This is a genomic window from Streptomyces sp. NPDC016309 (assembly GCF_043077235.1).
Classification (GTDB): Bacteria; Actinomycetota; Actinomycetes; order Streptomycetales; family Streptomycetaceae; genus Streptomyces.
The window spans coordinates 345,822-430,871 of record NZ_JBIBSG010000007.1; the positions used below are offsets into that span (position 1 = coordinate 345,822).

Annotated in this window: 78 protein-coding genes, 1 tRNA gene and 2 pseudogenes (1 of these 81 cut by a window edge); 33 read left to right on the forward strand and 48 right to left on the reverse strand. The window is 72.3% G+C overall.

Features of this window, described 5'->3' with window-relative positions:
• Window positions 1–511, reverse strand: partial view of an aspartate--tRNA ligase gene (gene aspS, locus ACF068_RS20190; RefSeq protein WP_392275615.1) — the 5' portion only. It extends 1,256 nt beyond the left edge of the window; 511 of the gene's 1,767 nt are visible here — the first part of the coding sequence; the start codon lies at window positions 509–511; the stop codon falls past the left edge of the window.
• A gap of 142 nt (window positions 512–653) precedes the next feature.
• On the opposite strand from aspS, the gene ACF068_RS20195 reads away from it, so the two are divergent.
• On the forward strand, window positions 654–2,738 hold the full coding sequence (locus ACF068_RS20195; protein WP_392275616.1) for a SpoIIE family protein phosphatase: 2,085 nt from the start codon (window positions 654–656) through the stop codon (window positions 2,736–2,738).
• A 133-nt stretch (window positions 2,739–2,871) separates the two neighbouring features.
• Here the strand turns inward: ACF068_RS20195 and ACF068_RS20200 are convergent, their stop codons facing one another.
• From ACF068_RS20200 to ACF068_RS20210, 3 genes are all read right to left on the reverse strand, one after another.
• Window positions 2,872–3,909, reverse strand: a complete 1,038-nt coding sequence (locus tag ACF068_RS20200) for an AI-2E family transporter (RefSeq protein ID WP_392275617.1) — start codon at window positions 3,907–3,909, stop codon at window positions 2,872–2,874.
• 65 nt (window positions 3,910–3,974) lie between these two features.
• On the reverse strand, window positions 3,975–4,967 hold the full coding sequence (locus ACF068_RS20205; protein WP_392275618.1) for a pirin family protein: 993 nt from the start codon (window positions 4,965–4,967) through the stop codon (window positions 3,975–3,977).
• A 235-nt stretch (window positions 4,968–5,202) separates the two neighbouring features.
• Window positions 5,203–5,652: an SseB family protein gene (locus ACF068_RS20210; protein WP_392275619.1), complete on the reverse strand. Its 450-nt coding sequence runs from the start codon at window positions 5,650–5,652 to the stop codon at window positions 5,203–5,205.
• Between the two features lie 218 nt (window positions 5,653–5,870).
• Between ACF068_RS20210 and ACF068_RS20215 the strand changes: the two genes are divergently transcribed.
• Window positions 5,871–7,697 (forward strand): acyl-CoA dehydrogenase, encoded by a 1,827-nt coding sequence (locus ACF068_RS20215; protein ID WP_392275620.1) that lies wholly within the window; start codon window positions 5,871–5,873, stop codon window positions 7,695–7,697.
• A gap of 120 nt (window positions 7,698–7,817) precedes the next feature.
• Here the strand turns inward: ACF068_RS20215 and ACF068_RS20220 are convergent, their stop codons facing one another.
• On the reverse strand, window positions 7,818–8,258 hold the full coding sequence (locus tag ACF068_RS20220) for a DUF6083 domain-containing protein (RefSeq protein WP_392275621.1): 441 nt from the start codon (window positions 8,256–8,258) through the stop codon (window positions 7,818–7,820).
• A 134-nt stretch (window positions 8,259–8,392) separates the two neighbouring features.
• On the opposite strand from ACF068_RS20220, the gene ACF068_RS20225 reads away from it, so the two are divergent.
• The 3 genes from ACF068_RS20225 (at window position 8,393) to ACF068_RS20235 (ending at window position 10,429) form a co-directional block, all read left to right on the forward strand.
• A complete protein-coding gene (locus tag ACF068_RS20225) occupies window positions 8,393–9,685 on the forward strand; it encodes a M18 family aminopeptidase (RefSeq protein ID WP_392275622.1) in 1,293 nt (430 codons plus the stop codon).
• Window positions 9,686–9,752: 67 nt separating this feature from the next.
• Complete coding sequence (locus tag ACF068_RS20230; protein ID WP_351810706.1) at window positions 9,753–9,977, forward strand: DUF6458 family protein; 225 nt, start codon at window positions 9,753–9,755, stop codon at window positions 9,975–9,977.
• A gap of 80 nt (window positions 9,978–10,057) precedes the next feature.
• Complete coding sequence (locus tag ACF068_RS20235; RefSeq protein WP_392275623.1) at window positions 10,058–10,429, forward strand: hypothetical protein; 372 nt, start codon at window positions 10,058–10,060, stop codon at window positions 10,427–10,429.
• Between the two features lie 3 nt (window positions 10,430–10,432).
• On the opposite strand, the gene ACF068_RS20240 is transcribed toward ACF068_RS20235, so the two are convergent.
• From ACF068_RS20240 to ACF068_RS20250, 3 genes are all read right to left on the reverse strand, one after another.
• Complete coding sequence (locus tag ACF068_RS20240; RefSeq protein WP_392275624.1) at window positions 10,433–12,292, reverse strand: NHL domain-containing thioredoxin family protein; 1,860 nt, start codon at window positions 12,290–12,292, stop codon at window positions 10,433–10,435.
• Between the two features lie 90 nt (window positions 12,293–12,382).
• Window positions 12,383–13,060, reverse strand: a complete 678-nt coding sequence (locus ACF068_RS20245) for a class I SAM-dependent methyltransferase (RefSeq protein WP_392275706.1) — start codon at window positions 13,058–13,060, stop codon at window positions 12,383–12,385.
• Between the two features lie 92 nt (window positions 13,061–13,152).
• Window positions 13,153–13,611: a glycine-rich domain-containing protein gene (locus tag ACF068_RS20250; protein ID WP_392275625.1), complete on the reverse strand. Its 459-nt coding sequence runs from the start codon at window positions 13,609–13,611 to the stop codon at window positions 13,153–13,155.
• Window positions 13,612–13,948: 337 nt separating this feature from the next.
• Here ACF068_RS20250 and ACF068_RS20255 point away from each other — a divergent pair, with 337 nt between their 5' ends.
• Window positions 13,949–14,728: a helix-turn-helix domain-containing protein gene (locus tag ACF068_RS20255; protein ID WP_392275626.1), complete on the forward strand. Its 780-nt coding sequence runs from the start codon at window positions 13,949–13,951 to the stop codon at window positions 14,726–14,728.
• 315 nt (window positions 14,729–15,043) lie between these two features.
• Here the strand turns inward: ACF068_RS20255 and ACF068_RS20260 are convergent, their stop codons facing one another.
• Window positions 15,044–16,609, reverse strand: a complete 1,566-nt coding sequence (locus ACF068_RS20260) for a recombinase family protein (protein ID WP_392275627.1) — start codon at window positions 16,607–16,609, stop codon at window positions 15,044–15,046.
• A gap of 34 nt (window positions 16,610–16,643) precedes the next feature.
• Window positions 16,644–16,805: a hypothetical protein gene (locus tag ACF068_RS20265; RefSeq protein WP_392275713.1), complete on the reverse strand. Its 162-nt coding sequence runs from the start codon at window positions 16,803–16,805 to the stop codon at window positions 16,644–16,646.
• A 108-nt stretch (window positions 16,806–16,913) separates the two neighbouring features.
• Between ACF068_RS20265 and ACF068_RS20270 the strand changes: the two genes are divergently transcribed.
• A complete protein-coding gene (locus tag ACF068_RS20270; RefSeq protein WP_392275628.1) occupies window positions 16,914–17,396 on the forward strand; it encodes an LURP-one-related/scramblase family protein in 483 nt (160 codons plus the stop codon).
• A 71-nt stretch (window positions 17,397–17,467) separates the two neighbouring features.
• Here ACF068_RS20270 and ACF068_RS20275 read toward each other — a convergent pair whose 3' ends face one another.
• Complete coding sequence (locus ACF068_RS20275) at window positions 17,468–18,274, reverse strand: carbon-nitrogen family hydrolase (RefSeq protein ID WP_392275629.1); 807 nt, start codon at window positions 18,272–18,274, stop codon at window positions 17,468–17,470.
• 168 nt (window positions 18,275–18,442) lie between these two features.
• On the opposite strand from ACF068_RS20275, the gene ACF068_RS20280 reads away from it, so the two are divergent.
• On the forward strand, window positions 18,443–19,267 hold the full coding sequence (locus ACF068_RS20280; RefSeq protein WP_392275630.1) for a maleylpyruvate isomerase family mycothiol-dependent enzyme: 825 nt from the start codon (window positions 18,443–18,445) through the stop codon (window positions 19,265–19,267).
• 68 nt (window positions 19,268–19,335) lie between these two features.
• Here the strand turns inward: ACF068_RS20280 and ACF068_RS20285 are convergent, their stop codons facing one another.
• Window positions 19,336–20,643, reverse strand: coding sequence for a nitrate/nitrite transporter (locus ACF068_RS20285; RefSeq protein ID WP_392275631.1), 1,308 nt, complete (start codon window positions 20,641–20,643; stop codon window positions 19,336–19,338).
• Complete coding sequence (locus ACF068_RS20290) at window positions 20,640–21,281, reverse strand: GntR family transcriptional regulator (protein WP_392275632.1); 642 nt, start codon at window positions 21,279–21,281, stop codon at window positions 20,640–20,642. The genes ACF068_RS20285 and ACF068_RS20290 overlap by 4 nt, the downstream gene beginning before the upstream one ends.
• 271 nt (window positions 21,282–21,552) lie before the next feature.
• Here ACF068_RS20290 and ACF068_RS20295 point away from each other — a divergent pair, with 271 nt between their 5' ends.
• Window positions 21,553–22,479 (forward strand): D-alanyl-D-alanine carboxypeptidase family protein, encoded by a 927-nt coding sequence (locus ACF068_RS20295; RefSeq protein WP_392275633.1) that lies wholly within the window; start codon window positions 21,553–21,555, stop codon window positions 22,477–22,479.
• Window positions 22,480–22,553: 74 nt separating this feature from the next.
• On the opposite strand, the gene ACF068_RS20300 is transcribed toward ACF068_RS20295, so the two are convergent.
• Genes ACF068_RS20300 through pdhA (ACF068_RS20310) form a run of 3 tightly spaced genes read right to left on the reverse strand, consistent with a single transcriptional unit; the run spans window position 22,554 to window position 26,181 of the window.
• On the reverse strand, window positions 22,554–23,999 hold the full coding sequence (locus ACF068_RS20300; protein WP_392275707.1) for a dihydrolipoamide acetyltransferase family protein: 1,446 nt from the start codon (window positions 23,997–23,999) through the stop codon (window positions 22,554–22,556).
• Between the two features lie 29 nt (window positions 24,000–24,028).
• The gene (locus tag ACF068_RS20305; protein ID WP_392275634.1) at window positions 24,029–25,009 is read right to left on the reverse strand and encodes an alpha-ketoacid dehydrogenase subunit beta; all 981 of its coding nucleotides are present in this window, start codon (window positions 25,007–25,009) and stop codon (window positions 24,029–24,031) included.
• A gap of 2 nt (window positions 25,010–25,011) precedes the next feature.
• Entirely contained in the window at window positions 25,012–26,181 is a 1,170-nt protein-coding gene (pdhA, locus tag ACF068_RS20310; RefSeq protein ID WP_392275635.1) for a pyruvate dehydrogenase (acetyl-transferring) E1 component subunit alpha, read from the reverse strand.
• A 358-nt stretch (window positions 26,182–26,539) separates the two neighbouring features.
• On the opposite strand from pdhA (ACF068_RS20310), the pseudogene ACF068_RS20315 reads away from it, so the two are divergent.
• Both ACF068_RS20315 and ACF068_RS20320 read left to right on the forward strand, forming a co-directional pair.
• Window positions 26,540–26,875 (forward strand): annotated as a pseudogene (locus tag ACF068_RS20315) (response regulator transcription factor); the annotation flags it as partial.
• Between the two features lie 298 nt (window positions 26,876–27,173).
• Entirely contained in the window at window positions 27,174–28,187 is a 1,014-nt protein-coding gene (locus tag ACF068_RS20320) for a phosphotransferase (RefSeq protein WP_392275636.1), read from the forward strand.
• A gap of 126 nt (window positions 28,188–28,313) precedes the next feature.
• Here ACF068_RS20320 and ACF068_RS20325 read toward each other — a convergent pair whose 3' ends face one another.
• On the reverse strand, window positions 28,314–29,999 hold the full coding sequence (locus ACF068_RS20325; protein WP_392275637.1) for a protein kinase: 1,686 nt from the start codon (window positions 29,997–29,999) through the stop codon (window positions 28,314–28,316).
• Window positions 30,000–30,343: 344 nt separating this feature from the next.
• On the opposite strand from ACF068_RS20325, the gene ACF068_RS20330 reads away from it, so the two are divergent.
• The 6 genes from ACF068_RS20330 to ACF068_RS20355 all read left to right on the forward strand — a co-directional run bounded on the left by ACF068_RS20330 (window position 30,344) and on the right by ACF068_RS20355 (window position 38,159).
• Window positions 30,344–31,999, forward strand: coding sequence for a protein kinase (locus tag ACF068_RS20330; RefSeq protein ID WP_392275638.1), 1,656 nt, complete (start codon window positions 30,344–30,346; stop codon window positions 31,997–31,999).
• A gap of 294 nt (window positions 32,000–32,293) precedes the next feature.
• Complete coding sequence (locus ACF068_RS20335) at window positions 32,294–32,938, forward strand: hypothetical protein (RefSeq protein ID WP_392275639.1); 645 nt, start codon at window positions 32,294–32,296, stop codon at window positions 32,936–32,938.
• An 86-nt stretch (window positions 32,939–33,024) separates the two neighbouring features.
• Window positions 33,025–33,678 carry a PadR family transcriptional regulator gene (locus ACF068_RS20340; protein ID WP_392275640.1) on the forward strand — a complete coding sequence of 218 codons (654 nt, stop codon included), beginning with the start codon at window positions 33,025–33,027 and terminating at the stop codon, window positions 33,676–33,678.
• A gap of 224 nt (window positions 33,679–33,902) precedes the next feature.
• Complete coding sequence (locus ACF068_RS20345; protein WP_392275641.1) at window positions 33,903–34,655, forward strand: ABC transporter ATP-binding protein; 753 nt, start codon at window positions 33,903–33,905, stop codon at window positions 34,653–34,655.
• On the forward strand, window positions 34,652–37,516 hold the full coding sequence (locus ACF068_RS20350; protein WP_392275642.1) for an FtsX-like permease family protein: 2,865 nt from the start codon (window positions 34,652–34,654) through the stop codon (window positions 37,514–37,516). Before ACF068_RS20345 ends, ACF068_RS20350 begins: the two co-directional genes overlap by 4 nt.
• 97 nt (window positions 37,517–37,613) lie before the next feature.
• Window positions 37,614–38,159 (forward strand): bacterial proteasome activator family protein, encoded by a 546-nt coding sequence (locus tag ACF068_RS20355; RefSeq protein ID WP_392275643.1) that lies wholly within the window; start codon window positions 37,614–37,616, stop codon window positions 38,157–38,159.
• Window positions 38,160–38,277: 118 nt separating this feature from the next.
• On the opposite strand, the gene ACF068_RS20360 is transcribed toward ACF068_RS20355, so the two are convergent.
• The 7 genes from ACF068_RS20360 to pdhA (ACF068_RS20390) all read right to left on the reverse strand — a co-directional run bounded on the left by ACF068_RS20360 (window position 38,278) and on the right by pdhA (ACF068_RS20390) (window position 46,314).
• The gene (locus ACF068_RS20360) at window positions 38,278–39,264 is read right to left on the reverse strand and encodes an NAD(P)H-quinone oxidoreductase (protein ID WP_392275644.1); all 987 of its coding nucleotides are present in this window, start codon (window positions 39,262–39,264) and stop codon (window positions 38,278–38,280) included.
• 10 nt (window positions 39,265–39,274) lie between these two features.
• Window positions 39,275–40,357 (reverse strand): potassium channel family protein, encoded by a 1,083-nt coding sequence (locus ACF068_RS20365; RefSeq protein WP_392275645.1) that lies wholly within the window; start codon window positions 40,355–40,357, stop codon window positions 39,275–39,277.
• A complete protein-coding gene (locus ACF068_RS20370; RefSeq protein WP_392275646.1) occupies window positions 40,354–41,709 on the reverse strand; it encodes a molybdopterin molybdotransferase MoeA in 1,356 nt (451 codons plus the stop codon). The genes ACF068_RS20365 and ACF068_RS20370 overlap by 4 nt, the downstream gene beginning before the upstream one ends.
• A complete protein-coding gene (locus tag ACF068_RS20375) occupies window positions 41,706–42,608 on the reverse strand; it encodes an NTP transferase domain-containing protein (protein ID WP_392275647.1) in 903 nt (300 codons plus the stop codon). Before ACF068_RS20375 ends, ACF068_RS20370 begins: the two co-directional genes overlap by 4 nt.
• 90 nt (window positions 42,609–42,698) lie before the next feature.
• Window positions 42,699–44,156 (reverse strand): dihydrolipoamide acetyltransferase family protein, encoded by a 1,458-nt coding sequence (locus ACF068_RS20380; RefSeq protein ID WP_392275708.1) that lies wholly within the window; start codon window positions 44,154–44,156, stop codon window positions 42,699–42,701.
• Window positions 44,156–45,181, reverse strand: coding sequence for an alpha-ketoacid dehydrogenase subunit beta (locus ACF068_RS20385; RefSeq protein WP_392275648.1), 1,026 nt, complete (start codon window positions 45,179–45,181; stop codon window positions 44,156–44,158). Before ACF068_RS20385 ends, ACF068_RS20380 begins: the two co-directional genes overlap by 1 nt.
• A complete protein-coding gene (gene pdhA / locus ACF068_RS20390) occupies window positions 45,181–46,314 on the reverse strand; it encodes a pyruvate dehydrogenase (acetyl-transferring) E1 component subunit alpha (protein WP_392275649.1) in 1,134 nt (377 codons plus the stop codon). Before pdhA (ACF068_RS20390) ends, ACF068_RS20385 begins: the two co-directional genes overlap by 1 nt.
• Window positions 46,315–46,511: 197 nt before the next feature.
• On the opposite strand from pdhA (ACF068_RS20390), the gene ACF068_RS20395 reads away from it, so the two are divergent.
• Window positions 46,512–47,024 carry an Lrp/AsnC family transcriptional regulator gene (locus ACF068_RS20395; protein WP_392275709.1) on the forward strand — a complete coding sequence of 171 codons (513 nt, stop codon included), beginning with the start codon at window positions 46,512–46,514 and terminating at the stop codon, window positions 47,022–47,024.
• A gap of 59 nt (window positions 47,025–47,083) precedes the next feature.
• On the opposite strand, the gene ACF068_RS20400 is transcribed toward ACF068_RS20395, so the two are convergent.
• Together ACF068_RS20400 and ACF068_RS20405 are read right to left on the reverse strand one after the other, a co-directional pair.
• Complete coding sequence (locus ACF068_RS20400; RefSeq protein ID WP_392275650.1) at window positions 47,084–47,677, reverse strand: TetR/AcrR family transcriptional regulator; 594 nt, start codon at window positions 47,675–47,677, stop codon at window positions 47,084–47,086.
• Complete coding sequence (locus ACF068_RS20405) at window positions 47,674–49,224, reverse strand: 3-hydroxyacyl-CoA dehydrogenase (protein ID WP_392275651.1); 1,551 nt, start codon at window positions 49,222–49,224, stop codon at window positions 47,674–47,676. Before ACF068_RS20405 ends, ACF068_RS20400 begins: the two co-directional genes overlap by 4 nt.
• A gap of 123 nt (window positions 49,225–49,347) precedes the next feature.
• Between ACF068_RS20405 and paaN the strand changes: the two genes are divergently transcribed.
• Complete coding sequence (gene paaN, locus ACF068_RS20410) at window positions 49,348–51,042, forward strand: phenylacetic acid degradation protein PaaN (protein WP_392275652.1); 1,695 nt, start codon at window positions 49,348–49,350, stop codon at window positions 51,040–51,042.
• Between the two features lie 13 nt (window positions 51,043–51,055).
• Here paaN and ACF068_RS20415 read toward each other — a convergent pair whose 3' ends face one another.
• From ACF068_RS20415 to ACF068_RS20425, 3 genes are read right to left on the reverse strand one after another with little or no spacing between them, the layout of a single operon-like run.
• A complete protein-coding gene (locus ACF068_RS20415) occupies window positions 51,056–51,739 on the reverse strand; it encodes a TrmH family RNA methyltransferase (RefSeq protein WP_392275653.1) in 684 nt (227 codons plus the stop codon).
• Window positions 51,736–53,031: an HTTM domain-containing protein gene (locus ACF068_RS20420; RefSeq protein WP_392275654.1), complete on the reverse strand. Its 1,296-nt coding sequence runs from the start codon at window positions 53,029–53,031 to the stop codon at window positions 51,736–51,738. Before ACF068_RS20420 ends, ACF068_RS20415 begins: the two co-directional genes overlap by 4 nt.
• Entirely contained in the window at window positions 53,028–53,945 is a 918-nt protein-coding gene (locus ACF068_RS20425) for a DUF5819 family protein (protein WP_392275655.1), read from the reverse strand. Before ACF068_RS20425 ends, ACF068_RS20420 begins: the two co-directional genes overlap by 4 nt.
• Window positions 53,946–54,064: 119 nt before the next feature.
• Here ACF068_RS20425 and paaA point away from each other — a divergent pair, with 119 nt between their 5' ends.
• From paaA to ACF068_RS20450, 5 genes are read left to right on the forward strand one after another with little or no spacing between them, the layout of a single operon-like run.
• On the forward strand, window positions 54,065–55,018 hold the full coding sequence (gene paaA, locus ACF068_RS20430; RefSeq protein WP_392275656.1) for a 1,2-phenylacetyl-CoA epoxidase subunit PaaA: 954 nt from the start codon (window positions 54,065–54,067) through the stop codon (window positions 55,016–55,018).
• A complete protein-coding gene (gene paaB, locus ACF068_RS20435; protein WP_392275657.1) occupies window positions 55,015–55,302 on the forward strand; it encodes a 1,2-phenylacetyl-CoA epoxidase subunit PaaB in 288 nt (95 codons plus the stop codon). The genes paaA and paaB overlap by 4 nt, the downstream gene beginning before the upstream one ends.
• Window positions 55,299–56,033 carry a 1,2-phenylacetyl-CoA epoxidase subunit PaaC gene (paaC, locus tag ACF068_RS20440; protein WP_392275658.1) on the forward strand — a complete coding sequence of 245 codons (735 nt, stop codon included), beginning with the start codon at window positions 55,299–55,301 and terminating at the stop codon, window positions 56,031–56,033. Before paaB ends, paaC begins: the two co-directional genes overlap by 4 nt.
• Complete coding sequence (paaD, locus tag ACF068_RS20445) at window positions 56,027–56,536, forward strand: 1,2-phenylacetyl-CoA epoxidase subunit PaaD (protein WP_392275659.1); 510 nt, start codon at window positions 56,027–56,029, stop codon at window positions 56,534–56,536. The genes paaC and paaD overlap by 7 nt, the downstream gene beginning before the upstream one ends.
• Window positions 56,537–57,598, forward strand: a complete 1,062-nt coding sequence (locus tag ACF068_RS20450; protein WP_392275660.1) for a 2Fe-2S iron-sulfur cluster-binding protein — start codon at window positions 56,537–56,539, stop codon at window positions 57,596–57,598.
• Between the two features lie 132 nt (window positions 57,599–57,730).
• Here the strand turns inward: ACF068_RS20450 and ACF068_RS20455 are convergent, their stop codons facing one another.
• From ACF068_RS20455 to ACF068_RS20470, 4 genes are all read right to left on the reverse strand, one after another.
• The gene (locus ACF068_RS20455) at window positions 57,731–58,075 is read right to left on the reverse strand and encodes a rhodanese-like domain-containing protein (protein WP_392275661.1); all 345 of its coding nucleotides are present in this window, start codon (window positions 58,073–58,075) and stop codon (window positions 57,731–57,733) included.
• A 55-nt stretch (window positions 58,076–58,130) separates the two neighbouring features.
• Window positions 58,131–58,943, reverse strand: a complete 813-nt coding sequence (locus ACF068_RS20460) for a hypothetical protein (RefSeq protein ID WP_392275710.1) — start codon at window positions 58,941–58,943, stop codon at window positions 58,131–58,133.
• A gap of 54 nt (window positions 58,944–58,997) precedes the next feature.
• Entirely contained in the window at window positions 58,998–60,440 is a 1,443-nt protein-coding gene (locus ACF068_RS20465) for a DUF2252 domain-containing protein (protein WP_392275662.1), read from the reverse strand.
• A 146-nt stretch (window positions 60,441–60,586) separates the two neighbouring features.
• Window positions 60,587–61,642 carry a hypothetical protein gene (locus ACF068_RS20470; RefSeq protein WP_392275711.1) on the reverse strand — a complete coding sequence of 352 codons (1,056 nt, stop codon included), beginning with the start codon at window positions 61,640–61,642 and terminating at the stop codon, window positions 60,587–60,589.
• A 278-nt stretch (window positions 61,643–61,920) separates the two neighbouring features.
• Between ACF068_RS20470 and ACF068_RS20475 the strand changes: the two genes are divergently transcribed.
• Complete coding sequence (locus ACF068_RS20475; RefSeq protein WP_392275663.1) at window positions 61,921–62,346, forward strand: MarR family winged helix-turn-helix transcriptional regulator; 426 nt, start codon at window positions 61,921–61,923, stop codon at window positions 62,344–62,346.
• Between the two features lie 194 nt (window positions 62,347–62,540).
• Here the strand turns inward: ACF068_RS20475 and ACF068_RS20480 are convergent.
• Window positions 62,541–62,627 (reverse strand) — tRNA-Leu (locus ACF068_RS20480).
• Between the two features lie 651 nt (window positions 62,628–63,278).
• On the opposite strand from ACF068_RS20480, the gene ACF068_RS20485 reads away from it, so the two are divergent.
• The 6 genes from ACF068_RS20485 to pknB all read left to right on the forward strand — a co-directional run bounded on the left by ACF068_RS20485 (window position 63,279) and on the right by pknB (window position 71,419).
• Window positions 63,279–64,124 carry an FhaA domain-containing protein gene (locus tag ACF068_RS20485; protein ID WP_392275664.1) on the forward strand — a complete coding sequence of 282 codons (846 nt, stop codon included), beginning with the start codon at window positions 63,279–63,281 and terminating at the stop codon, window positions 64,122–64,124.
• Window positions 64,125–64,134: 10 nt separating this feature from the next.
• Window positions 64,135–64,647, forward strand: a complete 513-nt coding sequence (locus ACF068_RS20490) for an FHA domain-containing protein (protein WP_392275665.1) — start codon at window positions 64,135–64,137, stop codon at window positions 64,645–64,647.
• 138 nt (window positions 64,648–64,785) lie between these two features.
• Window positions 64,786–66,285: a Stp1/IreP family PP2C-type Ser/Thr phosphatase gene (locus tag ACF068_RS20495; protein ID WP_392275666.1), complete on the forward strand. Its 1,500-nt coding sequence runs from the start codon at window positions 64,786–64,788 to the stop codon at window positions 66,283–66,285.
• Between the two features lie 27 nt (window positions 66,286–66,312).
• Window positions 66,313–67,755 carry an FtsW/RodA/SpoVE family cell cycle protein gene (locus ACF068_RS20500; RefSeq protein ID WP_392275667.1) on the forward strand — a complete coding sequence of 481 codons (1,443 nt, stop codon included), beginning with the start codon at window positions 66,313–66,315 and terminating at the stop codon, window positions 67,753–67,755.
• Window positions 67,752–69,218 (forward strand): peptidoglycan D,D-transpeptidase FtsI family protein, encoded by a 1,467-nt coding sequence (locus ACF068_RS20505; RefSeq protein WP_392275668.1) that lies wholly within the window; start codon window positions 67,752–67,754, stop codon window positions 69,216–69,218. The genes ACF068_RS20500 and ACF068_RS20505 overlap by 4 nt, the downstream gene beginning before the upstream one ends.
• A gap of 164 nt (window positions 69,219–69,382) precedes the next feature.
• The gene (gene pknB / locus ACF068_RS20510) at window positions 69,383–71,419 is read left to right on the forward strand and encodes a Stk1 family PASTA domain-containing Ser/Thr kinase (protein ID WP_392275669.1); all 2,037 of its coding nucleotides are present in this window, start codon (window positions 69,383–69,385) and stop codon (window positions 71,417–71,419) included.
• 147 nt (window positions 71,420–71,566) lie between these two features.
• On the opposite strand, the gene ACF068_RS20515 is transcribed toward pknB, so the two are convergent.
• The 5 genes from ACF068_RS20515 to ACF068_RS20535 all read right to left on the reverse strand — a co-directional run bounded on the left by ACF068_RS20515 (window position 71,567) and on the right by ACF068_RS20535 (window position 75,036).
• Entirely contained in the window at window positions 71,567–72,244 is a 678-nt protein-coding gene (locus tag ACF068_RS20515; protein WP_392275670.1) for a class E sortase, read from the reverse strand.
• Window positions 72,245–72,281: 37 nt separating this feature from the next.
• Window positions 72,282–73,379 carry a class E sortase gene (locus tag ACF068_RS20520; RefSeq protein ID WP_392275671.1) on the reverse strand — a complete coding sequence of 366 codons (1,098 nt, stop codon included), beginning with the start codon at window positions 73,377–73,379 and terminating at the stop codon, window positions 72,282–72,284.
• A complete protein-coding gene (locus tag ACF068_RS20525) occupies window positions 73,376–74,014 on the reverse strand; it encodes an aminodeoxychorismate/anthranilate synthase component II (protein ID WP_392275672.1) in 639 nt (212 codons plus the stop codon). The genes ACF068_RS20520 and ACF068_RS20525 overlap by 4 nt, the downstream gene beginning before the upstream one ends.
• A complete protein-coding gene (locus ACF068_RS20530; RefSeq protein WP_392275673.1) occupies window positions 74,011–74,172 on the reverse strand; it encodes a hypothetical protein in 162 nt (53 codons plus the stop codon). Before ACF068_RS20530 ends, ACF068_RS20525 begins: the two co-directional genes overlap by 4 nt.
• 96 nt (window positions 74,173–74,268) lie before the next feature.
• Window positions 74,269–75,036: a DUF881 domain-containing protein gene (locus ACF068_RS20535; protein ID WP_392275674.1), complete on the reverse strand. Its 768-nt coding sequence runs from the start codon at window positions 75,034–75,036 to the stop codon at window positions 74,269–74,271.
• Window positions 75,037–75,182: 146 nt separating this feature from the next.
• Here ACF068_RS20535 and crgA point away from each other — a divergent pair, with 146 nt between their 5' ends.
• Window positions 75,183–75,440: a cell division protein CrgA gene (gene crgA, locus ACF068_RS20540; RefSeq protein WP_392275675.1), complete on the forward strand. Its 258-nt coding sequence runs from the start codon at window positions 75,183–75,185 to the stop codon at window positions 75,438–75,440.
• A 275-nt stretch (window positions 75,441–75,715) separates the two neighbouring features.
• Here crgA and ACF068_RS20545 read toward each other — a convergent pair whose 3' ends face one another.
• On the reverse strand, window positions 75,716–76,579 hold the full coding sequence (locus ACF068_RS20545; RefSeq protein ID WP_392275676.1) for a rhomboid family intramembrane serine protease: 864 nt from the start codon (window positions 76,577–76,579) through the stop codon (window positions 75,716–75,718).
• 130 nt (window positions 76,580–76,709) lie between these two features.
• The gene (locus tag ACF068_RS20550; protein WP_392275677.1) at window positions 76,710–77,243 is read right to left on the reverse strand and encodes a peptidylprolyl isomerase; all 534 of its coding nucleotides are present in this window, start codon (window positions 77,241–77,243) and stop codon (window positions 76,710–76,712) included.
• Between the two features lie 257 nt (window positions 77,244–77,500).
• Between ACF068_RS20550 and ACF068_RS20555 the strand changes: the two genes are divergently transcribed.
• The gene (locus ACF068_RS20555; protein ID WP_392275678.1) at window positions 77,501–78,217 is read left to right on the forward strand and encodes a DUF5324 family protein; all 717 of its coding nucleotides are present in this window, start codon (window positions 77,501–77,503) and stop codon (window positions 78,215–78,217) included.
• A 178-nt stretch (window positions 78,218–78,395) separates the two neighbouring features.
• Here the strand turns inward: ACF068_RS20555 and ACF068_RS20560 are convergent, their stop codons facing one another.
• The 7 genes and pseudogenes from ACF068_RS20560 to ACF068_RS20590 all read right to left on the reverse strand — a co-directional run.
• Window positions 78,396–78,914, reverse strand: coding sequence for a DUF6344 domain-containing protein (locus ACF068_RS20560; protein ID WP_392275679.1), 519 nt, complete (start codon window positions 78,912–78,914; stop codon window positions 78,396–78,398).
• A gap of 120 nt (window positions 78,915–79,034) precedes the next feature.
• Complete coding sequence (locus ACF068_RS20565; RefSeq protein WP_392275680.1) at window positions 79,035–79,799, reverse strand: hypothetical protein; 765 nt, start codon at window positions 79,797–79,799, stop codon at window positions 79,035–79,037.
• Between the two features lie 66 nt (window positions 79,800–79,865).
• Window positions 79,866–81,584 (reverse strand): hypothetical protein, encoded by a 1,719-nt coding sequence (locus ACF068_RS20570; protein WP_392275681.1) that lies wholly within the window; start codon window positions 81,582–81,584, stop codon window positions 79,866–79,868.
• A gap of 212 nt (window positions 81,585–81,796) precedes the next feature.
• The gene (locus ACF068_RS20575) at window positions 81,797–82,543 is read right to left on the reverse strand and encodes a phosphodiesterase (protein ID WP_392275682.1); all 747 of its coding nucleotides are present in this window, start codon (window positions 82,541–82,543) and stop codon (window positions 81,797–81,799) included.
• Window positions 82,540–83,541: an EamA/RhaT family transporter gene (locus ACF068_RS20580; protein ID WP_392275683.1), complete on the reverse strand. Its 1,002-nt coding sequence runs from the start codon at window positions 83,539–83,541 to the stop codon at window positions 82,540–82,542. The genes ACF068_RS20575 and ACF068_RS20580 overlap by 4 nt, the downstream gene beginning before the upstream one ends.
• Window positions 83,531–84,790, reverse strand: a complete 1,260-nt coding sequence (locus ACF068_RS20585; RefSeq protein ID WP_392275684.1) for an ATP-grasp domain-containing protein — start codon at window positions 84,788–84,790, stop codon at window positions 83,531–83,533. The genes ACF068_RS20580 and ACF068_RS20585 overlap by 11 nt, the downstream gene beginning before the upstream one ends.
• An 11-nt stretch (window positions 84,791–84,801) precedes the next feature.
• Window positions 84,802–85,050 (reverse strand): annotated as a pseudogene (locus tag ACF068_RS20590) (hypothetical protein); the annotation flags it as partial.

Consider the following 85,050-nt stretch of genomic DNA (forward strand, 5'->3'; position numbering starts at 1 on the left):
CGGTGAGGATCGGGGTGGCCATCTCGTTGAAGCCGAGGGCCACCATCTTGGAGCGGATGGACGCGATGACCGCGCTGCGCAGCATGATGTTGCGGTGCATGCGCTCGCGGCGCAGGTCGAGGAAGCGGTACTCCAGGCGCCGCTCCTCGTTGACGCCGTCGTCCGTGTTGATCGTGAAGGGCAGCGGGGCGGAGGCGCCGAGGACCTCCACCTCCGAGACCTCGACCTCGATCTCACCGGTGGGGAGTTCGGTGTTGATGTTCTCGGCACCGCGGGAGACGACCTTGCCGTCGATGCGGACGACCGACTCCTTGGTCTGCTTGTCGAGCGCCTCGTACGCGGCGGTGCCGGGACGGGCGACGAGCTGCGTGATGCCGTAGTGGTCGCGCAGATCGATGAAGAGGATGCCGCCCAGGTCTCGCCGATTGTGCAGCCAGCCGCTCAGCCGGACGTCGGTGCCGACGTCAGAGGCGCGGAGCTCGCCGCAGGTGTGGGACCTGTACCGATGCATCGTCGTTCATCCAGTCTTCGCGGATCGGGGGCTGTGTTTCACGTGAAACCTCCCCCAGAGTACCGGGCCGCTCAAGATCGACGTCCGATACGCCCGGTCGGTTCGGTGGCGGCTGATCCGTACATCTTCTTAGAGTGGGGCAATGCGCACCGAGGACGTCCTGGCCGCCATCGCGACCGGCCTATGGCGCTGGGACAACGCCTCCGGGATCGTCACGCTGGACGCGGAGGCGGCCCGGCTGCTGGGGCTGCCCGCGGAACCGGTCGAGCTGACCGAGGCCGCCGTGCGCTCGCGGTTCCACCCCGTCGACTGGAACGAGATCGACGGGGTCGTGAACCTCGCCGTGGCGGAGGGCACCCTCGCCGAGGCCAGGCTGCGGATCATGGACGAGAACGGGCGGGTGATCCGTACCGTACGCAGCCGGTCGAAGCCGTTCATCGAGGGCACCGACTACCAGCTTGTGGGCACCCTCCAGGAGGTCGCCGAGCCCCAGCCCGGCACGGCCGCGCGGACGCCCGTGACCGGCGACTGGCGGCGCTCGCGCGAGGCGTTCCTGCTGGACGCGGGACGGGCGCTGGCGGAGGCGCGGTCCACGGCCGAGGTGCTGCGGGTGGCGGCCTCGCTGTCGATGCCCGGGTTCTCCCCCGACGGGCTGGCCGTCTTCGGCGTCTCCGGCGACCGGCTGACGATCATCGGGCACCACGGGCACAACACCGGCGACGACGGCCCGTTCTCCGACATGCCGCTCGACACCGACTACCCGGCCGCCGAGGTGGTGCGGACGGGCCGGGCGATCTACCTGCCGACCCCGGAGGAGTACCGGGCCCGGTTCCCCGCGACCTGGCCGCTGGCGCAGCGCTTCAGCAGGGAGTCGTGGGCGTTCCTGCCGCTGATCGTCGCGGGGCGCACGATGGGGGCCTGGATGGCGGCGTTCCGGTACCGCGTGTCGTTCACGCCCGACGAGCGGTCCGTCCTGACGACCGTGGCCCGGATGCTGGCGCAGGCGCTGGCGCGTGCGGGGGTCGCCGAGTCGGAGCGGGAGCTGTCCCTGGGCCTCCAGCGCACGATGATGCCGGTCCTGGGTCCGGCCATTCCCGGCATGGAGGTGGCCGCGCGGTACGTCCCGACCGGCGGCGGGCTCCAGGTCGGCGGCGACTGGTACGACATGATCCAGCTACCCGGGGGGCGCATCGCGCTGGTGATCGGCGACGTCCAGGGACATGACGTCCGGGCGGCCGGGCTGATGGGCCAGCTCCGGATCGCCCTGCGCGCGTACGCCTCGGAGGGCCACCGGCCGGACGCGGTGCTGTCCCGCGCGTCGCGCTTCCTGTACGGGATCACGGACGGCGCGGAGGGGGACCACGGGGCGGCCCGGTTCGCGACGTGCCTGTACCTGGAGGTGGACCCGGCGACCGGGACGCTGGACATCGCGCGGGCGGGCCACCCCGACCCCGCGATCCGGATGGCCGACGGGACGGTGATGCTGCGGCCGACGGCGGGCGGGCTGCCCCTGGGCATCGTCCCGGACACGGACTACCCCACGACCCGGCTCACCCTGGAACCGGGCGAGACGCTCATGATCTGCACGGACGGGCTCCTGGAGACCGGCGGGCACGACCTGGAGACCGGCTGGACGCGCATCCGCACGCTGCTGGAGCGGCACGACACGGAGGGCGAGTCGCTGGAGGCGCTGGCCGACAGCCTGGTGCAGGCGGTGCACGGGCCCGGCTCGCACCACACCACCGGGCCGCTGGCCGACCGCCGCGAGGACGACATCGCGGTGCTGCTGCTGTCCCGGACCGGTGAGCAGCTCCGGACGGCCGCCGCCCGGCGCACCGCGATGACCATCGCCCAGGCGGAGCCGGAGCGGATCGCCGCCGCCCGGCAGCACCTGCGGGAGCTGCTGCACGACTGGGCGGACCCGGAACAGGTCGACTCGGCGGTCCTGATGGTGTCCGAGATGGTCACCAACGTGCTGGTGCACACCGACGGGGACGCGCTGCTGGTGGCGGAGGCGACCGGGGACCACGGCAAGCGGCGGCTACGGGTGGAGGTGGCGGACGCCAGCGACGAGCTGCCGCACCGTCGCCGGCCCGGCGAGATGGCGTCGTCCGGGCGCGGGCTGATCCTCATGGAGATGCTGGCGCACGAGTGGGGCGTCGACCCCCGGGGCGAGGGCAAGTCCATCTGGTTCGAGCTCCACGAGGACCGGGACGGCGAGCCCTAGGCCGGCCGACGGGCCGCGCAGGGGCGCGTCGCGGGGCGGGCGCCTCGCGGGGCGGCGTCGCGCGCCCGGGCGCGTCGCGGGGCGGGCTCGGGCGGCCGGCTCGGGCCCGGGCGGGAGGGCCGGCCGGGGGCCGTCAGGGGCCGGGGTGTGTGTAGCGCTTGCGCTCCTCGCCGATCACGCCGAACGCGGCGGCCGTGAGCGGTACGGCCAGCAGCATGCCGAGGATCCCGGCGACGGACGCCCCGGCGGTGATGGCGAGCAGGACGACGGCCGGGTGCATCTGGACCGTACGGCTCTGGATCACCGGTTGCAGGACGTGCCCTTCGATCACCTGGACGGCGAGGACGACGCCCGCCGTCCACAGGGCGATGGCCACGCCCCGGTCGGCGAGCGCCACCAGGACCGCGACCGCCCCGGACAGGAACGCTCCGAGGTAGGGGACGTACGCGCCGACGAAGACCAGGGCGCCCAGCCCCACGGCGCCCGGGACGCGCAGGATCAGCAGGCCCGTCGTGATGAGGAGGGCGTCGATCAGGGCGATGAACGTCGTCCCGCGCATGAAGCCCTCGACGGCGCCGAAGGCGCGGCGGGCCACGGCCTCGGCGTGGTCGGCGCTGCCGTGCGGCGCGAGGGAGCGCAGGGCGCGCAGCGCCCGGCCGGAGTCGCGGAGGAAGAAGAACACCAGGAGCAGGGCGAGGACGGCCATGGCGATCACCTCGCCGACGACACTGAGCCCGCTGATGACGCCGGACGCCGCCGTGCCGCCGAATTTGCCGAGGAGCTCCTTGGCGTTGCCGGCCAGGTCGTCCAGGGAGGTGCCGGCCGGGCCGAGGTGCTCGGCCAGGTCGGTGGCGGCGCGGCGCAGCGAGGCGACGATCTGGTCGCCGGTGTCGATGAGCGCGGCGACCACGATGTAGCCGGCGCCGCCGACGACGGCGACGGCGGCCGCGCAGGTCAGGCCGGCCGCCAGGGACCGCTGGACCTTCATGGCGACGAGCCGCCGGTACAGCGGCCCGAGCAGCGCGGTGCCGAGCAGGGCGAGCAGGACGGGCGTGACGGCGGTCCGGAAGGTCACGCACAGCCATACGCCGACCGCCCCGACGCCGGTGAGCAGCAGGACGACGACGCACCAGGCGGCGAGGCGCCGGACGGGCTCGGGGAGGGTGTGCACGCCTCCACGGCACCATGCGCGGCCGGGGCCCGCCGCTGGGCGGGCCCCGGCCGGGTGAGGTCGCGTCAGGCGCCGGGGGTGATCTCCGGGCCGATGCCGTCCTGCATCCCGTGGACGGCCGGAACGCGGCCGAGCCGGCCGGCCTGGAAGTCCTCGAAGGCCTGCCTCAGCTCGGCCTGGGTGTTCATCACGAACGGCCCGTAGTGCGCCATCGGCTCCCGGATCGGCCGGCCGCCCAGGAGGATGACCTCCAGGTCCGGGGTGTGGCCGTCCTGCCGGTCGTCGGCGCGGACGGTCAGCGAGCCGCCGTCGCCGAAGACGGCCGTCTGGCCCATGTGGACCGGCCGGCGCTCCCCGCCCACGGAGCCGCGCCCGGCCAGGACGTACGCGAGGCCGTTGAAATCCTGCCGCCAGGGCAGCGTGATCTCGGCGCCCGGGCGCAGCGTGGCGTGGACCATGGTGATGGGGGTGTGGGTGATGCCCGGTCCCTCGTGCCCGTCGAGCTCGCCGGCGATGACGCGCAGCAGCGCGCCGCCGTCGGGGGAGGTGAGGAGCTGCACCTGGCCGCCGCGGATGTCCTGGTAGCGGGGGTCCATCATCTTGTCCTTGGCGGGCAGGTTCACCCAGAGCTGGAGGCCGTGGAAGAGGCCGCCGGACATGACCAGGTGCTCCGGCGGGGCCTCGATGTGGAGCAGCCCCGACCCGGCGGTCATCCACTGGGTGTCGCCGTTGCGGATGGTGCCGCCGCCACCGTTGCTGTCCTGGTGGACGAAGGTGCCGTCGATCAGGTACGTGACGGTCTCGAAGCCGCGGTGGGGGTGCCAGGGGGTGCCCTTGGCCTCGCCGACCCCGTACTCCACCTCCCCCATCTGGTCCATCATGATGAACGGGTCGAGGTGGCGGTAGTTGATCCCGGCGAACGCGCGGCGCACCGGGAAGCCCTCCCCCTCGAAGCCGCTGGGCGCGGTCGTCACGGCCAGCACCTGGCGCGGCACGGCACCCGTGGGCGCGTCGACGCGCGGCAGGGTGAGCGGGTTCTCGACGGTTACGGCAGGCATGGCGTGGGTCCTCCTCGGGGCGGCGTACACCCACTTTAGTTGAATACTGAACTTCTTGCCAGGGGAACACCCCCTCCCGCCCCTGCATTCCCCCGGGTACCGCCCATCCCGCCCCTCGCACCTGGCGCCCTCCACCGCACACACGAAGAGCCGCCCCCACCGAGGGGGGCGGCTCCTGTGCGGCCATGCGGCCGTGCGGCCGCGCGGCTCCGGAAACGCGGAGGGGACGGCCGGGTCAGCCGTACATCCGCCGCATGGCGAAGTCGACCATCTGCTCCACGGCCTTGGCGTCGAACACCATCCGGTGGTCACCCTCCATGTCGAGCACGAAGCCGTACCCGGTGGGGAGCAGGTCGATCACCTCGGCGCCGGTGATCACGAAGTACTTGGACTCCTTGCCGGCGTACCGGCGCAGCTCCTTGAGCGAGGTGAACATCGGGATGACCGGCTGCTGGGTGTTGTGCAGCGCGAGAAAGCCCGGGTTGTCACCGCGCGGGCAGTAGACCTTCGAGGTGGCGAAGATCTGCTGGAAGTCCTCGGCCGACAGCGAGCCGGTGGTGAACGCCCGCACGGCATCGGCCAGCGAGGGCGGCGACGGCTCGGGGTACAGCGGCGGCTGCTGCGCGTACCCCTGCTGGGGGGCGTACTGCTGCTGGGCACCCTGGTTCTGGTCGTAGCCGTACATGCGCGTAAGCGTACCGAGCGGCGGCCGCCGCCGTACGGCCCGTACCGGGGCCCGCGCACCCCGGCGGGCACCCCGTGGGCCGCCGGCGGGCCGGGGCGTCACACGTCACAGATCGGCCGATAGGGGTTGCTCTTATTACCGACGGGTAGCATCATCGTAGCTACTAGCTGGTACGTGTACGAGGATTCCGCCTCCCCGAGCCTTACGGAGCCGTCGCCATGGGGCACTACAAGTCGAATCTCCGCGACATCGAGTTCAACCTCTTCGAGGTCCTCGGGCGCGACAAGGTCTACGGCACCGGTCCGTTCGAGGAGATGGACGTCGAGACCGCCAAGAGCGTCCTGGACGAGATGCGCCGTCTCGCCGAGAACGACTTCGCGGAGTCCTTCGCGGACGCCGACCGCAACCCGCCGGTCTTCGACCCCGAGACGAACACCGCGCCGATCCCCGCGTCCTTCAAGAAGTCCTACAAGGCCTTCATGGACTCCGAGTACTGGCGCCTGGGCCTGCCCGAGGAGATCGGCGGCACCACCTCGCCCCGCTCCCTGATCTGGGCGTACGCGGAGCTGATCCTCGGCTCGAACCCGGCCGTCTGGATGTACTCCTCCGGCCCCGCCTTCGCGGGCGTCCTCTTCGAGGAGGGCAACGAGGTCCAGAAGAAGATCGCCCAGATCGCGGTCGAGAAGCAGTGGGGCTCCACCATGGTCCTCACCGAGCCGGACGCCGGCTCGGACGTGGGCGCCGGCCGCACCAAGGCGGTCCAGCAGGACGACGGCTCCTGGCACATCGAGGGCGTGAAGCGCTTCATCACCTCCGGTGAGCACGACATGTCGGACAACATCCTCCACTACGTGCTCGCCCGCCCCGAGGGCCACGGCCCCGGCACCAAGGGCCTGTCCCTCTTCCTCGTGCCGAAGTTCCACTTCGACTGGGAGACCGGCGAGCTGGGCGAGCGCAACGGCGTGTACGCGACGAACGTCGAGCACAAGATGGGCCTCAAGGCCTCCAACACGTGCGAGATGACCTTCGGCGACAAGCACCCCGCCAAGGGCTGGCTGATCGGCGACAAGCACGACGGCATCCGCCAGATGTTCCGCATCATCGAGTTCGCCCGCATGATGGTCGGCACGAAGGCGATCGCCACCCTGTCGACCGGCTACCTGAACGCGCTGGAGTACGCCAAGGAGCGCGTGCAGGGCCCCGACCTGGCGAACTTCATGGACAAGACCGCGCCCAAGGTCACCATCACGCACCACCCCGACGTGCGCCGCTCGCTGATGACGCAGAAGGCGTACGCCGAGGGCATGCGCGCCCTCGTCATGTACACCGCCGCGATCCAGGACGAGATCCAGGTCAAGGAGGCGTCCGGCGAGGACGCCAAGGCGCTCATCGGCCTCAACGACCTGCTCCTGCCCATCGTCAAGGGCTACGGCTCCGAGAAGTCCTACGAGCAGCTCGCCCAGTCCCTCCAGACCTTCGGCGGCTCCGGCTACCTCCAGGAGTACCCGGTCGAGCAGTACATCCGGGACGCCAAGATCGACACCCTCTACGAGGGCACCACGGCGATCCAGGGCCAGGACTACTTCTTCCGCAAGATCGTCCGCGACCAGGGCGCCTCCCTGAACGCGCTCGCCGAGGAGATCAAGAAGTTCCTGGCGGTCGGCACCGGCGGCGAAGAGCTGGCCCCGGCCCGCGACGCGCTCGCCAAGGCGGCCGTGGACCTCGAGGCCATCGTCGGCGCGATGCTGACGCACCTCACCGCCACCGGCGAGGACGTCAAGAACATCTACAAGGTCGGCCTCAACACCACCCGCCTCCTGATGGCCTCCGGTGACGTGGTCGTCGGCTACCTGCTGCTGCGGGGCGCCGCCGTCGCCGCCGAGAAGCTGGAGACCGCCTCCGCCAAGGACAAGGCGTTCTACCAGGGCAAGATCGCCGCCGCGAAGTTCTTCGCCGCGAACATCCTGCCGAACGTCTCCACCGAGCGCGCCATCGCCGAGGGCGTCGACAACTCCCTCATGGAGCTGGACGAGGCCGCGTTCTAGTCACGAGGTCACCGCACGGTCCACGGCGGCCCGCTCCCCGGTCTCCCGGGGGCGGGCCGCCGCCGTACAGCGGGCCGCCACCGTTCAGCGGGCCGCCACCGTACAGCGGGCCGCCACCGGTCAGCGGCCCGGCGGCCGGCCCGCGCACACCGACCGGTGACTCACCCGGCACGTGTCCGACGGCACCGCCCCGCGCAGGTTGACCGCCGTACCGTCACCCGCGACGAACCAGCGCTCACCGCGCGGGACACCCGCCGTGGGCCGCTCCGCCAACTCCATCGCCACCCAGCGGCCGTTGACCGTACGGTGCCAGCGGGCCCGCGCCCCGCAGAACCGGCAGGTCATCAGCGAACCGGCACCCGGCCGGCGCGGCGCGGGTATCGAGGCGCGGAGCGTCGCGGCCGTCACCGGCAGGATGTCCCCCAGACGCACCGGGTCCCGGTCCGGGGTGCCCGTCGCGGCGGTCGTGCACGCCGCGCAGAGCGGCATCCCCAGCGGGGCGCTCCACTCGGCCCCGGGCGTTTCACATGCGGCACAGACGGGCGTGGTCGTCGTGGTCACCAGTGCACCTCCGGTCGCGACCGGCGAGTCAGCGGACTGCTGTCCCGCTACGTCCTCCGATAGTCGCAGCCACCACTGACAATCGACCGCCGACGACGGCCCCCCGCTACTGACCCGCCCGTAAAGTGAAGGCCATGAGCAGCTCACCCCCCCGCTTCGACCGCGGCCACACCGACGACCTCATGACCTTCCTGGCGGAGTCCCCCACGCCGTACCACGCCGTCGCCAACGCCGGTGAACGACTGGAGAAGGCGGGCTTCCGGAAGCTCGACGAGACCGCCGCCTGGGACGGTACGAGCGGCGGCAAGTACGTCGTCCGCGGTGGCGCGATCATCGCCTGGTACGTACCGGAAGGCGCCGAACCCCACACCCCGTTCCGGATCATCGGCGCCCACACCGACTCGCCCAACCTGCGGGTCAAGCCCCAGCCCGACATGGGCGCGCACGGCTGGCGGCAGGTCGCCGTCGAGACGTACGGCGGAACCCTGCTCAACACCTGGCTCGACCGCGACCTGGGACTGTCCGGCCGGCTGACGCTGCGCGACGGCGAGCACCGGCTGGTGTGCGTGGACCGGCCGCTGATGCGGGTGCCGCAGCTCGCGATCCACCTGGACCGGCAGGTCAACGAGGGCCTGAAGCTGGACCGTCAGCGGCACATGCAGCCCATCTGGGGCCTGGGCGACGACGTCCACGAGGGCGACCTGATCCGGTTCGTGGCCGGGGAGGCGGGCGTGGCCGCCGGGGACGTGGCCGGCTGGGACCTCATGGTGCACTCCCTGGAGGCGCCCGCCTACCTGGGCCGGGACCGCGACCTGCTGGCCGGGCCGCGCATGGACAACCTGCTGTCGGTGCACGCGGGCGTGGCCGCGCTCGCCGCCGTGGCGGCCGCCGGCGACCCGGAGTTCATCCCCGTCCTCGCCGCCTTCGACCACGAGGAGAACGGCTCCGAGTCCGACACCGGCGCCCAGGGCCCGCTCCTCGGCGGCGTCCTGGAGCGGTCCGTCTTCGCCCGGGGCGGCGGCTACGAGGACCGGGCCCGGGCCTTCGCCGGGACGATCTGCCTCTCCTCCGACACCGGCCACGCGGTGCACCCCAACTACGCCGAGCGCCACGACCCCACGCACCACCCGCGCGCGGGCGGCGGCCCCATCCTCAAGGTGAACGTCAACCAGCGGTACGCGACGGACGGCAGCGGCCGGGCCGTCTTCGCGGCCGCCTGCGAGAAGGCCGGCGTGCCCTGGCAGACGTTCGTGTCGAACAACGACATGCCCTGCGGCACGACCATCGGCCCGATCACCGCCGCCCGCCACGGCATCAGGACCGTCGACATCGGCGTGGCGATCCTCTCCATGCACAGCGCCCGTGAACTGTGCGGCGCCGACGACCCGTTCCTCCTGGCCAACGCCCTGGTGGCGTTCCTGAAGTAGGCCTCCCCGCGTAGGTGTTGCCGGGCGGGGTACCCGCAACACCTACGCTAACGAGGAGGCGGGAATCATGGGCCTGGGTGGCTGCATCATTCTCATAGCGGTCGGGGCGATCCTCACCTTCGCGACCGACTGGGAAGCACAGGGCGTCAACCTCGACCTCGTAGGGCTGATCCTCATGGCCGTCGGCATCATCGGTGTCGCGACGTTCACGAGCATCGCCCGTCGCCGCCGGGCGGTCGTGCCGCCGGTGGCCCCCACGGTGGTCGACCCCACGGACGACCGGCGCTACTGAGCCGGCCGTGGACACCCGGCCGGCGGCGGACGGCCGCCGGCGAAACATCGGCGAAAGGCCCTGCCTGACACCGTGTCGGCATGGTTCTGCTGGGACAGCACACGGCTTACGTACGCCACCGGGGTCCCCGGCGACGGATGTTCTGGAGCGTCGCCGGGGCCGCCGTGGCCCTCACGGCGGCCGTCGGCGGCACGGTGATCGGCGCGTACGGCGAACGCCCCCCGTGGGGCAGCGACATCGCCTACGAGGCGGGTTACCTCCAGGGCAACCGCACCCGCCACCACGACCCGACCGGCGAGCGGGTGCGGGACCTGCTGGCGGGCGGCTGCGCCCGGCTGGAGGACGGCGGCCTCGGCGGCCGCAAGGCCACCCACGACCCGGGGGCCTGGGTGGCCGGCTGCCTGGACGGGGCGGCGGGCAGACCGTCCCGGCACCAGGGCCTGGCGTACTGACCCCTACGCGGTGTCCATGCCCGCGAGGATCAGCGGGAGCCGGCCCGCGCCCGACTCCGTGACCTTCACCGGCACGCCCCAGTCCTGCTGGTGGACGTGGCAGGCGGGGTACTCGTTGGCCGGGTCGTCGTCACAGGAGGCGGCCATGGCGGAGACGTGCAGCACGCCCTCCGTGACGGCCGGGTTCAGCGTCAGCTCCCGGGACAGGTCCGTTCCCGTGCCCTCGCCCGACGCCAGCAGCTCCGGCGGCGTGGACGACACCAGCAGCCGCGTCGACGGTCCGTACCGCTCGTCCAGCTTCTGCCCGGTCGGCGCCCGGAAGACCACGTCCAGCCGCAGCGTGCCGGGCGCGATCTCGGTCGCCTCGCGCCGCGTGCGGTGCGCGACGGCGTCCACCTGGACGGCCTCCTCGGGCAGCCGCAGCCGGGTCAGCCGGTGGCGGGCCGACTCGACGACCACGATGTCGTCGCCCACCAGCACCGCGTCGCTCGGCTCCCGCAGGTCGGTGGCGAGGGTGGTGACCTCGCCGGCCGCCGGGTCGTAGCGGCGCAGCGCGTGGTTGTACGTGTCGGAGACGGCGACCGAGCCGTCCGGCAGGGCCGTCACCCCCAGCGGGTGCTGGAGCAGCGCCTGGCCCGCCTCGCCGTCCCGGTGGCCGAAGTCGAACAGGCCGGTGCCCACGGCCGTGCGGACCGTGCCCTCGGGGTCGACCCACCGCAGCGCGCTGGTCTCGGAGTCGGCGACCCACAGCCGGTCGGCGGTGGCGGCGAGCCCGGAGGGCTGGGCGAACCAGGCCTCGTCGGCGGGTCCGTCGACCAGGCCCTCGTTGGTGGTCCCGGCGGCGACGCGGACGGTGCCCCGCTCCGGGTCGTACGCCCAGAGCTGGTGCACGCCCGCCATGGCGATCCACACCTCGTCCCGCCACCAGGCGACGTCCCACGGCGACGACAGGGCGACCTCGCGGGCGGGCCCGGCGGTGGGGGACCCCTGCCACCACTGCGCCCCGGTCCCGGCGAGGGTGGACACCTCCCCGGTGGCGAGGTCCAGCAGCCGCAGCGCGTGGTTCACGGTGTCGGCCACGACCACGCGGGGCGCCGCGGAGCCGCCGGGCAGCAGGCACAGCCCCTGCGGCTCGTTGAACCGCGCCTGCTCCGCCGGGCCGTCGGTGAGGCCACGCTCGCCGGTGCCGAACCGCCGTACGACGGTCTCGCCGTCCGCCGCCAGCTCCACCACCTGGTGGCGGGTGGTGTCGGTCACCAGCAGGTTGCCGCCGTCCAGCAGCAGGGCCTTGCCGGGGAAGCGCAGGTGCGTGGCCTCCGGCTCCGGCGGGACGTAGGGCCCGTCGCCGCGCCGCAGGGTGCCCTTGGCCCCGTGCTCGGCCTCCAGCTCCGCGACGAGCGTCCCGATGGCCCGGGCGTGCCCCTCGCCGGCGTGCTGGGCGACGACGTACCCCTCGGGGTCGATCACCACCAGCGTGGGCCACGCCCGTACGGCGTACTGCTTCCAGGTGGCGAGTTCGGGGTCGTCGAGGACGGGGTGGTGCACCTCGTACCGCTCGACGGCGTCCACGACGGCCTGGTGCTCGGCCTCGTGCACGAACTTCGGCGAGTGGACGCCGATGATCACGACGGTGTCCCGGTGCTTCTCCTCCAGCTCGCGCAGCTCGTCGAGGACGTGCAGGCAGTTGATGCAGCAGAAGGTCCAAAAATCGAGGATCAATGTGCGACCTCGGAAGTCGGCGAGCTTCAGGTCCTTCCCGCCGGTGTTGATCCAACCGCCCTTGCCGATCAGCTCGGGGGCACGGACACGGGCACGCTTGCGGGGTGCGGGCGCGGGGGTGGGCGCCGGGGCAGCATCGTTCATCCTTCAAGCTTGCCATTGGCCCATGAACACCGGATCACGACCGTACGACGCCGTTGCCCTGCGCAGCTACGGGATCCGCTCCACCACGGACTAGCCTCCTTGGACGCCCCGGACGAACAGGGTTCCTGTGCGCCGACTCCCGGCGGGTGGGGCAAGCACGGACGCTGACACGTCCACGAAGCCGTGTTCCTTGAGAATCAGCGCCCACACATCGGGTTCGTAGTCCCACCGCTTGACGACAGCGGGGTCTTCTTCGGGCCCGCGCGGGATGTATGACGCCTGGCAGCCGTAGCACCCTTCAACCGGGGGACGCTGGGAGAAGGCGAAGACGCCACCCGGCTTGAGGTTCGCGTGAACCATCGGCAGCAGAAGACCGGGGTCGGTGAACCAGGCAGCGCCGAACACGCTGTAGACCGCATCGAAGATCGTGAACGCGTCTCCGAGATAGGTGAGCGCGTCGGCCTGGTGGAGTTCCATCCCGTCCACGCCCGGCCACCGCTCGCGTGCCTTGTCGAGCTGCTTGGCGGAGAGGTCGATCCCGACGGACTTCATGCCGAGCGTTGCGAGATGAGCGGCGTTCCCTCCAGACCCGCACCCGAGATCGAGCACGCGGTCTCCCGGGTTGAGGTTGAGCACGTCGGCCCTGGGGCCGTGGTCCGGGTACTGGGTCCAGTTGAACCATGTGGTCTCGCCCTTGGCGTTGGTCTTCCGCCGCTGGGGCTTGCTCTGCGAGTAGGCATCCCATGCGGTGCTGCGAGCGTCAGTCACTATCTGTCCGTTCTCGTTCACGGCGACAGCCGCCCGGCACGATACCGGGCGGCTGAAGCTCTCGTGGATCAGTCGCTCCGCTTGAGTCGGAGCTATTTGGCAACGGGGCTGTCGGAGCAGCCCGCGTAGCTCTGGGTGCAGTCGGCTGCGCCGTTGATCGGCCAGAACTCCGGGTCCACGTCGAAGCCGGCCGATCGGATCACCTCGGCCGTCCGACGCATCGCGGCCCGGCCCTCGGCGGGGTCGTGGCCGTTGTTGCGGTCGGGGACGTGGTGGATGAATCCGCCGCCGAGCGCGTCGCAGACCCTGGCGTAGTCCTTGGTGTGGAGCACGAGTGCGTGCCAGAAGAGGTCCACGCGAAGGCTGGGCGTGGCCCTCTCCGTGGTGTTCGCGGCGACGGCGAGGAAGGCCGCCACCTGGTTGACGCCGCGCTGGCCCTGGTCGTCGGTCATCTCCGGCCAGGAGTCCTCGCGGACCATGGTGATGAGGTCGGCCCTCAGCTCCGGGGTGATGAGGTCGTACACGGTCTTCGTCGTGTCGGTGATCGTCACGTCTGTGCCTTCCTGGTCTGTGAGGAACATCGGGGGCACTTGCAGGGGGGCCAGGCGGCGGAGGCCATGGGGGTCAACGGCTTCTCGGCTCTGCTGCTGGGGTAGATCACTTCAGAGCCGAACGTCTGGCCGGAGTCGCGAGACACCCGCACGGTCATGGTCATCGTTGGCCTTCCGCTTGCCCGGTCCGGTTGGTGAAGCGATGTTCCCGCCGCCGGTCGGTCGGAACGACGACGCTTCGGGCGTCGCCTGGGCGTCACTCAGTGGGGTGTCAATGACGCCCTCCAGGGCGTCAAACCGGTGTCATTGCATGGCTGTTCGGTCTAGCTTTGACGTCATGACGACGACCGCCGTGGTGCCGAATGATGTGCTGCGGGCCGTGCGTATCGGCCTGCGCTTAAGCCAAGACGACTTCGCCAAGGCGCTCCGCCGGGCAGGTGCGGAACTGGGGGAGCCGAACGAGGCTTCCAAGCGGCTGGTGCAGCGCTGGGAGTCCGGCACGAGCAAGACGCCTCGGGGCGTGTACGCCAGGGCCTTAGAACGGGTCACTGGGCGTCCGGTCGAGGCACTGGGGTTCGCCCTGCCGGTGCCGACGGCACGAGTCCACGCAGACGGGAAGGGAGGGCATGACATGGAGACCGGCACAACCGGTGTCGCGTCTGCCTCTGTAGGCGCGCAGCCCACCGCGCAGACGGGTGAGGAGACGTTTTCGGGAGTGTGGCTCAGCCGCTACGAGTTCTTCTCTTCGAGCCGGGGCGACTCGCACGAGGGCAAGCACTACGTAGTGATCGTCCAGCACGGGAACCGGCTGACCGTTCAGAGTCTGCCCGGGGCGAGCAGCAACCCGGACAGCCCGCTCACGCTGGATCTCACTGTCGATCGCAACGTGGCCACGGGTACGTGGGTCGAGCAGACTGCCGCAGACGGCTACTACAACGGGGCCCGCTACCACGGGGCCATCCAACTCCTGGTCGAGCCGACCGGACGGCGCATGGCCGGAAAGTGGGTCGGCTTCGGCAAGGACTTCGACGTGAATACCGGCCCCTGGGAACTGCGGCTGGTGGACCGGTCCACGAGCAAGGCGACGCTGGAGAGGTACAGCCAGCCGCCGGAGTGACATCCGACGGGGCACCTGATGGGGCGAAGACCCCACGGGGTGGGGCCTTCCGCGGGCTTTGCAGGGCGTTAACTGTGCCGCTCTCGCGCCTTCGGCGGTCGATATGCGCTGGTCAGAGGCCACGATGGGCCCGAAAATCGGGGTCACACCCAGCGTGCGCGTTCCGAGCTGCGGCCAGGGTCGGGATGGTGACCACAGCGCAACTTCGCGCCGACCCTCGGGCCGCCCCAGTGACGAAGTGACGGAATGACGTTTAGTTCTATTCCATCCATAGAGACTCAGAACATCTCTTAAAAAGGTAGTGGACTTCGACCGTCATTCCGTCACTTCGTCACCCGCCGACTCCGCCCCAGCACCGTCTCTCGTCGCCCAGACGATCCGGCAGCGCTCGTCACCGTCGAACCTCACGCCCACCCTGCCTCGCCGGACTTCCACTCGATCGATTGCGAGGCCAAGGCGTCCACGTCTTCCGGCCGCATCATCGGCTTCCCAAGCTTCACGAAGCAGACCCGCATCCAGGAGAGGAGAGATGTCCACGGAAGGAGTCGGCATCCGCAGTAGATCTGCGCGCAGTCCCTCGATCCGGGTACGAAGTCGTCCTGCGAGCCGGTTGTACCGGTCGATCGCGTCTGCGCCGGTGAACTCGCCGCGGACGTACCTGGCCTCCTCCAGGTCCGCCAGGCGGGCCCCCTCGTCCGCGATCTCCGCCTCGATCGCGTCCCTCTTCGCGAAGACCTCCGGGTCCTCCCTCTGCACCCAGCGGTCGGCGATCACGGCAAGCAGCGGGTCCTGGGGCTCCAGGGATGGCAGGCGGGAGAGAAACGCCCGGGTCACGTAGTCGTCGATACTCTCCACCCGAGCCGATACGCCGGAGCATCCTCGCCCCATCCGGTGGCTGGAGCACTGGTACGACGTGCCGGCCTTGCTCATCCGGGCCCCGCAGAGCCCACAACGCGCTATCCCGGTGAGCAGAGACTTCCCCTGCTTGTGACCGTGCCGCTTCCCCGCCAGGGGGAACGTGCGCGCTTCGAGCTGGCGGAGGATGAGTTCGCGCTCCCCGAGCGTGATGATGCCCTCGCCGATGCTCACGGTCTCCAGCGTCTCCGGGTCCCGGTAGGGGGAGACCCGGTTCATGTACTTCCGCGTCCCGTCCGGCTGCTCCTCATACTCGGTCTGCGGCATGAGCCCGGCGAAGGCCGGTGAGCGGAGGAGTTGCATGACGCTGGACGAGTTCCACTCGCCTCCACGAGCGGACTCCACCCCGTGCTCGTTCAGCAGCCGGGCGATGTGGACGAGGGCCTTCCCGGACAGCGCCTCGTCGGCGATCAGGCGGGCGTAGACGGCGGTCTCGGGGTCGTGGACGAGCTTCTTCGCCTCCGGGTCAACCAGCAGCCCGTAAGGCGGCTGTCCGCCGATCCACTGGCCCCGCTGCCGTAGGTACCGCTTGGCGTTGCCGACGCGCATCCCAAGGTTGCGCGACTCGTTGCGCGCCAGTTCCGCCAGCATCGCGATGGTGACCCGGGCGCTGTCGTTCCTCGTGTCGAGGCCGTCCATGACGGAGACCAGCCGTCCGCCGACCCGTCCTATGTCGTCCAGCGCCTTGCCGACCTCGCCGATGCCCTTGCGGGACAGGCGGTCGAGCTTCCAGACGATCAGAACGCCCACGACGCCGGCCGTGGCTGCTGTGATCGCCGCATCGAACCCCTTGCGGCTGACGTTCTTGTAGCCGGAACGTCCACGGTCGATGTGGACCTTGCGGACGGTCAGTCCGTTGCGCTCCGCCCATGCGCGGCAGTCGGCTTCCTGGCGGTCGATCGCGGTCTTGCCCTCCCGGTCCAGGGAAAGGCGCAAGTACAGGTCGGCAGTGGTGTGTTGGTGCACGTACCCCACGCTAGCGAGGAGTGCTCACATTGGTTCAGGAAATCCAGAAGTCCAGGATCACGATGCGCCCGCGGAGGCCGGCCAGGGTGAGCTGTTCACCCCCCGTGTTGAGCCAGCCGCCCTTGCCGATCAGCTCGGGGGCGCGGACACGGGCACTGCGGGGCGCGGGGGTGGGCGCCGGGGCGGCATCGTTCATGGTTCAAGCTTGCCATCCGGTCGTGAACGCCCGGTCACGGCCGTACGGCGGGGGTGACGATCGCCGCCGTACGGGCCGGTCCCCGGCGGGGGCGGGTACGTATCCATCATGAAATACCTGGTACGCGACAAGATCTTCGCCATCGGCGACGACTACTGGATCGAGGACGAGAACGGGCGGCACGCCTTCCTCGTCGACGGCAAGGCGCTGCGGCTGCGCGACACGCTGGAGCTGAAGGACCCGGCGGGCCGGGTGCTGGTGACGCTGCGGGCGAAGGTGCTGAGCCTGCGCGGGGCGATGACCGTGGAGCGGGACGGCGGGACGCTGGCGACCGTGCGCCGCAAGCGGCTGTCGCTGCTGCGCAACCACTACCGGGTGGAACTGGCGGAGGGGCCGGAGCTGGACGTCAGCGGGCGGATCCTGGACCGGGAGTTCACGATCGGCCGGGACGGCGAGCCGCTGGCCCGCATCACGCGCGCGTGGCTGCGGGTACGGGACACGTACGCGGTCGACGTCGTCCGCGACGACACGGACGCGGCGCTGCTGATCGCGGTGGCGGTGTGCGTGATCCGGATGGCGGACAAGGACTGACCCCGCGGCCGGCGCCCGGGCGCCGGGGCGCCGCGTGCCTCGGGCACCCGGCGACGCCCGGCACCCGCGCGTCAGGGGCGCGGGGGCGGGGGCGGGGGCGTGCCCAGCCGGCGGTCCTTGAGGGCGGGGAAACGGTCGCGGGTGGTGGCCACGAGGGCCGGGTCGAGGTCCACGGTGAGGATCTCCTCCGCCTCGCCCGCCTCCGCGACCACCTCGCCCCAGGGGTCGACCACCAGGCTGTGGCCGGCCTGGGGCACGCCCGCGTGGGTGCCGGCGGTGCTGCACGCGAGGACGTACGCCTGGTTCTCGACCGCGCGGGCGCGGGCCAGCAGCGTCCAGTGCCCGCGGCGGCGGGCGGGCCAGCCGGCGGGGACGGCGAAGGCCAGGGCGCCGGCGTCGACCAGGCCCCGGAAGAGCTCGGGGAAGCGCAGGTCGTAGCAGGTGGCGAGGCCGAGGGGGAGGCCGGGCACGGGCGCGGTCACCAGCTCGTCGCCCGCTCCCATCATCACGGCCTCGCCCTGGTCGAAGCCGAAACGGTGGATCTTGCGGTACGCGGCGGCGAGGTCGCCGGAGGGCGAGAAGACCAGGGAGGTGTTGTACAGCGTCCCGTCGGGGGCGCGTTCCACGAAGGAGCCGGCGTGCAGCCAGACGGACGCCTCCGCGGCCGCCCCGGCCATCGCCCGGTACGTCGAGCCGGTCCGCGGCTCGGCCTCGCTCTCGAACGACTCGTACGCGAAGGCCCCCACCGGCCACAGTTCGGGCAGCACCACCAGGTCGGCGACCCCCCGTTGCCCGGCCACCAGGGAACGGACGCGCTCCCGGCGGGAATTCGGCGTTTCGTCCGGGTCTACTGCGATCTGGATCAGCGAGGCGCGCACACTACCACCGTCCTGGCATTCGAGCCGTCAACACGGGCCTACGATCGTCACACGAAAGCACTGCCGGGGTGCCCGCGTGCAGCGTACTGTTTCCCTCCGGGGGCCACCCCCGGACCCCCGGTAGCCGCCGCAGCACCCAGCCCGCGTACGACATGCCCGAGGGGTCCCGTGACCGTCCATCCCAGCCTCCAGCCCTACGCCGACGCCTGGACCCACTCCATCGAAGCGATATCCGAGTTGGTGCAGCCACTCGTGGAGGGGGAGTGGAACCGCGCCACGCCCTGCCCCGGCTGGTCGGTGCGCGACATCGTGTCGCACGTGATCGGCATGGAGTGCGAGATGCTCGGGGACCCGCGCCCGATCCACTCGCTGCCCCGCGACCTCTACCACGTGCGCAGTGACTTCGCGCGCTACATGGAGATGCAGGTCGATGTGCGCCGGCACCACACCGGGCCGGAGATGACCGCCGAGCTGGAGTACACGCTCATCCGCCGGGCCCGCCAGCTCCGCAACGAGAACCGCGCCCCCGACACCCTGATCCGCGCGCCGCTCGGCGCCCAGCAGTCGCTGGAACTGGCCTACCGGATGCGCGCGTTCGACGTCTGGGTGCACGAGCAGGACCTGCGCACCGCGCTCGGCGTGCCCGGCAACCTCGACTCCCCCGGCGCGTACGTCGCCCGGGACAACTTCCTGACCGTGCTGCCGAGGGTGGTCGCCAAGGACGCGGGCGCGCCGCCGAACACGGCGGTCGTCTTCGACGTGCACGGTCCGGTGGAGTTCCTCCGGACGGTCCGGGTGGACGCCGAGGGGCGTGGTTCCGTCGACGGCGCGCCGTCGCTGGGGCCGGCGGTGACGATCGCCACGGACTGGGAGACGTACGTCCGGCTGGCGTGCGGGCGGGTGCGGCCGGCGGCCGTGGCGGACCGGGTGAAGGTGGACGGCGACCAGGAGCTGGCGGAGGCGATCCTGTCCTCCTTCGCGGTCACCCCGTAACCCCGCCGGTCCCCGCCCCGGGCCCGGGCGCGGGCGCGGGCGCGGGCCGGCGCGGGCCGGCGCGGGGGTCAGGCCGGGACGTGGACGGTCTCGACGCGGCTGGCCACCAGCCGGTCCCGCTCCCGCCGGGCGGTACGGGCCCTGAGCCGGACGATCTGCGCCGCGCCCAGGGCCTGGAGGACGAAGACGGACGAGAAGGCGGTCCGGTAGTCGTCGCCGGTGGCGTCGAGCAGGACGCCGACGGCCAGCAGGGTGGTGATGGAGGCGGTGAAGCCGCCCATGTTGACGATGCCGGACGCGGTGCCCTGCCGCTCGGGCGGGTTCGCCGGCCGGGCGAAGTCGAAGCCGATCATCGAGGCGGGCCCGCAGGCGCCGAGGACGACGCACAGGGTGGTCAGCAGCCACATCGAGGCGTGGTCGCCCGGATGGGCGAGGGTGGCGGCCCACACGGTGGCGGTGGCCGCGACCGTCCCCAGGGCGAGGGGCGTCCGGGCGCCGTGGTGCCGGGCGATGACCTGGCCGTAGGTCACGCCGAACACCATGTTGGAGAGCACGGTCAGCGTCAGCATGTCGCCGGCCGTCCCACGGGACAGCCCCTGATCCTCGACGAGGAACGGCAGCCCCCACAGCAGCAGGAACACCATCGCGGGGAACTGGGTGGTGAAGTGCACCCACATGCCGAGGCGGGTGCCGGGCTCGCTCCAGGCCAGGGCGATCTGCCGGCGGACGGAGGCGGCGCCCGCGTGGTGGGCGGGCTCGGGCTCCTGGCCCTCGGGGTGGTCCTTGAGGAACAGCAGGAGCAGGACGAGGACGACCACTCCGGCGAGGGAGCTGCCGGCGAACGTCGCCGTCCAACCCAGGCCGTCCAGGGTCCGGGCGATCACGATCGTCGAGACGAGGTTCCCGGCGACCCCGAAGAGCCCGGCGACCTGCGCGATCAGCGGCCCCCGCCGGGCGGGGAACCAGCGCGTGCCCAGGCGCAGGACGGAGATGAAGGTCATGGCGTCGCCGCAGCCGAGCAGCGCGCGGGAGGCGAGGGCCATGCCGTACGACGGGGAGAGGGCGAAGCCGAGCTGGCCGAGGGTGAAGAGCACCACCCCCAGGGTGAGGACCTTCTTGGTGCCGAGCCGGTCGACCATCAGGCCGACGGGTATCTGCATCCCGGCGTAGACCAGGAGCTGGAGTATGGAGAAGGTGGACAGGGCGGAGGCGTTGACGCCGAAGCGGTCGGCGGCGTCGAGCCCGGCGACGCCGAGGGACGTGCGGAAGATGACGGCGACGAGGTAGACGCAGACGCCCACGCCCCACACCAGGGCGGCGCGGCGGCCCCCGGGAGGGTCGTGGGGCGGGGCGGTGGCGGAGGGCGGGCTGCTCACCGGTCCTCCCCCCTGACCAGGACCTTGACGCGGCTGACGTGGCGGTGGACGCTGCGGGCGGCGCCTTCGGTGTCGCCGGCGCGGAGGGCTTCGAGGATCTCGGCGTGCTCGGCGATGTTCTTGGCCACCCGGTCGGGGTGGGCCTCCATCACGGCGACGCCCATGCGCAGTTGGCGGTCGCGCATCTGGTCGTAGAGGCGCGAGAGGATCTCGTTGCCGGCGTGGCGGACGATCTCGGCGTGGAAGGCGCGGTCGGTGACGGCGACGGCGGCCAGGTCGCCGGCGCCGGCGTGGTGCCGCTGCTCGTCCAGCAGCCGCTCCAGGCGCCGCAGCAGCGAGGCCGGGGCGGGGACCGCCTTGCGGACGGCGAACTCCTCGACGAGGAGCCGGGTTTCGACGACGTCGGCGATCTCCTGGGCGGAGACGGCGAGGACGAGGGCGCCCTTCTTGGGGTAGAGCTTCAGCAGCCCTTCCATCTCCAGCTTGAGCAGCGCTTCCCGCACCGGCGTGCGGGACACCCCGACGGCCTCGGCGAGTTCCCCTTCGGTGAGGAGCGTCCCGCCCTGGTAGCGGCGGTCGAGGACGGCTTGCTTGACGTGGGTGTAGACGCGGTCGGCGGCGGGCGGGGCGGCAGGCATGCACACAGCATAGATACAAGAGGGGTGCATCAGGGGCCGTTCACGGACCCGTAGGACGGAACTCACAACTCCGGATCACCGGTACCGCCCCGGGGGACCCCCGTCCCACACGAGGGTGACCCGCTCGTCCCACGCGATCCGGATTCCCGTACATCCTTCGGCGGCGCTCGGAGGTCTTGTATCGGGCACTGGTTGCCCACCCGCCAGGTTTGCGGCTTTTCGACGTATGTGAGACCCAGACCCGAACTCGGAGCGTTTTGCTTTGATAACCATGAACAAGGCCGTGCGCCGCGTCGCCACGGTCGCCCTCTCGGGCGGTCTGCTGCTGACCGCCTCCCCGCTGGCCGCACCGGCCGCGGCGGCCACGCCGATCCCGTCCATCAGCGCCAAGGGCGGCTTCATGGTGGACCAGGCGGACGGCAAGGCCATCTACGGCAAGGCGAACACCACCCGCCGCCAGATGGCCAGCACCACGAAGGTCGTCACCGCGATCGTGGTCCTCACCACGCCCGGCGTCGACCTCAACCGCAAGGTGACCATCAAGCAGGAGTACCGCGACTACGTCGTCCGGACCGGCGCGAGCACCGCCGATCTGAAGACCGGCGACAAGGTGACCGTCCGGCAGCTCCTGTCCGCGCTGATGCTGCCGTCCGGCTGCGACGCCGCGTACGCCCTCGCCGACACCTTCGGCACCGGCACCACCACCGCCGCCCGCACCCAGTCGTTCATCGGCAAGATGAACGCCAAGGCCAAGCAGCTCGGCCTGACGAACACGAAGTTCGACTCGTTCGACGGCATCTCGTCGACCGGGAACAACTACACGACCCCGCCGGAGCTGGCGAAGATGGCGCGCCACGCCTTCAGCAGCGCCGTGTTCCGGGACGTCGTCAAGGCCACCTCGTACAAGACCACCGCCACCACGAGCACCGGCGGCACCCGCACGTACACCTGGTACAACACCAACAAGCTGCTCGGCTCCTACAGCGGCGCCGTCGGCATCAAGACCGGTACCGGCACCGCGGCCGGCCCGTGCCTGGTCTTCGCGGCCACCCGGGGCACCAAGACCTATGTGGGCGTCGTGCTGAACGCCCCCGACCGCTTCAACGACGCGGCCAAGCTGCTCGACTTCGGCTTCGGCTCCACCACCGCCCGGACCATGGAGCTGCGCTCCCTCCCGGCGGGTGCCCAGCGCGACTGACCGTCCGCGCACGACACGGTGAAGGGCCCGGACGCGCCGTCGCGTCCGGGCCCTTGTCCGTGTGTCCCGGGCCGTCAGGCCCAGGTGATCAGCCGCTTGGGCTGCTCCAGGACGGCGGCGATGTCCGCCAGCACCTTGGACCCGAGCTCGCCGTCGACCAGCCGGTGGTCGAACGACAGGGCCAGGGTGGTGACCTGACGGGGCTTCACCTTGCCCTTGTGGACCCACGGCTGGAGCTTGATCGCCCCCACCGCGAGGATCGCGGACTCACCCGGGTTGATGATCGGCGTACCGGTGTCGACGCCGAAGACGCCGACGTTGGTGATGGTCACCGTGCCGCCCTGCATGGCGGCCGGGGTCGTCTTCCCCTCGCGCGCCGTGGACACCAGTTCACCCAGGGAGGCGGCCAGTTCGGGCAGCGTCTTGTCGTGCGCGTCCTTGATGTTCGGCACGATCAGACCGCGCGGGGTGGCGGCCGCGATGCCCAGGTTGACGTAGTGCTTGAGCACGATCTCCTGGGCGGCGTCGTCCCAGGTCGCGTTGATCCCCGGGTTGCGCCTGATCGCGACGAGCAGGGCCTTGGCGATGAGCAGCAGCGGGTTGACCCGGAGCCCGGCCATGTCCTTGTCGGCCTTGAGCTCCTCGACGAGCTTCATCGTGCGGGTGACGTCGACCGTGATGAACTCGGTGACGTGCGGCGCGGTGAAGGCGGAGCCGATCATCGCCTGCGCGGTGGCCTTGCGGACGCCCTTGACGGGGACGCGGGTCTCGCGCCCGGTCGCCGCCGGCTGTTCCTGCGTGCCCTGCGTCACCGGCTGCGGGGCCTGCTGCGGCGCCTGCTGCACGGGGACGGCGGCGGGCACGGCGACCGAGGCGGCGGCCACGGACACCGCCGCGTGGACGTCCTCGCGGGTGATGATCCCGTCCGGGCCGGTCGGGGTCACCGTCGCCAGGTCGACGCCCAGGTCCTTGGCCAGCTTCCGCACGGGCGGCTTGGCGAGGGGCCGGGAGGCGGCGGGGGCGGCGGGCGCCGCCGGGGCCGCGGGGGCGGCCTGGGCGGCCGTCGCGGTGCCCGCGTGGCCGTTCAGCTCGCCCTGGACGGCGGACTGGGCGGCCGTACGCTCCACGGGCGCGGCGGCCCCCTTGCGCGGACGGCGCTTGGTGGACGTCTCGGCGACGCCGTAGCCGACCAGGACGGGCTGGCGGCCCGTCGGCTCGGCGCCGTCGTCGCCCGCGGCGTCCTTCGCGGCCGGCTCGGCGGCGGCGGGCTGGGCGGTCTGCGGCTGCGCGTCGGCGTCACCGCCGACGTTCACCGAGATGATCACCTCGCCGACGTCGACCGTGGTGCCCTCGGGGAAGCGCAGCTCGTGCACCACCCCGTCGTACGGGCACGGCAGCTCGACGGCCGCCTTCGCCGTCTCGACCTCGCAGACGACCTGGCCGTCGGTGACGGTGTCACCGGGCTGGACATACCACTTGAGGATCTCGGCCTCGGTGAGCCCCTCGCCCACGTCCGGCATCTTGAAATCGCGGATCACGGTGGGTCTCCTCAGTACGCGAGCGAGCGGTCGACGGCGTCGAGCACCCGGTCGAGGCCCGGCAGGTATTCCTCTTCCAGCCGGGCCGGCGGGTACGGCGCGTGGTAGCCGCCCACCCGGAGGACGGGTGCCTCCAGGTGGTAGAAGCACCGCTCGGTGATCCGGGCGGCGATCTCGGCCCCGGAGCCGTAGAACACCGGCGCCTCGTGGACGACGACCAGCCGGCGGGTCTTCTCGACCGAGGCCTGGACGGCGTCGAAGTCGATCGGGGACATCGAGCGCAGGTCGAGGACCTCCACCGACCGGCCCTCCTCGGCGGCCACCGCGGCGGCCTCCAGGCAGACCTTGACCATCGGCCCGTACGCGGCCAGCGTCAGGTCCGTGCCCTCGCGCACCGTGCGGGCCTTGTGCAGCTCGCCGGGGATGGCCTCGGTGTCGACCTCGCCCTTGTCCCAGTAGCGGCGCTTCGGCTCGAAGAAGATCACCGGGTCGTCGCTCTGGATGGCCTGCTGAAGCATCCAGTACGCGTCCGACGAGTTCGAGGGCGAGACCACCTTGAGACCCGCGACGTGCGCGAACAGCGCCTCGGGCGACTCGCTGTGGTGCTCCACGGCGCCGATGCCGCCGCCGTACGGGATGCGGATGACGACCGGCAGCTTGATCTTGCCGAGCGCCCGGGCGTGCATCTTGGCGAGCTGCGTGACGATCTGGTCGTACGCGGGGAAGACGAAGCCGTCGAACTGGATCTCCACGACCGGGCGGTAGCCGCGCAGCGCGAGGCCGATCGCCGTGCCGACGATGCCGGACTCGGCGAGCGGGGTGTCGATGACCCGCTCCTCGCCGAAGTCCTTCTGGAGACCGTCGGTCACACGGAACACGCCGCCGAGCTTGCCGACGTCCTCGCCCATGACCAGGACCTTGGGGTCGGTCTCCAGGGCCGTGCGCAGCGACTCGTTGAGCGCTTTGGCGAGAGGGAGCTTCTGTACTGCCATGGTTACTTGCCCTCCCCGTCCGCGTCGGCGAACGATGCCTGATAGGCGGCGAACTGCGCCCGCTCCTCGTCGACGAGCGCGTGCCCGTCGGCGTACACGTGGTCGAACATCGCCATGTGGTCGGGGTCGGGCATGGCCCGGACGGCCTCGCGGACGCGCTTGCCGAGCGTCTCCGACTCCGTCTCCAGCTCCTCGAAGAACGCGGCGTCGGCGAGACCCTGCTTCTCCAGGTACGTGCGCAGCCGGAGGATCGGGTCCTTGGCCTCCCACGCCACGCGCTCGTCGTCGAGGCGGTAGCGGGTGGGGTCGTCGGAGGTGGTGTGGGCGCCCATGCGGTAGGTGAACGCCTCGACGAGGGTCGGGCCCTCACCGCGGCGGGCACGCTCCAGCGCGGAGCGGGTCACGGCCAGGCAGGCGAGCACGTCGTTGCCGTCGACCCGGACGCCGGGGAAGCCGAAGCCCTGCGCGCGCTGGTAGAGCGGGACGCGGGTCTGCTTCTCGGTCGGCTCGCTGATCGCCCACTGGTTGTTCTGGCAGAAGAACACGACCGGGGCGTTGTAGACGGCGGAGAAGGTGAACGATTCGGCCACGTCGCCCTGGCTGGACGCGCCGTCACCGAAGTAGGCGATCACGGCGCTGTCGGACCCGTCCTTGGCGACGCCCATGGCGTAGCCGGTGGCGTGCAGGGTCTGCGAGCCGATGACGATGGTGTAGAGGTGGAAGTTGTTGCTGGTGGGGTCCCAGCCGCCGTGGTTCACCCCACGGAACATGCCGAGCAGGTTCGTCGGGTCGACCCCGCGGCACCAGGCGACGCCGTGCTCGCGGTAGGTCGGGAAGACGTAGTCGTCGTCGCGCAGGGCCCGGCCGGAGCCGATCTGGGCGGCCTCCTGGCCGAGCAGCGAGGCCCACAGGCCCAGCTCGCCCTGGCGCTGGAGGGAGGTTGCCTCGGCATCGAACCGGCGGGTCAGCACCATGTCGCGGTACAGGCCGCGCAGTTCCTCGGGGCTGAGGTCGATGTCGTACTCCGGGTGCTGGACGCGCTCACCCTCGGGCGTCAGCAGCTGTACGAGCTGGGGCTCGGCGCTCTGGGCGCCGGATGCCTTGGTTGCGCTCGCGCTGGTGCGCTTACTGCTGCGTCGCGGCTTGCGCGCGGCAGTGCCTTCCACGGTCACGTGCGTGCTCCTCCGTCTGTCCGGCCCCCGGGGTCCGCCGGGATGGCTGGGGTTCTCCCTGACTCCGATAGAGCGCGGGAGAGCGGCTCGCCTGTCTCCGTACGTGTGCACGGGGTGGGTGCCCTCGACCGGGAACAGGCGTGACAGGTGCCCCGGCGAGCCCCCTGTCATAGGCACGTTACCCAGTGCACCGCATTACTGCGAAACCCCCTTTGACCTGCGTTTTTGCTTGGATTTCCAAGTAAATCGCAAAGGGGTGGACAAATGACTGGTCACAGCCTCGTGAGCCGCCGGAACAGGGGGCACGTTATCCCGCGCACCCCGGGCACGGGAAGAGCCAATATGTGAGACCGGGGCCGTGCGCGAAGACGGAAAAATCACCGTATTCCTGCTGGACGACCACGAGGTCGTCCGGCGCGGCGTTCACGAAACACTCTCCGCCGAGGGCGACATCGAAGTCGTCGGAGAGGCCGGTACGGCGACAGACGCCCTGGTCAGGATTCCGGCGACCCGTCCCGACGTCGCCGTTCTCGACGTCCGGCTGCCCGACGGCAGCGGGGCCGAGGTGTGCCGGGAGATCCGGGCCCTGGACGAATCCATCAAATGCCTGATGCTCACCTCCTACGCGGACGACCCGGTGGCCACCGCCCGGGTGCCGGCGCGGCGCTCCCAGGCGGCGGCCTACGTGGCCCGGACGCAGGCGGAGCGGCAGCACTGACCCGGGGCCGGGCGACGGCCGGGAGGACGATCGAGGTGTTCGCCCCCGCTCGATCGAGGTGTTCGCCCCCGCTCGATCAAGGTGTTCGCCCCCGCTCGATCAAGGTGTTCGGCCCGCCGATCAAGGTGTTCGGCCCCGCCCGATCAAGATGTTCGCCCCCGCATACGTCCGGGAACACCCCCGCCGACCAGGTGTCCACTCCCTGGACGGTCTCCGCCGACCGGGTTCTGCGGAGCGACAAAATCACCACGCTCCGTGATCTAACATTTGGTGAGTGCCGCGCTCATATGCAACCGCCGTCCCACCCGTGAGTGCGCTCCTGCGCCGCTACGACGACCCGGGCGAGCCCCTGTCCTGCGAACCGGTCACCCAGGGCCTCCTCAACCGCGGCTACCGCCTCGCCACCACCCGCGGCGCGTACTTCCTCAAACAGCACCTGGACGCCCCCACCGCCGACCGCGCCACCATCGTCCGCCAGCACCGCGCCACCCAGCGGCTGCACGACCTCGGCGTCCCCGTCGCCCCGCCGCTGCCCGACGCCGGGGGCGACACCGTCGCCGAGATCGACGGCCGCTGCTACGCCCTGCACCCCTGGATCGAGGGCCGGCACCGGGCCGGCGCCCAGCTCACCACCACCGGCTCCGCCCGTCTGGGCGCGCTGTTAGGCCTGGTGCACACCTGCCTGGAGCAGGTCATGGAGCCGCACGCGGGCCGTCGGCACAGCAGCGCCGACCCGGAGGAGACCTTCCGGGTCATCGACCGGCTCCTGGCCCTGGCCCGGGCCCGCCGGCCCCGGGACGCCTTCGACGAGCTCGCCGAACACCGGCTGCTGGAGCGGCGGCGGCTGCTGGCCGACCACTCGCACCGGCGTCCGCCCCCGGCGTCCGCGGGCGGCTGGGTGCACGGGGACTTCCACCCGCTGAACCTGCTCTACCGGGGCGCCGAGCCCGCCGCGATCATCGACTGGGACCGGCTCGGGGTGCAGCCGCGGGCGGAGGAGGCGGTACGGGCGGCCGCGATCTTCTTCGTGGAGCCGGCCGGCGGCCTGGAGCTGGCCAAGGTACGCGCGTACGCCCGGGCGTACCGGCGGGCGGCCGGGGCCGACCCGGCCGAGCTGGCCGCGGCGGTGCACCGGGTGTGGTGGGAGCGGCTGAACGACTTCTGGATACTGCGCTGGCGCTACCAGCTCCACGACGGCAGGGCCGACCCGCAGTTCCCCGCGGCGTCGGCCCTGGCGGTGTGGTGGACGAGGGAGTACGAGGCGGTCCACGACGCCTTCACCGGCTGAGCGTCGCTCCGGAGCCCCCGGAGCCCCCTGAGCACGTACGGGGCTCCCGGGGCGCCCCGGGGGCGTGCGCCGCCCCGGGAAGCGCGGCGGCCCGAGCGCGCGGTGCGCCCGGGCCGGGGCGGGCGGTCAGGCGCCGCCGACGCCCGTGGTGGTCGCGCCCTGGTCGGTGGTCCCGCTGGTGGTGCCGCCCTGGTCGGTGGTCCCGCTGGTGGTACCGCCCTGGTCGGTGGTGCCACTGGTGGTACCACCCTGATCGGTACCGCCGTCGGTGGTGCCGCCCTGGTCCGTACCGCCGTCCGTGGTACCGCCCTGGTCGGTGCCCTCGGTGGTGCCGCCCTGGTCCGTACCGCCGTCCGTGGTACCGCCCTGGTCGGTGCCCTCGGTGGTGCCGGGGGTCGACGGCGTACCGCCGGTGGGAGGCGGCGGGTTGTCGGTCCGGGGCTGCGAGGGCGTGTCAGGGTTCTGGTTGCCCCAGTTGCCGCCGCTGTTGCCGTTGCCGCCCGAGGAGCCGCCCGGGTCCTCTGTCTGCTCGTCGGTCTTCTCGTCGGACGGCGAGGGGCTGGTGGTGTCCCCCGTCTTGGACGGCGCCGTGGTGGCCGGCGGCTTCTGGTTGCCGTCGTCGGACGGCTTCTTGGTCTGGTCGAGCGCGTACGCCACACCCGCCACGATCGCGATCAGCGCGAGCGCCGCGAACAGCCACATCTTGCCGCGCCCGCTCCGGTGCCCCTGCCCGCCGTCGTACGCGTACGCGCCGTCGTCCGGGTTCGGCGGCGGCAGGATCGCGCCCTGCGAGGTGTCGCCGTGCATCGGGTGGCCCATCGCGGTGGTCGCCGCGACGCCGCCGGCCGGTGTGCGGCCGCCTTCGTGCATCTCGACCGGCCCGGTGTTCCAGGTGCCGGTGTGGCTGCCCTGCTGCTGGAGCATCTGGAGCCCGTACTGGACCAGACCGCGCATCTCCTCCGCGCTCTGGAACCGGTCGTCCGGGTCCTTGGCGAGGGCGCGCATGGCCAGGCCGTCGAGCTCCGGCGGGGCGACGTCGGAGACCTCGGACGGCGGGACGGGGATGTCCTGGACGTGCTGGTAGACCACCGACAACGGTGTCTCGCCGGTGAAGGGCGGGCGCAGCGCCAGCAGCTCGTACAGCAGGCAGCCGGTGGCGTACAGGTCCGAGCGGTGGTCGACGGCCTTGCCGAGGGCCTGCTCGGGCGAGAGGTACTGGGGGGTGCCCATGACCATGCCGGTCTGGGTCATGGTCGACTGCGCGCCGTGCAGGGCGCGCGCGATGCCGAAGTCCATCACCTTGACCGCGCCGCTGTGCGTGATGATCACGTTCGCGGGCTTGATGTCGCGGTGCACGATGCCGTGCTGGTGCGAGTAGGCGAGCGCCTCCAGGACCCCGGAGACGATGATCAGCGCCTGCTCCGGCGGCGGTGCCTCCGCGTTGACCAGCAGGTCGCGGATGGTGCGGCCCTCGACGAGCTCCATCACGATGTACGGCACGGACTGGCCGTTCACCACGTCCTCGCCGGAGTCGTACACGGCGACGATGGCGTGGTGGTTCAGCCCGGCGACCGACTGGGCCTCGCGGGTGAAGCGGGCCTTGGAGACCGGGTCCTCGGCGAGGTCCGCGCGCAGCAGCTTCACGGCCACGGTGCGGCCCAGCCGTACGTCCTCGGCCGCGAACACCTCGGCCATGCCGCCCCGGCCGAGACGGTGGGTCAGCCGGTAGCGGCCGTCTCCGACGAGTCCGCCGGCGCCCCACTCAGCGGACTCCGGCACCCCGCCGCCGCCTGCCTCGGATTCGGATGCCATCAGTCCTCGCCGTCGTTTCTGTCCGCGTGCTGTGCGCGTGCGGTGTGCCGCCGTGTCTTAAGGGGTACTACGTCACGTCACGCTACAGCCTTCGCGCGCCGCGCCGGTCCGGGATTGACCGGCCATCCAACCGCTTCCCCGTACGCCTGTGCAAATCTCCCGCGCTTTCCATGGCGGTCGGGTACGGGTCCGGTAACGCTTCCGAGACGCTTCTTGTGCGTACGGTCACGGATCGGGCACCCGGCTTGACGTGTCACTGCCCTCGGGCAGACTTGGCCCGTAAAAACCGGATCACCGCGATTCACCGCGACCACCAGGGACGCGCGCGCACGGGGGAGCAAGACATGAGCCAGGACGGCGCACAGGGCCGCTATGCGGGCGGCTCGGTGGCGAACGGCCGGTACCAGCTTCGCGACCTGCTCGGCGAGGGCGGCATGGCGTCCGTGTATCTGGCGTACGACAGTGCGCTGGACCGGCAGGTCGCCATCAAGACGCTGCACACCGAGCTGGGGCGCGAGCAGTCGTTCCGCGAGCGCTTCCGCCGTGAGGCGCAGGCGGTCGCCAAGCTTCAGCACACCAACATCGTGTCGGTGTTCGACACCGGCGAGGACGACCTCGGCGGCTCGCTGATGCCGTACATCGTCATGGAGTACGTGGAGGGCCGGCCGCTCGGCTCGGTGCTCCAGGCGGACATCCAGGCGTACGGCGCGATGCCGGCCGACAAGGCCCTCAAGGTGACCGCCGACGTGCTCGCCGCCCTGGAGACCAGCCACGAGATGGGCCTGGTCCACCGGGACATCAAGCCGGGCAACGTGATGATGACCAAGCGCGGGGTCGTCAAGGTCATGGACTTCGGCATCGCGCGCGCCATGCAGTCGGGCGTCACGTCGATGACGCAGACCGGCATGGTCGTCGGCACCCCGCAGTACCTGTCGCCCGAGCAGGCGCTGGGGCGGGGCGTGGACGCCCGCTCGGACCTGTACTCGGTCGGCATCATGCTGTTCCAGTTGCTGACCGGGCGGATCCCGTTCGACGCGGACTCGCCGCTGGCCATCGCGTACGCCCATGTCCAGGAGGAGCCGGTCGCGCCGTCCTCCATCAACCGGTCGATCACGCCGGCGATGGACGCGCTGGTGGCGCGTGCGCTGAAGAAGAACCCGAACGAGCGCTTCCCGAGCGCGGCCGCCATGCGCGACGAGTGCCTGCGGCTGCTGTCGGCGGGCCAGGGCCAGACGGGTGCCCCGGTGATCGTGCAGGGCGCGCCGCACGCCAACAGCGGCGCGGGCGTGGGCTCGGCGGTCTTCCCGCCGGTCGACCACACCACCCCGGCGCCCGGGCCGCAGAGCGTCCAGACGCCGTACCAGCCGCCCTACGGCACCCCGGCGCCGGCGCCCTCCTACGGCTACCCGCAGCAGCCGGCCCCCGCGTACCAGACGCCCGGCCCGCACGCCCCCGGCCCGCACACCCCTGGCCCGCACACGCCGGCACCGGCGTACACGATGTCCCCGCAGACCGCCCAGGGGCCGCGTAACGGCGGCAAGAGCAACACCCCGGTGGTCGTGGGCGCGATCGCGGTCGCGCTGCTCGTCGTCGGCGGCCTCGTCGCCGCGATCAGCCTGAGCGGCAGCGACGACGACCCGGGCGGCACGCAGGCGGGCGGCGGCGGCGCGAGCCGGTCGGCGGCGGCCGACCCCGCCTCCGGCGGCGAGCACAAGCCCCCGGAGCGCAACCGCACGATGGAGACCACCAAGTGCACGGACGCCTCGGAGGACACCGACGACCCGTCGAAGGTCCAGGCCCCGAGCTTCACGTACAAGGACGTCATCTCCGTCAAGAGCTGCCTCCAGGCGGCGGGCTGGAAGTACACGATCAAGGAAGTGGACGACCCGCAGTACGCCGAGGACCAGGTGATCTCGCAGTTCCCGACGGAGGGGACGGCCGTGGTTCCCGGCAACCAGACCTTCGAACTGACCGTCGCCACGGGTGACCCGGGTCAGTGACGCAGCGGTGAGCCGCAGGTGCGGGCCGGGAGCCGCCGACGGGCGGTGACCGTTCCCCACCGAGCCGGTGGGCGGCGGCCGACCGTTTCCCCGCCGAGCCGGTGGGCGGGGGTGACGGTTTCGCCGCCGAGCCGGTGGGCGGGGGTCCGCGGGGGCGGGTCCGCCCGGCGTAACTCCTGTGGGTGGCTGTGGTGGCGCCCGGGATGCCGCTGCGCGGTCGCCGTGTGACGCTGAGTGCGTTGTGGGGCCGGAACGCTCGGCTCCTGGCGGCTCGGTACGGGAGGGGGTCACCCGGTGGCTCCAAGGCTCTGCTCACGGTGTGCGACGGCGGTCGCGGCGCTGCTGCTGGCCGCGTCCTTCCTGTGGGGCGCCCCGGCCGCGTACGCGGAGGAGACCGACCCCGCCCTCGATCCGGTGGCCGGGCTCGTCCCGCCGCCCGGGGACGAGGGCAGCCCCAGCCCGTCCGCCGGCGTTCCCTCGCTGTCCCCCTCGGCCTCCCGGTCCGCCGCCGGGGCCGATACCGCGCCCGGATCGGTCGCCGGACCCACCCGTCACGCCCCCGCCTCGCCGTCACTGGCCGGGCGGCCGGCCGGGGAGGGGCGGCAGCGGCCCGGACGGCCCGCGTCGCCGTCCGCGTCGCCGTCCGGTGACGTGTCGCCGGGGCCGTCGGCCGGCACGGCACGGCCCCCGCGTACCAAAACGGCAACAGCGCCGGGGCTGCCCCAGGGCCGGGAGACGGAGGCCGAAGCGGTACCGGAGGAGGAGTCCCCGGCCGCCACCGACACGCCGCACTCGCCGCCCGCCGCCGCGTACGAGCCCGCCGCGCAGACCGCCGGCACCCTCGCTGACCGGCAGATTCCGGTGCTCACCCTGGGCGTCGGACTGGCCATGATGGGGCTCGGCCTGGGCTTCCTCGGGCTGCGCATGAGGCGCCGCTGACTCCTCGTCGTCCCCCTCACGACGGATCCCGCGGGTCCCTCTCAGGACGCTTGTCGGGCTCGGCATACTCGGTATACATACTGAGTATGTCCATCCGCCACGGGCTTCTCGCCCTTCTCGAACGCGGCCCGCGCTACGGCTCCCAGCTCCGTACGGAGTTCGAGTCGCGCACCGGCTCGACCTGGCCGCTCAACGTCGGCCAGGTCTACACGACGCTCAGCCGGCTGGAGCGTGACGGCCTGATCGAGGAAGGCGGCGAGGACGAGGCGGGGCACGCGCTGTACGCCATCACCGACGCCGGCCGGGAAGAACTCAGGGTCTGGTTCGAGAAGCCGGTCGACCGGACCAGTCCCGCCCGGGACGAACTGGCGATCAAGCTCGCCATGGCGGTCGGCGCCCCCGGCGTCGACATCCGCGACGTCATCCAGTCCCAGCGCCGCCACACCATCAAGGCGATGCAGGACTACACGCGCCTTAAGGCGCAGGCCCTCGCCGCCCTGGAGAGCGGGGCGGCGCGGGAACGGGACGACGTGGCGTGGCTGCTGGTCCTGGAACAGCTCATCTTCCAGACGGAGGCCGAGGCGCGGTGGCTCGACCACTGCGAGGCCCGCCTGATCCGGCTCTCGGCCGTCGCCCACCGGAGCGGCGCCGGGGCCGGTGCGGCCGGCGACACTCCCGCCCGGGCCGTACCCCCGCACGTGCCCGGACCGGCCCGCACGGCCTCCCGCCCGGGCCCCTGACCCACCGGGGCCACCGGGCGGAGCCCGTGCGCCCGACCCGGCGGGGCCCGTACGCCCGACCCGGCGGGGCCACCGGCCCCATCCGACCCGTCCGACCTCACCAGCCCCACCCGCCCCGCCCGCCCCAGGGGGACCTGACCGTCCCGCCCTGGCACCGCATCACCCGCACATCCGCTCCGTACGCCCGTCTCCGTACGCGTACGCCCAAGGGGGGACCCCTCTCCATGTCAGAACGCTCTTCGCAACAGCCCCCGCAGCCCGTTCTGCAACTCCAGAACCTGACCCGCGTCCATGGGTCCGGAGCCACGGAGGTGCACGCCCTGCGCGGCATCGACCTCGCTGTCTTCCCCGGCGAACTGGTCGCCGTCATGGGCCCCTCGGGCTCCGGCAAGTCGACCCTGCTCACGATCGCGGGCGGGCTGGACACCCCCAGCTCCGGCCGGGTGATCGTGGAGAACACGGACATCACCGCCGCCGACCGCAAGACGCTCGCCGCCCTCCGCCGCCGCAGCATCGGGTACGTCTTCCAGGACTACAACCTCATCCCGGCGCTCACCGCCGCCGAGAACGTCGCCCTGCCCCGTGAACTGGACGGCACCTCCGCCCGCAAGGCGCGGCGCGAGGCGATCGCGGCACTGGAGGAGATGGACCTCGGCCACCTCGCCGACCGGTTCCCCGACGAGATGTCCGGTGGTCAGCAGCAGCGCGTGGCGATAGCGCGGGCGCTGGTCGGTGACCGGCGGCTGGTGCTGGCCGACGAGCCGACCGGCGCCCTGGACTCCGAGACGGGCGAGTCGGTGCTGGCGCTGCTGCGGGCGCGCTGCGACGCGGGCGCGGCGGGCGTGCTGGTCACCCACGAGCCCCGGTTCGCCGCCTGGGCCGACCGGGTGGTGTTCCTGCGGGACGGCGCGGTCGTCGACCAGACCATGCGCAGCGACGCCGACTCCCTGCTCACGGGGCAGGCGGCCGAGCGGTGAACAACTGGTTCCACTCGTGGCGCGCGGCGGTGCGCATCGCCCGCCGTGACGCCTGGCGCTACAAGGGCCGCAGCTTCCTCGTCCTGGCGATGATCGCCCTGCCCATCCTCGGCGTGAGCGCGGCCGATCTGACCGTCCGCAGCTCGGAGCTGTCCACCGAGGAGCAGCTTGCCCGGTCGATCGGTGCCGCCGACGCCCGGATCATCGACCCGCACTACGGCGGCGTGCCGATCCTCCAGCACCCGGTGCGCGAGGACTCGATGCCGGTGGGCGACTACGAGGACAAGCCGTGGCCCGACGGGGACACGGACGTCACCAAGGTCTTCCCCGCCGGTGCCACCGTGCTGGAGGACTCGGTCGGTGCGGGCAAGCTGCGCACCACCCACGGGCTGCTCCAGACGGAGATCCGCGAGCTCAAGGCGTCCGACCCGGTCGCCCGGGGCGTCATGTCCCTCCAGGCCGGACGGTTCCCGCAGAAGGCGGACGAGGTCGCCGCGACGACGCACTTCCTGGAGTCCAGCGGTCTGGGCATCGGCTCGACCGTCGCCGCCCGGGGTCTCGACCGCGAGTACCGGATCGTCGGCTCCTACGAGCTCCCCGACGAGCTCGCCGGTGACCAGGTCAACGCCCTCCCGGGCGCCTTCCTCGACCCGCTCGGCAAGGCGCTGGAGGCGGCCGGGCTGCCCGGCACCGACAAGAGCACCAGCCATCTGCTGGCCCTCCCCCGTTCGGCGGGCGGCGACGGTTTCACGTGGAACATGGTCAAGGAGGCGAACGCCAAGGGCGTCATGGTGGTGTCGCGGGCCGTCGCCCTCGCCCCGCCGGCCGACTCCGACGTACCGCTGTTCCAGCAGGACGGCTGGGGCGACTACGGCGACAGTCCGGCCGCCGAGGCCGCCGCGCTCGCTGCCGCCGGAACCGTCGTCGGCCTCGCGATGCTGGAGATCTGTCTGCTGGCCGGTCCCGCCTTCGCCGTGGGCGCCCGCCGTTCGCGGCGCCAGCTCGGGCTGGTGGGGGCCAACGGTGGCGACCGCCGTCACATCCGGGCGATCGTCCTGGCCGGCGGCCTGGTGATCGGCGTCGCCGCGGCGGTCGTCGGCACGGTGCTCGGACTGGTCCTGACCTTCGCGCTCCAGCCGGTGCTGGAGGACTACATGGGCAAGCGCTTCGGCGCCTTCGACGTCCGGCCGCTGGAACTGCTCGGCATCGGGCTGCTCGCCGTGCTGACCGGACTGCTGGCCGCCGTCGTGCCCGCCGTCACCGCCTCCCGCCAGACGGTGCTCGCCTCGCTCACCGGCCGGCGTGGGGTGCGCCGCAGCAGCCGTGTGCTCCCGGTGGTCGGTCTGGTCGCCGCCCTGCTGGGCGCCGCGATCGCCCTGTACGGGTCCGTCGTCACGGACCAGTTCATCATCGTCGCGGGCGGCAGCGCCCTGGCCGAGCTGGGTGTCGTCGCGATGACGCCCGCCCTGGTGGGCCTGTTCGGGCGCGCCGGCCGCTGGCTGCCGCTGTCGCCGCGGCTCGCGCTGCGGGACGCGGTGCGCAACCGGGGCCGCACGGCTCCGGCCGTCGCCGCCGTGCTGGCCGCGGTCGCGGGCACGGTCGCCGTGGCCACGTACCAGGCGAGCGACGACGCCCAGCAGCGCGCGGCGTACGAGGCCCGGCTGCCGCACGGCGCGGTGTCCCTGACGATCGGCGAGGGTGGCGGCCGGGACGTCCCGGCCGTGCGCGACGCGGTGCAGAAGAACCTGCCCGTCGACGTCCGGGCCGACGTGGACCGGATCGTGGTGGGCAGGACCACCTGCGAGATGTACGGGAGCGGGGACGGCTGCGGCACGCACGAGGTCGTCATCCCCAAGGCCAACATGTGCCCCCTGTGGGTGCAGACGTCCGACGGTTCGGACCCGGCCGAGAAGTACACCAAGGCCGAACGCCGCAAGCTCGCCCAGGACTGGCGCTGCAAGGAAATGCCGAACACGGCCTACACCGAGAGCGGTCTGGTCGTCGCCGACGCCACGCTGCTGAAGGTGCTGGAGATCAAGGACCCGGCGGCCGCGAAGGCCCTGGCCGAGGGCAAGGCCGTGTCCTTCTCCCGCACCCTCGTCGACACCCGGGGCAAGCTGTCCGTCAAGCTGGTCACCGACCGGGCCAAGGCGGACGAGGCCCTGGCCCAGGGCAAGGAGGCACCGGGGGCGGTGAAGTCGTTCGACGCCTACCAGGTCGCCCCGGGGACCGAGGCGTACGGCCTGGCGGGCATCCTGCCGCCGGCCGCGGCCAAGGCGGCGGGCATCACGACGGTGCCGTTCGGCGCGTACTTCTCGACCGACCGGATGCCGAGCACGGAGCAGCGCCAGAAGCTCGACGAGGAGCTCGCCAAGACGGGCGCCAGTGTCGACCTCCATGTCGAGGAAGGGTTCGTCAGCAAGAACAGCATCGTGCTGCTGGCGCTGACCGTCTTCGCCGGCCTGATCACCATCGGTGCGGCCGGTATCGCCACCGGTCTCGCCCAGGCGGACGCCGAGGCCGATCTGAAGACCCTGGCCGCGGTGGGCGCGCCGCCGCGCGTGCGCCGGACGCTGAGCGGCTTCCAGTGCGGGGTGGTCGCCGTGATGGGTGTGCTGCTCGGATCGGCGGCGGGCGTGCTGCCGGCGGTCGGGCTGCGACTGACCGAGCGGCGCCAGCAGATGAGCTGGTACGAGACGGTACTGGACCGGGGCGGCCTGCTCGACGTCCCGCAGGTGCCGATCATCGTCCCCTGGGGGACGCTGGCCGCGCTGCTGGTCGCCGTCCCGGTGGGCGCCGCGCTCCTCGCGGCCCTGGTGACCCGTTCCCGTGGCGCGGTGGCCCGCCGCGCGGCCACGTAACGGCCCGAACGGGCGGTTGTGCCCCCGTACGAGGGTGGATCACCCGCGTACGGGGGCAGACCATGTGATGACGCATCTGTGCGAGAGAATGGCTGGCATGGAGATGCCGAGGAATGAACGGTCGCACGAGAACCCTCACGTCCTGGTCGTAGGACAGGACGGGCTGGCTCTCGGCGGCGGTGACGGTGACGACGAGTCGCGCGAGGTCCCGGTGACGGAGATGGTCGAACAGCCCGCCAAGGTCATGCGCATCGGCAGCATGATCAAGCAGCTTCTGGAGGAAGTTCGCGCGGCACCCCTCGACGAGGCCAGCCGGGTACGCCTGAAGGAGATTCACGCCAGCTCGGTGAAGGAGCTGGAGGACGGTCTGGCGCCGGAACTGGTGGAGGAACTCGAGCGGCTCTCCCTGCCCTTCACCGACGAGGCCATCCCCTCCGAGGCGGAACTGCGGATCGCGCAGGCGCAGTTGGTGGGCTGGCTGGAGGGGCTGTTCCACGGCATCCAGACGGCGCTGTTCGCCCAGCAGATGGCGGCCCGCGCCCAACTGGAGCAGATGCGGCGGGCGCTCCCCCCGGGCGCGCCGATCGATGACGACGACGACGGACGCGGCCACGGCGCCATCCGCTCCGGGCCGTACCTGTAGGGCGTGCGGCGGGACGGGGCCCGGGCGGGCCCGCACGTCCCCCGGCGGCTGACCGAGGCCCGGCGCACCTGGTGCGCCGGGCTTCGGCGTACGGCCGGGGGGTGGCCCGGCCCCGGTGTCAGGCGGCCGGGGTGGTCAGCAGGACCTTGCCGATGTGGGAGCTCTCCTCCAGGGTCCGGTGCGCCTGCGGGGCGTCCGGCATGGGGAAGGTGCGGTCCACCACGGGGCGGACCGTCCCCGCCCCGATCAGCGGCCAGACGTGCTCGCGTACGGCCGCGATGATCGCCGTCTTCTCGGCCGGCGGCCGCTTCCGCAAGGAGGTCGCGGTGACCGCCGCGCGCTTGTCCAGCAGGGCGCTCAGGTCCAGCTCGGCCTTCCGGCCGCCCTGGAGGCCGATCACCGCGAGCCGTCCGTTCACGGCGAGCGCCCGTACATTCCGCTCCAGGTACTTGGCGCCCATGATGTCGAGGATGACGTCCGCGCCCACCCCGTCCGTCGCCTTGTGGAGCTCCTCGACGAAGTCCTGCTCGCGGTAGTCGATCAGGATGTCCGCGCCCAGCTCGGCGCAGCGCGCCAGCTTCTCCGGGCCGCCGGCCGTGACCGCGACCCGGGCGCCCACGGCCTTGGCGAGCTGGACGGCCATGGTGCCGATGCCGCTCGCGCCGCCGTGCACCAGCAGGGTCTCGCCCGGCCGCAGGTGGGCCACCATGAAGACGTTCGACCAGACGGTGGCGGTGACCTCGGGCAGGGCCGCGGCCGTCACCAGGTCCACGCCGTCCGGAACGGGCAGGAGCTGCCCGGCCGGGACGGCGACCTTCTCCGCGTAACCGCCTCCCGCGAGCAGCGCGCACACCTCGTCGCCGACGGCCCACCCGGTGACGCCGGGCCCGGTCGCCGCGATCCGGCCGGAGCACTCCAGGCCGGGGTACGGGGACGCACCGGGCGGCGGGTTGTAGAAGCCCTGCCGCTGGAGGAGGTCGGCGCGGTTGACGGCGCTCGCCGCCACCTCGACGAGGACCTCGCCCTCGCCGGGCACGGGATCGGGCACCTCTGCCCAGACGAGCGCCTCGGGACCACCTGGCTCGGGAATCGTGATCGCATGCATGGCCGCGAGGCTACTCCGGCGCCGTGCCGAGCGACGGCCCGCTGTTCGCCCGCACGATCGTGATCAGACGGTCCGTCAACTGGAGCGGGCTGGCGGCCGGATCGTCGTAGCCGAGCAGCCGGTGGCCGCGCAGCACGCTGATCACCAGGTCTTCCGTCTCGCGGACGTTCTTGCCCACCTCGGACTTTATGACCGGCCGTTCGATGAGGTCCAGGCCGCTGCCCTGCTGGATCAGGTCCTCCATCACCGTGCCCGCGCTGGGGCTCAGCACGGACAGGCCCAGCAGCCGGCCCGCCGCACTGGCGCTGGTGATCACGGCGTCCGCGCCGGACTGGCGCAGCAGGGGGGCGTTCTCCTCCTCCCGCACGGCCGCGACGATCTTCGCCCCGCGATTGAGCTGGCGTGCCGTCAGGGTGACCAGGACGGCGGTGTCGTCGCGCTGGGTGGCGATGACGATCTGCCGGGCGCGCTGCACTTCGGCCCGCAGCAGTACGTCGCTGCGGGTGGCGTCCCCGACCACGCCCGTGAACCCGTCCGCGTTCGCCGCCTCGACCACCTTGCTGCTCGGGTCGACGATGACGGTCTGGTCCTTCTTCAGACCGGTGGCGCACAGCGTCTGGAGCGCGGACCGGCCCTTGGTACCGAAGCCGATGATGACGGTGTGGTCACGCAAGGTGGACCTCCAGCGGTTGAGCCGCCACTCCTCACGGGTCCTTTGGGTGAGGACTTCGAGGGTGGTACCGACCAGGATGATCAGGAACAGCACGCGCAGCGGGGTCACCAGCAGCACGTTCACCAGGCGCGCGCTGTCGCTGTGCGGAACGATGTCGCCGTAGCCCGTCGTCGACAGGGTCACGGTCGCGTAGTAGACGGCGTCGAGGAAGCTGACGGTCCCGTCGGCGTTGTCGTGGTAGCCGCCGCGGTCGGCGTAGACGATGAGGACGGTCAGCAGGAGGACGCACAGCGCCATCAGCAGCCGTGCGCCGACCTGCCGGAGGGGCTTCTGAACGATCGGGTTCGGCAGCCGGATCTGGCCGCCGACGAGATGCTCGTCGGCCCGCCGGGCCATCGCGTCCTGGCCGGGCAGTTTCACGTGAAACACCCCTCGTTGCTCGTCGCCGCCCAGGGCAGGGCGAGGATGTCCAGCGGGTCTCCGGCCCGGGCGCCGCCGGGCGGGACGACCGCGAGTCCGTCCGCCGCCGCGATCCCCCGCAGCATGGCCGGGCCGTTGTAGTGCAGCGGTACGACCTGCGCGGCAGCGGGTCCGCCCGGCCGGCCGGTGCCGTGGCCGGGGGCGTCCGTCCGGCCGTGGCCGGGGGCGGAGGCGGGTGCGTGCCGGACCGGGACGAGCCGGGTGTCGTGCGGGTGGCCGTGCACCGCGTCCCGCACGACGGCCCGGTACGGGGTGGGGGCGCCGCGTCCGGCGAGCGTGCGCAGCAGCGGCTCGGCGAGGGTGAGCAGTCCGGAGACGGCCGCGAGCGGGTTGCCGGGCAGGCCGACGAGGTACCTGGCCGGGGTCAGCCGGGCCAGCAGCATCGGGTGCCCGGGGCGGACCTTCACCCCGTCGACCAGCAGTTCGGCGCCGGCCTTGCGGAGGACGGGGTGGACGTGGTCGACGGGGCCCGCGGCGGTGCCTCCGGTGGTGATCACCACGTCCGCCGTGGAACCGGTCACCGCCGCGTGGAGGTCGTCGGCGTCGTCGCCGACGCGCCGGGTCACGCCCACGTCCGCGCCAAGCGCGGTGAGCCAGGGCGCGAGCATGGGGCCGAGGGCGTCGCGGATGAGCCCGTCGTGCGGAAGGCCCGTGGTGAGGAGTTCGTCGCCCAGGACCAGGACGTCGACGCGGGGGCGTTCGACGGTGAGCAGGTCGTCGTACCCGGCGGCCGCGGCCAGCCCGACGACGGCGGGCGTGACGGTCGTCCCGGCGGGCAGCAGTTGGTCGCCGGAGCGGCACTCCTGGCCGCGCGGCCGGATGTCCTGCCCGTGCGTCGCCTCGCGCCGGGCGTGCAGCTGGCCGGCCGTGTCCGTGCGGGAGTGCTCGCTGCGGACCACCGCGGTGGCGCCGGGCGGGACGCGGGCGCCGGTGGCGATGCGTACCGCCTCGCCGTCGGGGAGCGGGGAGGCCGGGGCGTGGCCCGCCAGGACGGAGTCGCCCTCCCGGACGCGCCAGGGGCCGGGGCCGGCGACGGCCCACCCGTCCATGGCGGAGGTGTCGAACGACGGCAGGTCGGTGAGGGCGGCCAGGGGCTGGGCGAGCACACCGCCCAGTGCCTGCCCGAGGGCCACCCGCCGTGTCGGAGCGGGGCGCGCGGCGCCCAGCCGGGCGGCGAGGGACCGGGCGTCGGCCCAGGGGGTGGCGCGGTGCCGCTCCTGTTCCGGGGCCCGGGGCGCGGGTCCGACCAGGGCGAGCGCTTCGTCGACGCCGTCGACCTCCGGGTCGGTCATCCCGCGCCTGTCCCGCTGCCGGTGCCGGGACCGGTCGCCTCACCGGCGCCGCCGGCGGTCTCGCCGGCCCAGCGGTCGGCGAGGGCGGACGCCTTGCGGGCGGCGTCGGCCACGGCCCGGGAGACGGCCTCGGGGCCGCTCGCCGCGGCCCGCGCGGCCGCGTAGCCGACCAGGAAGGTGGTGAGCGGTGCGGCGGGCCGGGCGACGCCGTGCGCGGCGTCACGGGCCAGGTCGAGCAGGACGCCGGTGTCGACGTCCAGTTCGATGCCGAGCTCGTCCTTGACTGCGGTGATCCATTCGTCCAGCACGTTCCCATGCTCCCTGATCGTGGCCCGGGCGGTGGCGATGTCTTCCCAGGTGTCGCAGTCGAAAGAGGCGAGGGGTCCGGCGGGGATCCGGAGGAGGTCCAGTTCCTGGACGAGCAGCCGCAGCGGCAGGCCGGTCAGATTGCCGTGCTCGGCGGCGAGGAGGGCGAGTTCGCGGCGCAACGGCTCCGTGCGGTAGGCGGCGACGAGCGGCTGGTCGCGGCCGTCCGGGTCCACCGACAGCACGCCCTCGGCGGTGCCGCCGTCGAGCGCGGCGGCGAGCGTGCGCACCCCGCCGTCCCGGAGGAACGGCAGGTCGCCGCTGAGGACGACCACGGTCTCGGCCTCCACGTGCCGCAGCCCGGCCGCCAGCGCGGCCAGCGGGCCGCTGCCGGGCGGCTCCTCGCGGGCCCACACCACCGGGCGCACGGTGGGCCGCCGGCCGCCCACGACCACGGTGCGTCCGGCCTCGCGGCAGGCCGACAGCACCCGGTCGAGCAGGGGCCGTCCGCCGACGCTCACGCCGGGCTTGTCCACGCCGCCGAGCCGCCTGGCGGCGCCCCCGGCGAGCACGACGACGTCAAATGGGGTCACGGCACCAGTATCCCCAGGCGGTGGCCGCCGTCCGCCGCCGGGGCGGCCCGGGGCCGGGGGCTCAGGCCCCCGGCCCGGACCGATGGGCCGTCAGAGCGTCCGCAGCAGCACCGCCGGCTGCTCCACGCAGTCCGCCACGTAGCGGAGGAAGCCGCCCGCCGTCCCTCCGTCGCACACCCGGTGGTCGAAGGTCAGCGAGAGCTGGACGACCTGCCGGACGGCCAGTTCGCCGTTGTGCACCCACGGCTTGGGAATGATCCGGCCGACGCCCAGCATCGCCGCCTCGGGGTGGTTGATGATCGGCGTCGAGCCGTCGACCCCGAACACGCCGTAGTTGTTCAGCGTGAACGTCCCGCCGGTCAGGTCGGCGGGCGTCAGCGTGCCCGCCCTGGCCGCCTCCGTCAGGCGGGCGAACTCCGCCGTGAGGGACTCCGCCGTGCGGCCGTGGGCGTCCCGGACGACCGGCACGACCAGGCCGCGGTCGGTCTGCGCGGCGAAGCCCAGGTGCACCTCGGGCAGGCGCACGATCTCCCGCGCGGCCATGTCCACCCGGGAGTTGAGCTCGGGGTGACGGGCGAGCGCGGCGGTGCAGATGCGGGCGAGGAGGGCCAGCAGGGAGACCTTGGGGCCCCCGGCCGCGTTCATCGCGGCCCGTGCGGCCATCAGCTCGGTCGCGTCCGCGTCCACCCAGCACGTGGCGTCGGGGATCTCGTTCCGGCTGCGGGTCAGCTTGTCGGCGACCGCGCCGCGCACGCCGCGCAACGGGATCCGCTCACCGGCGCCGGCACCGGTCCGCGCCGCCACCGGTGCGGGGACGGCCGCGGGCGCGGGCGCGGCGGCGGCCTCGGTGACCGCCCGCTCCACGTCGGCGCGCAGGATCAGCCCCTCGGGTCCCGACCCGCGCAACTGCCGCAGGTCGACGCCCTTCTCCCGGGCCAGCTTCCGCACGAGCGGTGAGATCACCGGGACCGGGCCGTCGGCGGCCGCGGGGCTCACGGGTGCGGGCGCCGCCGCCGGTGCCGTGAGGACCGCCCGCGCGGGCGCGGCGGGGGCCGGAGCGACGGGGGCCGTCTCCCTGCGCACCCGTCGCCTGCGGGCCGCGGGGGCGGCCGTGCCGTACCCCACGAGCACGTTCCCGGAGCCCTCGGCGGAGGCACCGGAAGCACCGGAGGACGCCGCTCCGGACGCCGCCGGCGAACCCGAGCCACCCGTTGCACCCGAGGCAGCGGAGCTGTCCGGGGACGCGGACGCGGAGGCGCCGGCGACCCCGGACGCGCCCGGGGAGCCGTCCGGCGCGGACGTCGCGCCCACCGCCACGGTCAGCAGGGGGGCGCCGACGGGCAGCTCCGTGCCCTCCTCGCCGTACCGCGCGGTGACCACGCCCCCGTAGGGGCACGGCACCTCGACCATGGCCTTGGCCGTCTCGACCTCGACCACCGGCTGGTCGATGGCGACGACGTCCCCGACGTCCACCAGCCAGCGCACGATCTCCGCCTCGGTCAGGCCTTCGCCGAGGTCCGGCAGCTTGAACTCCAGCACCTGGGCCATCAGCTCTGTGCCTCCCACTGCAGTCGCGCCACGGCGTCCAGGATCCGGTCCACGCCCGGCAGGTGGTGCCGCTCCAGCATCGGCGGCGGGTAGGGGATGTCGAAGCCGGCCACCCGCAGCACGGGCGCCTCCAGGTGGTGGAAGCACCGCTCGCCGACACGGGCGGCGATCTCCCCGCCCGGCCCGCCGAAGCCGGACGACTCGTGGACCACGATCGCCCGCCCGGTGCGCCGCACCGACGCGCAGACCGTCTCGTCGTCGAAGGGCACCAGCGACCGGAGGTCGACGACCTCCAGGTCCCAGCCCTCCGCCTGCGCGGCCTCGGCGGCCTCCAGGCAGACGGGCAGGGACGGCCCGTACGTGATGAGGGTGGCGCTGCGGCCGGTCCTGCGCACCACCGCCCGCCCTATCGGCTCGACCGGGTCGGGTGCTTCGGGCGACCACTGGGCCTTCGACCAGTACAGCCGCTTCGGCTCCAGGAAGACGACCGGGTCGTCGGAGGCGATGGCCGCCCGCAGCAGCCCGTAGGCGTCGGCGACCGTCGCGGGCGTGACGACATGGAGCCCCGGAGTCGCCATGTAGTACGCCTCGGACGAGTCGCTGTGGTGCTCGACGCCGCCGATCCCGCCGCCGTACGGCACACGCACCACGATGGGCAGCGGCATCGCGCCCCGGGTGCGGTTGCGCATCTTGGCGACATGGCTGAGGAGCTGCTCGAACGCGGGGTAGGCGAAGGCGTCGAACTGCATCTCGACGACCGGCCGCAGCCCGTACATCGCCATGCCGACGGCCGTGCCGAGGATGCCCGCCTCGGCGAGGGGCGTGTCCGTGCAGCGGTCCTCGCCGAACTCCTTGGCGAGCCCGTCGGTCACCCGGAAGACGCCGCCGAGCGTGCCGACGTCCTCTCCCATGACGTGGACCGTCGGGTCCTCTGCCATGGCGTCGCGCATGGCGCGCTGGAGGGCCTGCGCCATGGTGGCGGGCTTGGCCGCGGGCTTGGTCACCGCGTTGGCCACGGTCGTCATCAGGCATCACCCTCGGCGTCGAGCTCGGCACGCAGCTGGGCGGCCTGCTCGCGCAGTTGTGCGGTCTGCTCGGCGTAGACGTGCGCGAACAGGTCCATCGGGTCGAGTTCGGCGTCCGCGTTCATCCGCTCCCGCAGCCGCGCGGCCATCGTCTCGGCGTCCTCGGCCGCCTGCCGCACACCCTCCTCGTCGAGGAGGCCGCGCTCGGTCAGCTCGCGCTCCAGCAGCCGGATCGGGTCGTGGGCCCGCCAGGCCTCCACCTCGCCGTCGCCCCGGTACCGGGTGGCGTCGTCGGCGTTGGTGTGGGCGTCGATGCGGTAGGTCACGGCTTCGACGAGCGTGGGACCGCCGCCGCGCCGGGCCTTGGCGACCGCCTCGGAAAGCACCTGGTGCACGGCCGCCGCGTCATTGCCGTCGACCAGCCGGCCCGGCATGCCGTACCCCACGGCCTTGTGGGCCAGGGAGGGTGCGGCGGTCTGCTTGGCGAGCGGCACGGAGATCGCGAAGCCGTTGTTCTGCACGAGGAAGACCACCGGGGCCTGCCACACGGCCGCGAAGTTCAGCGCCTCGTGGAAGTCGCCCTCGCTGGTGCCGCCGTCGCCGACCAGGGCCAGGGCCACCACGTCGTCGCCCTTGAGACGGGCCGCGTGCGCCAGGCCCACCGCGTGCGGCAGCTGGGTGGCGAGCGGGGTGCTCAGCGGCGCGATCCGGTGCTCGTGCGGGTCGTAGCCGGTGTGCCAGTCGCCACGGAGCAGGGTGAGGGCCTGGACGGGGTCGAGGCCCCGCGCCACGGCGGCGAGGGTGTCCCGGTACGACGGGAAGAGCCAGTCCCGGTCCTCCAGCACCAGGGCGGCGGCGACCTCGCACGCCTCCTGGCCGGTGCTCGACGGGTAGACCGCCAGCCTGCCCTGCTTGGTGAGGGCCGTCGCCTGCGTGTTGTACCGGCGGCCGCGCACCAGCTCGGCGTACAGCCGGCGCAGCAGCTCGGGCGGGAAGCCGGCCGCGGCGTCCGTGCCCAGCACCCGGTACGGCTCGGGGTCCGGGAGCAGCGGTGCGGGGTCGGTACGCGGCTTCCACGCCGGCGGCGGGGTGGGCCGGTAGGGGGCGGCACCGGGCAGCTCTTGGACCGTCATGACAGCACCTCCTCATGGGAGCGGGCATAAGACCCGAAGGGCGGCGCGACTGTGACGCGCCTCACCTACCGATTGTTCGGTCGTGGCGGCATTTTGGCTACAGGCGCCTTCGGTCTGTGGACAAACGGTTCTCCACAGCCTGGGATAGAGACAGGTCGTCCATGGAGGAGAGGCGGGGGGACGTGGGAGCTGAACAAATGGCCGACGGCAGGGAGCAGGGGCAGCCGGCCGGTGAACACCAGGTGGCGCCGCGGCCGCTCGACGCGATCGACCGCGACATCCTCCGCATCCTCCAGACGGACGGCCGCGCCTCGATACGCTCCGTGGCCGATCGCGTCCATGTGTCACGCGCCAACGCGTACGCGCGGATCAACCGGCTCATCGAGGATGGGGTGATCCGGGGTTTCAGCGCCCGCGTGAACCACGAGCGGGCGGGTCAGGGCGCCTCCGCGTACATCACGCTCAAGATCGTCCAGAATTCCTGGCGCACGGTCCGCGAGCAGCTCCAGGCGCTGCCGGGGGCGGCGCATATCGCCCTGGTGAGCGGGGACTTCGACGTGCTGCTGCTGGTGCACACGCCGGACAACCGCACGCTGCGGGAGCTGGTGCTGACCAAGCTCCAGGCGATTCCGGAGGTGCTGTCCACACGCACGCTGCTGGTCTTCGAGGAGACCGACCTCAACCGGCGGGCCCTGACCGACGAGGTCTGAACCGGGCGGGGCCGGTGCGTTCCCCACGCCCCGGCCCCCGCCCGGCCGGTACCGGGCGGTCAGCGGCTGGTGCGCAGCCCGTCGAAGGCCAGGTGGACCACGGTGTCCACGACCTGCCGGCGCTCGGCCTCGCCCCCCGGCTGGGGCCGGTACCACTCCACCAGGGAGTTGACCATGCCGAAGAGCAGCCGGGTGGCCAGCCGTATGTCCACGTCCGCGCGCAGGTCGCCGTCGGCGGCGGCCGCCTTGAGCAGGTCGGCGACGCGGTGGTCGAACTCGCGGCGGCGCTCCAGGGCCCACCGCTCGGTCTTGGTGTTGCCCCGTACGCGCAGCAGCAGCGTCACGTACGGCAGCTCGTCCATCAGGACCTCGACGGTGCGCCGGGTGACGTACTCGACCTGCTCGATGGCCCGTCCGCCGGTGGCGCCCGGCTCGTCGAGGACCGCGAAGAGGCCGTCGAGCGCCCGGCTGACGGCCCGGCGCAGCAGCTCCTCCTTGCCCGCCACATGGTGGTAGATCGAGGACTTGGAGATGCCGGCCGCCTTGGAGAGGTGCTCCATGGAGGTGCCGTCGTAGCCGCGCTCGTTGAAGACCCGGACGGCGACGGAGAGCAGGGTCTCGGGGGTGTAGGTGTCCCGCTTGGCGGTGGTCATCGGCTGTCCCGGTCCTTCGTCATGGCCCGCGCGTCCCGCACGGCGCGCTCCTCGTACTGGCGGCGCATGACGCCGAGGCAGGGTGCGTAGCGGCCGGCCGGGTAACGCGTGTGGAGGGCGTCGAGCAGATCGGCGACCTTCTCGTAGCCGAGCAGGGCCGCCCACTCGAAGGGCCCGGCGGGGTAGTTCACGCCGAGGCGCATGGCGGTGTCGATGTCCTCGGCCGAGGCGACGCCGCGGTCGGCGGCGTCCACGGCGAGGTCGACCAGCATCGCGACGGTACGGGCGACGATCATGCCCGGGACGTCGCCGATCACGGTGACGTCCTTGCCGAGGGCCTGGAAGAGGCCGACGGCCTCCTGGAGGGTCTCGGGCGAGGTGGTCGGGGCGGTGGCGAGAGCGATCCGGGTGGCGGTCGTGTAGTCGTGGGCGAGGTCGAAGTAGATGATCTCCTCGCCCTCGTACTCGAAGACCGCTTCGCCGTCCGCGAGGGTGAGGTGACCGCCGCCCGGCAGGAGGATGTGGTTGCCGCGCTTGTGGCGCCGGACCTTGATGCCCGCTTCCTCGATCATGCCGACGAGCGGCTCGGCGTGGCCGAGGGTGCCGTGGACGCCGATTTTCACGGGCGCGGGGGCGGGGGCCTCGGTGCGGGGTGCGGGCCGCTCGGCGCCGTCGGCGTACGCGTACCAGCCCCGGCCCGTCTTGCGGCCCAGGCGCCCCGACTCGACCAGGCGCCGCTGCGCGAGCGAGGGGGTGAACTTCGGGTCCTGGTGGAAAGCGTCCCAGACGGACCGGGTAACGGCCTCGTTGACGTCCTGTCCGATCAGGTCGGTCAGCTCGAACGGGCCCATCCGGAAACCGCCGCACTCGCGCAGGACGGCGTCGATGGTGGCGGGGTCGGCGGCCCGCTCCTCGTACAGGCGCAGCGCCTCGGCGTAGAAGGGGCGGGCGATGCGGTTGACGATGAAGCCGGGGGTGTCGGCGCAGCGCACCGGTGTCTTCCCCCACTCGGCGGCGGTGGCGTACGCGCGCGTGGCGGCCCCTTCGTCGGTGGCGAAGCCGCTGACGACCTCGACGAGCGGGAGGAGCGGCGCGGGGTTGAAGAAGTGGAGGCCGACGAACCGGCCGGGTTCGCGCAGCGGCCCGGCGATGGCGGTGACGGACAGGGAGGAGGTGTTGGTGGCGAGCAGGCAGTCGTCGGCGACGATCTTCTCCAGCTCGGTGAACAGCTCCTGCTTGACGGAGAGCCGTTCCACGACCGCCTCGATCACCAGAGCGGCGTCGGCGAGGTCGGCGAGGCTCTCGGCCGGGTGGAGGCGGCCGGCCGCCGCGTCCCGCTCCCCGGGCGACATCCGGCCCTTCTCGACGAGCCGGCCGAGCCGTGCGGTGATCGCCTCGGCGGCCTCGTGGGCACGGCCGGGCACGGTGTCGTGGAGGCGTACCGGGTGGCCCGCGACCAGCGCGACCTGTGCGATCCCCTGCCCCATCGTGCCGGTGCCCACGACGGCGACGGTACGGCTCCGCTCGATGGCCATGTTGTCGGTCATGACAGTGATCCTCCCCGATGAGTCGTCCACAGGTTCGGGAGGCCCCCTTGTCCCGACCGATCGTTCGGTTACTCTAGCCCTGTCCGCCTGTCCCTGCCCAGCTCGACGAGGAGTTGGTCCGCCATGGCCGCCGCTCAGCTCACCACCGACCACCTGACCGAGAGGCACCGCTCCACGCTGGAACAGGCCCTCGAAGCCATCCGCACGCGGGCCTACTGGTCCCCGCACCCCGAGCACCCGAAGGCGTACGGGGAGAACGGCTCGCTGAGCGCCTCCGACGGCCTCGAAGCCCACAAGTCCACCCTCGGCGCCCGCTTCGACCTGGACCAGCCGGGTACGGACGGCTGGACCGGCGGCGAGGTCTCGCCGTACGGCCCGGAGCTGGGCGTCGAGTACCCGCACGCCGACGTGGACGTCCTGCTGCCCGCCATGCGCGCGGGCATGGGCGCCTGGCGGGACGCCGGTCCCGAGACCCGCGCCCTGGTCTGCCTGGAAATCCTGGCCCGCATCAGCGCGCGGACCCACGAGTTCGCGCACGCGGTGATGCACACCAGCGGTCAGGCGTTCATGATGGCGTTCCAGGCGGGCGGGCCGCACGCGCAGGACCGCGGCCTGGAGGCGGTGGCGTACGCGTACGCGGAGCAGGTCCGCACCCCGGTGACGGCCGACTGGTCCAAGCCGCAGGGCAAGCGGGACCCGCTGGAGCTGCGCAAGGCGTTCACGGCGGTGCCGCGCGGCATCTCGCTGCTGATCGGCTGCAACACCTTCCCGACGTGGAACGGCTACCCGGGCCTGTTCGCCTCGCTGGCCACCGGCAACCCGGTCCTGGTCAAGCCGCACCCCCGCGCGGTGCTCCCGCTGGCGCTGACGGTCCGGGTGGCGCGTGAGGTGCTGGCCGAGGCCGGCTTCGACCCGAACCTGGTCGCGCTGGCCGTCGAGCGGCCCGGCGAGGGCATCGCCAAGGACCTGGCCGTCCGCCCGGAGATCCGGATCATCGACTACACGGGCTCCACGTCCTTCGGCGACTGGCTGGAGGCCAACGCCCGGCAGGCGCAGGTGTACACCGAGAAGGCAGGCGTGAACACGGTCGTCGTGGACTCGACCGACGACTACAAGGGCATGCTGTCCAACCTGGCCTTCTCGCTGTCCCTGTACAGCGGCCAGATGTGCACCACCCCGCAGAACCTGCTGATCCCCCGCGACGGCATCGCCACGGACGCCGGCCCCAAGTCGTACGACGAGGTGGTCGCCGACCTCGCGGCCGCGGTGGACGGACTGCTCGGCGACGACGCCAGGGCCAACGCCCTGCTGGGCGCGATCGTCAACCCGGACGTGAAGGCCCGGCTGGAAGCGGCCGCCGGGCTCGGTGAGGTCGCGCTGGCCTCGCGGGAGGTCGCCAACCCCGACTTCCCCGATGCCGTCGTCCGGACGCCCGTGCTGCTCAAGCTGGACGGCTCCAAGCCGGACGCGGAGGCGGCGTACATGTCCGAGTGCTTCGGCCCGGTCGCCTTCGCCGTATCGGTCGAGTCGGCCACCGACGCCCTGGAGCTGCTGCGGCGCACGGTGCGCGAGAAGGGCGCTATGACGGTCGGCGCGTACACGACCTCGCCGGACGTGGAGCGCGCGGTCGAGGAGGTCTGCCTGGAGGAGTCGGCCCAGCTCTCGCTGAACCTCACGGGCGGGGTGTACGTCAACCAGACCGCGGCGTTCTCCGACTTCCACGGCTCGGGCGGCAACCCGGCGGCCAACGCCGCCCTGTGCGACAGCGCCTTCGTGGCCAACCGCTTCCGGGTGGTCGAGGTGCGCCGCCCCGCGTAGCGGCGGCCCGGGGTCAGGCCCCTGCCGGTGCTCCTCCCGGGCCCGTGTCCCGGGAGGAGATCTCCGCGTACCGCTGCACCCAGGCGTGCATGGCGATCGCCGCGGCCGCGCCCGCGTTGATGGAGCGGGTGGAGCCGAACTGGGCGATCGAGCAGACCATCGTCGCGTGCGCGCGGGCCTCCTCCGTGAGGCCCGGCCCTTCCTGCCCGAACAGCAGGACGCAGCGGCGCGGCAGCTCCGTGCGCTCCAGCGGCACGGCGCCGGGGAGGTTGTCGATCCCGATGATCGGCAGCCCCTCGGCCGCCGCCCAGGCGGTCAGCGACTCGGTGTCCGGGTGGTGGCGCACGTGCTGGTAGCGGTCGGTGACCATGGCGCCGCGCCGGTTCCAGCGCCGCCGGCCGACGATGTGGACCTGGTTCGCCAGAAAGGCGTTGGCGGTCCGGACGACGGACCCGATGTTGAAGTCGTGGCCCCAGTTCTCCACGGCCACGTGGAAGTCATGGCGGCGGGTGTCCAGGTCGGCGACGATCGCCTCCCGCCGCCAGTACCGGTAGCGGTCGACGACGTTCCGCCGGTCGCCGTCGGCGAGCAGCTCGGGGTCGTACCGCTCGTCCTCCGGCCAGGGCCGGGGGTGCGGGCCGACGCCGACCTCGGTGCCGTAACCGTCGTCGTACTGGAGTGGGGTCTCGCTGCTCACCCCACGAGGGTACGGGGGGCGTCCGCCTCGATGCCGGGCCGCTGCCGCGACGGCTCCCGCCCGGCGCGCGACAGCAGCCGGTCCCGGCCGCGCCGGACACCGGCGCCCAGCCGGAGCAGGAACACCGTGGGCAGGAAGACGGCATCGGCGGCGATCATGGCGAGGGAGAAGAACGGCAGCCCGAGCAGCAGCGCGATGCCCGCGTGCTCCAGCATCATCGCCACCAGCAGGACGTTCTTGACCTTCCGGTTGAACAGCGTGAAGGGGAAGGCGACCTGCACGATCACCGTGCCGTAGGTGAGGACCATGACCATCACGCCACTGGCGGCGAACAGGTCGGACAGGAACGGCCAGGGGGTGAAGTAGTCCAGCTTGAGCGGGTAGTACAGCGCGGTGCCGTCCTGCCAGCGCGATCCCTGGATCTTGTACCAGCCGGCCGTGGCGTAGATCAGGCACACCTCGGCCATGATCACGCCCAGGGTGGCGTTGTGGACGAGGTTGGCGATGACGTCGGCCAGGAGGCGGGGCTCGCCCGGGGCGTACCGGCACACCAGCCACCACACCCCCTGCGCGGCCCACAGCAGCCACAGCAGCACCAGGAGCCATGGCTCACCGGTGCGGTCGAGGAACAGCGTCGTCGCCACCAGCCCCAGGGCGAGGGCCCCCCAGAGGACCGGACCCAGCGGGTCGCGCCCGGCCCCGGGGCGGGCGGCACGGCGCGCGTCGAGGGACCAGACCCGGCCGCACCGGGTCAGGACGAGGTAGATCGCCATCAGGTGGATGACGTTGTCCCCGCCGTCGCCCATGAAGATCGAGCGGTTCTGGAGCGACAGCACGCCCACCATGAACAGCACCGACATGGTGCGGGTGCGCCAGCCGACCAGCAGCAGGACGCCGGACAGGACCGCGAGCGCGTACACGGTCTCGAACCAGAGCGGGCTGTCCGACCACATCAGGACCGTGAACGCGTGGTTGTTGGCGATGAGCTGCTGGCCCATGTCCCACGACCAGGGGCCGTCCGGCCCGTACAGCTCGTGGCGGCGGGGGAACTCGCACAGCAGGAACAGCAGCCACGCGGCGGAGAAGCCGATGCGCACGACGGCGGCCTGGTACGGGCCGAGGGCGGTCCCGGTGACGCGCCGCACGGCGCGGGCGAGCCGGCGGTCCACCGGCTCGGCGCCCGGGGGCCGCGTCCGGTGCGCCCGGGCGCCGGACGGCGGGGTGCCGGGGGCGGGGGCCGGGGCGGGGGTGCCGGCCGACGGGGTGGGCGTGGGGGCGCTGCTCCGGTTCACTTCTCCGCCTCCGTACGGCCGCCGCTGATGCCACCGGGCAGGTCCGCCGCGGTCACGGTCCACCAGGGCAGCACCCGGTAGTAGGTCCGGGTGTCGGCCTTCTCGTCGCTCCACACCGGAGCCTCGACGCCCTTCGTGGCGGAGCGCATCTGTATCCGCTCGATCCTGCCGCCCAGGTGGTGGGCCTCGAGCCGCAGCATGGCGATGCGCCGGACGTAGCGCTCGGAGAGCTGCCCGCGCATGCCGTGGGGGCGGTTGTCGTCGGTGTGCGAGTTCACGTAGAAGTCCCAGCCCCGGCGGAGCTCGTTCTGGTTCACATGGCTGGGCAGGAGGTTGCCCCGGATGGCCTCGCCGTCGTCGGCGGAGAGGTCGATCCAGCCGGTGGTCCGCCGGTCCCCGTCGCCCTCCACCACCTCGGCCCGGACGTGGACGGCGATGTTCTGCTGGAGCGGATTGGGGGCGAAGAGCTTCCAGTTCTGCTCGAACTCGGGGAAGACCCAGTCGTCCACGGCCTCACCGTGCTGCTTGGTGAGCGTGTTCGACGGCGCCACGTGCAGGAACGTCATGGCCAGGTGGAGGCAGGCGAACATCCCGATGACGGCGAGCGAGACGGCCGCCACGACCTGGTACGGCAACGACAGCGCCGCCGCGCCGGCGGGGGCCGCTCCGTCCGCCGCCCCGTCGTCCGGGGCGCCGGGCGGCGCCGGGACCCGGGGGGTCGCCCGGTCGGCGCAGTCGGCGGCCGTGGATGCGGTGGGGCGCCCCGGGGCCGGGACGGAGCCTTCCCCGGGGCGGGATTCCGGGCCGGTGGCCGGCGCCGGTGTGCTGCCGGCCGGCGGGGGCACCGGGGCGGGGCCTTCCGGGCCGGTGGCGCGCCGGCCGAGGGCACCGGCCTCCTTGTCGTACGAGTCCATCCCGCCCCGTTCCCCGTTCCCCATCGATCCGCCGGAGTTATCCACAGGGTTGACACCATACGGGCCGCCGACTCACCATTGAAGTCATTCAACCGAACGATCGGTCGGTAGGGGGCCCGATGACGGCAGTGACTGCGGACACGCAGGAGGCGTACGAGGCGGTGTTCGACGCCGCCGTGGCCGCCGAAGAGCGGATCGAGCCGCGTGACTGGATGCCGGAGGCGTACCGCGCGACGCTGGTCCGGCAGATCGCGCAGCACGCGCACTCGGAAATCATCGGCATGCAGCCGGAGGCCAACTGGATCACCCGCGCGCCCTCGCTGCGCCGCAAGGCGATCCTCATGGCCAAGGTGCAGGACGAGGCCGGGCACGGGCTGTACCTCTACAGCGCCGCCGAGACCCTCGGCACCGGGCGCGACGAGCTGCTCGACAAGCTCCACACCGGCCGCCAGAAGTACTCCTCGATCTTCAACTACCCCACGCTGACCTGGGCCGACGTCGGCGCCATCGGCTGGCTGGTGGACGGCGCGGCGATCACCAACCAGGTTCCGCTGTGCCGCTGCTCCTACGGTCCGTACGCGCGCGCGATGGTGCGGATCTGCAAGGAGGAGTCGTTCCACCAGCGCCAGGGGTACGAGTCGCTCCTCGCCCTGTCCCGGGGGACGCCGGAGCAGCACGCGATGGCGCAGGACGCGGTGGACCGCTGGTGGTGGCCGTCGCTGATGATGTTCGGTCCGCCGGACGACGAGTCCTCGCACTCGGCGCAGTCCATGGCCTGGAAGATCAAGCGGCACTCCAACGACGAGCTGCGGCAGCGGTTCGTGGACATCTGTGTGCCCCAGGCGGAGGCACTGGGCCTCACCCTCCCCGACCCCGACCTCCGGTGGAACGAGGAACGGGGGCACTACGACTTCGGTCCGATCGACTGGACGGAGTTCTGGGAGGTCCTCAAGGGCAACGGGCCCTGCAACGAACAGCGCATCACCCAGCGCCGCCGCGCCCACGAGGACGGCGCCTGGGTCAGGGAGGCCGCGGCGGCGTACGCGGCCAAGCACGGGGAGGCGACGGCATGACGACCAGCGACTGGCCGCTGTGGGAGGTGTTCGTGCGCTCGCGCCGCGGGCTGTCCCACACGCACGCGGGAAGCCTGCACGCACCGGACGCGCAGATGGCCCTGCGCAACGCCCGTGACCTGTACACGCGACGGAGCGAGGGCGTCTCCATCTGGGTGGTGCCGTCCACGGCGATCACCGCCTCCTCGCCCGACGAGAAGGACCCGTTCTTCGAGCCGTCCGCCGACAAGCCCTACCGGCACCCGACGTTCTACGAGGTGCCGGAAGGGGTGAAGAACCTGTGACCGCCACCGTGAACACCGCCGCGGCGCTCGCCCTCGGCGATGACGCCCTGGTGCTGTCGCAGCGGCTGGGGGAGTGGGCCGGCCACGCCCCGGTCCTGGAGGAGGAGGTCGCGCTGGCCAACATCGCGCTGGACCTGCTCGGCCAGGCGCGGGTGCTGCTGTCCTTCGCCGGTGACGAGGACGAGCTGGCGTACCTGCGCGAGGAGCGGGCGTTCCGCAACGTCCAGCTGGTCGAGCAGCCGAACGGCGACTTCGCCCACACCATCGCCCGGCAGTTGTACTTCTCCACCTACCAGCGGCTGCTGTACGGTCGGCTGGCCGCCACGACCGGTGACACCGGCGGCGAGGGACTGAGCGGTCTCGCCGCCAAGGCGGTCAAGGAGGTCGCCTACCACCAGGACCACGCCGAGCAGTGGACCCTGCGGCTCGGCGACGGCACCGCCGAGAGCCATGAGCGCATGCAGCGGGCCTGCACGGCGCTGTGGGGCTTCACGGGCGAGCTGTTCCAGCCTCTGGAGGGGCTGGACGTCGACTGGTCCGAGCTGGAGTCCGACTGGCTGGCGTCGGTGACGGCGGTCCTGGAGCGGGCCACGCTCACCTTGCCCGACGGCCCTCGTACGGGGGCCTGGAGCGCCGGTGCGGGCCGCCAGGGCCTGCACACCGAAAGCTTCGGCCGGATGCTCGCCGAGATGCAGCACCTGCACCGCAGCCACCCGGGGGCGTCGTGGTGACCGGCACGGCCGGCACGACGGCGCTGGAGGAGGAGCTGAGCCGGCTGGCCGGCTCCGTCCCGGACCCGGAGCTGCCCGTGCTGACGCTGGAGGAGCTCGGCGTCCTGCGGGGGGTCGAGGTCCTCGCCCCCGGCCGGGTGAAGGTCGAGCTGACCCCCACCTACACCGGGTGTCCCGCCATCGAGGCGATGTCCTCGGACATCGAGCGCGTGCTCCATGAGCACGGGGTGCCCGAGGTCTCCGTGGTCACGGTCCTCTCCCCGGCCTGGTCGACGGACGACATCAGCGACGAGGGCCGCCGCAAGCTGGCCGAGTTCGGCATCGCGCCGCCCCGCCACCAGGGCGCCGGCGGCGGGCCCGTGCCGGTCACGCTGGCCATCCGCTGCCCGCACTGCGGCTCGACCGACACGGAGCTGCTGAGCCGCTTCTCCTCGACGGCCTGCAAGGCGCTGCGCCGCTGCACCGCCTGCCGTGAACCGTTCGACCACTTCAAGGAGTTGTAGATGTTCCATCCGCTCCGGGTGAGCGACGTCGAGCGGCTCACGGACGACTCGGTCGCCGTCACCTTCGCGGTGCCGCCCGAGCTGCGCGAGACCTTCCGCCACGTTCCCGGCCAGCACCTCGCCCTGCGCCGCCAGGGCGCGGACGGCGAGGAGATCCGCCGTACGTACTCGATCTGCTCCCCCGCGACCCCCGAGGGCGAGGACCCGGTGCTCCGGGTGGGCATCAGGCTCGTCGACGGCGGCGAGTTCTCGACGTATGCCCTGAAGGAGCTCGCGGTCGGCCACACGGTCGAGGTGATGGAACCGATGGGCCGGTTCCTGCTGCCTCCCCGCCCCGGGCACTTCGCGGCCGTCGTCGGCGGCAGCGGGATCACCCCGGTGCTGTCCATGGTCTCGACCCTGCTGGCCCGCGAACCGAAAGCCCGGTTCTGCCTGATCCGCAGCGACCGTACGGCCGCCTCCACGATGTTCCTGGAGGAGGTAGCCGACCTGAAGGACCGCTACCCCGACCGCTTCCAGCTCGTGACAGTGCTGTCCCGGGAGGAGCAGCAGTCGGGGCTGCCGTCCGGGCGGCTGGACCAGGAGCGGCTCACCGGGCTGCTGCCCGCGCTGGTGCCGGTCGACGAGGTGGACGGCTGGTTCCTGTGCGGGCCGTTCGGCCTGGTCACCGGCGCCGAGCGGGCGCTGCGCGGCCTGGGGGTGGACCGCGGCCGCATCCACCAGGAGATCTTCCACGTGGACGACGGCTCGGCCCCCACGACCGTGCGGCCGGCCGCCGCGCCGGCGCACGCCACGCTGACCGCCACCCTGGACGGCCGGTCCGGGACCTGGCCGGTCCAGGAAGGGGAGTCGCTGCTGGAGACGGTCCTGCGCAGCCGCTCCGACGCGCCGTACGCGTGCAAGGGCGGCGTCTGCGGCACCTGCCGCGCGTTCCTGGTGACCGGCGAGGTCCGCATGGACCGCAACTACGCCCTGGAGAGCGAGGAGACCGACGCGGGTTACGTACTGGCGTGCCAGTCGCACCCGGTCACTCCGGAGGTGGAGCTCGACTTCGACCGCTGAGCCGGGTGGTGCCCGCGCCCCTTCCGTTCCCCTGGAACCTGCTCGGTCTTGACAGGCCGTCAGGTCGAGGTGCGCGGGAGGGCGGGGGCGCGCGTCGGCCGGCCTGGCCGGCCACCCCGGCTGCGCCGGCGGCTACAGCACGAAGGCGGCGCCGCCGTTGTCGGCGACCATGGGGCGCCCGGCGCCCTCCCAGGCGAGCATCCCGCCGTCGATGTTCACCGCGTCGATGCCCTGCTGCACCAGGTACTGGGTCACCTGCGCCGACCGGCCGCCGACCCGGCACATCACATAGGCTCGGCGCCCGTCGGCGACCGCCTCGGTCACCTCACCGAACCGGGCCACGAAGTCGCTCATCGGCACGTGCAGCGCGCCCTCGACGTGCCCGGCCGCCCACTCGTCGTCCTCCCGGACGTCGAGCACCAGTGCGTCTGCGGGTACCGACGCGGCGTCCACGGTGGGCAGCGGTGCGAAGTTCATGGATCAGGCCTTCTCTCGGTAGTGATGCCTCCGACGCTACTGCACCGCGCGACCGCTACGGCGCGAGTCCCGCCAGCTCCGCCTCCCGCTCGGCGACCTGCGCCAGCAGCTGCTCGGCGATCTCCTCCAGCAGCCGGTCCGGGTCCTCGGGCGCCATCCGCAGCATCGCGCCGATCGCGCTGTCCTCGAGGTCCCGCGCCACCACGGTGAGCAGCTCCTTGCGCCGGGCCAGCCACTCCAGCCGGGCGTACAGCTCCTCGCTCTCGCTGAGCCGGTCCGCCGCCGGGACCGGACCCGCCGCCCACTCCTCCGACAGCTCCCGCAACAGGGCCTCGTCCCCGCGCGCGTAGGCGGCGTTGACCCGGGTGATGAACTCCTCGCGGCGCTTGCGGTCGCCCTCCTCGCGCGCCAGGTCCGGATGCGCCTTGCGGGCCAGGTCCCGGTAGAGCTTGCGCGCCTCGTCGCTCGGCCGGACCCTCCGGGGCGGCTGCACCGGCTGGTCCGTGAGCATCGACGAGGCCTCGGGGGACAGACCGTCGGAGCCCATCCAGTCGTTGAAGAGCTCGTCGACGCCCGGCATGGGCATCACCAGGGCGCGCGCCTCCCGCGCCTTGCGCGCGTCCTCGGGGTCTCCGGACCTGGCCGCCCTCGCCTCGGCGATGAGCGCGTCCAGCTCGTCCAGGCGGGCGTACATCGGGCCGAGCTTCTGGTGGTGCAGCCGGGAGAAGTTCTCCACTTCCACCCGGAACGTCTCCACCGCGATCTCGAACTCGATCAGCGCCTGTTCCGCCGCGCGCACCGCCCGTTCCAGCCGGGCCTCGGGGCGCTCGGCCGCGTCGGCCTCGTCGGCGGTCGGGGCACCGGTCACGTCGTCGTTCGGGGTCGTCACCCGACCAGCGTACGGGCGCCGGGCCCCGACGCGTCACACCCCCAGCTCGGCGGCCAGGCGCCCGCCGCGCACCGCCGCGACCAGGTCGGTGTGGTCCGCCTCGGTCCGGTCCGCGTACGCCACGGCGAACCGCGCGACCGCGTCGTCCAGCTCGTCGTTCTTGCCGCAGTACCCGGCGATCAGTCGCGGGTCGGCGCTGTGGGCGTGCGCCCGGGCCAGCAGCGCCCCGGTCATCCGCCCGTAGTCGTCCACCTGGTCGGCCGAGAGCGCCGCCGGGTCCACGCTGCCCTTGCGGTTGCGGAACTGGCGTACCTGGTACGGCCTGCCCTCGACCGTCGTCCAGCCCAGCAGGTTGTCGCTGACGACCTGCATGCGCTTCTGCCCCAGCACCACGCGCCGTCCCTCGTGCTCCACGTCCGCCACGGGGAAGCCCGCCGCCGGCAGGTGGGGCAGCAGCGCGGAGGGGCGCGCCTCCTTCACCTGGAGCACCAGCGGCTCGCCCCGGTGGTCCAGCAGCAGCACCACGTAGGACCGCGTCCCCACGCTCCCGGTCCCCACCACCCGGAACGCCACGTCGTGGATCGCGTACCGCGCCAGCAGCGGCAGCCGGTCCTCCGGCAGCGTGCCGGTGTACGCGCCCAGCGAGGCGGCGACCGCCGCCGCCTCGGCGTCCGGCACCCGGCGCAGCACCGGAGGGGCGTCCACGAACCGCCGTCCGCCGTCCGGGCACTCCTCCGTCGCCTTGGCGGCGAACCGGGCGCTGGTGTTGCCCCGCGCCTTCTCCGACACCCGCTCCAGCGTGCCCAGCAGGTCCCGGGCGTCGGTGTGCGAGACCAGCTCCTCGTCGGCGATCGCGTTCCAGGCGTCCAGCACCGGCAGTCCGGCGAGCAACCGCATGGTCCGCCGGTAGGCGCCCACCGCGTCGAACGCCGCCGCCCGGCAGACGTCCTCGTCGGCGCCCGCCTCCCGTCCGGCGAGCACCAGCGAGGTCGCCAGCCGCTTGACGTCCCACTCCCAGGGGCCGGTCACGGTCTCGTCGAAGTCGTTCAGGTCGATCACGAGCCCGCCGCGCGCGTCGCCGTACAGCCCGAAGTTCGCCGCGTGCGCGTCCCCGCATATCTGGGCGCCGATGCCGGTCACCGGCGTGCCCGCCAGGTCATGGGCCATCAGCCCGGCGGACCCGCGCAGGAACGCGAACGGCGTGGCCGCCATCCGCCCCACGCGTATCGGCGTCAGGCCCGCCACGCGTCCCCGGTTCGACTCCTCCACCGCCCGCACGGCGTCGGGCCGCCCGGCGGCGGGCTCCAGGTGGCCGTGCGACGACCGGGGCACCCGCTCCCGCAGGGCCTTGCCCCGCTTCTTGGGCGACTCCTCGCCCCGGCCGCGGACCGCCGTGGCGAACCCCGGCACCACCGGTATGCGCCCGCCGCCACCGGTCCCGCTCCGCTCCGGCCCCGCCGTCCCGATGTCACCCATGAGGTCCGCCCCCGTTCACCATCGCCCAGTTGCCCCAGACCGTACCTCCGTCACCGGCCGGCCGTCCCTGCCTGTGGACAACCACCTGTGGACGACACTCCGACCCGGCCCGATCCCGCCGCCGCTCCTTCCCGAGCGGCACGCGATCACACCGCGACGGTCTCCTCCATCTCCTCCTCCGCCCCGGAAGCCCCACCGGCCGCCCCATCCGCTGCCCCACCGGCCCCATCCGCTGCCCCACCGGAAGCCCCACCGGCCGCGTCACCGGCTACGGCAGCCTCCCCGGCCCCACCGGCTCCACGGACCCGCGAAGACTCCGCCGCCCCCGCAACCCCCAGCACCACCAGGCCCGCGAGCAGCCACAGGGCCAGCACCAGCACGTCGCGCCCCAGCCCGTGGCCACCGAAGTAGACGTGGGCCCGCACCCCTTCGACGAACCCGGCGCCGTTCCAGAAGGCGTGCAGCGACGCGAAGAACCCGGGCTGGAGCTCGGGCCGGAACACCCCGCCCGAGCTGGTGAAGTTCAGCATCACGAACAGCACCATCACGCCCAGGGTCGTCCACCGCTTCAGGAACGTGTGCAGCCCCACGCCGATCAGCAGGATCCCCGCCGAGTACAGCCACGCCATCGCCCAGACACCGCCGAGCCCCTCGTCCACGAGGTGGAACAGCGGCCCGGCGAACACCGCCCCGATCACGCTCACGACCAGCGACGTCCCGACCGCGAGCAGCGCCCTGATCCGCAGCGGCAGCACCGCCCCGGCCCCGCCGATCACCGCCACCGAGGCGTACGAGCCGATCGACAGGGCCACCAGCAGGAAGAAGACGCCCTGCCCTGTCGGGTCCCCCTTCGACACGGGCACCACGTCCGTGACCTCCAACGGGGCGCCCTGCTCCGCCGCGACCTCCGTGAAGACCTTCCGCACGACCGTGGCGCTGGTGTCCGAGGCGGCCGACGCGACCAGCAGCTCGGGCCGTGCTCCCGGCACGTACGCCCCGAAGACCTCCTGCGCCTCCAGGGCCCCGACCGCCTCGTCCCGCCCCGCGACCGTACGAACGTCGAGGGCGCCGTCGGCCTCGTCCTGGAGCGTCTGCGCCAGCACCTGGGCGCGGGGTCCGGACCCCACCACGTCGACCCGAAGATCATGGGGGTGGGGGGCGTGGAAGGCGCCGAGGTACGCGAGCCCCATGCCGACGCACATCAGCAGGGGCGTCAGCAGGTGCGCCAGCACATGACGCAGCGCGGCCGCGGTACCCGTACCGGTGCCGGCCGCCTTACCGGTGCCGATACCGGCGTGCGCCCTCCGCGCCGGGGCCGATGGCGAGGAGGAGGACACCGAGGCCACCGAGGACCCCGAGGACAACGAGGACCCCGGAGACGCCGAGGACGACATGACGGAAACCTCCAGCAGTTGGCTTTTGCAACCTTCCCTATCGTTGTACTATACAACTGAAGCCGCGAGGAGAGGTGACCCCCCACATGCCAGCCGGACGCGACGAGTCGGTCGACACCATCCAGCGGGAGCTGACGGCGTTCGCCCGCCGCGCCCGGGCCACGGCCGCGCGGCTCCACCCGGAGCTCTCGCTCGTCTCCTACACGCTGCTCGCACACATCGACGACCAGCAGGGCTGCCGGGCCACCGACCTCGCCGCCCACTATCTGCTCGACAAGTCGACCGTCAGCCGGCAGGTCGCCGCGCTGGAGAAGCTGGGCTTCGTCGAACGCCGGCCCGACCCCGACGACCACCGCGTCCAGGTGCTGCACCCCACGGAGGCCGGCACCCGGGTGCTGTCGTCCTCCCAGGCGAGCCGCCGCGCCGCGTACCAGGAGCGCCTCGCCGACTGGCCCACCGAGGACCTCGACCGCTTCGCCGCGTACCTGCTCCGCTACAACCGCACGACCTGACGCACCGCCACCGCCACCGCCACCGCCACCGCCACCGCCACCGGACGCCGGTGGCAGCCACCGCCGCCGGCCGCCACCACGGGACACGTGACTTCCGTCACCACGCACCGCCCCGGGGGCGGCGGCAACACAACGAGAGACGGGCCCTCGCCCGGACTTTCGTCCTGGCGAGAACCCGTCTCATCGGTTTCTCATGGTGCGCGAGGGGGGAGTTGAACCCCCACGCCCTTGCGGGCACTGGAACCTGAATCCAGCGCGTCTGCCTATTCCGCCACCCGCGCATTGGGTGTTGCCGCTTGGTTTCCCACCGTTTCCCCGGTGCGTCCCCCTGGCGACATCTGAAGATTAGCACGACGCGGGAGGTGGATTCACATCCGTTTGTTTCGAGCACCCGGACCGCGAACAGAGAGGGGAAGGGACGGAAGCCGAGGGGGTACGGGAGAGGGAACCGGCGTGCGAACCGGAACACACGAGCCACGCGCACACCGGCCTCCGTCACCGGGCGCCCCCCGCACGCCCCCGCCCCTGCCACCGCCCCGGCAACACACGCCCCACACGTGCACACCCCACGCACATCCCCCGCGCGACCCGCACGACGCCCGCACCACCCCGCCGCCTCGACCACCACGGGAGACACCACGGAACGCCCCCGGAGTCCCTTCCGACCAGCAGCACGGCCGCGCCCGGGCCACCCCGCGGGCCCGCCGCGGACGCCCCGGAGACACCACACGCGGAACGGGGAACGACTTCGCGCCGTACCCACTCCTCCTGGGTGCGCCTCAGGTGCGGGACACTGTCCGGAGGGCGCCTCTACGATCCCTGTGAGAGGTGACACTCGTCCACAGGGCAGAGAAGGGGAACCAGCCGATTTCCCGACGCGTGGATACGATCAGTAAGCAGTACCAGGACGGCAACGACGGAGGAGGTGCCCCATGGGAGTCCTGAAGCGTTTCGAGCAGCGTCTCGAAGGTCTGGTCAACGGCACCTTCGCCAAGGTCTTCAAGTCCGAGGTCCAGCCGGTCGAGATCGCGGGCGCCCTCCAGCGCGAGTGCGACAACAACGCCTCGATCTGGAACCGCGACCGGACCGTCGTCCCCAACGATTTCATCGTGGAGCTGAGCGCGCCGGACTACGAGCGCCTCAGCCCCTACTCGGGCCAGCTCGGCGACGAGCTGTCGGGCCTGGTCCGCGACTACGCCAAGCAGCAGCGGTACACCTTCATGGGCCCGATCAAGGTCCACCTGGAGAAGGCCGACGACCTGGACACGGGTCTGTACCGGGTGCGCAGCCGGACCCTCGCGTCGAGTACGTCACAGTCGCAGGCCCCGGCCGGCCCCGCCGGCCACGCCGGCCCGGGCGCACCGCCCGCCGGCCGGCCCGGTGGCTACGGCTACCCCCCGGCGGCCGCCCCGCCCATGCCGGCGGCCCCGCCGCCGGGTGCCGGCCGGCCGCCCGCCGCCGGCCGCCCGCCGGGCGCGGGCCACGTGCCCGGCGCCCAGGTGCGCCGCTGGATCGAGATCAACGGCACCCGCCACCAGATCTCCCGCCCGACGCTGGTGCTGGGTCGCAGCACCGAGGCCGACGTGCGGATCGACGACCCCGGCGTATCGCGCCGCCACTGCGAGATCCGGACCGGAACGCCCTCGACGATCCAGGATCTCGGGTCCACCAACGGCATCGTGGTGGACGGGCAGCACACCACCCGCGCTACGCTCCGCGACGGCTCGCGGATCGTCGTGGGCAGTACCACCATCGTTTACCGGCAAGCCGAAGGGTGAAGCGGGGGCAATGTCAGAGCTGACCCTCACGGTCATGCGGTTGGGTTTCCTCGCCGTACTGTGGCTGTTCGTCATCGTGGCCGTCCAGGTCATCCGCAGCGACCTGTTCGGGACGCGCGTCACGCAGCGCGGCTCGCGCCGCGAGGCGGCGCGCCCGCAGCAGGCCGCCCGGCAGCAGGCGGCGGCACCGCCGCAGCAGCGCCAGCAGTCCGGTCGTCAGCGCCGCGGGGCCCCGACCAAACTGGTCGTCTCCGAGGGCACCCTCACGGGCACCACGGTCGCCCTCCAGGGGCAGACGATCACCCTGGGACGCGCGCACGACTCCACGATCGTCCTGGACGACGACTACGCGTCCAGCAGGCATGCCAGGATCTACCCGGACCGTGACGGCCAGTGGATCGTCGAGGATCTCGGGTCCACCAACGGCACGTATCTCGACCGGACCCGACTCACCACCCCGACACCGATTCCGCTGGGCGCGCCGATCCGCATCGGCAAGACCGTCATCGAGCTGCGGAAGTAGTACGACAATGAGCGAGCGGAGCGAGCGAGCCGCAGCGGTGCCCACAGGTGACCGGCACAGGCTCCCGACCGGAGGGTGGGCAGTGTGGCTCGAGACCGGCTGTACCCGGAGGCGTCGGAGTCGACAGGGCAGGTGCGCATGAGTCTGTCACTGCGTTTCGCGGCCGGATCGCACAAGGGCATGATCCGCGAGGGCAACGAGGACTCCGGTTACGCCGGTCCCCGGCTGCTCGCGATCGCCGACGGCATGGGCGGCCAGGCCGCCGGTGAGGTCGCCTCGTCGGAGGTGATCTCCACGCTGGTCACGCTCGACGACGACGTACCCGGCTCGGACATCCTCACCTCGCTCGGTACGGCGGTGCAGCGCGCCAACGACCAGCTACGGCTGATGGTCGAGGAGGACCCGCAGCTCGAGGGCATGGGGACCACCCTGACCGCCCTGCTGTGGACGGGCCAGCGCCTCGGCCTGGTCCACGTCGGCGACTCCCGCGCGTACCTCCTCCGTGACGGCGTCCTGACGCAGATCACCCAGGACCACACGTGGGTGCAGCGCCTCGTGGACGAGGGCCGCATCACCGAGGAGGAGGCCACCACCCACCCGCAGCGCTCCCTCCTGATGCGCGCGCTGGGCAGTGGCGACCACGTCGAACCGGACCTCTCCATCCGCGAGGTGCGCGCCGGCGACCGGTACCTGATCTGCTCGGACGGCCTGTCCGGCGTCGTCTCCCACCAGACGATGGAGGAGACCCTCGCCAGCTACCAGGGCCCCCAGGAGACCGTCCAGGACCTGATCCAGCTCGCGCTGCGCGGCGGCGGACCGGACAACATCACCGTGATCGTCGCCGACGTCCTGGACGTCGACGGCGGGGACACCCTGGCCGGCCAGCTCAGCGACACGCCGGTCATCGTGGGCGCGGTCGCCGAGAACCAGACGCAGCTCAACGACGGCGGCGCCATGGAGACCCCGGCTGGCCGCGCCGCGGGTCTGGGCCGACAGGCGCCCCCGCCGCCCGGCGGTGGCTTCGGCCCGCCCGGCAGCGGGGACGACCTCGGGTACGGCGGCATGCCGCCGGAGGGCGGCTTCGGCGCGTACCGCGACGAGGACTTCACCAAGCCGCGCGGCGGCCGCAAATGGCTCAAGAGATCGTTCTTCATCGTGCTCGCCCTGGCCGTGGTCGGCGGCGGGATGTACGGCGGCTACCGCTGGACGCAGACGCAGTACTACGTCGGTACGAACGACGACCACGTCGCCCTGTACCGCGGCATCAGCCAGGACCTGGCGTGGGTCTCGCTCTCGGAGGTCGAGAAGGACCACCCCGAGATCGAACTCAAGTACCTCCCCGACTACCAGCGCAAGCAGGTCGAGGAGACCATCGCCGGCGGCAGCCTCGGCAAGGCGCGGGACAAGATCGAGGAGCTCGCCACCCAGGCGTCCGCCTGCAAGAAGCGGGAGCAGCGCCAGGCGGCGGCCGACCGCGCGCCCGCCACGCCTCCCGGCGAGGGCCAGGCCGGCGGCACGACCGGCCTCCCGACCGAACCCACGCCCAAGCCGTCCACCAGCACCGCAGCCACTCCGACTCCGGGCCCCACCCTCTCGGAGGAGGAGCAGAAGCTGGCCTCGAACTGCGGCAAGCAGTAAGCACCCGTAGGGGGGCCTTTCACCACCATGAGCGTTGTCACCAACACGACCACCATCGGCGCGATCGATCTGCCGAGCCGCCGCAACACCGAGCTGGCGCTGCTCGGCTTCGCGGTCGCCATCCCGGTCTTCGCGTACCTGAACGTGGGCCTCGCCCTGGACGGCAAGGTCCCGGCGGGCATGCTCGGCTACGGCATCGGGCTTGGCCTGCTGGCGGGCATCGCGCACCTGCTGGTGCGGCGGTTCGCGAAGTACGCCGACCCGATCCTGCTGCCGCTGGCGACACTGCTCAACGGTCTGGGACTGGTCCTCATCTGGCGGCTGGACCAGTCGCCGCGGGTGATCGCCAAGTCGATGGCACAGTTCGGCAGTTACAGCCCGGACGCGCCGAAGCAGCTGATGTACTCGGCGATCGGTGTCGGCCTGTTCCTGCTGGTGCTGATCTTCCTGAAGGACCACCGCGTCCTCCAGCGCTACACGTACATCTCCATGGTGGCGGCGGTCGTCCTGCTGCTGCTGCCGCTGGTCCCCGGTCTGGGCTCGGACGTCTTCGGCGCCAAGATCTGGATCAAGGTCGGTCCGTTCTCCATCCAGCCCGGTGAGTTCGCGAAGATCGTCATCGCGGTCTTCTTCTCCGGCTACCTGATGGTGAAGCGGGACGCGCTCGCGCTGGCCAGCCGCCGCTTCATGGGGCTCTACCTGCCGCGCGGCCGGGACCTCGGCCCGATCCTCACCATCTGGGCCGTCAGCCTGCTCATCCTGGTCTTCGAGAACGACCTCGGTACGTCGCTGCTGTTCTTCGGCATGTTCGTGATCATGCTGTACGTGGCGACCGAGCGGACGAGCTGGATCATCATGGGTCTGCTGATGGCCGTGGGCGGCGCGGTGGTCGTCGGTTCGACCGCCAGCCACGTCAAGTCCCGTGTGGCCGCCTGGCTCGACCCGTTCGGGTGCCTGGAGACGGCGCCCGAGGGCTCCAACATGATCCAGGCCTGTGACCAGATGACGCAGGTGCTGATGTCGTTCGGCTCCGGCGGCACCCTCGGCGCGGGCCTGGGCCAGGGTAACTCCGACCTCGTCGGCTTCGCCGCCAATTCCGACTTCATCTTCGCCACCGTCGGCGAGGAGCTGGGGCTGGCCGGTGTCATGGCGTTCCTGCTGATGTACGGCCTGATCGTGGAGCGGGGCTTCCGCACCGCGCTCGCCGCCCGCGACCCGTTCGGCAAGCTGCTGGCGACCGGGCTGTCCGGTGCCTTCGCCCTCCAGGTCTTCGTCGTCGCCGGCGGCGTCATGGGCCTGATCCCGCTGACCGGTATGACCATGCCGTTCCTCGCGTACGGTGGTTCGTCCGTGATCGCCAACTGGGCCCTGATCGCCATCCTGCTGCGGATCAGCGACACCGCCCGCCGTCCCGCGCCGGCGCCCGCCCCGTCCCCCGACGCCGAGATGACCCAGGTGGTCCGACCGTGAACAAGCCCCTGCGCCGAATCGCGATCTTCTGCGGCCTGCTGGTGCTCGCCCTGCTGATCCGGGACAACTGGATCCAGTACGTCCGGGCCGGCGAGCTGAGCACCCACGGGTCGAACAAGCGGGTCACCATCGAGCGGTACGCCAACGTCCGCGGCAACATCATCGTCGACGGCAAGCCGATCACCGGCACCATCGACTCCAAGGACCCGTTCTACAAGTACAAGCGCACCTACACCGACGGCCCCATGTGGGCTCCCGTGACGGGTTACGCCTCGCAGGCGTTCGACGCCAACCAGCTCGAGAAGCTGGAGGACGGCATCCTCACTGGCAACGACGACCGGCTGTTCTTCGACCGCACCCTGTCGATGTTCACGGGTGACAAGAAGAAGGGCGGCGACGTCGTCACCACCCTCAGCGGCGCCGCCCAGAAGGCCGCCTTCGAGGGGCTCGGCGACAAGAAGGGCGCCGTCGCGGCGATCGAGCCGTCGACCGGCAAGATCCTGGCGCTGGCGTCGACGCCGTCGTACGACCCCTCCTCCTTCGCCGGGTACCACGACAAGGACGCCAAGGCCTGGCAGGCGCTGGAGAAGGACAAGGACAAGCCGAAGCTGAACCGCGCGCTGCGCGAGATCTACCCGCCCGGCTCCACCTTCAAGGTGCTGACGGCCGCCGCGGCGCTGGAGTACGGCAAGGTCACCGACATCAACGCGGCGACCAACACGCCCGAGCCGTACATCCTCCCGGACACCAGCCGCGAGATGGTCAACCACGCCCGGGGCTGCGAGAACGCCACGCTGAAGTACGCGCTGGAGGTCTCCTGCAACTCGGTCTTCGCCAAGCTCGGCCATGAGGTCGGCCGCGACAACATGGTGAAGATGGCGGAGAAGTTCGGCTTCAACAACGGGGAGATCGACACCCCGGTCCGCGCCGCCACGTCGGTCTACGACCGGAACATGGACCGCCCGCAGAACGCGCTGTCCTCGATCGGCCAGTTCAACACCAACGCCACCCCGCTCCAGATGGCCATGGTCGCCGCGGCGATCGCCAACGACGGCAAGCTGATGAAGCCGTACATGGTGGACGAGCTGCGCTCCCCGGACCTCGACGTGCTGGAGAAGCACGAGCCCGAGGAGATGAGCCAGCCGATGTCGCCCAAGACCGCTCAGCTCGTCCAGGAGATGATGGAGAGCGTCGTCAACAGCCCGAACGGCACCGGCGGCAAGGCGAAGATCGACGGCGTGACGGTCGGCGGCAAGACCGGAACCGCCCAGCACGGCGAGCTGAACAAGGCCCGCCCCTACGCGTGGTTCATCTCGTACGCCAAGACCGACAACGGCTCGCCCGTCGCCGTCGCGGTCGTGGTCGAGGACTCCAGCGCGACCCGTGACGACATCACCGGTGGTGGCCTCGCCGGGCCCATCGCCCGCGAGGTGATGAAGGCGGTACTCGACAGCAAGAAGTGACGAGCGAACCGCGGTCGCCCCTGAGTGCCGGTGTGTACCGGTCCCGTATCAGGTAGTGGTCGCGGTCCGATCGACTTCCCGTGGCCGGTAGCGTATGCGCGAACAGCACACCGCCGGACCACACACGGGTGCGGTCGGGACTGACGGAGAGGGCTGGAACAGTTATGGAAGAGCCGCGTCGCCTCGGCGGCCGGTACGAGCTGGGCTCGGTGCTCGGCCGCGGTGGCATGGCGGAGGTCTACCTCGCCCACGACACCCGGCTCGGCCGCACCGTCGCCGTGAAGACGCTGCGGGCCGACCTCGCCCGTGACCCGTCCTTCCAGGCCCGGTTCCGCCGTGAGGCCCAGTCGGCCGCCTCGCTCAACCACCCGGCGATCGTCGCGGTCTACGACACCGGCGAGGACTACGTCGACAACATCTCCATCCCGTACATCGTGATGGAGTACGTCGACGGGTCCACCCTGCGTGAGCTGCTGCACTCGGGGCGCAAGCTGCTGCCCGAGCGCACGCTGGAGATGACGGTCGGCATCCTCCAGGCCCTGGAGTACTCGCACCGGGCCGGCATCGTCCACCGTGACATCAAGCCGGCGAACGTCATGCTGACCCGCACCGGCCAGGTCAAGGTGATGGACTTCGGCATCGCCCGCGCCATGGGCGACGCCGGGATGACCATGACCCAGACGGCGGCCGTGATCGGCACCGCCCAGTACCTCTCCCCGGAGCAGGCCAAGGGCGAGCAGGTCGACGCCCGCTCCGACCTGTACTCCACCGGCTGTCTGCTGTACGAGCTGCTGACCGTCCGCCCGCCGTTCGTGGGCGACTCGCCGGTCGCGGTGGCGTACCAGCATGTGCGCGAGGAGCCGCAGCCGCCCAGCAACTTCGACTCCGAGATCACGCCGGAGATGGACGCCATCGTCCTGAAGGCGCTGGTCAAGGACCCGGACTACCGGTACCAGTCGGCCGACGAGATGCGCGCCGACATCGAGGCGTGCCTCGACGGCCAGCCGGTCGCCGCGACGGCGGCGATGGGCGCGGCCGGGTACGGGGGCTTCGGCCCCGACGACCAGCCGACCACGGCGATGCGCCCGGCCGACCCGGCCGGACAGACGTCCATGCTGCCGCCGGTGAACCCGGACGACGGGGGCTTCGGCTACGACGACCGCCCGGACCGCCGACGCCAGCGGAAGTCGAACGTCTCGACGATCCTGCTGATCCTGGCGGGACTGCTGGTGCTGGTCGGCGCGATCCTGATCGGCAAGGTCGTCTTCGACGGCGACTCCGGCGGGTCGGACCCGATCGACGTGCCCAAGGTGGTGGGCAAGCCGTTCGCGGAGGCCGAGCGCACGGTGGAGGCGGCCGGGCTGAAGATCGCCCGGTCCGGTACGGACGCCTGCGGCCAGCCGAAGGGCTCGGTGTGCAGCCAGTCGCCCGAGACCGGGAGGCTGAACGAGGGCGACACCGTCTCGGTCGTCGTCTCCGAGGGCGCCGCCAAGATCGAGGTGCCGGACGTCACCGAGAAGTCCGAGGAGAGCGCGAGGAAGGCGCTCGAGGACAAGGGCTTCGACGTCAAGGTCGACTACAAGGAGTCCGACAAGGACCCCGGCGAGGTCATCGAGCAGAGCCCGACGGGCGGCAGCCAGGCCGAGAAGGGTTCCAAGGTCACCATCACGGTGTCCAAGCAGGCCGAGCAGGACGTCCCGCCGGTCGTCGGCCAGCCGTTCGACAACGCGAAGTCCCAGCTCGAGACGCTCGGCTTCACGGTCAAGCGGGAGGACGTCGACAGCGACCAGCCCGCCAACACCGTGGTCAAGCAGAGCCCCGACGGCAACTCCAAGGCCCCCAAGGGCAGCGAGGTCACCCTCCAGGTGTCCAAGGGCCCGCAGCAGCCGCAGCAGGTCCCGGTCCCCGAGGTCCGGCTCCAGCAGCTTGGGCAGGTCAAGCAGACGCTGGCGGCCAGCGGCTTCACCAACGTCCAGGTGGCCCAGGGCTGCCCGGCCGACGACGCCGCCATCGTCGCCAACAGCGACCCGCAGCCGGGTACGCCGGTGGACCCGGCGGCCACCACCGTCACGCTGACCACCGTGGGCTGCCAGGGCGGCAACGGCAACGGCGGGAACGGGAACAACGGCGACAACGACGGTGACAACGACGGCGGCTTCTTCGGCGGCCCGTCCGGGATCACCTTCCGCGAGCAGGGCTGACGCCCGGGCCCGGGCCGAGCCCGGGCCGACCGCGTACGACGGAGCCCCGGCACCCTGGGAAGGGTGCCGGGGCTCCGTCGTGTCCGGCTCCGTCGTGTCCGGCTGCCGCTTCAGCCGCCGGCCGACGGCCGGCGGCCGCCGTGACCGTCAGCGCAGCTCCGCCGGGGGCGTGCGGGCGCCGTCGACCTTCTCCGTGCGCTCCAGCTCGCCCCATACGACGTAGCGGTACGTGGAGGTGTACACGGGCGTGCACGTGGTGAGCGTGATGTAACGGCCCGGCTTGGTCCGGCCCGACTCCTTGGGCACCGGCTGGAGGACGTCCACGTTGAACTTCGAGGTCTCGGGGAGGGTCTTGTAGACCTTGTAGACGTACCAGGTGTCCTTGGTCTCGAAGACGATGGAGTCCCCGGACTTCAGCTTGTGGATGTTGTGGAACTTCGCGCCGTGGCCGTCCCGGTGCGCGGCCAGCGAGAAGTTGCCCTGCTTGGCCGAGGGGAGGGCGGACGTGACGGGGGAGGTGTAGTAGCCGGCCACGCCGTCGTTGAGGGTCTTGGGGTCGGTGCCCCGCTTGACCAGCACCTCGCCGTTCTTCATCGCCGGGACGTGGAGGAAGCCGATGCCGTCCCTGGTGTCGAGGGCGCCCGGGGCCTGGGAGGCCCAGTGGTCGCGCACCTCGCTGCCCTGCTTGTCGGCCTCGCGGTCGGCCAGGACGTTGGTCCACCACAGCGAGTAGACGACGAAGAGGCCCATGAGCACCCCGGCGGTGATCAGCAGCTCGCCGAAGACACTGATGACGCCGGCGATCCGGTTGCGCGCACGTGCCACTACATCTGTCCCGTCTGGAGGTCGAAGCCAGGCCGCCCTAGCCTACGAGCGCGTCCGGTTTCCCCTTGCTGCGCGGGCGTTCGTCGACCATCTTGCCCCACACGATCATCCGGTACGTACTGGTGAACTCGGGTGTGCAGGTGGTGAGCGTGATGTACCGGCCCGGCCCGGTGAAGCCGGACCCCTCCGGGACCGGCTGGATCACCGAGACGTTCGAGGGGGGCGTCTGCGGCAGGATGCTGACCATCTCGTACGTGTAGTACGCGTCCCGCGTCTCCACCACGATCGGGTCGCCCGGGGTGAGCTGGTTGATGTAGCGGAACGGCTCGCCGTGGGTGTTGCGGTGGCCGGCGACCGCGAAGTTGCCCCGCTTGGCGGAGGGCATGGCCGTCTTGAGCTGCCCCTCGCCGTAGTGGCCGACCATCCCCCGGTCGAGGACCCGCTTCTTGTCGATGCCCTCCGCGATGGGCACGACGACGTCCAGCTTGGGGATGTACATGATCGCGAAGCCCTGACCGGGCTCGAAGGCGTCCGGTTCGCGGCCCGCCGCCCAGGCGTCCTCGATGCCCTGCTTCGCCTTGTCGGCCTCGAACCCGGCGCGGACGTTGGTCCACCAGAGCTGGTAGGTGACGAAGAGCAGCATGACGACGCCGAAGGTGATGAACAGCTCGCCGACGATCCGGCTGGCGACGACGCCCACACTGTCCTTGCGGGCGCGGGCGGCGCGCCGGGCCTCCACGCGCGTGAGCGGCCTGCCGGGGTCGGCGGGCGGGGTGGCGGCGGGCGGCGGGGAGGAGCCCTTGCGGCGGCGTCCACGCCCCTTGGCGGCGGCCTTGCGGCGCTCGGCGCGGCCGCCGGTGGGCCGCTCGGGCGCCGCTCCGCGCGGGGTCGCCGGCGGTTCGGCCACTATTCGCCGCGCCTCCTCCGTGCGGAGGGCCATCGTCTCGTCGTCCGGTACGGGGCTGGCCGGCGGGCCGGGAACGGGGTCCGGGCCGGGTGCCCAGGTGCCGGCGTACGGATCCGGGTCCGGTGCGGGGTCCGGGGGCACGGGGGCATCCGGAAGCTGTGATTCCGGAAGGTTCGTCGCCCGGAACCACGGCGAACCGTGCTCGTGCTCCGGACGCACGGGGGTCACGCGACGGCCTTGCCCACCACCGGAGCGAGCCCTGCCGACCGGCCCACCGCGCCGGTGTCGCCGCACTGCTCCAGCCAGTTGGCCAGCATCAGATGCCCGTACTCGGTGAGCACCGACTCCGGGTGGAACTGCACGCCCTCGACGGCGAACTCCCGGTGCCGCAGCCCCATGATGATGCCGTCCTCGGTCCGCGCGGTGACCTCCAGGACGTCCGGCAGCTCCGCGGGCTCGGCGGCCAGCGAGTGGTACCGGGTCGCGGTGAACGGCGACGGCAGCCCGGTGAAGACGCCCCGCCCCTCGTGCACGACCGGCGAGGTCTTGCCGTGCAGCAGCTCCGGAGCGCGGTCGACGACCCCGCCGTACGCCACCGCCATGGACTGCATGCCGAGGCACACGCCGAAGACGGGGATGCCCGTGTCCGCGCAGTGGCGGACCATGTCCACGCAGACGCCCGCTTCCTCGGGCGTCCCCGGGCCGGGCGAGAGCAGGACGCCGTCGAAGCCGTCCTGGGCGTGGCCCAGCTCGACCTCGTCGTTGCGCCGGACCTCGCACTCGGCACCGAGCTGGTACAGGTACTGGACCAGGTTGAAGACGAAGCTGTCGTAGTTGTCGACGACGAGAATGCGTGCGCTCACTGACCGTCCACCGTCACATCGTTGAACGGAAGCAGCGGCTCCGCCCAGGGGAACACGTACTGGAAGAGCACGAAGACCACCGCGAGGATCAGGACGAGCGAAATCAGCGCCCGCACCCACGCGTTGCCCGGCAGATGCCGCCAGATCCAGCCGTACATGACGCCTGCCGGTCCTTCCGTCGTATGCCCTTCGATACCGCACCAGAGTACGGGGCGATGCCGCCGGGGTGGGTCAGCTGTGGAAAGCCGGCGGCGCTACTCCACGGGCTTCGCGTAGTGGAGGTCCACGGTGCCCGAGTAGCCGGGGAGGGTCACCGCCTCGTGGTCGTCGACCTTCCAGCCGAGCCCGTACGCCTTCACGTAGAGCAGGTAGTTCTGGATGGCGGTGGAGTCGTCGAGGGCGCGCTGGAGCTTCCCGGGGTCGCCGACGGCCGTGATCCGGTAGGGCGGGGAGTAGACCCGGCCCTGGAGGATCAGGGTGTTGCCGACGCAGCGCACCGCGCTGGTGGAGATCAGCCGCTGGTCCATGACGCGGATGCCCTTGGCGCCGCCCTTCCACAGGGCGTTGACGACGGCCTGGAGGTCCTGCTGGTGGATGACCAGGTCGTTGGCCTGCGGCTCGGGGTAACCGGGAGCGGCCTGGGCGCCGGGCGGGGCGTCGTTGAGGGTGACGGTGAGGCCCGCTCCACCGACCTTGGTGGTGCCCGCGGCCTTCTCCAGGGCGCCGAGCTTGGCGTCCTCGGCCTCGGTGGAGCCGTCGTCGCGGCGGGCGAGGGCGTCGACCTCGTCCCGTACCGTCGCGGTCGTCTCGTCGAGCTGGGCGTTCTTGTGGCTGCGCTCGCGGATGAGGTCGGACAGTTTCAGCAGCGAGGCGTCCGTACGGATGTTGGTGCCCTTGGCGGTGTTGAAGCTCGTCACGAAGATCAGGCCGGCGAGGGCGAAGACGGCGGCGGTGAGCATCCGGACCGGTCGCCAGTTCCTGCGCACGGCCGGCTCTTGGGGAGAGTCGGCGGAATTGCTCAACGTACCCTTATCTCCTTCAGCGCCGCGGAAGCACTACGCTAACGGACGCCCGGTCGAGGCAGTGGTCCCCCTCGTCCCGACCCCGGCGACCAGCAAAGCCACAGTTCCCTGCGCGGTCACGCAGCGCATCGACAGGAGAGTCCCTCGTGCCGAAGTCACGTATCCGCAAGAAGGCCGACTTCACGCCGCCGCCGGCCGCGAAGCAGGCGACCAGCATCAAGCTGACCAGCCGTAGCTGGGTGGCTCCGGTGATGCTGGCGCTGTTCGCCATCGGACTCGCCTGGATCGTGGTCTTCTACGTCACCGACGGCTCGCTGCCCGTCGAGTCGCTCAAGAACCTGAACATCGTGGTCGGCTTCGGGTTCATCGCCGCCGGGTTCGGCGTCTCCACCCAGTGGAAGTGACGGTCGGGTAGCGGGTCCGCCCGCCGGGCAGGGCCGTCAAGCCCTGCCCTGAGTTATCCACAGCGTTGTGCACAGCGAGTGGAAAAGGTCAGACGATCTGTGGATAACTTGCATCGGGTTGACGCCGATGTGACTGGAGCGGCTGGTCGCCTCCGCGGCGCACACCCCCCACCCGTACCGGAAAACACCAGGTCAGGGGGGCGGGGTACAGACGTTCCCCACACGATGCGCAAGATCGAACACACGCTGTGGACAACGATGGGGACAAGCCGCGCTCAGCTGAGCGCGGCCGTCCTCAGCACCACGGTCACCAGGCTCAGCCCGAGGACCAGCGCACAGGCCGCCCCCTGGAGCAGGGCCCGCCGCTCGCGCGGACCGTTGACCATGGCGTACGCGATGATCAGCCCGGCGACCAGTCCCCCGATGTGCGCCTCCCAGGCGATCCCCTCCCGGACGAAGGTGATCACCAGGTTGAAGGCGACCAGCGCCATGACGGGCCGCAGGTCCCGGTTGAGCCGGCGCACCAGCACCACGGTGGCGCCGAGCAGCCCGTAGATCGCGCCCGAGGCGCCCAGCGAGCCCTGGTTCTCCGGCGCGAGCAGATAGGTCAGGGCGCTGCCCGCCAGCCCGGACAGCAGGTAGAGCGTCAGGTACCGGCCCCGGCCGAGCTCCGCCTCCAGGGTGCCGCCCAGCAGCCACAGCAGCAGCATGTTGCCGGCGATGTGCCAGGGCTCCTGGTGCAGGAACATCGAGGAGACCAGCCGGTACCACTCGCCGTCCACCACGCCGACCAGCCGGCCGAGGTCCGGGTCGAACGCGAACCCGATCAGCACCAGCTCGTCGATGAGCGCCGGGTTCAGCCGGCCGAGGAGGAAGACCAGCAGGTTGACGCCGATCAGGACGTTGGTCACCAGGTGCGGGTGTCCGGCCGCGATCGGGCCGCCGGCGATCGTGCGCGGCTGGTTGGCGGTCGGGGAATGCCCGGTGCCAGACCCTCCCCGTACGCACTCCGGGCACTGGAACCCGACCGAGGCGTCCACCATGCAGGCGGAACAGATGGGCCGCTCGCAGCGCGTGCAGCGGACCCCCGTCTCCACACCGGGATGGCGGTAACAGCCCGGCATCTGCGCCTGCTCCATGGGATCCCCTCGCCGGCCCGGCGGCCGGTGCACCTCGAACGACAACGCCTCGCCCATCCTTACGGATGGACGAGGCGGAAAGGTTCCCTTCAGGCCCCACGGTCCCCGCGGGCCCCTCCGGGGCCGGTGATCAGGCCTTGCGGGACTCGACCACGACGGACTCGATGACCACCTCGTTGACCGGGCGGTCGGTGCGCGGGTTGGTCTGGGTGGCCGCGATGGCGTCCACGACCTTCTTGCCGGCCTCGTTGGCCACCTCGCCGAAGATGGTGTGCTTGCCGGTCAGCCACGTGGTGGGGGCCACCGTGATGAAGAACTGCGAACCGTTGGTGCCCGGGCCCGCGTTGGCCATCGCCAGCAGGTACGGCTTGTTGAAGGACAGCTCCGGGTGGAACTCGTCGTTGAACTCGTAGCCCGGGCCGCCGGTGCCGTTGCCCAGCGGGTCGCCACCCTGGATCATGAAGCCGCTGATGACACGGTGGAACACCGTGCCGTCGTAGAGGCGGTCGGTGGACTTCTTCCCCGTCTCCGGGTTCGTCCACTCGCGCTCACCCTTGGCGAGCTCGACGAAGTTCTTGACCGTCTTCGGCGCGTGGTCCGGGAAGAGCCGGATCTCGATGTCGCCGTGATTGGTCTTCAGGGTGGCGTAAAGCTGCTCGGCCACGATGTGCCTTCCGTAAGTCTGCTCTGACGTTCACCGATCCTCGCACGGAAGGGCCGCCCACGAGGAAAGCCGGGCCCGTCGTCGCCGGGACACCGCACGAGGGGACGAACCGCGCCCCCGGGCCGCCGGACACGGCGCGTTCCGGCCCCGTTGCCCCGGATGCCCGCGTACCGCATGCCGACGGGGACGGCGGCAGGCATGATTTCAAAAAGGACGGAAAGGCGAATAGCGACCCCGCCACCGAGGAGGAGGATCCCGTGACCCGCAAGGACAGCGTGCGCGCCGCGACCAGCTCGGCGAAGGAAAGCGTGCGGCACGCCGCGGAAGTGGTGGCGCCGTACGCCGGAACGGCAAAGGACACGGCCGCGCACTACGCGCAGCTGTGTGCGCAGGAGGCTCGCGTCAAGGTCGCGCCGAAGGTCTCGAAGGCCGCGCAGCAGGCCCGTACGCAGGCGCGTGCCCAGTACGACTCGCGTGTCGCCCCGCATGTGCCGCCGAGGGTCGACGAGGCCGCGCATCGTGCCGCGGTCCGGACCCGTCAGGCCGCACGTCAGGCGGCGGACTACACCAAGCCTCGGGTGGAGCAGGCGATGGCCGCCGCTCAGCCCGTCAGGGAGCAGGCGATGGCCCGCTCCGTCGCCGCCGTGGCCGCGATGCGCGGTCAGGTGACGGCCAAGGACATTCAGAGGCTCGTGCGCAAGCACGAGCGTCGTGCCAGGGCCGGCCGCCTCGCCAAGGGGCTCGCGGTCTTCGGCCTGGTGGCCGGCGGCGTCTTCGCCGCCTGGAAGTGGTGGGACAAGCAGGCCAACCCGGACTGGCTGGTCGAACCCCCGGCTCCCACCGAGGTGTCCGAGCGCACTCCGCTGACCTCCGTCGACGGTACGGGCCCGGCTTCGCTCGACCCCGAGGTGGAGGCCAAGCAGGCGGAGGCCGAAGCCGACACCGACGCGGGCACGGACGACGAGCGCCGTTAGGAAGCGGCCCGTCACAAGCGGTTCTTGGGGAGCGGCTCTTCTCGAACGGTTCTGGGAGAGCGGCTCTTCTTGAGCGGCTCTTCTTGAGCAGTTCCTGGGGAGCGGCTCTTCTTGAGCAGTTCCTGGGGAGCAGCTCTTCTTGAGCGGGTCGCTCGGAAGCGGCTCGGTCAGGAGCGGCTCAGGCGGCGAGCGCGAGGTCGGCGCGGCCGACCCGGACGGCCGGGTCGGCGGTCCCGTGCGTGTGGACCCGGTCGGACCTCCCGGAGACGGTGACGCCGGCCGGGTCCGTCCGCGTCACGGCCGTCGGCAGGGCGGGCTGGGCGGGTACGAGCGCGGCGGGCACATGGCGTACGGAGGGCGAGGTGCCGTGCGCCTCGGCGCGGATGCGCTGCTTGATCGTGGGCGGCAGGGACCGGACCCGGCCGGGCGCCCAGGCCGGGGCGAAGTGGCGTGGCGCGGGAACGGCGGCCGCCGGTGTGGCGGTCCCGGCACCGGTGCCCGCCGTGGTTCGCTCGCCGGAAGCGGCGCCGGCGGCGGTGATCGTGGTGGTGGCCGTGGCCCGATCGGCGGCGGCGTACACCGGAACGGCCGCCTTCGGCGTGCGCTTCACGCCGAGAGCGGTGAGGATCGCGGACAGGAGAGAGAAGAAGGCGGTCCAGAAGTGCGTGACCGTGTGCGCGTACTTGACGGCAGCCATGGCCCCTCGCTTTCGGGTTGAGCGATCTACATACCTTTCTCATGATGTGTACGCATCTCGGGAACCCATGGAGCGACGCCGCCGGTGCGCAGATCTTCCGATGAACACCACCCGTACGGCTCAGGCCGCCCCGGGGAAGTAGCGCGTGAACGGGTCCGCGCTGACGCCCATCACGTCTCCGAAGGGCGTGGAGAGGTAGTGGATCAGGAGCCCGAGGAAGACGGTGAGCACCACCATCCCCATCGCCATCATCAGCTGGCCCAGGCTCCGGCCGATGCCGAAGAAGAACAGCATCCCGACCGAGAGAACCGCCCCGACGAAGATCCCGGCCCAGAGCACCGGTGACAGGGTCTCCTGGGCCACCGACTCGCGGCCCCGGCGGGCGTCGTCGAGCGTGCTGAGCTGTCCGAGGAGCTCCAGGGCCGTCACCTCCTGGGACGAGGTGGCGTGCGGCGGGGCGGCGGCGACCGCCCGCATCTGCCCGACCAGGCCCCACCCGGCGTCGGGCAGTTGGCCCCCCAGCCGCATCCGTGGCCATTCGTCCTGGACGACATGGACGGCGTAGCGCTCCGCGACCGCGTCGAGCCGCTTCTTCTGCTCCGGTGGCAGCCCCTCGGCCAGCACCGTCATCTGGTGCAGGGCACCCGCCTCGGTGGAGGTGTGGCTCTCCGCGTCACCCCGCAGCTCCCAGACGGAGACCAGGGCGAGGCCCAGGAGCAGGGCGTACAGCAGGGCGATCATCATCGACATGTACTCGGCGACTTCCCCGCCGCCCTCCTCCTCGTCCGCCTCGGCGGGGTGGAAGTGGCGCCAGGCCACCACCGCCGCGGCGGCGATCAGCGCGGCGAGCAGGCCGAGGGCCAGCGTTCCGACCACATGCTCCATGGCGACTCTCGCTCCTCTCTCGTCACGGGTCTCGTCACGGGCTGGTGGCGGCCGGGTGGCCGGCGGTCACAGGCGGCGGCCCGCCAGGACGACAAGGGCGGCGGCGGGCAGGAAGAGCAGCAGCAGGAACACGGCCGGGCTGACGGAGTCGTCCCGCCGGTAGGAGCCCCGCGCCCGGGCGGTCAGCCCCCGGCCGTCCCGGTCGGCCGTGCGTGATCGGTCGCGCCGGGCGCCGGGCGGGAGCGCTCCGGTGCCCGCGGAGGCACCGGTGCCGGCGGAGGCGCCCGTGCCGGCGGTGGCACCCGGGCCGGCGGTGGCCGCGGTGCCGGCGGTGGCGCCGGTACCAGCGGTGGCGCCCGTGCCCGCGGAGGCACCCGTGCCGGCGCCGGCGCCGGTACCCGCGGAGGCACCCGTGCCGGCGGTGGCCGCACGTCCGGTGGCGGTGCCTGGGGCGAGCCCCTGAGGTGCGGTGCCCGCGCCGGGGACGAGGCCGGGCACGAGCCCCGGGGCCAGGGCGCCGGGCGGGAGCGCGCCAGGGGCCAGGGCGCCGGGCGGTACGGCGCCGCCGACGGCTCCTCCCGGGGCGGCGCCGGTGCCGGCGAGGGCGCCCGCCGCTCCGGGAACTCCGGGGGCGCCGGGGACTCCGGGGGCTCCGGGGGCTCCGGGGGCTCCGGGGGCGGTACCCGTACCGGCGAAAGGCGGGGTGCCGGGGGTGCCCGGGGCACCAGGGGCCCCCAGCACCCCGGGTGCTGCGCCGGCCGCACCGGCGGAAGTACCGGCCGCACCGGCGGGAGTACCGGCGCCGCCGGGACCGGCCCTACCCGCGCCGCCACCAGCCCCACCACCCGCAGCAGCGCCACCCGCACCGCTCGAACCCCCCGCGCCGCCACCACCCGCACCGCCCGGCGGGGGCAGCGCGCGCGGGGGCGGCGGGGGCGGCGGAGCCGGGCGTACCGCGAACGAGGTGGCCGCCCGCGCCACCAGGACCGGTGGCGGGACGAGCCGGGTGCACGTCGGGCCCAGGGTGAACAGCCGGTCGCTGCCCCGCACCTCGGGCGTGCTGCGGTACGTCCCCGGCCGGAGGCCGCTCAGGCGCGCGACGCACACCGCGACCGCGCCGGGCCCGAGGGCCTGCGGGGGGCCGGGGCGGCCGCCGCAGTCGACGGCGGGGCGCCCCAGGCCGGGGTCGACGAGCCGGGCACCGTGGACCGTGCGGTTGCCCGGGTTGCCGATGGTGTACCGGACCACCGCGTGCGGGGCCACCGGGCCCTGGACAGCCACGGTCAGCGCGAGGGCGCCGGCCACGCCCTGGTAGCCGGCCGCCGCCGTGGCGGTGGGGCGCAGCCCGAGCGAAGGGATCTCGCCCCGGACGCGCGCGGTCGCGGCGTGGTGCCCCGGTGCGGCGCCGAAGCGTGCCGTACACGTGACCGAGCTCATCCCGCGCATCCAGAAGCCCTGGCCGCGCGGGCAGCGCAGCGCCCCTCCCGGTACGGACGGGTCGGTGAGCGTGACGCGGTGCAGGTCGGCACCCGAGCGGTTGGTCAGCCGGTAGCGCTTGACCACGGGGTGCCCGGCCCGGATGCCGATGCGCTCCGCCTGGCGGGGGACCTTCTTGTTGACGGTGACGGACAGGACGAGCGGCGAGCGCCCCACGCCGTCGGCGGCGGCGTACGGGGGCCGGGAGGCCAGGGGCCAGCCGCTCGCGTGGGCCACCAGCAGCAGGGCCCCGGCGGAGAGGACCATCGCTCTGGCGCGTCTGGTACGGGTGCTCGGCCTGACCGCCATCAAGGGGTCCCTTCCGGTCCTCGGTGTGCCGGACTCCGGCCAGCGTCCGTCACCGCCGGAGGACCCGAAAGCGGGGGGCCGCCCGTATTGCGCTGTCCGTGCGCGAGTGCACCACGATGGCGGACCCCGGCCCGAGCGGCCCCGGCCCGGACCCGCCCGGGGGGGCCCAGGGCCGAGGCCCGGGAGCCGGGGCGTCCGGGGGCGCCGGGGACTCAGACCGTGCGGACGTGGCTGGTGAGCCGGCCCCCCTCGTACAGGTGGAAGGTCAGCGACGGCGGGGTGCCGTGGGTCTTCCAGGAGTCGTCCGGCCCCTGCTCCCACGGCATCAGTGCCGTCGAGGCGATCCCCGGGGCGCACACCAGGGGGCGGCCGGCGAAGGTGGTCGCCGCCGCCGTGTGGGCGTGGCCGCACAGCACGGCGGCCACCTGCGGATGGCGTGCGAGGACCTGCTCCAGGTCCTCGGGGTCGCGCAGCCCGATGCGGTCGATGTACGGCAGGCCGAGGTCCACGGGCGGGTGGTGGAGGGCGACGAAGGCGGGCCGCTCCGGGGCGGCCGCGAGGGTGCCGTCCAGCCAGGCCAGCGTCTCCGGGCCGAGCAGGCCCTCGGGCCGGCCGGGCACCGAGGAGTCGCACATCAGCACCCGGACGCCGCCGGCGACCCCCACCTCGTTGACCGGGGCCGTCCCCCGGCCGCCGAGCAGCACCCGCCGGTACGCCTCGCGGTCGTCGTGGTTGCCCGGGCACATCAGCACCCGGTGGCGCTCGTGCAGCGGGGCGAGGGCCTCCCGGACCCGGCGGTACTCGGCCTCGGTGCCGTGCTCGGTGATGTCCCCGGTGATCAGCACCGCGTCCACCCGGCCCGGCAGCCCGGTCAGGTGGGCGACGGCCCGGCGGGTGCGCTCCGCGCTCTCCTCGGTGCCGTCCAGGTGGAGGTCGCTGAGGTGCGCCAGTACGGTCATGCCTTCACCTCGGCGTCCGGCGCCGGTTCCTTCCCGGCGTCCTTTCCGGCGTCCTTCCCGCCGGCGTCCGCCTCCCGCTTGCCCGCGTGCCAGCGGGCCCAGGTGCCCAGGCACATGGCCAGGGATATCGCGAGGATCCCGAGGAAGGTGCCCTGCGACTGGTGCAGCCGGGGGTCGAAGAACTGCGCCACGTAGGTGATCACCAGGTTCGTCCCGAAGAGCATCGAGACGGTGATCGGCTCGGTGCGCACGATGCCCTGCTGGAGCAGGTACAGCGAGATGATCACGCCCACCACGCTGATCGCCAGGATCGCGCCGACGTTGTCCGGGGTGTACGGCTCGAAACTGCCCCGCGCGGTGAGGAGGACGAGGGTCGCGACGATGAGGGCGACGAAGCGGGAGGCCATCATCTGGCGCACCGTCATGCCCGCGTCGCCGAGCCGCTTGGTGTAGTAGGTGACGCCGGACAGCGAGGTGGAGGTCAGGACGCACGCGACGACCCCGAAGACCAGCTCGCCCGCCGGTACGTCCCCGATGGCCGACTCCCCGCTGGAGGCCATGGCCAGCAGGTACCCCATGGCGGCCAGCATGGCGCCGGCCGCGACCAGCTCCAGCGGGAGCGCCTTCGTACCGGGCCGGAGCTTGAAGCCGAGCAGGATGGTGATGGTCGGACCGAGCCCGATGATCATGGAGTTGGCCATGGCCGGCTCGAAGACGGTGAACGCGTACAGCACGGCGATCCAGCAGACCGCGGTGGAGACGTTGAGCATCACGACGTCGGGCAGGCAGCGTCGGACCACGGCCTTCAGGGCCTTCTTGTCCCGCAGGGTGAGGAAGTAGAAGGCCTGGGCGACGACGAAGGAGTTGAAGGCGATGAACTCGGGCGACAGGTTCTGCACCAGCGCGCCCTCGAACACCGACTTGGTGGAGTTGATGACGCAGTAGCCCAGGACCAGCAGGGGGCCGGCGACCAGCGCGGCGCGGCGGCTAGACGACATCGTAGAAACCCTCGCCGTCCAGGTAACGGGCGGTCATGTAGTCGTGGGTGACCACGCCTTCGACCTCGTGCAGCAGGTGCACCAGCATCGGGTAGGTGAGGTCGTTGACGGTCCGGGCGATCTCCTCGCCCGGCCGCACCTTGAGCAGGACGTCGTGGAAGCTCTGGAGCGCGCGGAGCCCGTCCATCTTGGGGTAGTCGACGAGCTTGCCCCCCTCGGGCGCGATCATGTTGACGCAGACGGCGTGCCGGGCGACCTCGTAGTCGGTGTGGCGGAGCTCCTCGAAGGCGTCCGGGTCGGTGTAGGCGCGTACGGTCCACTCGAGCTGGCTCTCGCCGATCGCCGCCCGGGTCAGCAGCGGCAGCATGGCCCCGCACACCCGGGCGCCGGTCTCGACCAGCCGGGGGCCGTCGGGGGTCAGCTTCAGCTCGGTGTGGGCCGGGCCGTTGCGGATGCCGAGGGCGTCGAGGACCGAGAAGGCGTAGTCGGCGAGGAGGTCCTGCTCCGGGCCCCGGCGCACCATCAGGGCCGACCCGCCGAGCAGGTCGCGCACCCCGTTGACGCCGAGGTGCTGGGTCTTCCAGAGGTCGCACACGTAGTGCCGGCCGTCGAGGCTGACGGTGTTGACGTAGTACTCGGCCCCCACCAGGTACTCCTGGGCGACCACGGCGTCGTTGCGCAGCCCGAGCGCGCTGTCGGCGCCGACGAGCGCCCCGAAGGCGGCCCTGACCTCGGCCTCGGTGCCGCAGAAGTGCACGCCGTCGTTGAGCGCGCTGCGGACGGGCTTGAGCACCACGGTGCGGTCCTCGGGCCCGTACCAGGCCAGCAGGGCGTCCAGGTCGGTCGCCAGGATCTGGTCGGCGGCCGGCACCCCGGCGGCCTTGACGGTCTCCACCATGCGGAACTTGTCCCGCCGGGCGCTGCTGAGCGCCGTGCCGTTGGAGCGCAGCCCCAGGGCCTCGCTGAGCACGTCGGCCAGTTCGACGCCTATCTCCGCACCGGGGAGCAGGACGACCGGCTCGTACGGGGCGAGGGCGGCCAGCGTCTCGGCCGTGTCGCCGCGGTGGACGACGGTGGCGAAGAAGTCGTCGGGGCGGAAGGACGCGGCGAAGGCGGCGGGCGGCTGCTCCAGGCTCTGCACGTGCAGGCAGTCGTAGCCACGGTCGTGGAACAGGGGGGCGAGGTGGCTGGCGGTGGAGAAGGCGTCGACGATGGCGACGACGGGGCGGCGGCCCTGAGGGGTGCTCATGCGGGGCTCCATCAGTGGTGGGCGGGGGTGACCGCGGGGGCGACGACGGGAGGGACAGGCGTGGCGGAGGTGGCGGGGGCGGGGGTCGCCGTGAGGCGTTCGACGGCCGCCTTCACCAGTCCGGCGAAGAGCGGGTGCGGCCGGGTCGGGCGGGAACGCAGCTCCGGGTGAGCCTGGGTGGCGACGAGGTAGGGGTGGACCTCGCGCGGGTACTCCACGTACTCGACGAGCTTGTTGTCCGGGGAGGTACCGGAGAAGAC

What these genes read in the sequence shown, in the direction of transcription:
- ACF068_RS20195 (WP_392275616.1), top strand. Translation starts at nt 654, where the DNA reads ATGCGCACCGAGGACGTCCTGGCCGCCATCGCGACCGGCCTATGGCGC.
- ACF068_RS20205 (WP_392275618.1), bottom strand. Translation starts at nt 4,967, where the DNA reads ATGCCTGCCGTAACCGTCGAGAACCCGCTCACCCTGCCGCGCGTCGAC.
- ACF068_RS20210 (WP_392275619.1), bottom strand. Translation starts at nt 5,652, where the DNA reads ATGTACGGCTACGACCAGAACCAGGGTGCCCAGCAGCAGTACGCCCCC.
- ACF068_RS20215 (WP_392275620.1), top strand. Translation starts at nt 5,871, where the DNA reads ATGGGGCACTACAAGTCGAATCTCCGCGACATCGAGTTCAACCTCTTC.
- ACF068_RS20225 (WP_392275622.1), top strand. Translation starts at nt 8,393, where the DNA reads ATGAGCAGCTCACCCCCCCGCTTCGACCGCGGCCACACCGACGACCTC.
- ACF068_RS20230 (WP_351810706.1), top strand. Translation starts at nt 9,753, where the DNA reads ATGGGCCTGGGTGGCTGCATCATTCTCATAGCGGTCGGGGCGATCCTC.
- ACF068_RS20235 (WP_392275623.1), top strand. Translation starts at nt 10,058, where the DNA reads ATGGTTCTGCTGGGACAGCACACGGCTTACGTACGCCACCGGGGTCCC.
- ACF068_RS20240 (WP_392275624.1), bottom strand. Translation starts at nt 12,292, where the DNA reads ATGAACGATGCTGCCCCGGCGCCCACCCCCGCGCCCGCACCCCGCAAG.
- ACF068_RS20255 (WP_392275626.1), top strand. Translation starts at nt 13,949, where the DNA reads ATGACGACGACCGCCGTGGTGCCGAATGATGTGCTGCGGGCCGTGCGT.
- ACF068_RS20265 (WP_392275713.1), bottom strand. Translation starts at nt 16,805, where the DNA reads ATGAACGATGCCGCCCCGGCGCCCACCCCCGCGCCCCGCAGTGCCCGT.
- ACF068_RS20270 (WP_392275628.1), top strand. Translation starts at nt 16,914, where the DNA reads ATGAAATACCTGGTACGCGACAAGATCTTCGCCATCGGCGACGACTAC.
- ACF068_RS20290 (WP_392275632.1), bottom strand. Translation starts at nt 21,281, where the DNA reads ATGCCTGCCGCCCCGCCCGCCGCCGACCGCGTCTACACCCACGTCAAG.
- ACF068_RS20295 (WP_392275633.1), top strand. Translation starts at nt 21,553, where the DNA reads ATGAACAAGGCCGTGCGCCGCGTCGCCACGGTCGCCCTCTCGGGCGGT.
- ACF068_RS20300 (WP_392275707.1), bottom strand. Translation starts at nt 23,999, where the DNA reads ATGCCGGACGTGGGCGAGGGGCTCACCGAGGCCGAGATCCTCAAGTGG.
- ACF068_RS20305 (WP_392275634.1), bottom strand. Translation starts at nt 25,009, where the DNA reads ATGGCAGTACAGAAGCTCCCTCTCGCCAAAGCGCTCAACGAGTCGCTG.
- ACF068_RS20325 (WP_392275637.1), bottom strand. Translation starts at nt 29,999, where the DNA reads ATGGCATCCGAATCCGAGGCAGGCGGCGGCGGGGTGCCGGAGTCCGCT.
- ACF068_RS20330 (WP_392275638.1), top strand. Translation starts at nt 30,344, where the DNA reads ATGAGCCAGGACGGCGCACAGGGCCGCTATGCGGGCGGCTCGGTGGCG.
- ACF068_RS20340 (WP_392275640.1), top strand. Translation starts at nt 33,025, where the DNA reads ATGTCCATCCGCCACGGGCTTCTCGCCCTTCTCGAACGCGGCCCGCGC.
- ACF068_RS20345 (WP_392275641.1), top strand. Translation starts at nt 33,903, where the DNA reads ATGTCAGAACGCTCTTCGCAACAGCCCCCGCAGCCCGTTCTGCAACTC.
- ACF068_RS20355 (WP_392275643.1), top strand. Translation starts at nt 37,614, where the DNA reads ATGGAGATGCCGAGGAATGAACGGTCGCACGAGAACCCTCACGTCCTG.
- ACF068_RS20360 (WP_392275644.1), bottom strand. Translation starts at nt 39,264, where the DNA reads ATGCATGCGATCACGATTCCCGAGCCAGGTGGTCCCGAGGCGCTCGTC.
- ACF068_RS20370 (WP_392275646.1), bottom strand. Translation starts at nt 41,709, where the DNA reads ATGACCGACCCGGAGGTCGACGGCGTCGACGAAGCGCTCGCCCTGGTC.
- ACF068_RS20380 (WP_392275708.1), bottom strand. Translation starts at nt 44,156, where the DNA reads ATGGCCCAGGTGCTGGAGTTCAAGCTGCCGGACCTCGGCGAAGGCCTG.
- ACF068_RS20385 (WP_392275648.1), bottom strand. Translation starts at nt 45,181, where the DNA reads ATGACGACCGTGGCCAACGCGGTGACCAAGCCCGCGGCCAAGCCCGCC.
- pdhA (WP_392275649.1), bottom strand. Translation starts at nt 46,314, where the DNA reads ATGACGGTCCAAGAGCTGCCCGGTGCCGCCCCCTACCGGCCCACCCCG.
- ACF068_RS20395 (WP_392275709.1), top strand. Translation starts at nt 46,512, where the DNA reads ATGGCCGACGGCAGGGAGCAGGGGCAGCCGGCCGGTGAACACCAGGTG.
- ACF068_RS20400 (WP_392275650.1), bottom strand. Translation starts at nt 47,677, where the DNA reads ATGACCACCGCCAAGCGGGACACCTACACCCCCGAGACCCTGCTCTCC.
- ACF068_RS20405 (WP_392275651.1), bottom strand. Translation starts at nt 49,224, where the DNA reads ATGACCGACAACATGGCCATCGAGCGGAGCCGTACCGTCGCCGTCGTG.
- paaN (WP_392275652.1), top strand. Translation starts at nt 49,348, where the DNA reads ATGGCCGCCGCTCAGCTCACCACCGACCACCTGACCGAGAGGCACCGC.
- ACF068_RS20425 (WP_392275655.1), bottom strand. Translation starts at nt 53,945, where the DNA reads ATGGACTCGTACGACAAGGAGGCCGGTGCCCTCGGCCGGCGCGCCACC.
- paaA (WP_392275656.1), top strand. Translation starts at nt 54,065, where the DNA reads ATGACGGCAGTGACTGCGGACACGCAGGAGGCGTACGAGGCGGTGTTC.
- paaB (WP_392275657.1), top strand. Translation starts at nt 55,015, where the DNA reads ATGACGACCAGCGACTGGCCGCTGTGGGAGGTGTTCGTGCGCTCGCGC.
- ACF068_RS20450 (WP_392275660.1), top strand. Translation starts at nt 56,537, where the DNA reads ATGTTCCATCCGCTCCGGGTGAGCGACGTCGAGCGGCTCACGGACGAC.
- ACF068_RS20455 (WP_392275661.1), bottom strand. Translation starts at nt 58,075, where the DNA reads ATGAACTTCGCACCGCTGCCCACCGTGGACGCCGCGTCGGTACCCGCA.
- ACF068_RS20465 (WP_392275662.1), bottom strand. Translation starts at nt 60,440, where the DNA reads ATGGGTGACATCGGGACGGCGGGGCCGGAGCGGAGCGGGACCGGTGGC.
- ACF068_RS20470 (WP_392275711.1), bottom strand. Translation starts at nt 61,642, where the DNA reads ATGTGCGTCGGCATGGGGCTCGCGTACCTCGGCGCCTTCCACGCCCCC.
- ACF068_RS20475 (WP_392275663.1), top strand. Translation starts at nt 61,921, where the DNA reads ATGCCAGCCGGACGCGACGAGTCGGTCGACACCATCCAGCGGGAGCTG.
- ACF068_RS20485 (WP_392275664.1), top strand. Translation starts at nt 63,279, where the DNA reads ATGGGAGTCCTGAAGCGTTTCGAGCAGCGTCTCGAAGGTCTGGTCAAC.
- ACF068_RS20490 (WP_392275665.1), top strand. Translation starts at nt 64,135, where the DNA reads ATGTCAGAGCTGACCCTCACGGTCATGCGGTTGGGTTTCCTCGCCGTA.
- ACF068_RS20495 (WP_392275666.1), top strand. Translation starts at nt 64,786, where the DNA reads ATGAGTCTGTCACTGCGTTTCGCGGCCGGATCGCACAAGGGCATGATC.
- ACF068_RS20500 (WP_392275667.1), top strand. Translation starts at nt 66,313, where the DNA reads ATGAGCGTTGTCACCAACACGACCACCATCGGCGCGATCGATCTGCCG.
- pknB (WP_392275669.1), top strand. Translation starts at nt 69,383, where the DNA reads ATGGAAGAGCCGCGTCGCCTCGGCGGCCGGTACGAGCTGGGCTCGGTG.
- ACF068_RS20530 (WP_392275673.1), bottom strand. Translation starts at nt 74,172, where the DNA reads ATGTACGGCTGGATCTGGCGGCATCTGCCGGGCAACGCGTGGGTGCGG.
- ACF068_RS20545 (WP_392275676.1), bottom strand. Translation starts at nt 76,579, where the DNA reads ATGGAGCAGGCGCAGATGCCGGGCTGTTACCGCCATCCCGGTGTGGAG.
- ACF068_RS20560 (WP_392275679.1), bottom strand. Translation starts at nt 78,914, where the DNA reads ATGGCTGCCGTCAAGTACGCGCACACGGTCACGCACTTCTGGACCGCC.
- ACF068_RS20565 (WP_392275680.1), bottom strand. Translation starts at nt 79,799, where the DNA reads ATGGAGCATGTGGTCGGAACGCTGGCCCTCGGCCTGCTCGCCGCGCTG.
- ACF068_RS20570 (WP_392275681.1), bottom strand. Translation starts at nt 81,584, where the DNA reads ATGGCGGTCAGGCCGAGCACCCGTACCAGACGCGCCAGAGCGATGGTC.
- ACF068_RS20575 (WP_392275682.1), bottom strand. Translation starts at nt 82,543, where the DNA reads ATGACCGTACTGGCGCACCTCAGCGACCTCCACCTGGACGGCACCGAG.
- ACF068_RS20580 (WP_392275683.1), bottom strand. Translation starts at nt 83,541, where the DNA reads ATGTCGTCTAGCCGCCGCGCCGCGCTGGTCGCCGGCCCCCTGCTGGTC.
- ACF068_RS20585 (WP_392275684.1), bottom strand. Translation starts at nt 84,790, where the DNA reads ATGAGCACCCCTCAGGGCCGCCGCCCCGTCGTCGCCATCGTCGACGCC.